85 protein-coding genes and 1 pseudogene (1 of these 86 cut by a window edge) are annotated in these 88,595 nt (G+C 35.6%); 48 read left to right on the forward strand and 38 right to left on the reverse strand.

Annotated elements, in window-relative coordinates:
• The 8 genes from ACUN8G_RS13070 to aspS form a co-directional block, all read right to left on the reverse strand.
• Positions 1-362 carry the start of a hypothetical protein gene (locus ACUN8G_RS13070; protein WP_437345383.1) on the reverse strand. 1,192 nt of this gene lie to the left of the window's left edge, so the window shows 362 of its 1,554 coding nt (coding positions 1-362); the start codon lies at positions 360-362; its stop codon lies off the left edge, out of view.
• A gap of 4 nt (positions 363-366) precedes the next feature.
• The gene (locus tag ACUN8G_RS13075; protein ID WP_437345384.1) at positions 367-1,590 is read right to left on the reverse strand and encodes a type IV pilus twitching motility protein PilT; all 1,224 of its coding nucleotides are present in this window, start codon (positions 1,588-1,590) and stop codon (positions 367-369) included.
• Between the two features lie 29 nt (positions 1,591-1,619).
• Complete coding sequence (locus ACUN8G_RS13080) at positions 1,620-3,404, reverse strand: GspE/PulE family protein (protein ID WP_437345385.1); 1,785 nt, start codon at positions 3,402-3,404, stop codon at positions 1,620-1,622.
• 29 nt (positions 3,405-3,433) lie between these two features.
• Complete coding sequence (locus ACUN8G_RS13085) at positions 3,434-4,777, reverse strand: type II secretion system F family protein (RefSeq protein ID WP_437345386.1); 1,344 nt, start codon at positions 4,775-4,777, stop codon at positions 3,434-3,436.
• Positions 4,778-4,863: 86 nt separating this feature from the next.
• Positions 4,864-5,250, reverse strand: a complete 387-nt coding sequence (locus tag ACUN8G_RS13090) for a hypothetical protein (RefSeq protein ID WP_437345387.1) — start codon at positions 5,248-5,250, stop codon at positions 4,864-4,866.
• Between the two features lie 78 nt (positions 5,251-5,328).
• Entirely contained in the window at positions 5,329-5,712 is a 384-nt protein-coding gene (locus tag ACUN8G_RS13095; RefSeq protein WP_437345388.1) for a hypothetical protein, read from the reverse strand.
• Between the two features lie 1,199 nt (positions 5,713-6,911).
• Positions 6,912-7,091, reverse strand: coding sequence for a hypothetical protein (locus tag ACUN8G_RS13100; protein ID WP_437345389.1), 180 nt, complete (start codon positions 7,089-7,091; stop codon positions 6,912-6,914).
• A gap of 372 nt (positions 7,092-7,463) precedes the next feature.
• Positions 7,464-9,233 carry an aspartate--tRNA ligase gene (gene aspS / locus ACUN8G_RS13105; protein ID WP_437345390.1) on the reverse strand — a complete coding sequence of 590 codons (1,770 nt, stop codon included), beginning with the start codon at positions 9,231-9,233 and terminating at the stop codon, positions 7,464-7,466.
• A 161-nt stretch (positions 9,234-9,394) separates the two neighbouring features.
• Between aspS and ACUN8G_RS13110 the strand changes: the two genes are divergently transcribed.
• Complete coding sequence (locus ACUN8G_RS13110; protein ID WP_437345391.1) at positions 9,395-9,901, forward strand: PaaI family thioesterase; 507 nt, start codon at positions 9,395-9,397, stop codon at positions 9,899-9,901.
• 14 nt (positions 9,902-9,915) lie between these two features.
• On the opposite strand, the gene ACUN8G_RS13115 is transcribed toward ACUN8G_RS13110, so the two are convergent.
• Positions 9,916-11,214, reverse strand: coding sequence for an MFS transporter (locus ACUN8G_RS13115; protein WP_437345392.1), 1,299 nt, complete (start codon positions 11,212-11,214; stop codon positions 9,916-9,918).
• Positions 11,215-11,758: 544 nt separating this feature from the next.
• Entirely contained in the window at positions 11,759-12,733 is a 975-nt protein-coding gene (gene hemB / locus ACUN8G_RS13120) for a porphobilinogen synthase (RefSeq protein WP_437345393.1), read from the reverse strand.
• 426 nt (positions 12,734-13,159) lie between these two features.
• Here hemB and ACUN8G_RS13125 point away from each other — a divergent pair, with 426 nt between their 5' ends.
• The 42 genes from ACUN8G_RS13125 to ACUN8G_RS13330 all read left to right on the forward strand — a co-directional run bounded on the left by ACUN8G_RS13125 (position 13,160) and on the right by ACUN8G_RS13330 (position 50,055).
• Positions 13,160-13,855 (forward strand): Crp/Fnr family transcriptional regulator, encoded by a 696-nt coding sequence (locus ACUN8G_RS13125; RefSeq protein ID WP_422881138.1) that lies wholly within the window; start codon positions 13,160-13,162, stop codon positions 13,853-13,855.
• Between the two features lie 127 nt (positions 13,856-13,982).
• Positions 13,983-14,210, forward strand: a complete 228-nt coding sequence (locus tag ACUN8G_RS13130) for a DUF2249 domain-containing protein (protein ID WP_422881136.1) — start codon at positions 13,983-13,985, stop codon at positions 14,208-14,210.
• Positions 14,164-15,054 (forward strand): DUF2249 domain-containing protein, encoded by an 891-nt coding sequence (locus ACUN8G_RS13135; RefSeq protein WP_445480950.1) that lies wholly within the window; start codon positions 14,164-14,166, stop codon positions 15,052-15,054. Before ACUN8G_RS13130 ends, ACUN8G_RS13135 begins: the two co-directional genes overlap by 47 nt.
• Before the next feature lies 1 nt (position 15,055).
• Positions 15,056-16,321 (forward strand): hypothetical protein, encoded by a 1,266-nt coding sequence (locus ACUN8G_RS13140; protein WP_422881134.1) that lies wholly within the window; start codon positions 15,056-15,058, stop codon positions 16,319-16,321.
• Positions 16,322-16,326: 5 nt separating this feature from the next.
• Positions 16,327-16,623 carry a metal-sulfur cluster assembly factor gene (locus tag ACUN8G_RS13145; RefSeq protein WP_422881133.1) on the forward strand — a complete coding sequence of 99 codons (297 nt, stop codon included), beginning with the start codon at positions 16,327-16,329 and terminating at the stop codon, positions 16,621-16,623.
• 10 nt (positions 16,624-16,633) lie between these two features.
• Positions 16,634-17,089: a cbb3-type cytochrome c oxidase subunit I gene (locus ACUN8G_RS13150; RefSeq protein ID WP_422881131.1), complete on the forward strand. Its 456-nt coding sequence runs from the start codon at positions 16,634-16,636 to the stop codon at positions 17,087-17,089.
• Entirely contained in the window at positions 17,089-17,349 is a 261-nt protein-coding gene (locus ACUN8G_RS13155; protein WP_422881129.1) for a 4Fe-4S binding protein, read from the forward strand. The genes ACUN8G_RS13150 and ACUN8G_RS13155 overlap by 1 nt, the downstream gene beginning before the upstream one ends.
• A gap of 88 nt (positions 17,350-17,437) precedes the next feature.
• On the forward strand, positions 17,438-18,781 hold the full coding sequence (locus ACUN8G_RS13160) for an NAD(P)/FAD-dependent oxidoreductase (protein ID WP_445480951.1): 1,344 nt from the start codon (positions 17,438-17,440) through the stop codon (positions 18,779-18,781).
• A 122-nt stretch (positions 18,782-18,903) separates the two neighbouring features.
• Entirely contained in the window at positions 18,904-19,350 is a 447-nt protein-coding gene (locus ACUN8G_RS13165; protein ID WP_422881127.1) for a hypothetical protein, read from the forward strand.
• Between the two features lie 22 nt (positions 19,351-19,372).
• Entirely contained in the window at positions 19,373-20,044 is a 672-nt protein-coding gene (locus tag ACUN8G_RS13170; RefSeq protein ID WP_422881126.1) for an FAD-binding oxidoreductase, read from the forward strand.
• A 238-nt stretch (positions 20,045-20,282) separates the two neighbouring features.
• Positions 20,283-20,633, forward strand: coding sequence for a DUF488 domain-containing protein (locus ACUN8G_RS13175; protein WP_422881124.1), 351 nt, complete (start codon positions 20,283-20,285; stop codon positions 20,631-20,633).
• 112 nt (positions 20,634-20,745) lie between these two features.
• Complete coding sequence (locus ACUN8G_RS13180; RefSeq protein WP_437345396.1) at positions 20,746-21,336, forward strand: TetR/AcrR family transcriptional regulator; 591 nt, start codon at positions 20,746-20,748, stop codon at positions 21,334-21,336.
• A gap of 52 nt (positions 21,337-21,388) precedes the next feature.
• Positions 21,389-22,027: a TetR/AcrR family transcriptional regulator gene (locus ACUN8G_RS13185; RefSeq protein ID WP_422881120.1), complete on the forward strand. Its 639-nt coding sequence runs from the start codon at positions 21,389-21,391 to the stop codon at positions 22,025-22,027.
• Positions 22,014-22,979, forward strand: a complete 966-nt coding sequence (locus ACUN8G_RS13190) for an HlyD family secretion protein (RefSeq protein ID WP_422881119.1) — start codon at positions 22,014-22,016, stop codon at positions 22,977-22,979. Before ACUN8G_RS13185 ends, ACUN8G_RS13190 begins: the two co-directional genes overlap by 14 nt.
• A gap of 20 nt (positions 22,980-22,999) precedes the next feature.
• Complete coding sequence (locus tag ACUN8G_RS13195) at positions 23,000-23,929, forward strand: ABC transporter ATP-binding protein (RefSeq protein ID WP_422881118.1); 930 nt, start codon at positions 23,000-23,002, stop codon at positions 23,927-23,929.
• A 29-nt stretch (positions 23,930-23,958) separates the two neighbouring features.
• The gene (locus ACUN8G_RS13200; protein ID WP_422881116.1) at positions 23,959-25,272 is read left to right on the forward strand and encodes a TolC family protein; all 1,314 of its coding nucleotides are present in this window, start codon (positions 23,959-23,961) and stop codon (positions 25,270-25,272) included.
• Positions 25,272-26,201: an ABC transporter ATP-binding protein gene (locus ACUN8G_RS13205; RefSeq protein ID WP_422881114.1), complete on the forward strand. Its 930-nt coding sequence runs from the start codon at positions 25,272-25,274 to the stop codon at positions 26,199-26,201. Before ACUN8G_RS13200 ends, ACUN8G_RS13205 begins: the two co-directional genes overlap by 1 nt.
• A gap of 1 nt (position 26,202) precedes the next feature.
• Positions 26,203-27,336, forward strand: a complete 1,134-nt coding sequence (locus ACUN8G_RS13210; protein ID WP_422881112.1) for an ABC transporter permease — start codon at positions 26,203-26,205, stop codon at positions 27,334-27,336.
• Between the two features lies 1 nt (position 27,337).
• Positions 27,338-28,468, forward strand: coding sequence for an ABC transporter permease (locus ACUN8G_RS13215; RefSeq protein WP_422881111.1), 1,131 nt, complete (start codon positions 27,338-27,340; stop codon positions 28,466-28,468).
• Positions 28,469-28,489: 21 nt separating this feature from the next.
• Positions 28,490-28,933, forward strand: coding sequence for a cupin domain-containing protein (locus ACUN8G_RS13220; protein ID WP_422881110.1), 444 nt, complete (start codon positions 28,490-28,492; stop codon positions 28,931-28,933).
• An 80-nt stretch (positions 28,934-29,013) separates the two neighbouring features.
• A complete protein-coding gene (locus tag ACUN8G_RS13225) occupies positions 29,014-29,556 on the forward strand; it encodes a hypothetical protein (RefSeq protein WP_422881109.1) in 543 nt (180 codons plus the stop codon).
• Between the two features lie 85 nt (positions 29,557-29,641).
• The gene (locus ACUN8G_RS13230) at positions 29,642-31,048 is read left to right on the forward strand and encodes a DUF3943 domain-containing protein (RefSeq protein ID WP_437345397.1); all 1,407 of its coding nucleotides are present in this window, start codon (positions 29,642-29,644) and stop codon (positions 31,046-31,048) included.
• Between the two features lie 49 nt (positions 31,049-31,097).
• A complete protein-coding gene (locus tag ACUN8G_RS13235) occupies positions 31,098-31,256 on the forward strand; it encodes a hypothetical protein (protein WP_437345398.1) in 159 nt (52 codons plus the stop codon).
• A gap of 258 nt (positions 31,257-31,514) precedes the next feature.
• The gene (locus ACUN8G_RS13240; RefSeq protein ID WP_437345399.1) at positions 31,515-31,922 is read left to right on the forward strand and encodes a hypothetical protein; all 408 of its coding nucleotides are present in this window, start codon (positions 31,515-31,517) and stop codon (positions 31,920-31,922) included.
• Between the two features lie 51 nt (positions 31,923-31,973).
• A complete protein-coding gene (locus ACUN8G_RS13245; protein WP_422881106.1) occupies positions 31,974-33,068 on the forward strand; it encodes a BamA/TamA family outer membrane protein in 1,095 nt (364 codons plus the stop codon).
• 24 nt (positions 33,069-33,092) lie between these two features.
• Positions 33,093-33,638, forward strand: coding sequence for an acyloxyacyl hydrolase (locus ACUN8G_RS13250; protein WP_422881104.1), 546 nt, complete (start codon positions 33,093-33,095; stop codon positions 33,636-33,638).
• Between the two features lie 36 nt (positions 33,639-33,674).
• On the forward strand, positions 33,675-34,394 hold the full coding sequence (locus ACUN8G_RS13255; RefSeq protein WP_422881102.1) for a sugar phosphate nucleotidyltransferase: 720 nt from the start codon (positions 33,675-33,677) through the stop codon (positions 34,392-34,394).
• A 52-nt stretch (positions 34,395-34,446) separates the two neighbouring features.
• On the forward strand, positions 34,447-35,151 hold the full coding sequence (locus ACUN8G_RS13260) for an MlaE family ABC transporter permease (protein WP_445480952.1): 705 nt from the start codon (positions 34,447-34,449) through the stop codon (positions 35,149-35,151).
• Positions 35,152-35,155: 4 nt separating this feature from the next.
• Positions 35,156-35,911, forward strand: a complete 756-nt coding sequence (locus ACUN8G_RS13265; protein ID WP_422881098.1) for an ABC transporter ATP-binding protein — start codon at positions 35,156-35,158, stop codon at positions 35,909-35,911.
• Positions 35,912-35,914: 3 nt separating this feature from the next.
• Entirely contained in the window at positions 35,915-36,874 is a 960-nt protein-coding gene (locus ACUN8G_RS13270) for an MlaD family protein (RefSeq protein ID WP_437345401.1), read from the forward strand.
• Between the two features lie 17 nt (positions 36,875-36,891).
• Positions 36,892-37,680, forward strand: a complete 789-nt coding sequence (locus ACUN8G_RS13275) for an ATP-grasp domain-containing protein (protein ID WP_437345402.1) — start codon at positions 36,892-36,894, stop codon at positions 37,678-37,680.
• Positions 37,681-37,723: 43 nt separating this feature from the next.
• A complete protein-coding gene (locus ACUN8G_RS13280; RefSeq protein WP_437345403.1) occupies positions 37,724-38,548 on the forward strand; it encodes an ATP-grasp domain-containing protein in 825 nt (274 codons plus the stop codon).
• Position 38,549: 1 nt separating this feature from the next.
• The gene (locus ACUN8G_RS13285) at positions 38,550-39,905 is read left to right on the forward strand and encodes an aspartate aminotransferase family protein (protein WP_437345404.1); all 1,356 of its coding nucleotides are present in this window, start codon (positions 38,550-38,552) and stop codon (positions 39,903-39,905) included.
• Entirely contained in the window at positions 39,880-40,806 is a 927-nt protein-coding gene (locus tag ACUN8G_RS13290) for a CDP-alcohol phosphatidyltransferase family protein (RefSeq protein ID WP_422881089.1), read from the forward strand. Before ACUN8G_RS13285 ends, ACUN8G_RS13290 begins: the two co-directional genes overlap by 26 nt.
• On the forward strand, positions 40,799-41,821 hold the full coding sequence (locus tag ACUN8G_RS13295; protein WP_437345405.1) for a Gfo/Idh/MocA family protein: 1,023 nt from the start codon (positions 40,799-40,801) through the stop codon (positions 41,819-41,821). Before ACUN8G_RS13290 ends, ACUN8G_RS13295 begins: the two co-directional genes overlap by 8 nt.
• Complete coding sequence (locus tag ACUN8G_RS13300) at positions 41,814-42,839, forward strand: lysylphosphatidylglycerol synthase transmembrane domain-containing protein (protein ID WP_422881085.1); 1,026 nt, start codon at positions 41,814-41,816, stop codon at positions 42,837-42,839. The genes ACUN8G_RS13295 and ACUN8G_RS13300 overlap by 8 nt, the downstream gene beginning before the upstream one ends.
• On the forward strand, positions 42,817-43,527 hold the full coding sequence (locus tag ACUN8G_RS13305) for an HAD family hydrolase (protein WP_422881084.1): 711 nt from the start codon (positions 42,817-42,819) through the stop codon (positions 43,525-43,527). Before ACUN8G_RS13300 ends, ACUN8G_RS13305 begins: the two co-directional genes overlap by 23 nt.
• 32 nt (positions 43,528-43,559) lie before the next feature.
• Positions 43,560-44,903 (forward strand): inositol-3-phosphate synthase, encoded by a 1,344-nt coding sequence (locus tag ACUN8G_RS13310; protein WP_422881083.1) that lies wholly within the window; start codon positions 43,560-43,562, stop codon positions 44,901-44,903.
• Between the two features lie 13 nt (positions 44,904-44,916).
• Positions 44,917-46,305, forward strand: coding sequence for a BamA/TamA family outer membrane protein (locus ACUN8G_RS13315; protein ID WP_437345406.1), 1,389 nt, complete (start codon positions 44,917-44,919; stop codon positions 46,303-46,305).
• A gap of 577 nt (positions 46,306-46,882) precedes the next feature.
• Positions 46,883-47,488, forward strand: coding sequence for a DUF6448 family protein (locus tag ACUN8G_RS13320; RefSeq protein WP_422881077.1), 606 nt, complete (start codon positions 46,883-46,885; stop codon positions 47,486-47,488).
• A 15-nt stretch (positions 47,489-47,503) separates the two neighbouring features.
• The gene (locus ACUN8G_RS13325; protein WP_422881076.1) at positions 47,504-49,720 is read left to right on the forward strand and encodes a nitric-oxide reductase large subunit; all 2,217 of its coding nucleotides are present in this window, start codon (positions 47,504-47,506) and stop codon (positions 49,718-49,720) included.
• Between the two features lie 20 nt (positions 49,721-49,740).
• Positions 49,741-50,055, forward strand: a complete 315-nt coding sequence (locus ACUN8G_RS13330) for a cupin domain-containing protein (protein WP_422881074.1) — start codon at positions 49,741-49,743, stop codon at positions 50,053-50,055.
• Between the two features lie 36 nt (positions 50,056-50,091).
• Here ACUN8G_RS13330 and hemG read toward each other — a convergent pair.
• The 9 genes and pseudogenes from hemG to ACUN8G_RS13375 all read right to left on the reverse strand — a co-directional run.
• A pseudogene (gene hemG / locus ACUN8G_RS13335) lies at positions 50,092-51,468 on the reverse strand (protoporphyrinogen oxidase); the annotation flags it as partial.
• A gap of 45 nt (positions 51,469-51,513) precedes the next feature.
• Entirely contained in the window at positions 51,514-53,601 is a 2,088-nt protein-coding gene (locus ACUN8G_RS13340) for a M3 family metallopeptidase (protein WP_437345407.1), read from the reverse strand.
• A gap of 28 nt (positions 53,602-53,629) precedes the next feature.
• Positions 53,630-54,592 carry a ferrochelatase gene (gene hemH, locus ACUN8G_RS13345; protein WP_437345408.1) on the reverse strand — a complete coding sequence of 321 codons (963 nt, stop codon included), beginning with the start codon at positions 54,590-54,592 and terminating at the stop codon, positions 53,630-53,632.
• Between the two features lie 45 nt (positions 54,593-54,637).
• Positions 54,638-56,008 (reverse strand): oxygen-independent coproporphyrinogen III oxidase, encoded by a 1,371-nt coding sequence (gene hemN / locus ACUN8G_RS13350; RefSeq protein WP_437345409.1) that lies wholly within the window; start codon positions 56,006-56,008, stop codon positions 54,638-54,640.
• An 18-nt stretch (positions 56,009-56,026) separates the two neighbouring features.
• Complete coding sequence (gene hemE, locus ACUN8G_RS13355) at positions 56,027-57,070, reverse strand: uroporphyrinogen decarboxylase (protein ID WP_437345410.1); 1,044 nt, start codon at positions 57,068-57,070, stop codon at positions 56,027-56,029.
• Positions 57,071-57,079: 9 nt separating this feature from the next.
• Entirely contained in the window at positions 57,080-57,907 is an 828-nt protein-coding gene (locus tag ACUN8G_RS13360; RefSeq protein WP_437345411.1) for a uroporphyrinogen-III synthase, read from the reverse strand.
• A complete protein-coding gene (gene hemC, locus ACUN8G_RS13365) occupies positions 57,861-58,796 on the reverse strand; it encodes a hydroxymethylbilane synthase (RefSeq protein ID WP_437345412.1) in 936 nt (311 codons plus the stop codon). Before hemC ends, ACUN8G_RS13360 begins: the two co-directional genes overlap by 47 nt.
• Positions 58,793-60,091 carry a glutamyl-tRNA reductase gene (gene hemA, locus ACUN8G_RS13370; RefSeq protein ID WP_437345413.1) on the reverse strand — a complete coding sequence of 433 codons (1,299 nt, stop codon included), beginning with the start codon at positions 60,089-60,091 and terminating at the stop codon, positions 58,793-58,795. Before hemA ends, hemC begins: the two co-directional genes overlap by 4 nt.
• 16 nt (positions 60,092-60,107) lie before the next feature.
• Entirely contained in the window at positions 60,108-60,932 is an 825-nt protein-coding gene (locus ACUN8G_RS13375; RefSeq protein ID WP_437345414.1) for a cytochrome C assembly family protein, read from the reverse strand.
• Between the two features lie 178 nt (positions 60,933-61,110).
• On the opposite strand from ACUN8G_RS13375, the gene hemL reads away from it, so the two are divergent.
• Positions 61,111-62,400: a glutamate-1-semialdehyde 2,1-aminomutase gene (gene hemL / locus ACUN8G_RS13380; protein WP_437345415.1), complete on the forward strand. Its 1,290-nt coding sequence runs from the start codon at positions 61,111-61,113 to the stop codon at positions 62,398-62,400.
• 33 nt (positions 62,401-62,433) lie between these two features.
• Here hemL and ACUN8G_RS13385 read toward each other — a convergent pair whose 3' ends face one another.
• On the reverse strand, positions 62,434-62,841 hold the full coding sequence (locus tag ACUN8G_RS13385) for a bacteriohemerythrin (protein ID WP_437345416.1): 408 nt from the start codon (positions 62,839-62,841) through the stop codon (positions 62,434-62,436).
• A gap of 51 nt (positions 62,842-62,892) precedes the next feature.
• Here ACUN8G_RS13385 and ACUN8G_RS13390 point away from each other — a divergent pair, with 51 nt between their 5' ends.
• Positions 62,893-63,879: a radical SAM protein gene (locus tag ACUN8G_RS13390; protein ID WP_437345417.1), complete on the forward strand. Its 987-nt coding sequence runs from the start codon at positions 62,893-62,895 to the stop codon at positions 63,877-63,879.
• Here the strand turns inward: ACUN8G_RS13390 and ACUN8G_RS13395 are convergent, their stop codons facing one another.
• From ACUN8G_RS13395 to ACUN8G_RS13420, 6 genes are all read right to left on the reverse strand, one after another.
• Positions 63,880-64,254, reverse strand: coding sequence for a response regulator (locus ACUN8G_RS13395; protein WP_437345418.1), 375 nt, complete (start codon positions 64,252-64,254; stop codon positions 63,880-63,882).
• A 100-nt stretch (positions 64,255-64,354) separates the two neighbouring features.
• Entirely contained in the window at positions 64,355-66,265 is a 1,911-nt protein-coding gene (locus ACUN8G_RS13400) for an AMP-dependent synthetase/ligase (RefSeq protein ID WP_437345419.1), read from the reverse strand.
• Positions 66,266-66,376: 111 nt separating this feature from the next.
• Positions 66,377-68,785, reverse strand: a complete 2,409-nt coding sequence (gene ccsA, locus ACUN8G_RS13405) for a cytochrome c biogenesis protein CcsA (protein ID WP_437345420.1) — start codon at positions 68,783-68,785, stop codon at positions 66,377-66,379.
• Positions 68,786-68,813: 28 nt separating this feature from the next.
• Positions 68,814-69,203 carry a cytochrome c maturation protein CcmE domain-containing protein gene (locus tag ACUN8G_RS13410; protein WP_437345421.1) on the reverse strand — a complete coding sequence of 130 codons (390 nt, stop codon included), beginning with the start codon at positions 69,201-69,203 and terminating at the stop codon, positions 68,814-68,816.
• Entirely contained in the window at positions 69,193-69,357 is a 165-nt protein-coding gene (locus tag ACUN8G_RS13415; protein WP_437345422.1) for a CcmD family protein, read from the reverse strand. The genes ACUN8G_RS13410 and ACUN8G_RS13415 overlap by 11 nt, the downstream gene beginning before the upstream one ends.
• 1 nt (position 69,358) lies before the next feature.
• Entirely contained in the window at positions 69,359-70,198 is an 840-nt protein-coding gene (locus ACUN8G_RS13420; RefSeq protein ID WP_437345423.1) for a cytochrome c biogenesis protein, read from the reverse strand.
• A 114-nt stretch (positions 70,199-70,312) separates the two neighbouring features.
• Here ACUN8G_RS13420 and ACUN8G_RS13425 point away from each other — a divergent pair, with 114 nt between their 5' ends.
• The gene (locus ACUN8G_RS13425) at positions 70,313-71,410 is read left to right on the forward strand and encodes a PP2C family protein-serine/threonine phosphatase (RefSeq protein ID WP_437345424.1); all 1,098 of its coding nucleotides are present in this window, start codon (positions 70,313-70,315) and stop codon (positions 71,408-71,410) included.
• Here ACUN8G_RS13425 and ACUN8G_RS13430 read toward each other — a convergent pair.
• The 10 genes from ACUN8G_RS13430 to ACUN8G_RS13475 all read right to left on the reverse strand — a co-directional run bounded on the left by ACUN8G_RS13430 (position 71,391) and on the right by ACUN8G_RS13475 (position 83,599).
• Complete coding sequence (locus ACUN8G_RS13430) at positions 71,391-72,911, reverse strand: tetratricopeptide repeat protein (RefSeq protein ID WP_437345425.1); 1,521 nt, start codon at positions 72,909-72,911, stop codon at positions 71,391-71,393. The genes ACUN8G_RS13425 and ACUN8G_RS13430 overlap by 20 nt on opposite strands.
• A gap of 3 nt (positions 72,912-72,914) precedes the next feature.
• Entirely contained in the window at positions 72,915-73,331 is a 417-nt protein-coding gene (locus tag ACUN8G_RS13435) for an ATP-binding protein (RefSeq protein ID WP_437345426.1), read from the reverse strand.
• Positions 73,332-73,989: 658 nt separating this feature from the next.
• Positions 73,990-74,196 (reverse strand): YgaP family membrane protein, encoded by a 207-nt coding sequence (locus ACUN8G_RS13440; RefSeq protein WP_437345427.1) that lies wholly within the window; start codon positions 74,194-74,196, stop codon positions 73,990-73,992.
• A 51-nt stretch (positions 74,197-74,247) separates the two neighbouring features.
• Complete coding sequence (locus tag ACUN8G_RS13445) at positions 74,248-75,540, reverse strand: T9SS type A sorting domain-containing protein (protein ID WP_437345428.1); 1,293 nt, start codon at positions 75,538-75,540, stop codon at positions 74,248-74,250.
• 91 nt (positions 75,541-75,631) lie between these two features.
• Complete coding sequence (locus ACUN8G_RS13450) at positions 75,632-76,780, reverse strand: SpoIIE family protein phosphatase (protein WP_437345429.1); 1,149 nt, start codon at positions 76,778-76,780, stop codon at positions 75,632-75,634.
• On the reverse strand, positions 76,756-78,510 hold the full coding sequence (locus tag ACUN8G_RS13455) for a [Fe-Fe] hydrogenase large subunit C-terminal domain-containing protein (RefSeq protein ID WP_437345430.1): 1,755 nt from the start codon (positions 78,508-78,510) through the stop codon (positions 76,756-76,758). Before ACUN8G_RS13455 ends, ACUN8G_RS13450 begins: the two co-directional genes overlap by 25 nt.
• A gap of 18 nt (positions 78,511-78,528) precedes the next feature.
• A complete protein-coding gene (locus ACUN8G_RS13460; protein WP_437345431.1) occupies positions 78,529-80,547 on the reverse strand; it encodes a [FeFe] hydrogenase, group A in 2,019 nt (672 codons plus the stop codon).
• Position 80,548: 1 nt separating this feature from the next.
• Positions 80,549-82,453, reverse strand: coding sequence for an NADH-ubiquinone oxidoreductase-F iron-sulfur binding region domain-containing protein (locus tag ACUN8G_RS13465; protein WP_437345432.1), 1,905 nt, complete (start codon positions 82,451-82,453; stop codon positions 80,549-80,551).
• Positions 82,434-82,946 (reverse strand): NADH-quinone oxidoreductase subunit NuoE, encoded by a 513-nt coding sequence (nuoE, locus tag ACUN8G_RS13470; protein WP_437345433.1) that lies wholly within the window; start codon positions 82,944-82,946, stop codon positions 82,434-82,436. The genes ACUN8G_RS13465 and nuoE overlap by 20 nt, the downstream gene beginning before the upstream one ends.
• 11 nt (positions 82,947-82,957) lie before the next feature.
• Positions 82,958-83,599, reverse strand: a complete 642-nt coding sequence (locus ACUN8G_RS13475) for a redox-sensing transcriptional repressor Rex (protein WP_437345434.1) — start codon at positions 83,597-83,599, stop codon at positions 82,958-82,960.
• 183 nt (positions 83,600-83,782) lie between these two features.
• On the opposite strand from ACUN8G_RS13475, the gene ACUN8G_RS13480 reads away from it, so the two are divergent.
• Together ACUN8G_RS13480 and ACUN8G_RS13485 are read left to right on the forward strand one after the other, a co-directional pair.
• The gene (locus ACUN8G_RS13480) at positions 83,783-85,051 is read left to right on the forward strand and encodes a glycoside hydrolase family 1 protein (RefSeq protein ID WP_437345435.1); all 1,269 of its coding nucleotides are present in this window, start codon (positions 83,783-83,785) and stop codon (positions 85,049-85,051) included.
• Position 85,052: 1 nt separating this feature from the next.
• The gene (locus ACUN8G_RS13485; protein ID WP_437345436.1) at positions 85,053-86,183 is read left to right on the forward strand and encodes a glycosyltransferase; all 1,131 of its coding nucleotides are present in this window, start codon (positions 85,053-85,055) and stop codon (positions 86,181-86,183) included.
• A 341-nt stretch (positions 86,184-86,524) separates the two neighbouring features.
• Here ACUN8G_RS13485 and ACUN8G_RS13490 read toward each other — a convergent pair whose 3' ends face one another.
• On the reverse strand, positions 86,525-88,114 hold the full coding sequence (locus tag ACUN8G_RS13490; RefSeq protein WP_437345437.1) for an alkaline phosphatase family protein: 1,590 nt from the start codon (positions 88,112-88,114) through the stop codon (positions 86,525-86,527).
• A 155-nt stretch (positions 88,115-88,269) separates the two neighbouring features.
• Positions 88,270-88,595: GIY-YIG nuclease family protein (locus tag ACUN8G_RS13495; protein WP_445480953.1), on the reverse strand; the 326-nt coding region annotated here is incomplete at its 5' end.

Here is an 88,595-nt window from a genome sequence, read left to right on the forward strand (position 1 = left end):
TTCTTATTAGTATCAGCGGGAAGTTCAGAGAAGTGATAATTAGCCGTCGGTTCGCTCACTACAGGCATAAACTGAACCTGTGAAAGCTTGATGCCCGAGAGTATTGAATTTAGTTGCGACATATCCGAAACGTCGCTGCCTTCGCTTTCAGAATCAGCTATGTTTGCCAATTCATCGAATGAAAGGTCCTTATCTGCAGCGGGAGTTTCCAGATCGAGCATATAATTGCCTGTGCCAGCTCTGCCCGGCGCCGATACAGAAAGAGACATTACGCGCAATACTTTGACAGATTCTTTCTCTTTTTCGAGCAATGCGACTTTTGCATTACTACTTTCCGTATAAACACTCAGTAGATATTTCATATTATCACGCTTTTAGTAACTGCATAATTCGAGTTTTATTATTAGCGTATGCAATTGCATTTTCCTTCGAAATCTTCCTTTCGGTATAAAGTCTCAACAAATCCTGTTCCAGAGTAATCATTCCCTGCTGAGTACCCTGATTAATCATCATATATATTTCGCTTGTATTATTGTTCTTTATTGCGGCTTTAACGCTGGGCGTAACAATCAGTACTTCTTTGGCAAGGACACGTTTACCATCGAGACTTGGAACAAGTTTTTGAGATACGACAGAAATCAATACATCGGCGAGACGATTTCTAACACGTTCCTGTTCAGATGGATGAACTTCGGCAATTATACGATCAATCGACTCAACCGCTGAAGATGTATGTAGAGTCGAGAAAACTTTATGGCCGGTATCGGTTACTTCGAGGGCAGCCATAATTGTTTCAGGGTCTCTCATTTCGCCAATTACAATTATATCGGGATCCTGACGCAAAGCCTGAATTACGCCATCCTTAAATGAGAGGACATCTCTTCCTACTTCGCGATGTTTTATAATAGATTTTTTTGACGTATGAACATATTCAACAGGCGATGCAATGATAACGATATGACATGGGTCGAACTGATTATGATAATCGATAATAGCGTCGAGAGTGGTAGATTTACCCGAACCAGTAATACCTGTAACGAGCGAAAGTCCGAATTTGATATAATTATGGCTCATTGCTCTAATGGCAAGAGGATGAAATTCGAGTGAATTCAGAGGTCTAACTTTAGCCTGTATTGCTCTCATATTAAGAGCAAGCGTATCGAGGTCGAAATATGCATCGGCACGAAATCGTACGTTTCCATTTTCTTTTTCATAAAAGAATGTATAACTAAAATCGAGATTACGTTCTGTAAGTAGAATCTGACGTTGATTTGGATTTAATAGCGACATAATCAGTATTCCTGCTTCGTCAGGAGTCAATTGCGGTAAATCCTGCACACGTTCTTTATTGCCATAAATTCGAAACCAGACGTATCCTTGAGTTCCAAATCCGCCAATCTCAACGTCCGATGCCTCTCGCTCCAGCATCAGCGTAAGGATATGATTGGCAAATTTTAACAGCAGGAGTTTTTGTTCATCGTTCAATTTATCGATATGCTCGGCGATAAAGCGCACTCTTTCTGGACCGAAATAAATTTCAGGTATCTTTGAAACGAATGCAGACAATAATTGTTTAGCTTGTTCTATCATAATTACACAAAATAAGTAAATAATTTATTTTAATCTTCCATTGTAGCGCCAATAACTTCCTGTATAGATGTAAGTCCCAATTTTACTTTTTCGAATCCCGACTCGCGCAAACTTTTAGTACCATCTTTCCGTGCCTGATTTCTGATGGCTTCTTCATCTACTTCGTCTCCTGAGGATACAATAATTTTTCTAATTTCTTTTGTAAAATAGAGCGCCTCGTGAATAGCAAGCCGACCTTTGTAGCCGGTATGATTGCACTTTTCGCAACCCACAGCGTCGTAGATCTCGCAATCCTTCCATTCATCTAAGTCCAGACCTAAAGATTTAATATGCTCTTCGACATTATCCACTTTCTTTTTACAGTTTTCGCACAATCTTCTAATCAATCGCTGAGCTACAATGATATTAATTGCATAAGCAATAAGAAAAGGCTCGATGCCCATCTTATAAAGACGTGCTACGGCGCTGGGAGCGTCGTTTGTATGAAGAGTTGAAAATGTAAGGTGACCGGTATTGGCAAGTTTAATTGCAGTTTCAGCCGTTTCCTTATCTCTCATTTCGCCCACAAGGACAATATCGGGATCGTGTCGCAGGATGGCTCTTATCGCCTGTTCAAAATTCATCTTGTGACCGATTTTCAATTGACGCGCTCCTTCAATTACGTATTCAACCGGATCTTCAACAGTCAGAACATTTTTTGTCGGGTCAATTACTTGATATAGTGCGGCTATTAGAGTGGTCGATTTACCACTTCCGGTCGGTCCTGTCAGAATAACCATTCCCTGCGGTTGTTTAATTGCTTTTTCGAATGCGGTGCGTGCATACCCCGTCAATCCGAGTTTGCTTAAATCGCGTATTACTTTTCGATCGTCGAGTATACGAATGACGATACTTTCGAATTTGTTTCTTAGTTCTGTGCCCACTGTTGGCAATACCGAAACACGAAAACGAATAATATGACCATCGATTTCCCTCTGAATAAAACCGTCCTGAGCTTTTTCGCGTTCGAAACGGTCGAGTCCTTTTGAACGATCTTTAACCACAGCCATAACAGCTTCGGGCATAGTATTTTCCTGTACATGCCATAGCTGCAGTTTACCGTCGATTCTGAAATGGATTTCAGTACGCGTTGCCGATCGGGGAATAATATGAATATCGCTTACTCCTTTTCGCACTCCTTCGACTAAAGCGGCTTCTACCAGATTAATCAACGCGCTTTTATTAATTTCCGCATCGAGTTCTTCTTCATCAATACTGGCTTCGTCCTGAACATGAAATTCTTCTTCGGCTTCCTGAACCATTCTCAAATATTCGTTTTCCGAAGTAATTACCAGATTAATTAGTTTATCGTAATCCTTTTTGCGGAGATAATTTATTTCATATTTCTTGGCATTGAGGGCATAAGCAATTTTTGGTAAATTTCTGTCGGTAGGGTCTACAGCAGCAAGTATCAGTTTATCTTTAATTTTATCGTCGTATTTGAAGGGAATAACTCGATGTTCAAGCAGAAGGCGTTTTAACTCGTCGCCCTGCTTGGTCATCATATTCTTAATTTCGTTAATCCGTTCTTCTGATAGTTCTTCCGGTTTTATGTTGAGTTCCTTGAAAGCGTAGAGTATTGACACTTCACGAAAGATTACGTCGTGTTCAAAACCAAACTCTTCGACCAGAATTTGTGCGAGATTTCGTTTTTTTTGTAGCTGGTCTGCTTCTTTAATTTTAAGAGCCTGCTCAAGAATATTTGCATCGATTATCCCTTTTTTAAGAAGTAGATAACCGATTTTATCAGCCATTTCGAGTTGTGAATCCAGCATAACCAAATACCTTCGTTAAAATTAATTTATCATCCCATCATAGGCGACTTAGGACTTATTGTTGCCGTTTCTGCCGAAATTAGAGTTAAAGCAATCATCACAATCATAATTATCATTGCTATTACTACCTGAATCAGTTCGATTACATTCTTAAGTCTGAACACAGTTTCGCTTTCGTAATAATTGGCAAGTTGCAGAGCAGTATTTTTAATTGTACCGGTTTCCTCGCCGGAATGGAAACGAGAAATGGCGGTGTCGGTAAAAACACCACTTGCCTGAAAGGCATCCGTAACGCCGATACCTTTTTTAATCATCAACGGAATAGCCACATTTTTAATTTGATTTTCAAAATACGAATTTCCGGTGGCTTCTGCAGCAATTCGTATCGGCTCGATGCTTTCTGCCGAGCCGCTGTAAAGAGTATAAAAGACGCGGCAAAAAACTTCAATCGATGTTTTATGTATCAAAGAACCGATCACAGGTATTTTGTACATCAATCTATCGACAATCAATTTTCCTTTTTTGCTTTTAGCAAACTGCCATAAAAAAATGGGCGGTAGAACAGACGCAAGAGTAACCCACAATACATTATCGATCAAAAATTCACTTAACTTAAGCGTTGCGGCTGTCAGTGGCGGCAAGTCAATCTTAAATTTCACAAAAAGTTTTGCCGTTTCAGGGAAGATATAACCGACATAAAACAAAACAGCCAGAAAGAGAACAAATAAAGTAACAAGAGGAGTAATGAGGGCGCTTCTTAAATTCTTTCGAAATTCTTGTTGACGTTCCAAAAACTTTGCAGTGGCTTTATAAATTTCTGCCATATTGCCACTTTTGGAAGCCAGTCCGAGCATATAAGCCGTAAATTTACCGAATATCGATTGATATCTGAGAAACGTAGTCTGGCTATCGGCACCTTTTTTCAGTTCGTTGTTAATTTGTTTTAGTGTTTCCCTGAGTGTTTTGTTTTCAATGTCGTTTATTAGCAAAGTCAGGATTTCACTGTATGGTAATTTTTGGTCCAGTAATTCTGCAGAAATTTTAACAAAGGAAACGATATCCTGCTGTGGCGGTTTGAGATTGAATTCTAATAATTTTTTGTTTACCGAAATTACTTCGTAGCCCAATTTCTGAAGAGCGTTAACCACTTCATCTTTTGAGAAGGCTCTTTGCTCACCTGTAATTGGCTTTTCGTTTCCGCGTCTTATCTTGTAGATATAAGTACTTTTTTTCTGGATGGAGCTGATTTTAAGATTGTGTTTGCCGGCTAATTTATGGATTTTCCTTTTTGCCTCGCTGTAGGAGGGTTCGTTTAGTATGCCAGAAATTGCTTGGCCATTCGGTTTAATTGCACTGAATCTTACCTCAATCATCAGAAATTTTCCACACTTATCATATTAAGAAAGCTGGTAAAACAGTAAATTGTTTTACCAGCATTTTAAAACTAAAATTATAAAAATTAGTTGTTAATAGTTGTTGATGTAATATCACTTGGACCGACAACCATAGTAACCTTAACGGGTGTAGTACCATTGTTACCGGTTTCATTGCCTGTTCCAACTAAAGTAACAGATTGTGCTGATACTGTTGCTGTATAGACGCCATTACCTGTAGTATCAAGTTGAGCGGGAACCGTCCAGCCGGTAAAAGTATTACCCCCACCTCCCAAGGCAGTGGGTTTACGATAGTATTGCTGAGCAAGCGAAGCTAGATTAGTCAAATCTGCAATAACTGCATCTCTGTTTGCCTGCGTGCTGCTTGCGGTAAATACATTAATACCTACAACTACGGCTATACCGACAATAATAACACCGAGTACAATAAGTAATAATTGTTGTTGACCCATAACTTACTCCTTTTGTTTTGTTATTGTTATGTTGAATGTTGATTAAGGATAATACTTCAGAAAAATTTATTGAACATATTAATTAATAATAATTGTTCTGAATGAAGTAGCGCCTATTGAAATTCTCACTTTTATGGAGTCATTAGCTGTAACCACCTCATTTCCCGTACCAATAATCACAACACTATCCTGTCCAACAGTTTCAATTCTGTAGTTTCCATTTGCAGTTACTCTAAGAGAAGGAGGTATCGTCCAGCCAACAAATGAACCTGCACCGCCTCCAAGTGCTCTGGGTTTAAGGTAATATTGCTGAGCCATCGATGCAAGATTTACCAGTTCATTCGTAACGTTGTTTCTTTTGGCTTCAATTGCATTAGCTCTAAAAAGATTTAGACCCATAAAAATTGCTATACCCACTATAATGATTCCAAGTACAATTAAAAGTAATTGTTGTTGTCCCACTCAACTTTCCCGATATTTTTTAGTTATTATCGGTAGCGTTTAATTATTGTTTAGCAAATACCGCACCAAAGCCAAATCGGTAATAATTTCCGATAATGCTCTATGGAATATAAGAAAGGGCGCAAATAAAGCAAAGTTTTTTTTGCGTTTGAGAAGATTTATGATTTTGTGCTGTAAAAATTACATGTAGAATTTTGTTATTTTTTAACAAGATTCAAATTGTAGTTTGAATTTAGAGTTTGATTCGCTCACTTCGTTCGCTCGCAAAGACATGTGTGAGTCATTCCAAAGACAATAATAAGCCAGTTATTAAAAGTCCAGCCGAAGGTGGGACTAAGCAATCTCTTTAGTTTTAAATAAGCCATCTATCTCACGTAGCGGTTGCTGAGTAGCAAAGCGTATCGAAGCAACCGTCAGCGCTCGTCTCGATACGAACTTCGTTCTACTCGACGAGCGATTACCTCCCGGTCGTTGAGCTTGTCGAAACGACCGCTAATGCTCGTTTCGATACACACTTTGTGCTACTTGACGAGCGATGAAATCCGCGGTCGTAATGAAATGTATCGAAATGACAGCTTTTTAGATAAAGTAAACTTTTAGGATTCTTTGGAGTTTGCTTCGCTCACTTTGTTTGCTCGCAAAGACAATTCAGTAAGTGTCATTACGAGGAATCCCCCCGTCTATGGCGTGGGGATGACAAAGTAATCTAAGAAAGCATTTGTTTGAGGCTGCTTCGTCATTTGCCTTTGGCTTATTCTTTCGCAAAGGTGTGGGACATCTGTGTAGGAAGGTTATTATGCTCGTTGTACTAAATCACGAAGACAATCCTACAACTGTCATTGCAAACCCTCACCCATCTAAGGCACGGGAGGGTGAAGCAATCTTCTGCCGGTTTTTACAAGAGTTTGCTTCGCTCGTTTCACTCGCTCGCAAAGACATGTGTGAGTCATTCCAAAGACAATAATAAGCCAGTTATTAAGAGTCCAGCCGAAGGTGGGACGAAGCAATCTCTTGTAGTTTTAAAATAAGCCATCTATTTCACGTAGCGGTTGCTGAGTAGCAAAGCGTATCGAAGCAACCGTCAGCGCTCGTCTCGATACGAACTTCGTTCTACTCGACGAGCATAGAAATCCGCGGTTGCTGAGTAGCGAAGCGTATCGAAGCAACCGCCCTAAGCTCGTCTCGATACGAACTTTGTTCTACTCGACGAGCATAGAAATCCGCGGTTGCTGAGTAGCGAAGCGTATCGAAGCAACCGTCAGCGCTCGTCTCGATACGAACTTCGTTCTACTCGACGAGCATAGAAATCCGCGGTTGCTGAGCCTGTCGAAGTAACCGCCCCAGGCTCGTTTCGATACATACTTCGTGCTACTCGACAAGCGATTACCTCCCGGTCGTTGAGCTTGTCGAAACGACCGCTAATGCTCGTCTCGGTACACACTTTGTGCTACTTGACGAGCGATGAAATCCGCAATCGTTGAGTAATGAAATGTATCGAAATGACAGCTTTTTAGATAAAGTAAATTTTTAGGATTCTTTGGAGTTTGCTTCGCTCACTTTGTTTGCTCGCAAAGACAATTCAGTAAGTGTCATTACGAGGAATCCCCCCTCCTATGGCGGGGGGATGACGAAGTAATCTAAGAAAGCATTTGTTTGAGCTTGCTTCGTCATTCGTCTTCGGCTCGTTCCTCGCAAAGATGAGTGTTATACGTTCACTCGCAGGGACAGGACTTCTTCAGTGCTTACTACGTTCACTTCCTAATACGAATATGAAGCTCGGTCAATTGAGCGTCGTCTACATAAGAAGGTGCGTCGTCCATAAGTGAAATTCCACTGGAAGTTTTGGGAAAAGCAATCACATCTCGAATAGACGATTTTCCTGCAAAGAGCATAACGAGTCGATCGAAACCGAAAGCAATACCACCATGTGGTGGCGCCCCGTATTTGAAAGCATTCATTAAAAAGCCAAATTTTTCTTTTGCTTCTTCTTCACTAATGCCGAGCACTTTGAACATCTTTGCCTGTAAATCGGAATTGTGAATACGAATACTACCACCTGCAATTTCGTTACCGTCGAGCACAAGGTCGTATGCGCGTGCTTTAACTCTGGAAGGATCGGTATCCATCAACGGTATATCTTCGATTCTTGGAGATGTAAAAGGATGATGCATAGCATAATAGCGCTTGGTTTCGTCGTCCCATTCAAATAATGGGAAATCAGTAACCCATAACAACACATGTTTATCGTTGTTTTCGAGCAGATTCATTCTTTTTGCCATTTCGAGTCGGAGAGTACCCATGATAGAAAGTGTCTTTAAGCGAGGACCGGTCAAAAGCAAAAGGAGGTCTCCCGGTCGGGCGTCCATTGTTTTTATCAAATTTAATTTTTCTTCCTCGCTTAAGAATTTAGCAATTGGAGCTTCGAGTTGATTCTCTCTAACGCGCATCCAGATTAACCCGCCGGCGCCTAATTTTTTGGCATAATCGGTCAATGTGTCGAGTTGATTTCTTGTATATTCACCGCACCCTTCGGCTTTCAATCCAGTAATAATTCCGTTTTTCTCGATCGATTCCTTGAATACTCGAAACTCGGAATTTTTGAACACTCCATTTAATGTTACCATTTCAAGTCCGAACCGCAAATCGGGCTTGTCGCTGCCGTACTTCTCCATTGCTTCGTCGAATGTCAATCTTTGAACTGGAACTTTTAATTCAATTCCCCAAATCTCTTTGAAAAATTCTTTCATCAATCCTTCGGCCATTTGGAGTACATCTTCCACGTCGACAAATGACATTTCGACGTCGATTTGTGTAAACTCATATTGTCTGTCGGCTCTCAAATCCTCATCACGGAAACATCGAACAATTTGAAAATAGCGGTCAAAACCCGCGACCATCAAAATTTGCTTATAAGTTTGGGGCGATTGCGGTAGAGCATAAAACTTCCCTTTATGGAGACGGCTGGGCACAAGAAAATCGCGCGCACCCTCGGGTGTCGATTTCATTAGAAATGGTGTTTCGATTTCAACAAAATTATTCGAATCGAAATATCTTCTGGTTATCTGATACATCTTATGACGAAGAAGGAGACTTTTTTGCATCGCTGGTCTGCGTAAGTCTAAGTATCGGTATTTCAATCTGATATCTTCGCTGACGTCAATATTGTCCTCAATCTGGAAAGGAGGAGTATCAGAAGTATTCAGAATTGTAATTTTGTCAACCATGACGTCGATCATTCCCGTTTCGAGCGCAGGATTTTCAGTTCCCTCGGGTCGTTTTCTTACCATTCCTTCGATAGAAATCACATATTCGCTTCTTAATTTTTTAGCTGTTTCATGAGCTTCGGCATTATACCCAGGTTCGAAGACCACCTGAGTTATTCCGTAGCGGTCGCGGAGTTCAATAAAAATAACGCCTCCCAAATCGCGCCGTGTTGCAACCCAGCCATTTAGTACGACTCTTTCTCCAATATTCGATTCTCTTAATTCTCCGCATGTTTTAGTACGTCTTTTAAATTCCATACCGCTATTTTGTCTCCTTAACTTCCTTAAAAATTACGGCAAAAATAACTAATTATTAATGCTATTACAAATAATTTGCACACTAATGCATAATTTTGAAGAAAATACGGTTCACAAAAATTATTATCTTTATATTTGAATTAAATCTTTTCGGTGTAAAAATGAAACATAAAATCGTAGGTAAACAGAAAAATTCAAAATTATGCTTCGTATGCGGGATGAAAAATGACCTTGGACTTAAAGCTCATTTTTATATTACAGAGAGCGGGGAATTAATTGCCTTGTTTAAGCCATGCGAAGAACACCAGAGTTATCCGGGAAGACTTCATGGCGGCGTTGCCACTGCTATTTTAGACGAGACCATTGGTAGAGCAATTTTGAATAAATACGACACCGAAGTTTGGGGCGTTACAATTGAATTGAATGTTAAATTCAAAAAACCAATTCCGCTAAATGAAGAATTAAAAGTAGTAGGTCGAATTACAAATGAGAATAACAGAATTTTTGAGGGCACCGGTGAAATTTATCTACAAAATGGAGATGTAGCTGTCACAGCTTATGGCAAATATTTCAAAGTGCCTCTCGATAGAATTGCAGATTTCGACCCCGTAGAAAACGAATGGAAAATCATCAATAAAGATGATGATCCTGACGAGATTGAAATTTGAGATTCATAAAAGAATTATTTAACACTTTTCAATCGCGGGAAACGATAAATAATTAATAAATAAATCAATAAAAGAATTATACCGTTTAATAACACCGCAGATGGTATTCCCACCAGTTCAGCTTCGCTTCCAATTAAAAGCGAACCAAGAGGAGCAAATGCAAGAAACGAAAAAGTATAAAGACTCATAATGCGTCCCCTGAACTTTTCGTCGACGAGCGTTTGAATGAGGCCATTGCACAAATTGTAAATAACAATCATAAGTCCACCTAAAAGGACAAGTAAAAGAATTGTAAGTAATAAAGACCGATTGAATGAAAACAAAATTATTACAAGAGGAACTGCCAGGATCGCATACGAAAGCAATCTTCCTCTGACAACATATTTATTAATAGTTGCAATTATAAGAGAAAAGATAACTGCTCCAACGCCACGTGCCGACTGCATAAAGCCGTTTGTAGTAGCATCTCCGTTTAGAATCTTTACTGCCCAGGCAGGGAAAATAGTTACAAGTGAAATTCCAAATAAACTTACAGCAGAAACTATTAAAACAAATGCCATAATTGTTTTCTGAGTAAACAAATATTTAAAACCCTCTTTAATATCTTTGAGTACAGAATTAGTTCTGATTGTTTTCTTAATCGACACAATATTCATTCTTAAAAGGCCAATCAGTACGGCCATAAATGATATTGTATTAATAATAAAGCATGCCGCAGGTCCAAGCAACGCATAAATAATTCCTCCCAGTGCAGGACCAATTGAAGTAGCCGTGTTAAACATAGTTGAATTCAGAGCAATTGCATTAACCATATCTTCTCGTGGTACCATATCGTTAACAAAGGCATGACGTGCAGGAGCGTCAAACGTGTTCATCATTCCCATTCCTGCAGCTATTAGTAAAATGTGCCAGCTTTCTATAATTCCAGTAATTGTCAGAAGAGAAAGGATCAACGACAAAACCATCATACCCAGTTGAGTATAAATAAGGATTTTTCTCCTATCGAACCTGTCGGCAATTACGCCGGCATAAAATGTTAAGATCCACGCAGGAATTCCTCCTGCGAAACCGACATATCCAAGAAATGCAGGCGACTTTGTCAGCTCGTAAACAAAAAATGCAAGCGCGGTAGATTGCATCCATGAACCAAACAATGAAATCATTTGCCCCCAGAACCAGATTCTATAATTCCTGTATCCAAGAGCAGCAAATGTATTTTTCAGTCGGAAATTTTTTCTAATTGCCGGCAGGATTCTTTTAGTACTTCCATCTTCCGGTGGTATGATCGGGTATTCCAATTTACTTTTCGACATTGTCAATATCTAAAAAAGAAAATGTAAAAATAGTAAATTGTAATGATTGATGGTAAGGATGAAAAATTATTGATGAGTGTCTCGGTTATATTTTTTAGTCGTGGAAACTATCGTTTCAAAGTTAGGGAGTTTTTTTGTTCAGCGTATATTGCATAAATGCTTTATTTATTAAATAACGAATTGGTTACAAAGAATGATTGATTCCCAATAATAAAACACGAAGCAAATCTCCTCGCGATGAAACTTTGTACCTTGCCTCTGCGAGCTAACTGATTGAGCAAAGCAAACTCTTGTAAAAACCGGTAGGAGATTGCTTCGCCCCGCCTTCGGCAGGGACTCGCAATGATAAATTGCGTTAGAATGTCACTACTTACAAAACAATTTCATGTCTTTGTAAACGAATGTATTACACACTTCATTGCGAGCAAACGAAGTGAGCGAAGCAAATTGACTTAAAAAACTTAAAGGTCTTTTAAGTCTGGACTCAAAGAGAAATTGCTAATTAAGTGTCAGCAACTCATAATAGTTCTAAACGGAAACAAAATCATTTTAATAGACGTGCGACGTCTTTTGCAAAATAAGTGAGTATCATATCGGCGCCTGCACGTTTTATAGCAATCAACGATTCGAGCATAACTCTTTCTTCGTCGAGCCATCCGTTTTTAGATGCTGCCTTTATCATTGAATATTCGCCGCTGACCTGGTAAGCTGCCGTAGGCATACCAAATTTTTCTTTTACACGCCAGATGATATCGAGATACGCTCCAGCAGGTTTTACCATAATAATATCGGCACCTTCTTCGATATCGGTTTCGGCTTCTCTTAAAGCTTCGAGAGCATTTGCCACATCCATTTGATGCGACCTTCTATCGCCAAAAGCTGGAGCTGATTCGGCAGCATCTCTAAAAGGCCCATAGAATCCCGAAGCATATTTTACGGCGTAACTCATTATTGGAATTTCCACGAATCCGTTATCGTCGAGTATTTTTCTAATAGCGGCCACTCTTCCATCCATCATATCCGAAGGCGCAACCATGTCGGCACCAGCTTGAACGTGAGTAAGAGCCTCTTTAGCAAGTACCTCAACAGTTTCATCATTGAGAATTTTTTCTCCGTTAAGCAATCCACAGTGGCCGTGTGAAGTATATTCACACAAACATACATCTGTAATGACAAGAAGATTTTTAACTTCTTTTTTAATTGCTCTAACTGCTCGTTGAATTATACCGTTGGGATTGTAAGCCTCCGATCCTTTTTCATCTTTGTGCTCGGGAATACCAAATAAAATTACAGCAGGCACGCCCAGTTGTTCCAGTTCTTTGCATTCTTCAACAAGTATATCGATTGACATTTGATACACACCTGGCATTGAACCAATTTCTTTTTTAACCTTTTCGCCAGGCACTACAAACAAAGGATAAATCAAATCTTCTTTACTTATTTTGGTCTCGCGTACTAAATCCCTCACAATAGGATTGTATCTTAATCGTCTTAAACGTTTGATTGGGTAGGTAGCCATAACTTCTCCTTTTTGAATACAGCGTTAAAATATTCTAATTTTTTAACATAATTTAATATATGATTATAAATTAACAAATATCTGCAAAAATTTATGTTAAAGAATATTAGACTAGCAATGAGAGCATAAAATTTGCAGTCCTAATATTACAATTAATACACAAATTTTGATTTGAGATTCTGTGCCGCACGCTTCTTCCAAGATAAACACTGGTAATTATCTGCTAGAAGATTTATTGATATTCAAAATTAATTGTGAACCATCTGGCTATGTGTCTTCTTCTATCGAGTAATTGAATATTTTTTCAAAGTATTCTGATTAGATTTGTTAAATTAAATAATGTCTTATCAGGTCGACTATTAAATTTCATTACAAATTCATAATATGATACACCCGATTATTAATATTTAGAAATCGTTATTTACAATGGAAAAGAAAGAGATCGAAAAAAAGAATACATTAAGGGGAATTCCATTATTTGCTGAATTGAGCATAGAACAGCTCAGAAATATTTCTTCCATAAGCAAATTATATAAATTTTCAAAGCACCAAATTCTTTTCAATGAAGGCGACCACTACAATGGTTTTTATATATTATTAAAAGGAGTAGTAAAAGTATTTAAAATTGCATCTGATGGCAAAGAGACAGTCATACACATAGTAAAACCCTTGAATGTATTTGCAGATATACCATTATTTGAAGGTGGTAATTATCCAGTTAGTGCCGAAGCACTTGAAGAAAGTATCGCCATTTTAATCCCCAAAGATAAATTTCTCGAAATAATCAGAAGCGAACCTCAACTGGCTTTAAAAATGCTCGCTGGTTATGCTAAAAGGTTAAAATCGTTAGTTAATCAACTCGAAGATGTAACCTTAAAAGAAGTACCTAACCGACTGGCAAAATTTTTACTAAAGGAGTTGAAAACTTCAGGTACAGAAAATTATCCAGAACCATTTGTTAAACTCTCCGTTCCTAAAACTACGATAGCTTTGTATCTTGGCACAATTACAGAAACTCTATCAAGAACCTTCCGGAAGCTCCAGGCTGAAGGAATAATAAAAGTTAAGGGTAAAATTATTATTGTTACTGACTTAAAAAGATTGAAAGAACTTGCAAGATAAATTATCCGCTAATTGCTTCTTACAAATAAGCTATCATCTAAAAAAAACTGACTTAAGTCAAACTTATCATTCATTATAATTTTTATTCTTTACTTACAAGGATTCAAAAACATTGAAGGAGTAAAAAATGAAAATAAAAGAATTAGATATTCGACCTATTCCACCGAGAGAAAAACATCCAACTATATTTGCAACTTTTGATTCACTTAAAAGTGGCGAAGGGTTTCAATTAATAAACGACCACGACCCAATTCCATTATTCTACCAGTTTAATGCTGAAAGACCAAACCAGTTTAATTGGGAACCTATTGAAAAGTATCCTACAGTTTGGCGGGTTAACATATTTAAAAAATAATTATTCTCTTATCTCAGTAATGAGTATCGACTTGATGATAACCAAAGAGATGAAAATATCGGAAATACTTTCAAAATATCCTCAAACACTTGCTGTGTTTCTGAACATGAGTCCGCATTTTAAAAAATTGGAAAATAAGTTCTTGAGAAAGGCACTTGCAAGTAGAGTTACAATTGAACAGGCGGCTAAAATCGCGAATGTTGATTTAACAACTCTTTTATTTGAGTTAAATAAATCGATCAATAAATCATTTGAACCAATTGATTTGCAAACAGAGGAACTTCAATTAAAGGAAAAACCAAATAGTCAACCCGATTTCATTAAAAAACTTGATTCAATGCATATCAAGACTCTCGATGTTCGCCCAATAATTGATTCAGGTAAAGATCCCTTTAATGATATAATGGCTAAGATTAAAGAACTCAGTGAAGGAGAAATACTTCTGCTTATAAATTCTTTTGAACCAATCCCGCTCTATTCTGTTCTGAAGAAGAAAGGTTTTAAGCACTGGACAATCAAAGAAAATGAACTATTCAAAGTATATTTTTATAAAGAAAAATTTGCGGATACTTCAAATAGTCCTCCTGAGCAAAAATTATCCTTACAAAAAATTGATTATAAAAACGTAGTTGAGATAGATGTAAGAGAACTAACACCACCCGAACCTATGATGAAAATACTCGAGACTTTGTCACAAATTGATAATGATACAGTTTTAATCGTTCATCACCATCGCGAACCTATGATGCTATATCCGAAACTTGAGGAAAGAGGATATGAAGCAATTTCAAATAAAATTGAAGAAAACTACTATAATGTAATTATAACGAAGAAAAGAAGTTAATATGAATATTACAAGCAATATGGCATCTTCATATTCTCCACCATTTAAAATAGTTGCAAAGTATTTTATTTCCGGAATAATCGCTTTTATTTTACTTAATATTTTGTTCATGTTAAATTATAAAGATATCTCTGGTTACCATTTCCAGCCCAAAATACTTTCGCTCACTCATATTGCAACGCTGGGCTGGATTACCATGATAATTTTTGGTGCAATGTTCCAGCTGGTGCCAGTAATTTTAGAAGTAAAACTATTCAGTCCAAAATTATCCGAGATACAATTCTGGATTTATCTTATCGGAATAATGGGACTGGCTTATAAATTCTGGTATTTTAATTCATTTATTAGTTTTACTGTTCCGGCTTTATTAATTAATCTCTCCATCTTTATTTTCATTTATAATTTAATCGCTACAATGAGAACCGTACAAAAATGGAATTTAACTGGCACTTATCTAACGTGGGCTCTATTTTATCTTTTTGTTACTGCAATAGCTGGATTGTTATTAGCAATTAATTTAGATCATCCTTATATAAAAATTAATCACCTTCAGTACTTAAATCTACATGCACACGTTGCTTCTATCGGTTGGGTCACTATGGTTGTCATTGGGGTTACTTTGAAATTAATACCAATGTTCACACTTTCGCATAATTATAAGTTAAAGTTAGCAAAATATGCACTTATTCTTATTAACGCAGGCTTATTAGGCATATCAACTGTCATTCATTATAGTAAAACAACAATGGTTAATTATATTTTGGTGTCATTTATTTCCCTCGGTTTATTTTTATTTCTGCTTCAGGTACAAGATATTCTAAAGAACAGAATAAGGAAGAAATTTGATATTGGAATTAAATATTCCATATTTGCATATACCATCTTAGGGCTCACAATCATATTAGGGTTTATTATGAACTTTATAAATTATGAGAGCGTTGTCAATTTTACATTAATATACGGCTATCTTATTATTTTAGGTTACATATCAATGTTAATAGTCGGTCAAATGTATAAGATAGTCCCCTTTTTAGTCTGGTATCATAAATATAGTAGCAAAGTAGGCGTTGAAAAAGTTCCACTCCTGAAAGATATGTTCAGTGAAAAATACGCATTAATACAATACTTTCTGATGATAATCAGTCTAATTTGTACAGTAGTTTCTCTTACCTTTCAACTAAATTTTCTTTTGTTGTTTTCTTTTACATTAATGTTTATAAGCTCTTTGATTTTTGCTACGAATATGATAAAAATATTCAGGAGTTAATAATAATGGAAGAAAAAGAAAAAATACTAAATTTATTAAAGCATGTAATTGATCCGGAAATTGGAATTAACATTGTAGACCTCGGCTTGATATATGATATAAATATTACTGAACATGATATTATAGTCAAAATGACACTAACAACACCAGGTTGTCCAATGCATAATAGCATGATTGACGGGGTAAAAAATATAATTTCGAATTATGCCCCTTCTAAAAAAGTTAATGTAGATCTTATTTGGGAACCTGCATGGACACCGGATAGAATGTCAAACGAAGCAAGAGAAGAACTGGATATATAAAGGAGAACTTATGTTTACAACAGTAAGGTATTTTATTAAAACAAGTATAATTTTTCTTGTCATTGGAATTATAACGGGAATTTATATCTCTTTAGTAAAGTATTTTCCTATCGCAATTTATTCTCAGGAATTAATCTCTGCTCACACTCATATTATTCTCGTTGGTTCTGTAATGATGATGATTATGGGTGTTGCTCTCTGGTTTTTCCCCCGTCCAGAAAAAAATGATAAAAAATATAATCCTACCTTGATCTGGATTACTTACTGGATGATGACATTATCAACTTTATTAAGATTTATTTTTCAAGTTGTTGGAGCTTATTATTATATACAGTGGGTTAATGTTGCAATTGTCATATTCTCGATTTTTCAGGTACTGGCGATGATTTTATTTTTCTATTCAATATGGGGAAGAATTAGAGCTGTTGGTAGTCAATACCGTGAAGCCAAAGGAGAGAAGTTTTGATGTCAATGATAATTACTGACGATTGTATAAACTGCAGCGCTTGTGCTGTCGAGTGCCCAACAGAAGCTATTTATGAACCCGGAATAAGTTATGAAGTAAAAGAAAAATTCTATAAACCAATTTCGAATGAACATTTTTTTATTGTAACAGATTTATGCAATAGATGTGAAGGCTTTGAGGAATTTAAATGCGTTCTGATTTGCCCGATGGATGCAATTAGAGCAACTCATAATTTCGATTCTGACATCTGGAAGAGTTAAAATCCTGTTTTTAGTTACCAGATTTAAATTTATAAATGTGATGGACAATAAGCTGAAAGAAAATATTGAGAAATTTTTAGATGATTTTATGTTGATTCAATACAAAGGCAATGATCATATAATTGCAAGACAGTTCTTCCGCAAAACATTCAATGAACTTATTCCTAAGTATTTTGAAACAAAAAGATCAATTGATAAAATTACCCCTGAAAGTTCTGAAGACAGTTCCTTAATAAAAAATATCGTCGTAATCGGTGCAGGTTATGGCGGAATAACTGCTGCTCTTCGTCTTGAACGGTTATTAAAAAAACATCCTTTCTTCAGTGTTCATCTTATTGACAAAAATCCATATCACACTATTAAAACTCAGTTGCACGAAGCAGCTGTTCGCAAAGCCGAAGTTTCAATTCCTCTTTATAAGATTTTGAAAAACCGCAAAATACATTTTCATTTAGGCGAAGTAAATAGTATTGATGTCGAAAATAAAATCGTTTCGATTGACAATCGCACGCTCCAATTTCATTTTTTAATTATTGCAATTGGCAGCAAAGTAAATTATTACAATATACCCGGAATGAAAGAACATTCTTTCCCGCTGCAAACTTTATATGACGCCAATAACATTTATGAGCATATTTCCAAAATGTGTGCACTATCTGCTTCTGAAAAAGATGAGAAGAAACGGAAAGAAAATCTTCGTTTCGTTATTGGAGGCGGTGGATTATCGGGTGTCGAATTGGCTGCCGAGCTGGCAGAACATACTTCGAAGTGCCTTTCAGATTTTAATATCAACAAAAAATATTTAGAGGTTATACTTATCGAAGCTGCAAATCGATTAGTGCCTTTTATGGATGAAGAATTTTCCGAAAAAATAAAAGAGAGATTAATCGAAAAAGACATAAAGATTTTACTAAATTCTAAAATAATTAAACGAACAGAAAATGAAGTGTATCTCGAAGATGGGAAAGTAATTCAAACAAATAAATTTTTCTGGACGGGCGGAATAAGAGTATCGGATTTATTAAAGCGAGGCGGTTTAAAGACCGGTCCCGCAGGTAGAGTAATTGTTAACGAATATTTACAGGCTGAAGGAAACAAATATATTTATGCCATAGGTGATAGTGCCAATGCCATAAATCCAGTAACAGGCAAACCTGTGCCGGCTGCAGCACAATTTGCTCTTCAACAGGGTAGATTGGCAGCTGAAAATGTTTATGCGGAAATATTTGGTAAACTTAAAAAATCATATTGGCCAAAGGTTTTGGGTGAAGTTGTTAGTCTCGGCAAACATCTCGCAATTGGATGGTTAGCACTTCCAATATTAAAGAAAATTACATTTGTTGGCTTCCTTGGAAGATTATTAAAAACAGCAATTAGAGAAAAACATATTATTTTATTGCGGAAAGAGAGCAGAAACTGGATTACATATTAAACCATTTATAATGAGAAAGAAACTCATAGGATAGACTAATATAAGAATTTAAAATAACTTTACTCGTCAATTAAAAATAATTGCAAGAGATATCTCGAATCAATCCGAAAGGAATTATAATTATGATTTATCGAGTAAAATATCCATATGCTTTAGCAGCCACTTTCATCTGGATTGGATTTGTAGGTGCAATAAGTTTTATGGAAGCCTGGCTAAAATTCAGAGCACATGGAATTACATTGCCATTAGGGCTTGGAATTGGAAGGCTTGTATTCAATGCATTGAATAAAGTTGAATGGGTACTGGCTTTTGTTATAATCCTTAATTTAATTTTTGCAAAATCGAATTTGTTATCGCTGAGCAACCTCGCGTATTATATCCCCTTGTTGATTCTCATCTTACAAACTTTCTGGCTTCTCCCCATTTTAGACGCAAGAGCAGAATTGTATATCACAGGGCAAAATGTACCGGAATCGAATATTCATTTTGTTTATGTAGTGCTTGAAATAATTAAAGTTGTTTGCCTGTTCATCTTTGGAATTTCAATCTATCAGAGTTCAGCAAATTGAAATAAGATTTAAAGGAGGGAAAATGAAAGAATACAAAGTCAAAATTCTTGATATAAAAAATGTTACTCACGATGTGAAAGCATTAAAAATTGAGAAACCTGCCGATTATAAATTCACACCGGGGCAAGCTACTGATGTTGCAATTAACAAACCAGGCTATGTTGATCAAAAGAGGTCGTTTACTTTTACTTCGCTGAATGAATGGGATTATTTTGAATTTATTATAAAAATATATGATGGTCATAATGGAGTAACAAAGGAAATCGGTAAACAAAATGTTGCAGATGAACTAATTATTGGTGAACCCTGGGGCACGATTAACTATAAAGGTGAAGGTGTTTTTATTGCCGGTGGTGCAGGCGTAACACCATTTATTGCAATTTTGAGAGAGCTTAATTCCAAAAATAAAATTGGAAATAATAAGCTGATATTTGCAAACAAAACAGAAGCAGACATAATTCTAAAGGATGAATTCGAAGCAATGCTTGGTAAAAACTTCATAAATATTCTATCCCATCAAGAATCCCAAAAATATTATAATGGATTTATTACAGAAGAATTCCTTAAATCTGTAGTAGAAAATTTTAATCAGTATTTTTACATATGTGGTCCCGCTCCAATGATTGAATTGGTGGAAAAAATACTCGACAAATTAAATGTTGATAAAAGTAATATAGTTAAAGAGATTTGTTAATTAAGAGAAAGTAATTCAGATGAAAAACTACAATAGAACTAACTGCCAAGATAATTAAAATTACTTCATTATTACAGGAAAAAATATCCCGAGCTATATCAATATCTCGGAGAGATACCAATAACGATTCCAAATGATCGAAATCCACATATTGATAATCAAACTTAGAATGATTACTATGGGTATATAGTAACGATGTTGAATAACTAAATTAATTCATACAAACAAGAGCCTCACAATGACAATCAAAGTAAAAAGAGTTTATGAAAAACCCGAAAAAGAAGATGGCTATAGAATTCTGGTTGATAGACTTTGGCCAAGAGGTATATCAAAGGATGAAGCTAAAATTAATATGTGGTTAAAAGAAATTGCCCCAAGCGATGAGTTGAGAAAATGGTTTTCTCACGATCCTGCAAAATGGAATTCATTCAGGGAAAAGTATAAAAGGGAACTTGAAGGGAAAAAAGAAATTATGAAACAAATTAAAGCACTGGAAAAAGAAAACGGTATTGTAACGCTTCTTTATTCAGCAAAAGATGAAAAGCACAATAATGCAATTGTTTTAAAAAATATTATCAACTCTTTGTGATTAAAAACACTACTATTAATTAAAGAAAAAATAAATAAAAATTCTCTTGACAAGAATATGAAAACTTATTATGTTTGTTAGTGTACGATAACTAATTTATGGAAGTAAAAAAATGCCGCGTTTAAGTACAGAGCAAAGACAAGAAATGATTATTGATGAAGCAATCAAAATCATTCACGCTGAAGGGTATCAATCTTTCTCAATCAGGGAACTCGCAAAGAAAGTAAAAATTAGCGAACCAGCAATTTACCGTCATTTTCTCAACAAAGAGGATATTATACTTGGCATATTAAACAGAATGCTGGATTTTGATCATTTGCTTGGAAAAGAAATATTGACAAAAAAAACTGCTCAAAATAAAATTAAGCACTTTGTTCAATTTCATTTCGATTTCCTAGAAAAAAACCGCGAAATGACATCAATTTTATTTGCTGAGGATATGTTCGATAAAAGTGAAGTACTGCGGAATCGTCTTTTATTTATTATTCAAAAAAGAAGAAATCTGTTAGCCACTATAATTGAAGAAGGTAAATCAAAAAATGAAATAGTTGATATTGATACCCAGGATTTATTGACGATAATTTTAGGGATGATAAGAATGATTGTTTTAGAATGGCGGTTGAATAATTTTGCCTCTTTTTTGTCACAAAGAGGTAAAAATGCTATTAAATCTTTAGATGAATTAATTTTTAAGAAAACATAACTTTATATTTTTTTTGATTATTATGTTAGCGTACGATAACAAACATAATTTAATGAGAAATACTAAAAATCAGCTTACCAGAAGCAAAATCGAGGAGAAGCTTATAAATCTACTTGATGAGAAGCTTAGCAGAAATGGATTTGAAAAGTTTTCTATGGATGAGCTTGCAAATGAGCTGCACATCAGCAAGAAAACTATCTATAAAAGTTTCCCTACAAAAGAAGAGTTAGTTAGAAAGTTCTACTTAGGAAAGCTCGACTATGCTTATAGTGTTATTGTGACAAATATTCAAGCGCAATCAAATATTGTAGAAAAATTTGTTGAACTATCAAAAATGATTCAAGAGCATCTTGTTTTGTTCAATAATGTATCAATGCTACAGCTGAAGCATTATCATCCAGAATTAGCAAATGAACTGATCACTTTTAGAAATGAACGGGTTATTCCACTAATAAAACTTTTACTGAGAGTTGGAAGGAAGAAAAAATTAGTTAATGATATTGGTGATGAAATCATTATAAAAGTATTTACTACATCACTTGGGGAAATTACTCGGCTGAAAAAAAATTACGAACAGATTGAATATCAAAAAATATATGAAACTGCTTTTGAAATACTATTAAATGGTATTCTAACAAAAAAAGGAAGACAATTATTAATTAATAAAAGGATAAAAAATGGAAGCAATTAAAATAACAATCATCTTTGTATCAGTATTACTTATTGCGGGTTGCAATAGTAAAAATAATGATACTTTCATCGAAGCTACAGGCACAATCGAATCAACTAACATTATCGTAAGTTCAAGAACAGCCGGTGAGGTAAAATCAATTTTATTTGATGAAGGCAGTCGGGTTAATGCTGGCGATACAGTTCTTATCATAGACAGAGAAGCACTCGATTACCAATTAGAACAAGCATTAGCTGCAGAGCAGATTGCACAGGCTCAACTCGATTTGATGCTTAAAGGTGCAAGAAGTGAAGACATTAAACAAGCAGAAGAAATGCTGAAACAAAGCGAAATCAATTTTAACACCGCCAAAGCAGATTTTGAAAGATACAAACAGCTCTGGGAAACTAAATCAATATCTAAAAAACAATTTGAAGATATGACAGCGAGATATGAAGTTGCATTAGCACAATACAATTCTGCTAAAGAAAACTATCAAAAAGTAAAAAAGATTTTCAGGCCCGAAGAAATTGAACAGGCAAAAGGTAATCTTAGAAAAGCCAAAGCTTCGGTTGACCTTCTTAAAAAGAATATACGCGATAGTTATGTAACTTCTCCATTGAGCGGTTTTATCGTAAAAAGATTTGTTGAGCCGGGAGAAACTGTTACTCCAATGTCTTCGCTTTTCAAAGTATCGAACTTGACGACCGTTGATTTAGTCATCTATGTGTCTGAAGTCGAACTGGGAAAAATAAAACTCGGAGAAAAAGCTGAAGTTACAATTGATACTTATCCGGATAGAAAATATGTAGGTAAAGTAACCTACATTTCACCGGAAGCAGAATTCACACCAAAAAATGTTCAGACGAAGGATGAAAGAACTAAGCTTGTTTTTGCTGTAAAGATTTCTGTTGATAATAAAAATTTTGACTTAAAACCTGGTATGCCAGCAGATGCTAAAGTTTATTTATAAATCAGATATGAGTTAATAAAATGGATGCTATTATAAAAATAAACGGTTTGAAAAAAAGCTACGGTTCAGTTATAGCAGTTGATGGTGTAAGCTATGAAGTTAATCGAGGCGAAATGTTTGGATTGGTCGGTCCCGATGGAGCCGGCAAAACTTCTACTATGAGAATGCTGGTTGGTTTGCTTAATCCAGATTCCGGGAATGCTGAAGTTTTAGGATATGATTTATTAACACAAAAAAATCTCATCAAAGATGAGATTGGATATTTATCGCAGAGATTTTCACTTTATGGTGATCTGTCGATTGATGAGAATATTGAATTCTTTGCTGACATACACGGTGTTAAAAATTATAAAGAAAGACGAAATGAATTACTTGAATTTACAAGATTAACTCCTTTCAGAGATCGTCTTGCCGACAAACTTTCGGGAGGAATGAAACAAAAATTAGCTCTTGCTTGCACACTTATTCATAAACCCAAGATTATTTTCCTTGATGAACCAACCACCGGCGTAGATCCGGTATCAAGAAGGGATTTCTGGAAAATTCTATCAAATCTTTTGAAAGATGGAATTACAATTTTTATGACAACGCCCTATCTCGACGAAGCTGAAAGATGTAACCGTGTTGCCTTGATGGATAAAGGAAAAATTATAAGCTGCGACACACCAAAGAATGTAAAGGATTCAATGAATATGCAAGTGATTGAAATTGTTTGCAGCCCGATTAGAGAAGCTTATAACGCTATCAAATCATCAACAGAGTTTGAAGTGCAGATGTACGGCGATAGACTAAATGTTGCTGTTCCAAATTACGACAACGATTATGCTGTAATCAAAAAATTATTCGACGAAAACAATATCACAGAAATTGATAAAAGATTAATTACGCCGTCACTGGAAAATGTGTTCATTCATTTTATGAGTAAACCGAAAGAAGTTGAAGTATCATAAAGTTTTAGAAAAATAAAAAGGAAATTGAAATGAAAAAAATATTAATCTTAATTCTCTTTGCAAGTTCATTATTTGCGCAAGAAAGAATTCTGACACTGAAAGAATGTCTGGAAATTGGATTGCAGAACAGCAAAGACTTAAAAATTTCACAATCAAGAATAAATTTTTCTGAGGCAAAACTCTCTGAAATAAATAGCCAGTTTCTGCCGCAGTTTAAGTTATTTGGTAATTATACACGCTTGAGTGATAACATTCCGGCTTTTGAGTTTTCATCTCCTCTTTTCCCGAGTACAATTAGAATATCAGAGCCGCTTTACAACAATTACACTTTTAAATTTGGTTTCACTCAACCTCTTTTCACCGGCTTTAAACTTCTATCTTCAAGAAGTGCGGCAAAGTATAATCTGCAAGCATCTGAAAGTGATTATTCAAAAGATGCGAATGAAGCTGCATTTAATATTTACAGCGCATACTGGAATTATTATAAAGCAAGTGAAATAAGAGATGTGATTGAGCATACATTAAAGCAGATTGAAAGTCACCTAAAAGATACGCGTAATTTTTATGAACAGGGATTAGTGCCTAATAATGATCTGTTGAAACTTGAAGTCAAATATTCAAACACAAAATTAATGCTTATCGAAGCGGAGAACAATTTAAAGATAGCACGAATTGCATTAAATAAAGCACTCGGAATTGAACTTGATTCACAAATAAAAGTATCGGGTGCAGAAACATCATTAGAAAATGTTAATTATGATTTATCTGAAATTTTAAATGAAGCATTAAACAACAGACAAGAATTAAAATCCTTAGCTTATCGTGTACAAAGCAGTGAGGAAGGAATTAGCGCTGCAAAGTCAAACTGGCTGCCATCAATTTATTTAAGCGGCAATTATTATTACAGTAATCCCAACCCAAGATTTCTACCGGCAAAGGATGAGTTTAATTATAACTGGGATGTTGGCGTTACACTTAGCTGGGATGTTTGGAACTGGGGTCTAACTTCATCTCAGGTTTCACAAGCTGAACAAACAAAAATTCAACTTGAAACAAATTATGATCAGCTTAAAGAAAATATTCAGATGGAAGTCCATTCAAATTATTTGAACTTATTAAAGACTGAAGAAAAAGTTAAAGTAAATAAAATTGCTTTAGAACAGGCATCAGAGAATTATCGAATAACTGCCGAAAAGTACAATCTGCAATTAGCAACAAGCACTGATTTAATTGATGCCGAGACTTTAAAACTTCAAGCAGAAACTAATTTGAAAACTGCAGAAGTTGATTATCAATTAGCAAAGGTAAGACTTGAGAAATCACTTGGGAGAAGGATTTACTGATGAAAGCCATAGAAGTAAATAATCTAACTAAAAAATTCGGCAGCTTTACTGCAGTTGATAATGTGAACTTCACAGTAAAGCAAGGAGATATTTTCGGTTTCCTTGGCGCCAACGGAGCCGGTAAATCTACAACAATAAGAATGTTGATTGGTGTATTAGAACCAACTTCCGGCGATGCTCTGGTTGGTGGTTATAGCATTATGAAGGAACCGGAATTGGTGAAAAAAAATATTGGTTATATGTCACAAAAGTTTTCACTCTATAATGATTTAACAGTTGCAGAAAACATCCGATTCTATGCAGGGGTTTATGGTCTTGATGGTAAGAAATATCAGGAAAGAAAAGAATGGGTTTTGAAAGTCGCTAATCTTGAAAATATGGAAAATGTTCTTACTGCTTCTCTACCCGGAGGAATAAAACAAAGATTGGCACTTGGCACTGCTGTAATCCACGAACCCAAAATTGTTTTTCTTGATGAACCTACAAGCGGTGTTGATCCAATATCACGAAGAAATTTTTGGGATTTAATTAATGATTTATCTGCCGCTGGTACAACCGTTTTAGTAACAACTCATTATCTGGATGAAGCTGAATTTTGTAATGATATTATTCTTATTAATGCAGGTAAAATCGTTGCTCAGGGCAACTCAAAGCAACTTAAAACAAATTATATAAAAAATCCTATTCTGGAAATTGAAACTGAACGTACAGTTGAAAGTCTGGAATTTTTAGAAAAAGAAAAATGGGTCGGCGAAACATCAATCTTTGGAAATTACATTCACGTAATCTTAAATGACAATACAATAACAGAACAAAATATTATTCACTTGCTGCAGGAACAAAATGGTATAGCTGTAAAGCGTGTTGATAGGATCGTTCCAACGCTTGAAGATGTATTTATTCATCTAATTGAAAAGGGAAACAAATAAAATGTTAAACAGAATATTTGCAATTGCTAAAAAAGAAATCAAGCAGTTAAGAAGAGATACCAGAATGTTGTTTATCATTTTTTTCTTCCCGATTGTCCTTCTGATAATTTTTGGATATGCAATCAATTTTGATGTTAAGCATATTAAGATTGCTGTTTATGATCTTGATAAATCTGATTACACAAGAGAATATGTTAATGGACTCATCAGCTCTGAATATTTTGACCTTGTAACTTATGTTCAGGATGAAAATGAAATTAAAAGATTGTTGGATGAAAAAATTGTTCAGGCAGTTGTTGTTTTTCCAAATGATTTATCTCGCAAATTATTATCAAAGCAAGATGTAAAAGTACAATATCTTATTGATGGAGTTGACGGAACAACAGCCAGTGCAATTCAAAATTATGTTAATGCAGCTACTTACAGCTACTCAATTAAGTTAACAAAAGAATATCTGGCTGTTACAGGTAAGAATTTATATGTACCAATAGATTTACAGCCGCGCTTTTGGTTTAATCCGGAACTGCAATCAACAAAATTCCTTATTCCCGGTTTAATGGGAATGATTTTGATTGTTACTGCAGTAATCTCAATTTCACTTTCAATTGTACGAGAAAAAGAAAGAGGAACAATAGAACAAATAAATGTTTCTCCACTTTCATCTTTTGAGTTTATTCTTGGTAAGACGATTCCATACATTTTTATTTCTTTAATTAATGCAGTAATAGTTCTTGTTGCAGGTTACTTCTTATTTGGAATTGTAATTAAAGGTAATTTGTTCTTGCTGCTATTCGGAACACTCACATTTTTATTTGCAGCATTAGGATTAGGAATTTTTATATCAACAGTTGCAGATTCACAGCAAGTAGCATTCCAGGCAGCAAATGTTACTTCATTGCTTCCTTCATTTATTCTTTCTGGATTTATTTTCCCTATTGAAACGATGCCTACAGCAATTCAAGTGTTAACAAATGTTACGCCGGCAAAATTTTATGTTGTGATTTTAAGAGCAATTCTTTTAAGGGGTGCAGGAATTTCAGCTTTCTGGGAGCAGCTATTCTACCTTGGAATTTTCGGAACCATCTTTATTACACTTGCAGTCATTGTTGATCAAAGATCGAAAGGAAAAGACTAATATGAAAACAATCTATCATTTTATTATCAAAGAACTATTGCAAGTAAAGAGAGATAAAAAGATGCTTGTAATAATTTTTATGGCTCCTATTCTGCAGCTAATATTTCTTGGTTATGCTGCAAATATGGATGTTGATATTGTTCACACAACCATTTATGATCTGGATAAAACCGAAACAAGTCGTAATTATATAGAAAGGCTGGTAGAGACAGGATATTTCCAGATTGATTACTATGTAAAAAGTTATGAGGAAATAACTGATTTGCTGGAGAACGGAAAAACGCTCGTCGCTATTGTGATTCCAAAAGATTTTGAGAAAAAAATAAATCGCCGCGAAACAACACCGGTTCAAACTTTATTTGAAGGGTCGGATGCAAGCAAAGCTTCAATGGCACTTGGTTACATACAAGGTGTTACAACAAAATTTTCTCAGAATCTTATAGTAGATACTAAAGACAAATTGGGAATGAAAATATCACTCAGCGGTTCTCTTACGCCAGAAGTAAGAGTGTGGTATAATCCGGAAATGAAATCAAGGATATTTATGGTTCCGGGAATCTTAGGATTAGTTTTAATGATTTCTACCATATCCTTGATGTCGATGGCAATAGTAAGAGAAAGAGAAATTGGAACTATGGAACAGTTAATTGTAACTCCGATTAAAAAATATCAACTGCTACTTGGTAAGTTAATTCCATTTACAATGATCGGATTTGTGATCCTTGTAATTGTAATGATTATAATGACTCAGTGGTTTGGAATTTCTGTTAGAGGAAATGTTCTTTATCTGCTTTTTGCGGCATTTCTTTTCATCTTATCAAATCTTGGAATCGGATTATTTATTTCAACCGTTTCCAAAACACAACAGCAAGCAATGATGGCTTCTGTTTTTGCTTTGATGATGCCGATGATTTATCTGTCTGGCTTTGCATTCCCGATAGAAAATATGCCTCAGTTTTTCCAGTACATAACTTATGCAATACCATTAAGATATTTTATTACAATAATCCGTGGAGTAGTGTTGAAAGGAATTGGCTTTTCATCGCTTTGGCTCGAGACATTAATTCTTTTTGCAATGGGAGTATCAATTTTAGTTCTGAGCGCTAACAGATTTAGTAAGAAAATAGAATAATAAATTGAGGAAAACAGTATTATGAAAAAAGTACAACAGAATCTATTAAAAACAATCTCATTCATTGTGATTAGCTTTTTCTTTGCATCAGCACTATTTCTTAATGATACAAATGCACAAACAAAAGATCATTATAAGGTGCTTGATATTAAAAATGAAATTAATTCTGGTAAAGACAAAGAAATAAAAATGTTATTTGAAGGCGAGAGAAGAAAGATTGTTCAGCTTACATTGCGCAACGGGAGAAATCTAAGGTGGCACAGCGTACCTGAACCGATAACAATTCAATGTATTGCAGGCGAAGGTGATATGTTGATAAAAACTGAAAACCAAACAGATACGATTAAACTTTTACCTGATACTTTCATAACACTTGACCCTCTGGTTGATCACGATATAATTGGGAAACCAGATGTATCAATTCTACTCATTAGGTTTTTAACTGATGAAGACAACGATGAATAAATATTCAACAATCAGACAGTTCACGACGGGGCTGTCTGAGTAATTAAATAAATATAATAAATAATCAAAGGAGTGATACAATGAAAACAAAATCATTATTATTAACAGTTGTGCTTTTACTTACAGGCACAAGTCTATTCGCTCAATCGAGCAGAGCAGGAAAATTTGGTGTTGGATTAGATAACATATCTTCATCACCAAATTTAATGTTCAAGTACTATGCTTCAGATAATTTCTCAATGGATTTTATCGTTGGAGCTGATCTTAAATTCTTAGGTGAAGATGCACCGTTAGGCGAAACAAAAGTAGATGGTTACAACTTAAGATTTGGTTTAGCTGGTTCGTATCATTTTAATGTCGATAAGGTTTCACCATATCTTGGCTTACAAGCATTATACGGTATAAACCAGGATGCTGGTTATTATGCTGTAGAACCGGATCCCAAAAACAGTGTAAAAGTTGGTTTAATATTTGGCGCGGATTATTTCTTATTCGAAAAATTCAGTGTTGGTATTAAACAAAATCTCGGTTTTGATTTTCAACTTTCCCGAGATATTCCAAAAGAAGAAACCGATGTGTTAATGAATACGAAAACGGAGTTAACAGCAAGATTCTATTTTTAATTTGCTAAAGATTCTTTTGGTAAAAGCCGGTTGCGTTGTACAGCCGGCTTTATTAAAGATAGGTAAAATAAAAAACAGGAACAGAATGAATAACAATTTATACAAAATATTTTTTACAATTATTTTTTTAAGTCAAAACTTATCTGCGCAGCTTAATGATACTAAGTTTCTTCCTTCCGGTTTATCTGATGATCAAACGAAGGTTGAAAACGATTCAACATCTACTTTAAGTTCTGATGTTAAAAAAAATTACTGGCTGCCAGCAGTTGAAGTTGTTGGATTAAATTTTGCTGTCTGGGGATATCAGAGGTATCTAAGCAGGCAGAATTGGGCAGCAATCAGTTGGGAATCGATAAAAAATAATTTCAAAAACGGATTTGTCTGGGATTATGATGGCTATTTGATAAATCAGTTTTGGCATCCATATCACGGTGCTAATTATTATAATACAGCAAGATCAAACGGACTTACATTCTGGGAGTCAGCACCTTATGCTTTTTTTGGAAGTTTGACCTGGGAATACTTTTACGAAAACGAACGGCCTTCTTATAACGATATTGTAAACACACCCGTAACAGGAATTATTCTTGGTGAGATTTCTTTTCGTGTTTCTAATTTAATTATTGATGAAAGTGCAGTCGGACTTGAAAGAGTTATTCGTGAATTCACCTCAATTTTAATTGACCCAATGCAAGGATTGAATAGAATGATTAGAGGTGACATGTGGAAAACAGGATTGCCCCGGAAAAGAGACAATTTTAGTGTGGTTGTCTCAACCGGAGTTCATAATGTTTTTTTTGGTAATAAGTTTAATGATAATAAGTCATATCTCGCACTTAGAGCAGATCTGAATTATGGAGATGAATTTTCAGTTTCACAACATCAAAAACCATTCGATTACTTTTCATTGCATATTGAAATCAATATAACACAAGACGATAATATAGTTGTAATTCTTGCCAGCGGTGTTCTGTGGGATAATAATATTAAACTCTTTAACACTTCAAAAAATATAATTGGCGTTTACAAAGAAGTAGATATTCACATCAATACTGTCTACAAACTTTCCGCTACAAGTGTCACCGGACAAATAATAAACAGAATAGAACTCAGTCCTTCAGTGGCAATGCAAAATTATCTTGGTTTATCTGCTATTCTTATGGGCGGCACAAATTCTCAATATTCAAGCGAGTATGGAAAAGATTATAACATAGGTCCTGGTGCAAGCGGTAAAATAGGGCTTGCTTTAAAAGTCAAGAATATTGGTGAAGTTTACACGAACTATAAACGATATTGGATTCACACTTTAAGTGGTGCAGAAAGTGAAGAGTTTGTCGGACTTTTTAATTTTGGTATAAGTTACAATTTATTTGCTCAGACAGCGCTTGGGTTGGATTATTTATTGTATGAACGCTATGGTGATTACAAATATTTTCCAAATACATCTGATGCAAATTCTGCACTTAGAATTTATATCAGGTATAATATTTAATTATAAGTAAATGATGTTTTTAAATTATAGTTAATCATAAAGGTAGACATTGAATAAATCAATTAGAATTATTTCAGCAATCATTGCAATCCTTTTTAGTCTTATGACAATTGTAGAAGGCTCAAAAGTATTACTTGGAATTACAATTCAGGATTATACAGTTTTTACACCAGTGTTAATCTATAATGTTATTATGGGAATTGTCTGACTCTCAGCTGGTGTCGCAATATGGTTTAATCACAAAAAAGCTTTTACTTATACAAAAATTGTGTTAATAATGCACTCGATTGTTCTTGTAACTGTAATTGCACTATACCTTTTAAGTAATGTTGTTGCAATGCATAGCGTGCAAGCAATGATTATTCGTGTAATTGTATGGATTGTAATTTTACTCTTGGTCTGGAAAAGCGAACGATCAAAAACAAATAATCAAATAATGTTAAACAAATAGATAAAGGTCATTCAGATGAGAAATAAAATAATTGCTATAATGTTTGCAATGCTAACATTTTCAAACTTCACTTTTCCGCAAAACAAAATTTCATTGCTTGATTCGGAAAAAGTAAAAGATTATTTAGAACTTAGCCAGGAACAAATTAAAGTAATCGTTCCAAAAATTGAAAGAATAAAGGCAACCATAGAAGAAGACAAAAAAATTATTGAACAAATAAAAGAACGCGTTAAAAACGATGATGAACCCGGATTCTTTGAAAAAATCAGAGTAAAGCGAGGGCACGATAAACGCGCTTCGAAGATAGAAGATTTGATAGATGAAATTAAAGATCAACTAAATGATCAGCAAAAAATTAGATTTAAAAATATCGAAAAACCGGTGTTAAAGCCCTTAGACAAAAAAGAAATTTTTGGAAAGTAATTTGACGGAAGTCTAAACGGTTAGCAAATTGAAAAAGAATTATTAAATATTATGTTAATAAAATCGTTATCAAAAATATTTGTTTTTTTCTTATTAGAAGTGGGAATAATTTATTCGCAATCGCTGGATGAGAATGTGAAAGTAAGCAGGGATGGTTTCTATCCAGTGCCTGTAATTTTTTATTTGCCAAATACCGGATATGCTTTTGGCGCAGCATTTCTATATTACAATAACCCAGACAGAGGTAATTCAAATAGATTCCCTGATATTGTCGGTGGATTTGGTACATATTCTACAAAAAAACAGGTTCAGGGTAGCATACGCGTAAACAGATATTTTGGCGATAATGATTACAGGTTCGACCTTGATATTTCTTACTTCAGGACACCGGATGAATTTTGGGGAATAGGACCCGATCCAGCAACCAAAGTTAAAGAAGATGTAACTTATAACCAGTATAGAATAAAAGTTGATTTTATTATTGCAGTAGAAAAACATTTCTTTATTGGTCCATATTTCTGGTTTGAAAAATTTTCAATCGCTGAATATGTACCAGGCGGAATTATAGAAACTGGAAACTTACTCGGGGCCTTAGGCGTAACCACATCTGGCGCCGGAGTAGGATTTGTTCTTGATTATAGAGATAGTTTGTTTTTCCCAACAAAAGGGATCTATGGAGATTGTAAGATTCTGTTCTATAGAAAATTTCTTGGTGGGGATGTTAACTTTTTTCGATTCGATTTTGATGGAAGACATTATTTGACTATTGCAAAGGGACAGGTTATTGCTTTTAATACAATATATAACGGTACTGCTGGTGATGTTCCGATTCAAATGCTGCCCAAATTAGGCAATCACCAAATGATGCGCGGCTACCCAATGGGAAAATATTTAGATAAAAATTTGTGGGCTTCTCAAGTTGAATATAGAAGACCATTATTATGGCGTATTGGAGCATCGGCATTCTTTAGTATTGGGCAGGTTTTTCCGGAAATTAAAAAATTCACATTCAATGATTTAAAGATTTCGGGAGGGCTCGGACTAAGATACTTGTTGGATAGAGACGAACATTTAAATGTTCGGTTGGATGTTGCTCAATCACGCGAAGGCACTTACGTTTATTTTACAATACAAGAAGCGTTTTAAAGTTAGAAAAACTTTAATAATGAAATGAAGATAGGTTTTTCAAATATACTTACATCAATTATGATTTTTTCACTCGGTATAACAATTATAACCGAGAGCTTTGCACAAGGTATAGAGTATGGCATAAGAACGGGGATAAATAATACGCATAAAAAAGATTTGGACTTATCAGTGTTTGAAATCTTTTTACATACTGCACCACCGGTATATTCATTGATGGATAATATTTTTGCTCCGTTAAATATTTCTTTTGAAATTGCGTTTGGAATGATAAGAGAGAAAACAAATAGTTCTTTGATGTTTTCAATGGGTCCAACATTAAATTTAATTAACTATAAGAATATTTTCTCTGTTTCAACTGGTCTCAAACCCAGCTTAACGACTAATCATATATTTAACAATTTTGATCTCGGTGGAACGCTTAATTTTAAAAGTCATATCGCAGTAAATGTTTCACCTAACAAAAAAATTATTTTAGGATATAGACTTGAACATATTTCAAATGCCGGGTTATATCAAAAGAATCCCGGATTAAATATTCACTATGTGGAAGTTATTTTTGTTTTGTAAAATGAGTAATAATATCAACATAAAGAGATAAATATTATGGATTTAGCAATTATAGCTGCTGGGGAAGGGCTTAGATTAAAAGAAGAAGGAATTACTATTCCAAAACCACTCGTGAAAATTAACGGTGTTCCTTTAATTAAGAGAATAATTGATATGACACTTATAAATGGATTCGACTCTATAGTATGTATTATTCGTGAAGAATCGAAGGAGCTGGAAAGATTCTTAAAAGAAAATTATACAAATTACCCGTTGAATTTAATAGTGAAATCAACACAAAGTTCATTCCACAGTTTATATCAATTAAGTAGATTATTATCAACGCCATTTCTACTAACTACTTCTGATTCAGTATTTCTAGAGTCAGAATTTAAATCGTTTGTGAATTATGGAATGAATTTAAAAGATGCCGATGGGGTAATTGCTGTAACAGATTTTATCGATGACGAAAAACCATTGTATGCAGACATAGACGAAAACGATAGGATAATAAACTTTAATGATTCGAATAACGGTTATGAATTTGTAACAGGCGGTTTGTATTTGTTTAAAAAAAATATTCAAAAAGAGATTGAAGAAGCTATGAACTCTGGAGTTATCAGATTAAGAAACTTTCTAAGGTTTCTAATTCAAAAAGATTTTCGATTGTATGCTCTCCCATTTTCAAAAATTGTTGATGTAGATCATGTAAGTGATATTAAAACAGCCGAGGAATTTTTATCTGATCACAATGCTAAAACTCAGGAGAAAAATTAAATTGACCCGTTTTCAAAAAATGATTATTAGTTTGCAGGAATATTCTTTTTTAGTGAAAGATATAATCGTCGGCTTTTCTAAAATTAGAGATTACTGGGGCGAAATGATTGAGGAAATGTACTTAATTGGTACGAAATCATTTTACCTAATTTTTTTAGGTGGATTGTTTACCGGTGTAATTCTTGCAATTGAAACCGGTCATCAACTTGAAACATTCGGAGCAACAAGCTGGATTGCGAAGACTGTATCTTTAGGCATGGTTCGTGAACTGGGACCTGTAATTACAGGATTATTACTTGCCGCAAGAACAGGCGCAAAAAATACATCTGAACTGGGGGCAATGCAATTAAGCGAGCAGATTGATGCGTTAAAAGCATTCGGTGTTAGTCCTGTCGAAAAACTTGTAATTCCACGTACTGCAGCTGCTCTTGCAATGTTTCTACCTCTCACATTGATAGCAGACCTTGTAGGAATTCTGGGCGGTATGCTAGTATCAAATCAAACGTTCAACAGCGACCTAAATACATTCTGGCATACAGCGGTTATATCTCTTAAAATGAAAGACCTGTTCGTTGGATTCATAAAGCCGTTCTTCTTTGGATTTTTTATAGCAACAATAAGCTGTTACTTTGGATTAACCACTAAAGGCGGTACAACTGGTCTGGGTAAAAATACAATTAATGCTGTTGTCTATTCGTCGGCAATCATATTAGTTCTTGATTTCATCTTTACTAAAGTAGTCTGGGAGTTATTATAAAATTATGGTTGAATTGAAAAATGTTTCATTAGAAATAAACAATAACAGAATATTGAGGGACGTCTCCCTTACGATTGAAAAGGGAAAAAATACAGTAATAATGGGACCAAGTGGTGCAGGCAAGAGTTCTATACTAAAAGTAATACTTGGATTATGGCTTCCCGATGAAGGAGACGTAATTTTTGAAGGTAGAAGCATCAATGAAATGAACGATAGTGAATTGTTGGAATTAAGGAAAAATATCGGAATGGTTTTTCAGGGGAATGCGCTTTTCGACGCTTTAACAGTAGCAGAAAACATCCTTTATTTTTTACCGGATAAAAGAAAATATTCCGAAAAAGAATTAAAAATTAAAATCGAAGAACTCCTTTCGTTTGTAAATCTTACAGGCACAGAAAATTTGTATCCTGAAGAATTGAGCGGTGGAATGAAAAAAAGAGTTGCCATAGCACGCGCCCTTGCTTTCAATCCTAAAATTATTCTCTTTGATGAACCAACCACGGGACTCGACCCGATTAATACCGCTTCGGTTCTTGAAATGATTGATAAATTAAAACTTAAAAACGCTACGTCTGTAATAGTTACACATATTGTTGACGATGCAATAGAAATAGGTGATAAGTTTATAATGATTAATCAAGGAGAAGTAGTTGACGAAGGAGACCTTCAAAAAATTCTGAACTCGAATAATCCTTTTGTAAATCAATTCTTTATGAAAAGAAAACAATTATTGTCCAATAGAGTTTCTCTCGGAGTTTAAAAGATGATAAGAAATGGGAAAAAAAATCAAAGCTTAAAAGTCGGTTATACTATTTTCGCCGGACTGGTAATATTTTTTGTTTTTATAATACTGGTAGGAACGGAAGGCTATTACTTCTCGAAAACATATACTCTGAATATGTACGTAAAGAATACCAACGGTTTAATCGAGGGGAGTAAAATTTATCTGGGAGGATTAAAAGTCGGAACAATTGATAAAATTGAGTTCACAACATTTGGAGATAATAATCTAGTATTGCTGCGACTCGCAGTTCTTGAGAAATACAAATCCCGGATTACTGTTAATTCTTATGCTAAAATTGAAACAAGTGGATTATTAGGTGATAAATTAATCAACATATCATTAGGAAATCAGAATGAAAGACCTCTTCAAGAAGGTGAATTTATACAAGTAAAGGAATCAGTCTCCTTCGATAATATAGCGGATAAGATTGTGCCAATTGTTAATAACATTGAAAAAATTACTGCTAATATTGCAACTGTAACAGATTCATTAAATGGTCAAAATAAACTTTCGGGGTTATTATTTGGAATCGAAACTACGAAAAATTTGAATTCAACATTAAAAGAACTAAACGCTATAACATCCAAACTCAATAACGGTAACAACACATTCAGTCGTTTTATTAATGAAGACAGCCTGTATGCAAGCCTTAAATCACTCGTTGATAATTTGCAAAATATTTCCAGTTCATTGAGTTCAGGCAGGGGTACGCTGGGGAAATTAATTAAGAATGATTCAATTTATAATAATCTTAATGATATTACGGGCAATCTTGAGAAAGTCACCTCATCTCTCAATAGCGATTCTACAATAGCAGGTGGTATTCTCAACAACCCGGAAGGTTTTGAAAAGTTAGTTAAACTGTTAGACCAGCTTGCTAATCTCGTTAAAGATATTAAAATAAACCCTGAAAAATATTTTCATATATCGGTCTTTTAATAAATAGGAAAATAGTTATGGAAAGGATTGCCGGTATTAAAAGAAGCAGAGAATTTTCCCCCAATCATATAGAGAACGACTCACTCATATTTATGAAGACTGTCGAGGAGCTTAATAAACTTGGAGTTGAAGTAAATATTTACAACGAAGAAGAGATAGAAACGGGTAAGAATTTAAAAGAAAACCTAATTTTTTCGATGGCAAGAGGCACTCAAGTATTAAAAAAATTACTTAAAGCAGAATTAGAAGGGAAAATTGTTATTAATCCATCTCTAACAGTACTTAAATGTCATAGAATTAATATGTCAAAGTTGCTTAAAGAAGCTGGTATTCCTTTTCCTTTGACGATTGCTGGCACTCTCGATTATTTAGAAAGTTACGATTTTGAAAATATTGGTACTACAAAAGTATGGATAAAAAGAGGCGATATTCATGCTATACATAAAGAAGATGTAACGGCAGTATTCAGTAACGAAGAAAAAATAAATATTTTAAAGGAATTTGGATATCGTGGAATTACTTCTGCTATTTTACAAGAACACATTGAGGGGGAAGTTCTAAAATTCTATGCTGTTAAAAACACTGATTTTTTTGAATACTATTTCTACAATAGAGATAATAAAATAAATGTAGATGAAGATAAATTGAAAGAGTATGCTGCTAGGTCAGCAGATGCACTAGGACTGGAAATATTCGGTGGCGATGCTATTGTATCCGACTCAGGGAAAATTACAATAATCGATGTAAACGATTGGCCTAGCTTTGCCCCTGTACGGAATAAAGCGGCAAAATTTATAGCGAATTAATCTATGACAAGCTAATAAATAGTGGAAATTAAGAGGCAAAAAAATGATAAAAATTGCTGGCATTAGAAGACATGTAGCTTATTCACCAAATCACATAAGTAATGATACAAAGATATTTCTGCGCACAGTTGAAAAACTAAATGATAAGGGATTTGATATTACTATTTATGAAGAGCAGGATTTGACCTATATAGATATTAAAGAATCTATTATATTTTCTATGGCGCGGGGAATGGAAAGCACTCTAAAATTAAAAGAGCTCGAAAAAGAAGGTCGGCTGATAATTAATTCACCGCAAGGTTCAATCAATAGTTACAGAGTTAATATGGTCAGAATACTTCCTGAAAACGGAATCCCTTTTCCCAAAAGCTTTGTAATTAAAGTGGAAGAAAAGGAAAAAATAAAATTTAAGGATTTTAATAGTCGTAAAATCTGGATAAAAAGAGGAGATGTTCACGCTGTGCATCGGGAAGATGTAACAATAGTTTATTCAGAAGAAGAGAAAGAAAATATTATTTCGGAATTTGCACGAAGAGGAATACAAAAAGTAGTATTACAAGAGCATCTCGATGGCGATGTAGTCAAATTTTATTCAGTGGCTAATACGAATTTTTTCCATTGGTTTTATTTAAATGGCATAAATCATAATCCTTTTGATATAAATCTGCTTAGAGAATTGGGCAATGAATCAGCCGGGGCAATCGGGTTGGATGTATATGGAGGCGACGCAATTATTTCGCGAGATGGAACTATTTCTATTATTGATATAAATGATTGGCCAAGTTTTGCGCCGGTACGCGAAGAAGCAAGTTCCTCAATAGCCGAACTAATTGTTAGAAAAATAAATAATTTTTTTGTGGAGAGATGATATGGAAGTAGAACGAAAAATCGAATATGCCTCTGTTCTTACAGAAACTCCCGGTCCGAAATCATTGGCATTGTTTAATGAAGAGCAGAACTACATTGCTCCGGGCATTCAAACCATTGCGACACGTTCAAAAATTGCTATTGAACGTGGTCAGGGATGTTTTGTCTATGATGTTGACGGTAACAGGTACATTGATTTTTTTGCAGGTGTCGGTGTCGCAAGTCTTGGGTACAATCATCCGGTTTACAACAAAATGATGAAAGAACAACTTGATAAAATTCATGTTGGCAGTTTCACTTCTGAAAATAGAGTCAAGCTTACCAAACTTCTTTCTGAAATTGCAATAGGTGATTTAAGATGGAGCCAATTTTACAGCGGCGGCGCTGAAGCTGTTGAAGCAGCTCTTAGAATGGCAAAATCATACACAAAGAAAAATGAGTTTATAGGATTCTGGAATGGATTTCACGGCAAAACTGTTGGTGTACTTGGATTACTTGGAGATAATTTTAAGTTTGAACTCGGTCCTCTACCACCAGGAATTTATACCACTCCTTATGCTGATTGCAGACATTGTGAATTTAATAAAACTTTTCCTGGTTGTAATTGGGAATGTGTTGATCACATAAGAAAAAAAATTAGATATGAAACAACAAACAATATAGCTGCAATCATTGTAGAGCCAATTCAAGGAACCGCAGGAAATGTTGTACCTGCTCCAGGATATCTAAAAGAATTAAGAAAACTTGCCGATGATATTGGAGCATTATTAATCTGTGATGAAATGATAACCGGATTTGGAAGAACAGGAAAAATGTTCGGGACTCAACACGAAAATATTATCCCTGATATCATTACAATTGGAAAAGGATTTGGCGGCGGATTTCCAATAACCGGAGTTATGTCTCGCAAAGAAATAATTTTTGCCAAACCTTTTGGTAATCCAAGTGGAAGTTCCTCCAGTTATGGCGGAAATCCATTTGCATCAACAGCGGCTTATGCTACCGTTAAAACAATTATTGAAGAAGGTTTAGTTGAAAATTCTGCAACAGTTGGTGCTTTTATGCTCGAAAAACTTAACGAGATGAAGTCAAGAATTCCGATTATTGGGGATGTGCGTGGCAAAGGTTTAATGATTGGGATTGAACTTGTCAAAGGTAAAGATTCAAAAGAAAAACTTGATAAAAAATATACCGAAATGGTTTTTCAGGAATGTCTGAAACGCGGATTGATTTTAATGGGATATAATGCAGATATAAGAGTTTATCCACCTTTAATCATCACAAAAGAAATTGCAGAAGAAGGTATGCAGATTATGGAGGAAGCATTTACTTATGTGGCTGAACAAATTAAAAATTGAATCAACATATAAATCAACTGATACTGAAGAATTTCTCGATAAAATATTTTATCGGAGAGTGGGTTATGCAATGGCTCTTGCTTCGAAGTCATTGGGACTCACACCAAATAATGTAACATTTATCAGCGTTATTTTTGGTGTGGTTGCAGGTAATCTATTTTATTATCAAGATATTACTTTAAACATAATTGGCGTCATTTTCCTTATAATAGCTGAAGCGCTGGACGGAGCGGACGGGCAGCTTGCTCGAATGACCAATACTTATTCACGTTACGGTAGAATATTTGATGGGGTAGCCGGTAATTTATGGTTTATAAGTATCTACCTTCATATGTCCGCAAGGTTTATTATAGAAGGTGGAACACCGTTTATATTACTGATTGCATTGATTTCCGGAATTAGTCACTCTTTTCAGAGTGCAATGGCAGATTACTACAGAATCTTCTATTTGTATTTCACTCAAAATAAGAATAAAGATATTGATGATCTTAGTGAGGTTAAAGAAACATATTCCAGACTATCCTGGATAAATGCACCTTTTAAGAAATTCCTGCTTAGGGTTTATATAAATTATATTCGTCAACAACATATCCTTGCAAAGAATGTTAGAAGCCTTTACAGGTATGTTGAAGATAGTTTTAATGGTATCGCCCCGCAATGGTTTAAAGAGGAATATAGAAATCTAAACAAACCAATGATTAAGTATCAGAATATTTTAACTACTAATACAAGAATGATTGTTCTGTTTATTTCAGTCTTTTGGGGCAATATCCTTTACTATTTTCTTTTTGAATTAATAGTACTCAATCTGGTGCTGATCTACTTTGTAATTAAGGAAGAAAAGATTCATAAATACTTATTTGAGTTTGTGAAAGGTAAAAAGGAATTATCAAATGCTTAAAGGAGCTATAGTTGGTTTTGGCAAAATAGCAAGAACAAATCATCTTGTAGCTTTTCGATCAGAAGAATTAAAAACAAGTATTGATATAACTTCTGCGGTTGAATCAAATGCTAACACAAGAGAAAACTGTAAGAAAGAGTATAACGAAATAAATTTTTACGAATCATTAGACAAAATGTTTGAAACCGAGAAGATTAATTTTATTGATATAACTACTCCGCCTAAATATCATAAAGAAATTATAGAGTGGGCAATTGATAAAGGCATTCATATTATTTGTGAAAAACCATTTACTACATCTTACGCCGAAGCAACAGAACTATATAAAACTCTTATCGAAAAGAATATATTGTTCGTACCTTGTCATCAATATAAATATTCTCCTCTGTGGGGCGAGTTCAAATCTTTTGTTGATGAATTAAATGATAATGAAAGAATATTTCTCCAATTCAATGTTTTCAGAACAGGTGCTGATCCGGGTTTGAGTGTTAATCTTCCGCCGTGGAGATTAAATAAGGAAATCAGCGGAGGTGGAATTTTGTCTGATACAGGCTTTCACTATCTCTACCTTTCAAACTGGTTGTTGGGCAAGCCATTAAGGGTAACTACGGTTAACCAAAATCTTGCGCACAATCAATATCAGGTTGAGGATACATCTCAAATAATTTTAGAATATCAGCAAGGAATTATACAAATTAATCTCAGCTGGGCTTATCACTCCCGCCGAAATGAAGCAAAACTGATTTCTAAGAGTGGAAGTCTTTTCTATGATGGCGATAGCTATATCATAAAAACTAAAAATGAGAAAAGTGAAAAAATATCTGTGCCCGATGCTTCTGATAAATCCCATTATACAAATCTTTATATAAAACTCTTTTCTGATTTTACAAAATCTGTTCAGAACAAGAATTTTCATAAAAAAGGATTGGAAGACGCATACAACACAATTTACTTGCTGGATAAATGTTACCAATCTGCTTGCAAAAACAAGACAATAGAATTATACAATGAGTAAAAAATCCAAAATAATATTGTTCTTAGTCGGTCTTACAATATTTACTTATCTGGTTTGGGATTTCGGATTAAATAATATTTTATCAAACCTTTATAAAACCGGCTGGTATTTTATTCCCGTTATTGGTGTATGGTGTTTCGTCTATTTTTTTAATGCACTTGCCTGGAAATTTATACTTGGAAATAATAAACATAATTTCCCATTCTATAAAATATTTTCCCTAACCATCAGCGGATTTGCAATTAATTACATTACGCCATTTGTTGGACTGGGTGGCGAACCATATCGTATTGCAGAACTAAAAGCGCAGCTGGGAACAAGTAGGGCGGTTTCTTCTACTATCCTGTATTCAATGATTCACTTTCTTTCTTCTTTTATTTTCTGGATACTAATTATTTTGCTTGCGTTCATTACACTAACCCTTACAGTAGCAACTAAGCTATCTTTGTTAATTGCACTGATAGTGTTTTTGGTAATAACATATTTTTTTATCACACGCCACAAAAAAGGGGTAGTAAAATCTTTATTTAATATCTCTTTAAAAATCCCTTTCATAAATAGAGTTTTTGTCCCCCTTTTTAATAAAAAAGAATCAATTCAAATAATCGATGAGCAGATAACAGATCTATATTTAAATCGAAAACTGAATTTTTATTTAGCACTATCAAGTGAAATTATTTCACGGATTATTGGATCACTTGAATATTTGTTTATTCTAAAGGCAATTGGAATTAATATAACTTTTATTGAGGCATTGTATATCAATGCTTTTTCCGCTTTTATGATAAATCTTTTTTTCTTTATGCCTTTAGAATTGGGTTCCCGCGAAGGTGGGCTTATACTTGTTTTAGAAACTTTAAATATAACTTCTTCGCTTGGTATTTATGTGGGATTGGTAAATAGAATACGAGAACTTTTCTGGATATTAATTGGAATTATTCTCATTGCGCTAAGCGGGAAAAAAGCAAATCCGGATTTATTAACTGAGACAGATTATGAAAAAAGCACTGTTATTTGATTTTGGCGGAACACTTGATACTGATGGAATTCACTGGAGTGAAAAATTCTTTGATCTTTATAATCATTTCCATATTCCACTTACAAAAGCAAATTTTAGGGAAGCTTTTGTTTATTCTGAACGGACTATTTCTAATATCATTAAACCAGATTTCAGCTTAAAGCAAACTCTTAAATCTCAAATAGCATATCAATTAGAATATTTTAAAAAGAATAATCTGTTAAAAGAAGATTTTTCACAAAACATTAACAAACTAACAGATTGGTGTTATAGTTCTGTAATTGAAAATGTGAAAATCACTAAAGAGATATTAAATCAGCTTTCAAATGAATATTTGCTTGCACTTATTTCTAATTATTATGGAAATATTGAGATAGTTCTAAAAGAACTTTCAATCAAAAAGTACTTCGCTTTCATTGTTGATTCTGCAGTAATCGGATTCAGAAAACCAGATCCAAAAATTTTTCAGTTCGCTTTGAATGAATTAGGCGTAAATCCCAATAATGCTGTTATGATTGGCGATTCTTACAACAATGATATTGTTCCGGCAAAGTTAATTGGTTGCAAAACAATTTGGATAAATAACAGAGGATGGAACGAACAAAACGAAAATGATAAAGCAGATTTTATTATAAAATCATTTAAGGAGTTACCTGAAATTTTAAAAACGATAAATAAAGTCATATAAATATTCATTATTCTAAAGAAGGAGAGAGAAAAATGGAATCAAAAATGATTGAAAATCCCGATGGTAAACTTGGTGTTTTAATTGTCGGGTTAAATGGTGCAATATCAACAACATTTTTAGCCGGCATCTATGCCATTAGAAAAGGATTGGCAAAGCCAATCGGCTCGCTTACACAAATGGGTACAATTAGAATCGGAAAAAGATCCGATAATAATTTCCCATTGATAAAAGATTTTGTTCCACTAGCTGCTATTGATGATCTGATTTTTGGTGGCTGGGATATAAGAGATGAAACCTGTTTTGAAGCTGCCGAATATGCAAAAGTATTAAATGAAAAAGATTTGAATAATGCTGCAGAAGAATTAAAATCTTTAAAACCAATGAAAGGTGTTTTCGACCAAAATTATGTTAAGCGATTAACAGGCACTTATGTAAAAGAAGGAAAAACAAAATACGATCTGATGATGAAAATAAGAGATGATATAAAAACTTTTAAAGAATTACATTCACTTAAACGTGTTGTTGTTATCTGGGCAGCAAGCACAGAAACTTTCATACCGGTAAGCGAGGTTCACAAAACTAAAGAAGCATTTATTGAAGGGATGAAAAATAATCATCCTGATGTTTCGCCCAGCATGCTTTATGCTTATGCGGCAATTGCGGAAGGAGCTCCATATATAAATGGTTCACCAAGCTTAAGCGTTGACGCTCCGGCAATAGTAGAATTTGCTAATGAAATGGAGGTCCCGGTTGCAGGTAAAGATTTTAAGACTGGTCAAACTTTGGTTAAGACTGTAATAGCTCCTATGCTTAAAACAAGATTGCTCGGTTTAAGTGGTTGGTTTTCAACAAATATACTTGGCAATAGAGATGGAGAAGTGTTGGATGATCCCGGTTCCTTTAAAACAAAAGAAGAAAGCAAACTATCCGTAATTGATTCAATTCTTCAACCGGATTTATATCCGGATTTATACGAAAATTATTATCACAAAGTCAGAATTAATTATTACCCGCCGCGTGGTGATAATAAGGAGGGCTGGGATAATATTGATATTTTCGGTTGGCTGGGATATCCGATGCAATTAAAAATTAATTTCTTGTGTCGTGATTCTATTTTAGCAGCTCCAATTGTACTCGATTTAATTTTATTTGCTGATCTTGCAAAAAGAAGCGGAATGAAAGGTATTCAGGAGTGGATGTCTTTATTCTTTAAGAGTCCCATGCATTCGCCAGATGTTGTACCTGAACATGACCTTTTCATTCAAATGATGAAATTAAAAAATACATTGCGAAGATTAATGAATGAATCTCCAATTACACACCTGGATACGAATGGAACAAATCATTTAATAGACGAACTAGAATATTTAGATTAAATAATTAATAAAAATGATGATAAAACAAACTGCTAATAATAGACTAAAAATAAATGCTCTCTTGCTCTTATTATTTAGTTCACTTTTTTATGCCGATGTTAAAAGTCAATCAGAGATTAGCAAATCAAATGAATTTGCTTTCCTGAATAATGACTTAATTGAAGAAGTTATAATTGATTCTCTCGTTCAAAAAAATAATGACATTACAATTTCAGCACTGCCCTTCGCACTTTACAGCGAAATATTTGGTTGGGCTGTCGGCGGGTTTGTTGGAGTTCAGGGATTATCACAAAAAAATATGTCCCTTTATATGGGTGGATTAATTAGCACTAATGGAACCAAGTATGGATTCATTCAATTCAGAGAATTTTATTTACCGTTTTATCCGCGAGTATATATTGCGCCGGATATTTTAGGCGGTTACTTTGGCGTGCTTAAGGTTTACAAAGACCCGCCCGGTTCACCTCCCCCAGCAACTTCAAAAGAACGTGCGGGAAGCAATGATTCCGATGAAAATGATTATGCGGAAGTCAGCGGTTCCGATCAATGGTACGAAATGAAAGTGAGATTTTTGCTTCCAATTGGTCACGGAAAGGATAAAGTCTATTTCGCTCCGAAATTTAAAAACGGAATATTAGTCTCGGGAGAAACGGGCGGGACTCATTGGAATCCTTTTCTAAGTGGAAGGACATTTATCGATATAAAACCTTTTTACAGAAAACGTGTGGCTTTTGCTACAAATGGAATTGAATTTGCGCTTACAAGAGAGAATACAGATTATTATGTAAATCCTACACGAGGGAGCTTCCAGAAATTTGCATTTCGAAGAGATTTTGGATGGTTTGATACTATGGCACCCTGGAGTGTTGTCGAAGCAGATCTAAGATGGTACTTACCGCTTCACGAAATTTTTTCAGATAAAAATTCTCTGCCAAAAGTATTAGCTATTGATTTCTGGACTGTTAACACACTTACTTGGAATAGTTATGATATTGTCGGAATAGATCAAAATGGAAACAATATTAAAAAATTTCATCGACCACCGCCATATACCGGAGCTTATCTCGGCGGAAGATATCATTTACGGGCATATTACGAAGGCAGATTCAACGATCGCGCTGCAATTTATTATGGTGCAGAATATAGACAAATAATTTCCTGGAATCCTTTCAACGAGTGGTGGTTAACAAGAAATCTTAATATTCATTGGCTGCAATTTGCTTTGTTTGGAGAAATCGGCAGAGTTGCCTCTGATTGGAAATTATCAACATTGCATTCCGATATGAAATGGTGTGCCGGTGCCGGTATTCGAATATTTATGAATAATTTAATATTAAGATTGGATAATTCTTTTGGCAAAGAAGGAATGTATATTCAAATGTTTGTTGACCATGCGTTTTGATATTTACTGAAAATCGGTTCCGTATCAAGCAATTTGAAAGATAAAGTAAGAATACTTAAACGATATATTTAAAATCCTTTGATATACATTTGAGAAATATCTGATAATCTTTTTAATATCCTGCAAGCCGCACATTAAATAAATGAGTCATAGGATTTATTGAGCTTAGATTTTTCCGCATTTTAAGAGTAAGTGAATTGAATACTTTATACAAACTAAACTATTCTGACCTAAGTCAATGAATTTAATTTGTAATGGAAATAGTTTAAACCTGCTATAAAAAAAGGAGAATATGATGAAGATTAATATCCCTTTATCCTTAAAATTTAAACACGCTGAGACCTACAATCACCTCGCCAATGCAAGCAAATTGGTGGCGTAGAACTAAGACTATTGTTATAGCTCTTAATAGATTGGTTGAAGTAACAAAGGGAAAAAATAAAAATGATATCGTTGATTTAGCTCAACAATTGAAACTACAAGCAAAAATAGAAGAGGAAGTTACCTATCCAACTGCACTATTGTTTGGAGAGTACTTGTAAATAAAATCAAATTATTAATTAAGGAGGATACTGCTATGATACTCAAATCAAAAATTGCAATGATATCATTTTTAGCGTTGTTTACTTTTATCCTGTCAGATTCCACTTTTGCTCATTGTGATTCGATGGAGGGTCCAGTTGTTAAAGCTGCTCAAAAAGCTCTCGAAACAGGTAATATTAATTATGTATTAATCTGGATTAAAGCTGAATATGAGTCGGAAATCCAAAATCTCTTCGATAAAGTATTGCGTGTCAGAACACTTAATAATGAAGCTCTGGAATTAGCTGATATGTATTTCTATGAAACTGTTGTCAGGCTTCATAGAATGGGTGAAGGTGTTGGTTATACCGGATTAAAACCCGCAGGTTATAGACCAGAAGAAGGAATTGAAGCTGCAGACATCGCAATTGAAAAAGGTTCAGTTGAAGAAATTCTTCAACATGCAGATAAATCCAAACATTCGGATGTAATAAAGTATTTTAATGATGTTCAACTAAAGAAAAATTATAAAGTAAATGATATAAAAGCCGGGAGAGAATTTGTTGAGGCTTATGTTCATTTTATCCATTATGTTGAAAAGCTATTTAATACAGACAAAAACGAGAATCAACATAACACGCACAATCAAAATCATTTTTAACAAAATGAGGATATTATGAAAAAATATTGGATCAGCTTTTTAAGTGTGATTATTGTATCCTTTACTGTACTTAGTATAATCGGTATAAAAATTTACCAGCAAAAACCTCCCATACCGGAAAGAATTGTAACGAAAAACGGAGAAATAGTCTTTACGAAGTCTGATATTCAGGAGGGGCAAAATGTATGGCAGGCAATGGGTGGAATGGAATCTGGTTCGGTTTGGGGACACGGAAGTTATGTTGCACCTGATTGGACTGCTGATTGGCTCCATCGTGAGTTGGTAACTGTCCTTAATATTTGGTCGGCACAAAATTATGGGACAGAATTCAGCAAGCTAACGGCAGAGCAACAATCATCTCTTAAGGCAAAATTAATAGAGATGTATAGAACAAACACGTATAATGATCAAACAGGTGAAATTCAAATAGCTAACGAAAGATATGATGCGATTAAAGAAAACATTAAGCACTTTAATAACGTCTTTACAAATGGGAATGATGATTATGCAATTCCCAAAAACACTTTAAGTGATCCTGAAAAACTAAGAAAGCTTAATGCATTCTTTTTCTGGAGCGCATGGGCTGCATCTACTAACAGACCTAATGAAAATTTTACCTACACAAATAATTGGCCTCACGAAGAATTAATTCAGAATATTCCTACTCCCGATACAATTGTTTGGACTGGAGTAAGTATCATACTGTTGTTGCTTGGCATTGGTGGAATGGCGTGGTATTACGCCGCAAACAAAGGCACGGTAGAACACAAAGATTTTCCAAAAGAAGATCCACTATTGGGAGCTACAGTAACACCTTCTCAAAAAGCTGTTATTAAATATTTCTGGATTGTTTCATTGCTTTTTCTTCTGCAAATAATTTTAGGAGTGGTTACTGCACATTATGGAGTAGAAGGCGGAGCTTTTTATGGAATACCTATAGCCGAGATTTTTCCATATGTAATTACACGAACCTGGCATATTCAGCTAGGGATTTTCTGGATTGCAACCGCCTGGCTCGCCTCTGGTCTTTACATCGCTCCTGCTGTTAGTGGTGTTGAACCCAAGGGACAAAAATTAGGCGTTAATATTCTTTTTATCGCTTTACTGGTAGTTGTTCTTGGTTCAATGGCAGGTGAATGGCTTAGTATAAAACATTTATTGCCTGAAAATTTCTGGTTTTACTTCGGACATAGTGGTTATGAATATATTGATCTTGGCAGATTTTTTCAGATTTCACTTTTAATTGGATTATTTTTGTGGTTATTCCTGATGTGGCGTGGAATCAAACCTGCTCTCAAAAAAAATAACGAACAAAAACCTATTCTTACTCTATTTTTAATTTCTACAATTGCTATTGCTTTATTTTACGGAGCTGCATTGATGTACGGAAAGCATACAAATCTCGCAATTGCCGAATATTGGCGCTGGTGGGTAGTTCATCTTTGGGTCGAAGGATTTTTTGAGGTTTTTGCTACAGTTGTAATTGCATTTTTATTTGCCAGATTAAACCTGATATCTATTAAAACTGCAGGACAGGCCACCGTACTTTCAGCAACAATTTTTCTTTCTGGCGGAATTATTGGCACACTTCATCATCTCTATTTTTCCGGAACTCCAATGATTGTGCTGGCATTAGGCTCCGTATTCAGCGCTCTTGAGGTTGTACCACTTATGTTTGTTGGTTATGAAGCGTGGGAAAATATTAAACTTTCAAGATCGACTGAATGGGTGAAAAAATATAAATGGGCAATCTACTTTTTTGTCTCGGTTGCTTTTTGGAATATGCTGGGAGCAGGACTTTTCGGGTTTATGATTAATCCCCCAATTGCCCTTTATTATATGCAAGGACTAAATACTACTCCTGTTCACGGACACGCTGCATTGTTTGGAGTTTATGGAATGCTCGGAATTGGATTAATGCTATTTTCACTACGCGGAATTAGACCGGATATCGAATGGAATGAAAAACCAATTAAATGGTCTTTCTGGCTGATAAATTTTGGATTATTTGCCATGGTTACCTTTAGTTTACTCCCTGTCGGTTTAATGCAAACCTGGGCTTCAGTTGAACACGGTTACTGGTACGCAAGGAGCGCTGAATTTTTGCAAACCAGCACAATGCAAACATTAAGATGGCTGAGAGCATTTGGCGATTCAATTTTTGCAATTGGTGCAATTATCCTCGTCTATTTTTTTTTCCAATTGTCTATTAAGTTCTTAAAAAATAAATAAAACAATTAGTGAGTAATATAATGAACGATGAAATTAATAAAGTGTCACTAGCCGATTCAATTGCTTATCAAAATGGCTCAATTGTCAGTAAACAGATTCTTAAAAAAACGAGCGGAAACATAACACTTTTTGCTTTCGATAAAGAAGAATCTTTAACAGAGCATACTTCACCTTACGAGGCTGTTGCTTACGTCGTCGAAGGCGAAATGGAAATAACAATAGGCGGAAAGGTTAATAATGTTAAAACTGGAGAACTAATTATAATGCCACCAAATATTCCACATGGATTAAAAGCGATAGACAGATCTAAACTGCTTTTGATTATGATAAAATAATTTGTTGTATATCATCGGGCGGAATTTCTTATTTATTTATAAGTCCCGGATTCTTAACTCGGAATTTTTAATACAATCTCCTACTGAGATTCCGCCCCGATAATTACCGCTCAAAACGATACCTTTATTCTTTTTTTCAAATTGTTCAATATAACTTTCATGCTCGATGTAACCGAGATTATACTGAGGAATTGCTTTTTCCCACATTATAGATTCAATAATTATCGGCTCACCTTCAATTTTCATTATCTCATGAAACTCCGAAAGCACAATTTTTATTAGCTTGGATTTTTCCATATTAAAAATCTGAGGCGAACGAGCACCACCGATAAACAACGTAAAGGCTGCTTTATCGTCGGGGCATCTATTCGGAAAGATCGACGAACTCCATATTGCGCCGAGGAAATGCTTTTTTTCTTTTGACGGTATCAGGAATCCAAAACCGTCGAGTTTCCTTTGTATATCCGATTTTTTATAACCCAGATATAGCACCATTACCGGCGGATAATAAATTGAATTTAGATGCTCAGCCAGCTTATCGTCGAGCTCACAAAAAACTTTTGAAGCAACATATGCCGGCAATGTAGAAATAATTGAATCTGCTATTAGACTCTCCTGCTTACCATCCAATTCAAATATAACCTTCCATTGATGATCGTTAGTACCCAATACATTCAATACTTGTGCATTAAAGACGATTTTATCTTTCAAATTTGCCGCAATTGAGTTGGGCAGCGATTGCATTCCTTCAATAAAAGAAAACATTTTTGCACTCTGTTTCGATTCCTCGTTTCGTTGTTTTCTTTCTTTTGCGCCTTTAATCATACCCTTGATTAATCCGCCGTAGACTTCCTCGAGTCTGTATAATTTTGGGAAAGCCGATTTAACACTCAATTTTTCGGGGTCGCCGGCAAATACTCCACTCACAAAAGGATCAATTGCATAGTCGAGAAATTCATTGCCGAGCCGTCTCCTGACAAATTGAGCAATACTCTGATAATATCCGTCGTCGGATTTTGAAATAAACGGTTCCGCCATCAATCTGAATTTTGCACCCGTAGAAAACAAATTTGTTTTAATAAACGAAAGCGGGCTCATCGGCAGTGGGATTAATTCACCGTTTTTCAAAATGTATCGTTTCGATGCCGAACTGTTAGCATAAATCATTTCATCGTTAAGTTGTACTTCATCAACCAATTTCTTAATCAATGGAGTCGTTTCCAATCCACTGTTTGGTCCATAATCAACCAGGAAGTCATCAATCCTTCTTGAAACCATCGACCCGCCAGGCTCATTTTTTTTCTCGAGGATTATTACATCAAACCCATTTTTAACAAGCCAGTAAGCAGTCGATAGTCCTGATATACCTGCTCCGAGAACAATTATTTTTTTTGACATATAAAACATCCATTTATTATTTGCACATCTAAGAAATGGGAACTATAACAAAAGAATAATTTAATTTAGACCTCTTCTTTTCAGTAGAGCATCAACTTTTGGTTCCCTGCCTCTGAATTCGATATATAGCTGCATCGGTTCTTTTGTGCCTCCTTTTGCCAATAATTTTCCGAATGCATTTGCCGTTTCTTTGTCGAACAAATCGCCTTTTTCTTTAAAAGCTTCGAACGCATCTGCATCCAAGACTGCAGACCATATATAGCTATAATAACCGGCTGAGTAACCACCTACAATATGTGCAAAATTTGTCGTTTGATAACGTGATTCGATTTCAGGAATTTTACCGAGTTTATCGAAACATTTCTTCTCAAATTCTTCCACGTCGTAGATTGCAGTATCCGTTAAAGTATGCCAGTCCATGTCGAGGAATGCTGCCGCCAGATATTCTACCGTTTCAAATCCCTGATTAAACAATTTGGAGTTTTCAATTTTAGCGATTAACTCGTCCTGCATGGGTTCGCCTGTTTTGTAGTGTTTTGCATAAAGTTTTAACACTTCCGGTTCCAATGCCCAGTTTTCCATAATCTGCGAGGGTAATTCTACAAAATCGCGCGGCACCCATTTGGTTCTGTGATAAGTTGTATTCGACAAGAGTGAATGCAATGCATGTCCCAGTTCATGGAATAAAGTGTTAACTTCGTCCACACTCATCAATGCAGGTTTATCTGCAGTTGGTTTCGAAAAATTGCCGACGTTGTAAACCAGCGGCGTCACAAAATTGCCGTCAATATTCGTCTGAACTCTAAAGCTGCTCGACCATGCACCGCTTCTTTTACCGTCGCGGGGATAATAATCGGTATAAAAGATACCGATATGTTTATCATTCTCATCAACTACTTCAAAAACTTTTACGTCAGGGTGGTATGTCTGTATATCGTTTCTTTCGATGAATTTTATTCCGTACAATTTAGAGGCGACTTCAAAAGCACCTTTAAGCACATTTTCCATCTTGAAATAAGGACGAAGCATTTCCTCATCGAGATTGTACTTTTCTCTTTTCAATTTTTCAGCGTAGTACCACCAATCCCACGCTTGCAGTTTGAAATTATTGCCTTCAGATTCTATGATCTTCTGCATTTGTTTAACTTCCGATTTTGCGCGTTTTAATGCAGGAGTCCATAATTCATGCAAGAATTTATAAACCCTGTCGGGAGTTTTTGCCATATTCACTTCGAGTACATAATCCGCATGTGTTTTATAACCCAACAAATTTGCTCTTTTGACTCTCAGAGAAACAATGCGTGCAATAATTTCTTTATTATCATATTCATTATTGTTGTTGCCTCGTTTTATATACGCTTTGAATAATTTTTCGCGCAATTCTCTTTTAGGTGAATATTGCAGGAACGGTATCCAACTTGGTTTTTGAAGAGTAAAGACCCATTTGCCTTCATATCCTTTTGCCGAAGCGTTTTCCGCAGCCAGTTGAATAACGCTTTTGGGCAATCCTACCAGGTCTTCTTTGTTATCGATTACAAGTGCGACTGCATTCGTTTCCTTTAATAAATTTTCGCTGAACTTAAGAGCAAGAGAAGATATCTCCTCGTTGATCTTCCGCAATTCTTCTTTCTTTTCCGGCGGAAGGTCGGCTCCGCTACGCACGAAGTCTTTATAATAAAATTCAAGGAGACGCATTTGTTCGGGATTAAGTCCAAGCGATTCTTTTTTTTCGTAGAGAACTTTTACACGCTTATATAACTTTTCGTTAAGATAAATATCGTCTTCATGGCGCGTAAGAATAGGAGTAATTTCACGCGCTGCCTTCTGCAATTTTTCATTTGTATTCGCCTCGTTCAAAGCATCAAATAATCTCGATACCCGATCTAACATACTTCCGCTTTTTTCCATAGCTTCGATAGTATTTTCGAACGTTGGCTCTTCACTGTTGCTGGCAATTGCTTCAATTTCTTTCTTCTGCAATTCGACTGCATATTTGATAGCCGGTAGAAAATGCTCGTCTTTAATTTCGTCAACCGGAGGAGTTCCAAAGGGGGTATTCCATTCTTTTAATAAAGGATTATCCATAATTTTCTCTTGAGGAATTATTGTTGATAAAGTTATAACAAACAAAAAAATAAAGGACTTCATAACAGCTCCGATTTATCTAATTATAATTTTATTTCGGAGGTAGATAATTAATAACAAGCTCGTATAGAGCGTCTACAAACAAAGACGAATCGTTCAGTCCGTTCATAACAAAATAATTTTCAATTCCGCAATCATCTGCCACATGCCGGTATTCGATATCGAGTTCAAATGAAGTTTCAATGTGGTCTGAAACAAAACTAATCGGAATAACAAGCAAGTGTTTATTGCCATTCGATGCAAGTTTTCTAATCATTTCATCAGTTGCAGGTTCAAGCCATTTTTGTGGACCTACTTTACTTTGGAAACAGAGGTGATAGGGATGTGAATAATTTCGAGCTTTCATTACAGCTTCCATTGTCTCTTTTATCTGGTGACTGTAAGGGTCTCCTCTTTTAAGGAGATTTACCGGAGTTCCGTGGGCACTGAAAACAAGAACTATTTTATCGCGAACATTTTCGGGAAAACGTTCTATTGTTTCATCGATCCTTTGATTTAATGCAGCAATATATTTATCGTTAGTGTGATAATGGTCGATATAAATCAGCTTGTCTTCTGGTCCGCGATATTTTCTTTTCCACTCATTAAAAGACGAACCTGTTGTGGTTATTGAATAATGAGGATATAGAGGAAGTAAAAGAATATGATCGTAATTGCCGGATTCTACTTTATGCGCAACTTCATCCGTAAAAGGTTTCCAGTATCTCATTGCCACAAAAACGTCGTACTTAGAATCCGTTTGATTCAATTTTTCTTCCAGCATACTTCTTTGTTTTTCGGTCCATTCGTTAATTGGCGATTTCCCACCAATCAATTTATATTCTTCTATAACTTTTGGAGCTCTTCTGCTGGAAATAACTTTTGCAAATAACTTTTGACCAATTGGAATTTTGAATATATCAGGGTCCTGGAATAAATTAAAAAGAAACGGCTCTACGCTTTCAAGTGAATCCGGACCTCCCAAATTAAAAAGTACAACCGCATTTTTTCCCATTTTCTCTTCTTTCTGCTATTATGAATATCTAAACACGCAAATCAATTATATGGTTCGTGAATATTTTGTATTTTCTTTTTCGAGATATCTATCGAAATTCATGGCGATATTTCTAATTAATAATCTACCCATTGGAGTAACCGTAATTTTCCGATTATCAATTACAACAAGGTTATCCTCGGCAAATTTTTTCAACCCTTCGAGAGCATTTTTAAAATAGTTTTCAAATTCAATATTGAATTTATTTTCGATTGACTCAAAATCGAGCTCGAAGTCGCACATAATCCTGGTGATGACTTCGCGCCGCAATAAATCGTCGTCGCTAAGATAATATCCTCTCTCGGTCGGGAAGGTTTCGTTGTCCAGAGCTTCGAAGTATTCTTTCTCCTTTTTGTAATTCTGAGTATAAATTCTTCCGATCTGACTTATTGAAGTAATACCCATAGCATACAGATCTGCGCCGGCGTGTGTGCTGTAGCCCTGAAAATTTCTGTAGAGTTTCTTCTCTCTCAAAGCAACAGCCAGTTCATCTTCCGGCCTGGCAAAGTGATCCATCCCGATAAAAACATATCCGGCGGATGTCAGTTTTTCGATTGTCATTTTAAGAATCTGTAATTTAACTTCCGGCTTTGGTAAATCTTCAGGATTAATAAGTCCCATATGTTTTTTTAGCCATGGAACGTGAGCATAGTTAAAAACCGCTATTCTGTCGGGCGAAATGTCAATTATTTTATCAACAGTGCTTTCAAATGTTTCGAGGGTTTGAAAAGGGAGACCGTAAATTAAGTCGAGATTAATGCTTTGAAAACCGAGTTCACGCACCCAGTTTACCACTTGCCTTGTCATATCCTCGGGTTGAATTCTGTTGACGGCTTTTTGGACCTTCTCGTTGAAATCCTGCACACCCATACTTATTCTATTGAACCCGCCGTATCGTAATGCTTCAAGATGTTCTTTAGTTAACCCGCGAGGATCAATCTCGCATCCTTTCTCTGCTTCGGGCAGCATTTCGAAATTGGAATTGATATAACCGATAAAGTCTTCAATTTCATCAGGATTTAAATGTGTAGGAGTACCTCCGCCCCAATGTAATTGGATTACCTTTCTATCGGGTTTTATATAAGTCCTTAGCAAGTCGATTTCATTTTTCACGTAATTGATATATTTTTTTATTCTGTCTCGGTTCCTAGTAACAATCATATTGCAACCGCAGAAATAACAAAGCGTATCGCAAAAAGGTATATGATAATAGAGCGAAAGATAAGGTGGATTATCCTGATTATTCGTTCTGATAACTTCGTCAATAAAATTTTCCGCTTTAAACGATTCATTAAAATGCGGCGCCGTCGGATAACTTGTATATCTTGGACCGGGTCTGTCGTATTTCTTAATCAAATCGAGATTTATGTCGAACATTTCGTACCCATTTTTTTATTAAAAATTTTTTTTGCTTTCTTCTTTAATCGTGGCGACGAGAAACTTCACATTTTCCGGATCGATATCGGGTAAAATTCCATGACCGAGATTAAATATATGTCCGGAACCTTTACCGTAAGAATTAAGAACTCTTACAGTTTCTTCAAAAATTTTATCTTTACCTGCATAAAGTACAGTTGGATCGAGATTCCCCTGTAATGCTACTTTACTACCTACTTTATTTCTGACTTCATTCAGATTCATAGTCCAATCGAGGCCGAGCACATCAGCTCCGCAGTCAGCCAATTTTTCAATCGAGTAATGAACGCCTTTTGCAAAGACAATAATTGGTTGGTCCTTGCGATTAATTTTTGAGATTACTTCTTTAATATATCTGAGAGAAAATTCCTCGAAGTCGTGAGGGGTCAGAATGCCGCCCCATGTATCAAAAATCTGAACGGCATCTACTCCGGATTCCAATTTAGCCGATAAATATTCTGCCACTGCGTCAGAAATCATTCCAAGTAAACGGTGAGCAGCTTCGGGCTGGTTATAAATAAACTTTTTGACTTCCGAAAAGTTTTTTGTTCCCCCACCTTCCACCATATAGGTCATTAAAGTCCAGGGCGAGCCGGAAAATCCAATTAAAGGTACTCGATGATTCAATTCTTTTTTTGTTAGAGATACCGCATCGAGGACATATTTCAGATCTTTAACTGGGTCAATTTTTTTGAGTTTGTAAATATCGTTTGCGTTTCTGACCGGTTCGTAAAGTTTTGGTCCTTTACTTTCTACCATTTCGAGTTTCATACCCATCGCTTCGGGAATAACGAGTATGTCGGAAAAAATGATTGCGGCATCAACACCGATTATATCAACCGGCTGAATAGTTACCTCTGCTGCAAGTTCCGGTGTTTTGCACATCGTGAGAAAATCGTATTTTTCTCTTACTTTTCTATATTCGGGCAAATACCTTCCCGCCTGTCTCATTATCCAAACCGGAGTTCTTTCGGTATTTTCTTTTTTACAAGCTTTCAGAAATAAGTCGTTTTTTAAGTTCAATTTTCCTCCTTAAGCCATATTGCCTGTAGATTTATAAAACGTTATGATGGCATCTGAAATTCCATTTAGCGAAAATTCTGCCGGGACGATATTTACATTCACACCGGATTTTCTTATCTCTTTCTCGGTAGTTGTTCCGATTGCGCAAATAAAACTATCGCCAAAATAATCGGCAGGATTGTCAATGTTCATAATGCCGATAAAATTCTTGTAGTTTGACGGACTCGTAAACACGAACAGATCGGGTTTATCTTCTTTAATCAATTCAATTTTATCGGCGAGAGTATCTGAATCGTTCTGAACCGTATCGTAAATTTTCATTACTTTAACGGTGGCACGAAGTTCTATCAGTCCTTTTTGTAATTCATCCCGTGCAATTGACGAAGAGGGTAAAAGGATTTTTTTATTTTCGACGCCGATATTTTTAAATCTTTCGAGTAATCCGGCTGCGCTGAATTGTTCCGGAATTATATGAATATAATAGCCTTTTTCTGCGCACTTATCTGCAGTAGTTTTACCTGTTACTGCAATTTTTGTTTTAGAAAGGTCCAGTCCGAAATCCTCTGCTATATCATGAAAAATCGAAACTGCATTTTGTGAAGTAAAAATCAAATAGTCATAATTTCTAATTTCGGTCGAAAGGTCGATAATTTCCTTTTCGCTAAAAGCAGGGACTATTTTAATAGCCGGGAAGAAAATCAATTCGGCTCCCTCGTCAGCAAGGGGTTGCAACGAGGAATAAATTCCTTCCTCTTTCGTTATCAATATTTTTGTGTTTTCGAGTATCAATTTATCCGTTTGATTTAATGTCGGATAAAATTTTTCGTGATCCGGCACGCAACAAATCCTTCGCCAGTTTTTTACCAAGGGCTTCCGGTTTGGCGGACGAACCTCTCATTTTCTTTCTGAAAGTAATAGTACCGTCTAAACTGGCAACAACCGCGTCGAGATACAAACCGTTCGATTCTTTTTTAGCATAAGCTCCGATGGGCACCTGACAGCCTCCTTCGAGCGATTTCAGCAATGACCTCTCGGCAGCAGTTTCAACGTAAGTTTCAAAATCGTGAATCGATTTAAGAATTTCTATAGCGTCTTTATTATCATTCTTAACTTCGATACCGAGAGCTCCCTGCCCAACAGCAGGTAATATTTCTTCAGTTGATATAAAAGAAGAAATATATTTTTTAAGATTAAGTCTTTCAACTCCTGCTCTTGCAAGAATAATTGCATCCCAATCCGACTCCAGAAATTTATTTATGCGAGTCGGTACGTTTCCTCTCAAATCGACAATTTTAATATCTGGCCGTAAATGGAGTAATTGTGCTTTCCTTCTGAGTGATCCGGTTGCAACTATAGCGCCTTCGCGCAAAGATTCGATAGTAGTTCTTTTTTTTCGAGCAATCAGAACATCTTCAACCGGGTGTCTTTTTGTTACTGCGGCAAGCATCAAACCGTCGGGTAATTCAGTTTGCAAGTCTTTCAAACTGTGAACTGCTAAGTCAATCGTGCCTTTTATTAATTCATTCTCGATTTCTTTGGTAAACAATCCTTTATCGCCAATCTTCGAAAGCGATTTGTTTAATATTTTGTCGCCTTTTGTGCGAATAATTTTAATTTCAATGTCGAGATTTTTATCGACCTTTTCGAGTTGTTTTTTAATAAAATTAGCCTGCCAGAGAGCCAGTTCGCTCCCTCGGCTGCCAATAATAAGTTTACGCTTATTCAATTTTTTTCCTCTTTATTTTCTTCCGTGCCGTTTGTTTTATTATCGAGCGAGAAAAGTTCTTTAATCAAAAACGAGTGATTTGCTATATCGTCGGGATTGATGCCCTGTTCGGCAAGTTGTCTTAATTTAATTGTAGGATTATGCAATAATCTGCCTATCATCCTGCGAGTCATATCTTCTATTTTATTAAAATCTTCCGGAGTAACTTTATGTTTAATTTTTTCGAGTTCATCTTCGCGAATTGAATCGAAGAAATTCCTGAGAGATTTAATTACCGGCACAATTTCGAGAGTATTGTACCATGCAAAGAAATTCTGCATTTCTTCCATAATAATCGATTCGATTTTAGGAATTTCATTTTTTCTTTTCTGAATATTCTGGTCGACAATAACTTTTAACGATTCCATATCGTGATAAAAAACGCTGTCAATTTCTTTTACTCTCGAGTCGACATCTCTCGGAATTGCAATGTCCATAACTACAATTGGTTGTCCTTTTCTTTTTTTAACAGCAGATGCCAAATCCTCATAATGAATAATAAGATTTTCTGCACTTGTAGCGCTTATTATAATATCATAATTATGCAAATGCTCTTTAAGGGATGGGAACGGAGTAATCCCGCCTTTAACTTTTTCTGCTAATTTTTCGGCGCGTTCAATTGTACGGTTGGAAATACTTATTTTGCCAATTCCTTTGTCTCTCAAGTGAACTGCAGCCAATTCGCCAGTCTCACCTGCCCCAATAATCAACGCTGATTTTTTATCGAGATTCGAGTAGATTTTTTCGACCACTTGGACAGCGGCATAGCTGACTGTTACAGCGCCTTCTCCAATAGCCGTCTCCTTTATAGCTCTCTTTCCTACTTTCAAAGCAGCTTCGAATACTCGCTTAATTACTGAACCGGAAAAATTAATATCCTCGGAAATTTCATAAGCTTCTTTAACCTGTCCCAATATCTGGCTATCGCCAATTACCAGCGAGTCGATTCCCGCAGCAACAGAGAAAAGATGCTTTACGGCTCCGCATGAAAAATATCTTCTGAAATACTCGTTTTTAAGATTTTCTACTTTTTTAAATTCCAGCAAACTGGCAATTATCTTATTAGAATCCAGATTGTAATTGGGAAGTAGCGAATATATTTCCGTTCGGTTGCATGTCGATAAAATCACTCCTTCTTTATAATTTTCTTTTAAGTGCGATATAAATTCAATTATTTCATCACGACTAAGGTGGAGCGATTCGAGTATTTCAATCGGCGCAGTATTATGATTTATTGTAATTCCAACAAAGTTCATTTATGCAAATCTATTTTTAATAAAATGAATGAAAAGTATTTTGCAGAGTGCTCGTCAAAATCAACGAGACCATTGTAAGGACAAATCCGGTAAGCGAAAATATTATAACTTTTCTGCCATACCATTTCCCGATTAATTTGCTTGCAATACCGAGACAATAGATAATCCACACAAAGAACGTTCCGACAAGCTTCGGGTCGCCGTAACTGAAATCGGGGAAAGCGCTCGGCAGCCATATTATTCCAATAATCATTGCTACTGTTAATAAAATAAATCCAATCAATACCGAATAAAAACTGAGCTTCTCAAGTATTTCGAGACTCGGCAGTCTGTTGAAAATCAGTCCGAATTTATTTGTCTTGAGATTTTTGTAGAGTATAAGGAACAAAATTCCGTATACTGCGGAAATTGTAAAACCGGAATATCCAAGCAGTGCGCTTATTACATGTATACCCAACATTCTGTTTCTGAGCACTTCCGGCACCTGATAGTTATGTTCTATAAAGAGGGAAGAAATAATCTGAAATATTACAGAGAAAAAGAGGATGAATGTTCCGGTTCCTCTGATATCTGTGAGGAGTTCCAGTAAAAAATAAGAAAACGCAATTGAACATGCCAATAATGAAAATATTTCGAATTTACTCGTAATCGGGGTATGATCGAATTCAACCGTTCTGAAAATGATATAGAGAATGTGGGCAATTAATGTGACAAAGAGGAATATTCTCTTTGAATGCGTGAACTTACTTTTCTCCGAGAAAAAGTCGAAAGCGTAGACCAAAAATACAATTATGTATAAGAACGGTAGCAATATATTGAAAAACGAAATAGTAGATAGCATATACTTTATTAATTTTATTTGTTAATCATAAATTAACAAATTATTAGCAAAAAAGCCGTTAATCTTTCATGTCATAGAAGACAATATTTCGCGATAAAAAAGCATTAACATTTCCTCATTGCAGCGAATTTTGATATTTTTAGATCAGTAATTGAGAATTAAACAGTAAAGGAAATTTATGAACACAGAAAAAAGTGAAAAATTGTTTGAACGAGCGCAGAAATTAATTCCGGGCGGAGTAAATTCGCCTGTCAGAGCATTTAAATCCGTCGGGGGAACGCCGCTTTTCATAACTAGAGGCAAAGGTTCCAAAATGTTCGACGTCGACGGCAATGAATTACTCGATTACATTGGTAGCTGGGGACCTCATCTATTCGGGCATAATCCTCCTTTTATAAAAGATGCACTACTAAGAGCAATTGAAGAAGGCACAAGTTTCGGAGCTCCCACAGAAATTGAATTAAAAATGGCAGAATTGATTTGCGAACTGGTCCCATCGGTCGAAATGGTACGAATGGTAAACAGTGGCACAGAAGCTACAATGAGCGCTATTAGAGTAGCCCGCGGTTTTACAGGCAAAGAAAAAATAATCAAATTCGAAGGCTGCTATCACGGACATGGCGATTTCTTTTTGATTAAGGCTGGCAGTGGTGCTCTAACTTTCGGCGTTCCAACCAGTCCAGGCGTTACAAAAGGAAACGCAGCAGATACATTACTGGCTGAATTCAATAATATCGAGTCGGTTAAAAAAATAATTTCCCAAAACAAAGGCGAAATTGCAGCCCTGATTCTCGAACCAATTGTTGGAAACATGGGAACCGTCAAAGCCGATGGCAATTTCATAAAAGAATTGCGCGATCTGTGTTCTGAAGAAAAAATTGTATTGATATTCGACGAAGTAATGACGGGATTTAGAGTGGCTGCAGGCGGCGCTCAGGAAATTCTCGGCGTTAAGCCTGATATGACAACATTCGGAAAGATTATAGGTGGCGGACTACCCGTAGGTGCATATGGAGGCAAAAAAGAAATCATGGAAATGGTTTCACCTGTTGGACCGGTCTATCAAGCAGGAACTTTAAGTGGCAACCCGCTGGCAATGAACGCCGGATTTGCAGCGCTCTCCTACATCAAAAATAATCTGAGCATCTACGACGAACTCGAAAAAAAATCCTCACTCCTGGCAGATGGGATTATTAATGCTGTCAAGTCTGCAGGTAAGAATTTTCAACTAAATCGAGTCGGCTCAATGATGACTCTCTTCTTTACAGAAGAACCTGTTTACGACTTTAAGACCGCTATTAAATCCGATACGGTGCTATTCGGCAAATTCTTCCATTCGATGTTAAAGAGAGGAATTTATCTTCCTCCGGCGCAATTCGAAGCGCTTTTCGTTTCTACAGCTCATACTGAAAATGATATTAATACAACTATTAAAGCAGCTGAAGAATCTTTGAAAGAAATATTATGATTTTCCCGGCGGATTAAGCTCTGTCGGATTTTTTTAGTATACTCCTTTCGCATTCAAATGGAGAGTGTATTTTTTATCGCTGCCCTGAATATGTCCCACAAGCCAGTCCTGGAGGAAATTCATAACATTAATACTTAATGTGGTATTCCCTTTACCGTAACTATCTATTAATTCTTTCAACTGATTAATTAAATTCTGGTGTGTCTGTCTGTGGAATGTAAGTTCGCTGTAACCATATTTTTCCATCAGTTTTTCTTCATAAGAAAAATGTGAATGAGTATACTCAAGAAGTTTGTCAAATATCTTACCCAAAGCCTGCTTACTATTGCCTACTTTCATTGCATCGTGAAGTTCATTGATTATTTCCAGTAGCTTTTTATGCTGCTCGTCAATACTTTTAATATTGACAGAGTACGAGTCGTTCCACTTTAATAAAGACATTATACCTCCAATTTTTAATATATTATCGATAGAAAAATTAAAAAGTGTAGTATGACATTCGTACCGTCTTACATTAAACTTCTCGAATCAGGTGAACTTGAAATGCGGGCTGAATTAGCTTACAAAAAAATGTACGAATGTACTGTATGTCCAAAAAATTGCCATACTGATCGGATAAATTATAAATACGGTTTTTGTATGAGCGGACCTTTACCTATTGTTTCTTCATATACTCCTCATTTTGGTGAAGAGCCTGTTCTTTCTGGTACCAAAGGAGCTGGCAATATATTTTTTGGAAATTGCAATTTGAGATGCATCTATTGCCAGAATTACCAGATTAGTCAAAATTGGGAATCTGAAAAATTCAACGAAGTTTCCCACGAACGACTGGCAGAAATAATGCTCGAATTACAGGAGATGGGCTGTCACAATATCGGACTTGTATCGCCTACTCATTTTAGCGGCACAATACTCAAATCAATTTATATTGCTGCAAAAAAGGGACTGCGTCTTCCAATAATTTACAACTCGAACGGATATGATTCGGTAGAGATGCTGAAATTGTACGACGGTGTGATTGACATATACTTGCCCGACTTCAAATACGGAGACAGCAAATATGGTAAACTTTATTCCAATGCAAAAGATTACTTTGAAGTAGCAGGAAAAGCAATTAAGGAAATGTACCGACAGGTAGACTCCAAACTGATTTTCGAAGGCAACACAGTAGTGCGAGGACTGATAATCCGTCACCTGGTTTTACCCAATGACCTTTCTGAATCAGAAAAAGTTTTCAAATTTATTGCAGAAGAACTCGATCGTGATGTTCATATCTCTTTAATGTCGCAATATTACCCAGCACACAAAGCCATTAAGGAGCCATTACTGAGCAGAACGTTACGTCCTATTGAATATTACAAAGCCATTGAACTGATGGAAAAATATGGTCTAAGAAACGGATGGATACAGGAATTGGAAAGTTATAATTACTATCGCCCCGATTTCGATTACGATCGGAAAAATCCTTTTGGGATTTAATTAAACATACAAATGTTCGTATCTATGAAATATTCGTTCAAGTCTTTCGGTCAATTGTGAAAGGATATCTGTTTTCAAAAGACAGCCTTCTATCCTGTAAGAAATTAATTTTTCGATATGTTCCCTTTCACTATTTGTCGTTAAAGCTATCACAGGCACGTTGTAAGTCTTTAATGTTTCCAGGAATCCGAGCCCGCTTTCAAAGTTCGTGTCCGTGTCGACAAATACCATTCTTGGTTTTCTTCGGTCGATTTTATCGAGTGCCTCTTTTTCAGAACTTGCTTCAACTACAGTCGTAATGAATTTCTTTTCGATAAACTTTTTCAGTAATCCCCTAAATTTGAGGTCATTATCAATAAGCAAAATATAACTCATTTTAATCCCTCTTTTATCTATCTGTATTATCGTAAAAAAAAGGGGGTAAATTTATAGCTCAATAGTAAAAATTTTTATAAAAATAGATTATATAAAAAGACTATTGAAACATCCTTTCGACAATTTTCTTGTTTTGGTGGTTATAAATATTTTTTCCATCCGCAGTAAAAAGGTAATCGATCCTTTGTTTATAGAATTCGGTTATTTTACTGCGAACCATTTTAAGTGTACTGTTGAGGAAATGATTTTGCTCTGTAAAGGCTTCGCCCAGAAGGGCAAAAGTAGCCGGTAGCCATCTTTCTGGAAATTCTCCTGCAAATTGACCTCCTTGTTTGAATTTTGATATCTCGTCGTCGATCAATTTTATGACGGTATTCTGCCCTTCATCTGTTTTATGAGATAAGTTTTTCTCTTCGAGGTATAGTCTAACCTGTTCTTTATTAGGAACAATAAGAGCTACTGTATAAGGTGATTGATTATTGTAAAGCATAATCTGATCGATGTATCTGGAATTTTCTGTAAGAGATTCTTCAATTCCTTCGGGTGAATATTTCTCTCCGTCGCTGGCAATTAAAAGCGATTTGAATCTGCCCAGTACATAGAGAAAACCATCTTCGTCGAGATACCCGAGGTCGCCGGTAAAAAGCCATCCATCTTTGACCGTTTCTGCGGTAGCTTTTTCGTTCTTCCAGTAACCGGCCATTACATTTTCTCCTTTAACCACAATTTCACCTTTTTGACCGATGGGCAATTCGTTTCCGTTTTCGTCGCATATTTTAATTTCAAGGTTATCTACAATTCTGCCCGAAGAGCCGAGTTTATGTTTAGCCGGTACATTTGCCGAAATAATTGGTGCTGCTTCGGTTAAACCGTAGCCCTGAAGCATAGGAATCCCAATTGCATAAAAAAACCGCTGTAATTCGATATCGAGCAAAGCTCCGCCACCGATAAAAAATTCAAGTTTTCCGCCGAAATTTTCGCGTATTTTCGAAAAAAGGATTTTATCATATAGTTTATAGAGTGGTTTTAAGAATTTTCTTTTTCCTCTTCCCCTGTTCCATCCCTCGGCATTGTATTTATAAGCCAATTTAAGAGCATGATTAAAAATCTTTTCAACCCGTTCTCCTTTTTCACGAATTCCTTTTTCGATATTCTTTCTGAAATTCTTTGCCAGTGCAGGTACACTCAAAAGAAAAGTCGGTTTTATTTCTTTAATATTTTTAGGGATGTTTTTCAGAGTTTCCATCGGAGTCCGGCCTAATTCAACAGCTGCCAGCGATGCTCCGTTATACATTAAAGTATAAATCCCAGCAGTATGCGCAAAAGCATGGTCCCACGGTAATATTAACAACGTTGTGTACCATTCAGGGATTGGCAAAAGGCCAGAGGCCTGTTCTACGTTTGCTGTATAATTTCTGTGAGATAAAACTATTCCTTTCGGATCGGCTGTAGTACCCGAAGTATAACAGATATTTGCATAATCGTTTTCTTTAACTGATTCCATTCTTTCATTCAAGATATGTCTGTTTGATTTTAGAAATTCCTCTCCCATTTCAAATAAATCTTCGATGTATAATTCATCATCCTGAAGATCCTCAATTTTATCGAGCACAATTGTTTTTTCGAGTTCAGGTAGATCCTTTTTAATTCCTCTTATTTTATGTAGCTGTGAGGCTGAAACAACGGCGACTCTCGCACCTGAATGGTCAAGTCGAAATTTCAAATCGTTAAGTTCATCAATTTTAACAGAAATAGGGACATTTACTGCACCGGTATATAATATCCCTAACTCACTAATAACCCAGTAATTTCTCCCTTCAGATATTAAAGCAAGACGGTCTCCTTTGTTGATACCCAACGAAATCAAACCTGCGGCAAAATTGTAGACAAGCCTTTTCACTTCAGAATATGTCAGCCCTTGATATATTCCGTTTCTCTTTTCTTTAAGAAAAACATTCGATGAATATTTCGAAACGCTTGTTTCGAACATATTGATAATGGTACGTTCCATAATTACACCTGCAGTTATAAATGATTAATGCTAAAATAAGAAGAAAAGAGAAACAGGAAAATTTAAAATAAAAAAGCCCGGACTGTGCCGGGCTCATTCTTAAAAAAATTTTCAAGCCAGCGATTCTTTAGACCGCCTTGAAGCCGATATTATAAATCCGATTACCATCACTACCACACCAAGCCATACAAGACTGATAAACGGTTTTATACTGACTTCTACTGTTAATACTTCTTTAGGAGTTTGAATGGGAATATTTTCTGAAGAAAGAGGTTGCAGTACTATTGTTATCTCACCGCCTGTTGCATTCATATTTGCAAGTGCGATTTTAAGGTCGGCTTCTTTGAGTTCTGCATTGTGAAATTCCTGTTGACCACTCGCACTTTCCATATATGGCTCCAGGTTAAAAGTTTTGCCATTGTAAGTTACTCTAAGATTTGCGCCGATTTTGAATTTTCCACCGCTCATCATAGCAGTCATATCTTCAGGCAATATGAAATTTGTGAATTCAATCTTCATCCCTCGGTAGTCGATTACATCTCCTTTCTTCATGTTAATCGTCTCTCCGCCGTCTGATGGATTTTCTTCATCATAACTTACGGGCGCCACATAAAAATCTTTAGTTAAACCCACTAAAATATCGGGTTCACGCATTAAACTATTATTGAATTCAGCAATATACATAATAGGAGCCGCAACCTTTATATCATCACCATCTTTGATTTCTACATTAAATGCATATTTCTTACCCCCTTCGATAGGTTGATAACCGGCAAAGCTCAACTGATAGTCCCATAATTCTACTTTTTCTCCTTTAACCAGGTCAACCTGTTCACTTTTAGTGTATCCTGCAGTTGCGGCTACACCTACCATAAAAATTGCTATTCCGATATGGGCAATATAAGCGCCGGCGTGATTTTTTTTGCCGCGCAGTATTTTAACTACTATCTCACCATTAATTACTATCGCAAAGATCGAAGAGAATGTAAGAATTACAAGCATAAAGTTTTCAACGCCGCTGATAAGAAAGATTGCAGCGGTGAGCAAAAATGAAATTACTAAAGGCATTCTAATACCTTTAAGCAATTCCTCTTTGCCAGTTGTCTTCCATTTCAAAATTATGCTGAGTCCATTCAAAAATCCGATAATAATAGCAATCGGGAGGTTAAGTTCATTATAGAATTTAAGTTCAACAGTTTGTCCGAAAATAGGAGCGCTTGTTCCCACCAATATGATAATTGCCGATGCAATCAAGGCAAAGGAGCCGGTAAAGAGTGCCAGTTCACGGGATAAAATATTTTCTTCGTACGAAAAATTCTCAGTCAAATATTTCCATCGATAAAATACGAGTCCGAGTCCCAGCAATCCAAAGAAGAGAAGAAAGACAAGGAGCAATAAATACACCATCATGCCAGGATCGACGAAAGAATGGACAGAAGCATCGCCGAGAATACCGCTTCGAGTTAAAAACGTGGAATAAAGAACAAGAATATATACAAAGATGCTCAAAATTAAATTGGTCTTTACAAATCTTCCTGCGTTGAGTTTATCGTTGTTAGATTTATCCTGAGTTTTTTTCTGAATAAGCATTGTATGGATTGTAGCAACGGCAATCAACCAGGGAACCAGAGATGAATTTTCTACAGGGTCCCAACCCCAGTAGCCACCCCATCCCAGAACTCCGTAGGCCCAGTAACCACCGAGCATAATTGCAAGTCCCAACACCATTGTACCGATAAGCAGCCAAGGCAAAGATTGTTTTACCCATTCATTATATTCATTTTTAATCAATGCAGCCATAGCAAATGAATAGGGAACGGCAGCCATTGAAAAACCGACAAAAAGCATCGGGGGATGAATTTGCATCCAGAAATTTTGCAAAAGCGGATTTAATCCTTTACCTTCAATTATAAATTTATCGAGAGGAACATTGTTCGCTTTTAATATTGCGAGCAAATCTGGTCCTATCTGAATAAATTGTTTTCCGGATTGAGGATCGCTAAATAAAAAATTTTGTAGTGCTGGCAAGGTCAAATAAGCGCTATTTATATGCTTCAGGTCGATGAAGTCGGGCTGACTCCAGATATAAATAAAAGGAGATTTCAGCAAAGGATTGACCATAACGAGAAGGTATATGACACAGATGCCATAGACCATCATAACTCGTTGTTCGAGGTCGCCTCTTTTTGAAGTATAGTCGAGCAATATCAAACCTACTATCGACGAAAAGAGCGTCCATAGCATAAAACTGCCTTCCTGGCCAGCATAAAATGTGGACATCAACAATCCCAGAGGCAGTCCACTGCCGCTGTAATTATAGACATATCGATATTGATATTGATGCGTTAAAATTGCCTGCAATAAAAGTGCGCTCGCTACAAGCACCATAATTGCACTTATATGAAAACTAATTCGCGCTGGCCCTAATGTGTTTTTATATCCTCGATAATTCAGAAAATACATAATTACAGAAAAGACAGCTGACAATAATGCCAACGTTAAAGCTACGTTGCCAATCATATTAATATTCCTTTAAAAATTATTTTAATTAAGCTCCGGCTTGCTGAACCGGTTGTTCCTGGTATTTGGAGGGACATTTTGTCAATATATCTGTTGCATAAAAAACTCCGTCAGAATATTTTCCCGTAACGACGACACTTGTAGACGACTCGAAGTTGTTCGGCATTGCGCCTTTATAGACTACCTTCATTACGTTTCCGTTTGTATCCTGGATATAAAAACTGAATATTTTATTTTGTTTATCTATCTGATAACCTTTTTCTTTGACCCAGCTTCCGGTGGCTTTTACCGTCTTGCCGGATTCCATAACTTTTACAAAACTACTTTCGTACTGGACATTGGTTTGAGTAAAAAGATAGATCATTAATCCGAGGAATACAACTATGATAGTTCCACCAAAAATATATTTATTGTTCATCGTTTTTCTTCTCCTTGAGTTCTTTTTCCAAAACTTTTAGCTTTTTATCCGTATTATTCAGGAACAAAAAAATGCCAAGCCACACAACAAGCACTATAAACATAACAATATAAATTGAGTTCGTTTCAAAGAAGTTTAGCAATCCGTTTTCCACATCAACCTCTCTCTAATTTATTATTTTCCGAAAGAATTAAAATTTTATAGCGTAGTTTCCACATCCAGAAATACAAGATTGTAAATGCCAACAACGACAGATAAAAAACAATTTGCATATTAGCATTCATCTTAAAATCGACAATTGGGCCAGAAGTGTCGTCGTTAGCCGAGCCTGGATGGAGTCCCACCATTATTCTAGGCATAATAAAAATGAAAAACGGCACAGTCAAAAAAGCAATAATCGAATAGACTGCCGACAGACGTGCTCTTTTTTCCTCGTTTTCGATTGCAGAACGGAGTGCCAAAAGCGAGCCATAAATTAAAAGAAGTATAAAAATACTCGTCTCACGTGGATCCCAATGCCAAAAAGCTCCCCATGTGAATTTTGCCCAGATTGAACCTGTAACGGTTGCCAGTACCGTGAACAACATCCCTAATTGAAGGGCAGCGTTTGATCTGGCATCGTCGTCCAGATTTTTGTTCTTGAGATAACGAACTCCGTATAACATCGCCATCAAAAAAGCTATGACCGACAACCACGCCGTAGGAACATGGAAAAAAATTATCTTTGCTTTCTCTTCTAATCCGGGAATATTTGGGAATTCATACCAGTGCGAGGGTTGAGCCACTATCGGAAATGTAATACCAACAATTAACACGTATGTCATCAACACAAACAATATTATTTTCCAATAAGTTTTCATAACGCGACTACTTTCAATTTTAGTACCAAAAAAATATATCTGGATATAATATAGTATTAAGCGTTTTATTTGCCTAAAATATAAAAGTACCCCCTCAATTCCAAAGAATTTTGGAAGGATAATCCAGGTGACCATTCCGATTTATAATAAATAATTTCTATTGATATATTAATTTTAAGAATCACATAAATAATTTGTTACATTTCAGAGGTGAATACGTCTAACCAGACAAAAAAGAGTGGGGATAAGTTGCCGCATCAAAATCCAATAAAACGAATTTTCGATTTGTATACGAGCGACCTCAGTTATCAAGAAATCGAAAATTTGATTAAGCGAGAGGCAAGCGAAGTATACGAATTCTTCAAAAGCGACATTCCCAAACCAGATCAATCGAAGAATAAATTAATCAGGGGTTTGATATTTATCCGTAGTCTGTTCAATGCCTTTATTATGAAACTGACACCAGCCCGGCGGATTTTCTACTTGATTTCGATTTTCTTTTTCGGAATTGGATACCTAGAATACAACACTCTTTATATCTGGAGTGGATTTATCATATTAAATTTGCTTCTCGCTTTTGAGCTTGCAGATAAACTGCTGGCAAAAAATGAGCTCGATATCGCAAAGAAAATTCAGCTTGACCTGATACCGAAGCATAAAGCAACTATTGGCGTATACGAAGTGACATCATACTATGAACCCGCAAGAGAAGTAGGCGGCGATTATTTCGATATTATCGAGGCACACGACAAAACGTATATTGTAATTGGCGACATTTCCGGAAAAGGGATGGCAGCAGCGCTTTATATGACACGAGTACAGGCAATAATCTATTTCCTGCTCGATAATTATTCCGACGTTAAAGAAATTCTTATCAAATTAAAAAAATATTTCTCTCAAAAACTTCGAAAAGAATTCTTCCTTACAATCACAATTGCATCGATAGAAAAAGATGGAACGATTAATCTTGTCAGAGCCGGTCATCCGCCCCCGATTCATTACGACTTCCTGAAGAAGGAATTCAAAGAAATAAATACATGCGGTATTGGTATTGGATTCAATGATTATGGAGTTTTCGAAAAAACTCTCGAGCTCTATACTTTCACTCCCGGCGAAGGCGATACGATTGTTTTTCATACCGACGGATTAACCGAAACGATGAATAAGTACAAAATAATGCTCGGTGAAAAGCGTATAAAAAAAGCAATTGAAAGAAATTCCGACAGAAGCGCAGAGGAGATTAAAAAATCATTAGTGAGCCTCATAAACAATCACCGCGCAGAAGCCGCTCAAAACGACGATGTGACTTTTATAGTTTTGAAGAGAATCAGTTCTCCGAGTAAATAACGAAAGTTTCGTCCGTAGGTCTTAACTCGTCATACATTCTTTTAAGAGAGTTATACGCTGTTTCATTACCACGCCGAGCTGCGATTCGATACAATTTTACAGCCGCTGCTTTCTCCTCTTTTACCGAAATCCCCTTCTCATAACAGAATGCAAGGTAAGTTTGTGCCAATACTGAACCTTCGTCGGAATATTTTTTGAGAATTTCAAGTGCATCGTTGTTGTAAGCTGTCAATGAAGAGTCAACTAAAGTCGTAAAGGCAATACGAATTTCGGCTTCGGTGCTACCCATTTTTTGTGCTTTTTCCCAATATGATATCGCTCTATTTAAATCTTTTTTTACTACAACTCCCGAACTGTACAAAAGTCCGAGTTCAATTAAAGCAGGTATATAGTTGTTCCCCGCAGCAATGTTGAGATATTCAATCGCTTCTTTAATGGAAATAATATTTGTCATTTCCAGAGCTCTAATGCCTGCCAGAAAATAATAAGCCTCGCTGTTGTCAGACTTAATTTTATTTTTTAATACCTCTATCAGATCTTTCGATTGAATCAGTCTGAAGAGACGTTCGCCCGCTTTATACGACCCTAATCTGTATGCAGTAAGATAATGAATGCCTGCTTGAATAAGGTCCTTAGTGTGCCACAGTCCCTTTTCGTAACTGGCGGCAATTAACAATAGAGCTTCCGGACTACCATTTTCTGCGGCATATTTAATTAAACCAAGTGAAGATGTGTCTTTCAAAGATTCATTTGAGACATTAATTCCCAGGTAGTCTCTTAATTCGTATTTATTCTTTTTCAATAGATTAGAAATCCGTTCTTCTTCCGTAATACTGGAATCGCTTTCCATTGATAAATAATCGATGTCCCAATCGGTATTGATAACTGGCGAAGGTTCGTTAGTTTGATTTTGTTCAACAGCAATTGAACTATCGGCTGACGGCACAAGACCCTTTTTCAAAAATTCTTCTTTCAATTCCATGGCAGGCTCATATCCAGCATTTGCCGCTTTAGTGATATAAGTAAAAGCTTTGTTGTAATCCCTCGATACTACCAGATTATCTGTATAAATAATTCCAAGAGCAAATTGAGCTTCGGGCATTCCGAGTTCGGCCGCCGATTTGAAATTATAAAACGATTCGAAGGGATTCCAAGGTACTCCAATACCATTATAAAGCAAAATACCGTAGTTATATTTTGCAGCGGCAAGATTCTGATCAGCTGCTTTTCTAATCCAATAAATTGCTTTAACTGTATCGGGTTCAAATCCTTTACCCATAAGATATCTAATTCCAAGTTCATGTTGAGCGAAAGGGTCGCCTCTGTTGGCTTCGTTTACCAGAATATATCCTGCTAAGAGTGAGTAAGAAGGATATTTTGCTTTGAAATAAGATACTTTACCTGGCTTAGAATTTCTAAATGCCTCGCTTTTCAACGTATCTTTTTGAGCGATTGAAAATACAGAAAAGAAAAGAATTAAAAGGAGAGTATGTTTTATCATGATTTAAGAGATAGATTTCTTCAAAATAAAATAGTTCTTGCCGTTAATCGAGAAATAATTGACATCGTCCATTAATTGTTTGATAATATAAAGACCCATTCCACTTTCTGGAAGATTATCGATATCCTGGGGATCGAAATCCAGGTCGGGAATTTCGAGGTTAGGACGAGCAATACCTTCGTCTATAATTTCGAGTATGAGATAATCATCTTCTTTATAGAGTTTGATTATAATATTTTTGCCTGCTTCTTCTTTATAACTGTGTTTAATTACATTATTTGCAGCCTCAGTCAAACAAATATTAAAAGCGTTTTTTATATGTTCTTCGATTTTATAATGTTCCAGCACAGCAAGTAATTTCTCGGCAGCTTCATGAACACACTCGTAGCGACTATCGATATTTAAGGAGAATTCATCCATTCCCATTTAGATTAAATCACGTTCAAATATATGAAAAGCCAGTAAAAATTGAAATGAAATAAAACGATTGCGGCAAAAAACAAATAAATCTGCTTTCAGTTGATTCCCTAATTATAAATCAATTAAAAACCTTTAATACAAAAGAAGAAACAGATGCAATAAAAATAAGATAATTATCACTATCAAAAGAGGTGACGTTTGTTTACTGACTCTTCAAAATAATAAATACGTTATAAAATTTATTATGGTCATTTATTTCTGGATACACAAATAATAAGCTTAGCTTAGTGGCATCTGAAAAATGTAAACAAAAGCAGGCATTAATTTTTGGAATTATATAATGACGAACAAAAGTCACAGATGTGTGTGAATGAAAAGGTGTAATGCTAATAAAATTTATAATGAATGTGATTTAGCAGAAAAAACTCATCCATCGCCATGAATCAAAATAGGCGAATAAAATCGCTGTTACTTTTTCTTTGCACTTCGTCGAGCGTTATTACGGTAAGCTAATTTTGCATAGTGCTCTTTTAATTGAGCACTGCAAAATCTCTCTCACGCTCAACAATCTTATACTTCCACCTCATAAAAACAGAGGATTACTAAATATTTTCAACTACAGTTTACTAACAAGATGCTTTACATCTTTTCTATAAATCTATTCCTCTTTGGCATCTGGTTCTTTGGTTTTGCATGTCGATATTCCAAAAGGCAAATACAATGGGCACCAGCCTATTAACCCTGTTCCGAGCGGGATTAAACCAATCAATCCCCACCAGCTTCCATAAATGATACCGAGAATAAGTATTACAAGACCCAGAATAATTCTAAAAGTCTTGTCGCCTCCACCTACATTCTTTTTCATACCACCTCCATTTAATTTGTACTATTTAGATGCTTTGAAAGTAAAGTCGATTCATTTGAGAATCGTACATTTAGATGCAACAAAATAATCATCCGTTGAAAGCACGATAAAATAAACGCCCGAGCTATAGTTTGAGCTATTTATATAAACTGTATGATATCCTGGATAAACATCTTTCTCGGTCAAAATTTCTACGAGTTCACCATTGAGCGAATAGATTGCAAGTTTAACAGACATAGTCCTGCTTTCATTCCCCGGCAAAAAATATTTAATACGCGCCCAGGAATTAAAAGGATTGGGATAAACTTTCAATTCGGCATAACTTTCCTGATTTAATTCCACAGGCTCGGATTCGTAAAACTTAAAAGTACCGTCGAAATCGATTTGTTTGAGGCGGTATTTAAATTTAATTCCGTTTTCTGGAATATCCTCGAAGTAATAAAATTTCGGAGAATATGAATTTCCATGTCCGTGTACAAATCCGATTTTTTGCCAGCTTTCATTTCCGCTGCAATTAAATCTTTCGACCTCGAATCCATAGTTATTCAATTCAGTCACTGTTTCCCAGCTCAAGATTATTTTGTTTTTGAGCGACCTCGCTCTGAAAAATGCCATTTCTACAGGCAGAGGCGCTTCACTCCACGAAGTCGACACTCGAATCCCGTCAATATATGCCTTGTTGGTTGTGATATCCTGTCGGAGTGCAACTACAGAAATATTGGCCGGTTCGTTACCCGCTGCTGAATCAATTCGTATATCAGGTTCTGGTTCTGTCTGAGGTATTTCATTTTCGAAGATAAACAAGCTCACCTGATCATTACCTGACCCTGAATTCAGTATGTATTTAATAACGACCAGGTAAGTTTCATTAAATAAATAGGGAGAATCAGTAAATTCAACAGTATCGGTAGTTTTACTAATTCCGAACAAAAATCTCGATGCGTCATACTTTTTTAAAAATAATTTGCCCGCCATGAATGGCGAAGTGGTGCTATTATTTGCAAAGCCAATTATATCGCTTCCCAATTGCGCAGTAGTGGCTTGTTGCACATTAATTAAGAAGGATAAATAAAAGGTACCTGTCTCATATTCCTGGCCTAAACTCCTGTAATAATCTACTCCTGACGTATCAATTTTTATAGAATTTCCTGAAATCGAAGGGTAATTTGGAAAGGTTAAGTTATAATCTTCAATCAATATTCCGCCATCACCCTGCTTATAAATAGTCCAATTATGATGCGACAATGAATCTCCAACAGGATAGTCAAAATTTTCTTCAAGGATTAGTTGGGAATAATTCAACGAAACACACACGAAAAAGAGAATGACAAAATACTTTTTCATGTCGTACCCTCTTAGTTAAAGACCCTGCTGAAAGGAGCTGAAAAAAGATAAATATTTGAATCGAAAAAGTCATCCTAAAAATGAGAAAATTTTAATATTCTTCGACGCAAACAATTTTATCCTCACTTCGGAATTTTTCGATTAACAGTGGAATTATTTTATCGCGGCCAAGAATCCCTTTTTGTTTATAAACTATATCCCCCTCTGATGGATTTTTTGCTTTTCCCCAGTATAAATTGATTTTATCTGCTATACTCAAATAGGCATACAATCTGGCAACAGGATTATTAATGTTTAGCTTATCGAGATTTTCACCCCAAATATTGTAAAGTTGATTAAGAGTAACTGCTCCTTCTGTTACCAGTCCAATACCCTCAATATAATATCCTGGCGGTGTTATATCGTTATCATTGCTATATTCAAGATAAAGTTCTTTACCGAGAATTCGAGCAATTATTTTGGCTGTTGTAGCTCCACAGACAATCTTCAGTCCAGTTTTACTCATAAATTTATTGACCACTTCTTCATCCATCGATTTATCTACAGGAGCTCCTGTTAGAAGATTTACAACTTTAGACCTACGACATTTAATCAAAGCCACCGTAGAATCGTCTTTGGGTTCGTAATTCCAGAGTCGTTTTGATTCATTCAATATAAGTCGGGGTAATTCTTCAATTTTCACACCATTGTTGAGCAATTCATTTGTATATTTAACAACTTTTTCAATTTGCCAGCCTGCCGCATTTTCAACACCGATTCCAGCTTGTGTAATACCATCACTTAAAATTAGTAAGCCCTCTTCTTTTTTTAGAGTAAAACTAATTTCATTAACAATAGTGTCGTAAAAAGAGTGGACAACGCCATTCAATAGAACCGCTTTTCTATCGGAGATTAAAATTACCGGTGGCATATCATATAAAAGAGCAACGCCGAGACCGTCATTCAAAATTCTTATAGCAGACAAAAATGCGACAGGATTCTCATTCCTCTTGGCATTTTCGATTGTATGAATTAAGCTTGCAAAGGCTTTTCGAAGAGAATACCCAGAATTTATTAGTGCAATAAATTGTGAGGAATAGAATTGAGCCGACAAATGAGCCTTAAGTCCCGAACCAAGACCATCGGCCAGTAAAAATGTAGTCCCGATACTGTTCCGTATTGTTTGTGTGACATCCCCACTTAAAACATTATTTCCCTTTGAGATCGATTCGACAACTACTTCGCAGTATAGCTCTTCCATATCCAGTCACTTGCTTCTCCCGAAATTTGCTTTTTTTCCTCGCTCGATAACTGCATTAATTTCTCAACCAGTTCCTCGCCTTTAGCAGTGCTTTCTCCCAGAAATTTTGTAAGATTTTGAGCCATCATAATCTGATGATTTAACAGTTCGCGCGCTTGATCTAAAACCTTTCGACGAATTATGTTTAATTTTTCTTCATTCAAAATCATACGTGTTATGTCGACAAAAATTCCTACATACTGATCTTCTTCTGGAAGCTTATAAATTATTTGATGACAGATCAGATTATAATTCTTATGTTTTTCAGTTACTTCGATAATTCTATTGTTTTCGTCTCGAAGGCGTATAAATGGTTCCGGATCCATCAAGCAAGATATTTTTTTTCCAAGAAGAGCATTCCCACAAACAAAAAATTTTTTAAATGCTTCATTCATGCTAAGAATATTAAGTTCTCTATCCAGTATTACAATTCCATTGGGAGACGACTCGATAATTTTATCTGTTCTCTGCTCTGCAAGTCGTCTCATATAAGGAATACACGATTCTAATTCTATTTTATTATTTAATACTGCGATTGCATTCTCGCGACAGGAATTGTAACCACAAGCACCACAATTCAATTCGTCTTTTTCGTTCATTATTCCTTTTTGATTAAGTATCTTAATAATTTCATTATCGTCTTTGTTTTCTTCCTTGCTTTTATTGATGCGCTTAAAGGCTCTGGTAATTTCAATTGGATACTTCTGAACCTCTGCGGGATTAAAAGGACGTTGTTTTTTGTTATACGAATCAATTACTTTTCTTTTTCTTTCAAGAACTGAATTTTTTCCAAAAGCACCAGGACCATTGATACATCCCATCTTGCACATTAAAGGTTCAATAAAGTTTTGTTCCTTTGAGATTTCTTTTAAAGAATCTTTAATTTCATCCCAGCCACACATATAATGAATTTCATCATTGAGATTGTCGGCATTTGTCAAAGCAGTTTTAATCATGCCTCCTGAGAGTGGATAGAGTCTTGAATAACTCACCGACTCTTCGTCGAAATTACTTTCTTCAAAATTCTTAAATTCAATTGCTTCTTCATTCATCCAATCGTATAATTCTTCAAAAGTAATTACGGCATCGACGAGATCTTTAAATTCGGGTCGCTCTGCTTCGTCTTTCTTAGCAACACATGGTCCCACAAAAACAACCTTCCAGTTATCTCCGAGTGTATATTTAATTTTGCCAGCATGAGCCATCATAGGTGATAGAAAAGGAGCTAAATAGTCTATCAGCTCCGGTCGATGCTTCTCAATATAATTTACGACAGAAGGGCAAGCCGAAGAAATCAACGATTTACCATTCTTACTGTAATAATTAAATGATTCCATAGCTACATTACTTGCAGCGACCGAAGTTTCGGCAACGTATTTAAATCCAAGTTTTCTCAAAACCGAAGGCAATCTGTTCGATTCCCATTCCTCAAAAAAAGCAGGGTACGAAGGTGCAACTGAAATTGCTGTATTAAATTCTTTTACAAGGTGCTTTACTTTTTCGATGTCGCTTCGGTATTGTTTTGCGTTTTGGGGACATTCTTTCAGACAGTTTCCACACAAAATACACAAAGTTTCGTCTACCGATGCTTGTCCATTAATAATACTGATGGCATTGACTGGACAATTTCTTAAACATCGATAGCAATCCCTGCATTTGGCTTCAATTGTATAAATAATCCTACCCGACATATTTCAATTAAATTCCATTTAATGATTTATTTCCTGATTTAGATTAAGCTTATCATTAATCAGTTTGATTATTTCAGAAGAATCGGAGATACTTTTTGACTCGCCAAAAATTTTCACATTTGGACCTTCCCCACATTTTTCCATACAGAAGGTTGCATTTAGTGTAACTGCATTCGACAGGCCCTTTTTCTCAATATAATTAAGAACTTCTGAAATAATTTTTTGAGAACCCTTTACGTAGCAGTTAGTACCTACACAAACATCTATGGTGAGTTTTTTTGAATCGTTGTCAACTATTTTTATTAAATTATCTGGGCTAATTCGCCTACGGTTATAATACTTAGTGTGTAGAATTTTGTGAGCCATCTGGCTGTTTGGTTCGCCCAATAAAGTGGCATATAGTTCAGAGACATAAGGATTATCCTGAGATTTATGCAATTGTAAAGTTTTATCGGATTCGTAGAGTGCCATGGTTCTTTTAAGTTTATTGTCAGATTCGGTTGTATATGGTTGTCCCGCACCTGCAACACAACCGCCGGGACATGCCATTACTTCCACTATATCATATTCCACTTCTTTATTCTTAATTTTCTCGATTAGATCGGCAGCATTCTTCAATCCGCTTACGATTGCCATTTTAATATTAGTTCCGTTTAATTCCAATTCAGTAGTGCGCAAGTTGTTACTGCCTCTCATTTGCTTGAATTCAAAATCAAACAATTTCTTGCCTGTTTGTTTTTCGTAGACATAACGGGCAACTGCTTCGCTTACTCCTCCGCTGTTGCCAAATATAATTCCTGCACCCGACTTAAAACCCAAAGGCATATCGAGTGGTTCAGGCGTAAGGTTTTCAAATTTGATTCCCGCTTCTTTAATCATTGCAGCCAGTTCAACGGTCGTCAATACATAATCGACTTCTTTAATACCACCGTGATTGAATTCGGGTCTTACAGCTTCGGCCTTTTTGGCAGTACAGGGCATAATTGAAACCACAACGAGATTTTCTTTCTTAACATTTAACGTTTTTGGTAAAATTTCTTTTGCAATCGATCCAAACATCTGTTGAGGCGATTTACAAGTTGACAGATTATTAATCAATTCTGGATGATAATATTCGACAAACTTCACCCAAGCGGGACAACAGGAAGTGAAGAGTGGCAATTTATAATTTTCATTTTTGCGTTGAATAAATTCATTTGCTTCTTCAATTACGGTTAAATCGGCAGCAAATGAAGTATCGAACACTTTGTCGAAACCGATCATTTTAAGTGCATTGACAATCTGACCGGTTAAAAGAGCACCCGGTTTGAAACCAAACAATTCTCCAATTGCAACTCTAACAGCAGGTGCAATTTGAGCGACTACCACCTTATCTGGGTTTTCAATTTCTGCCCAGACTTTATCGACTTCATATTTGGGAGTAATCGATGCAGTGGGGCATACGCGGGCACATTGCCCACAATCAACACAGTCGACTTTTGCAAGTTGTTTACCGAATGCCGGCATTACAGCTGCTTTTTCACCTCTCTTTACAAAATCGATAACTCCGATGCCCTGAATTTCACTGCAGGCTCTAACACAGTCTCCGCATAAAATACATTTATTCGGATCTCTAACCACAGAATTAGAAGATTTGTCGAGATCAAAACGGATCTCCTTTTCTTTAAAGCGAATTTTATCGACACCCAAATCGTTCGAAAGTTTCTGTAACTTACAAGTTTCACTTTTTACACAAGAAGTACAATTTTTATCGTGATTTGCAAGAATCAACTCCAATGCAATTTTTCTAATTTTACGGACTTCACTAGTATGAGTTTTGACTTTCATACCGGGCTGGGGCTTAGTGGTACACGAAGTAACAATTCCAAGTCCCTCGATATCAACAACACACATTCTGCAGGCACCGTAGATACTTAATTCTGAATGATAACAAAAAGTTGGTATCTCGATATTTGCTTTTCTTATAACTTCCAGCAAATTTCGTTCGTTTGTATACTCTACTTTTTCACCGTTTATATAAACAAAGTTAGTTTCCATATTAACCTCCGATTGTAACTGCATTTAAACGGCATACATCGACGCATGCCATACATTTTATGCATAATTCTTCATTAATTACATGGGGTTCTTTCTTGGAACCTGTAATTGCTCCGACTGGGCATTTTTTCATGCAGAGACCACAGCCTTTACACAATTCTGGAATAATAACCGGTTTTAATAGTGCTTTGCATTGTTTTGCGGGACATCTCTTTTGTTCTACATGAGCATAATATTCATCCCTGAAATAGCGTAAGGTCGAGAGTACCGGATTGGGTGCAGTTTTACCAAGTCCGCATAAAGAACCTTTACTTACAGCCGATGCCAGTTCTTCGAGCAAAGATATTGTTTCGTATGTAGCTCGTCCTTCGATAATGTCGTCAAGGAGAAACAGCATTTGTTTTGTACCTTCGCGGCAGAGCACGCATTTGCCGCAAGATTCATTTTGAGTAAACTGCATAAAGAAGCGAGCCATTTGAACCATGCAGGTAGATTTATTCATAACAACAAGTCCTCCCGATCCAACCATTGCTCCAACATTACGCAGAGAATCGTAATCGAGTGGTAAATCGAGATGTTCCTCTACCAAGCATCCTCCCGAAGGTCCTCCTATTTGAACAGCTTTGAAAGCATCGGGGTCAATTTCGCCTTTTTCATTTAATACCCCGCCACCGATTCCGAAAATTATTTCTCGCAGTGTGGTTCCAAACGGTACTTCGATAAGTCCCGTATTAACAACATTTCCTGTCAAAGCAAACGTTTTGGTACCTGAAGAATTGGCTGTTCCTACCGATGAAAAATATTGAGAACCGTTCAGAATTATTTTTGGTACACTACTTAAAGTCTCTACATTATTTATAAGTGTTGGTTTACCGAACAGCCCTGCCTGTGCAGGGAATGGCGGTTTTGGATTAGGCATTCCTCTATTACCCTCGATCGACGCAATTAAAGCAGTTTCTTCACCGCACACAAAAGCGCCCGCTCCTTCCATTATTTCGATATCGAAATTGAAATTACTGTTGAAAATGTTAAATCCAAGTAGTCCGAGCTCTCTTGCCTGCTGTACGGCAATACGGAGTCTTTTTACTGCAAGTGGATATTCCATTCTTACATAAATATACCCTTTTGATGCACCAATGGCTTTTGCTGCTATAATCATCCCTTCGATTACTGAATGCGGATTACCTTCCATGATACTTCTATCCATAAAGGCACCAGGATCGCCTTCATCTCCATTACAAATAACATATTTTGTATCGGCTACTGATTTAAGCGTTAGCTCCCATTTTTTTCCAGTTGGGAATCCTCCGCCACCTCTACCACGCAATCCCGATCTGGTAATTTCACGGCATATTTCAACATCGGTCATTTCAAGCAATGCTTTCCTTGCGGCTTTATAACCATCTACTGCAATATATTCATAAATATCCTCGGGATTAATTCTACCGCACTTCTCAAGAATCATTCTATTCTGGCGTTTATAAAAATTGATTTCATTCGTGCCCTTGCATTTTTTACCTGAAGTCAAATCGGTATATAGTAGTTCTTCTATAATTTCATTTCCAATCAAGGTTTTATCTATTATTTTCTTTACATCATCCTTCCTCACTTTAACATACATGATGCCATCTGGTTCAATTGTAACTAATGGTCCCATCTGACAAAAACCCTGACACCCACTATTGCTGACGAGAACGGCATCTTTTTTCTCTTCCTTTAATTCAATTTTAACAATATGTTCTATACCGCTTGTTTTCAGTAATGTAAGAAATTCGTTATAGACATCGAGTGAACCATTAGCTACACAACCGGTGCCAGCGCAAATAATTATTCTCCTTTTCATCAATTTAGTCGCACTTTTGTAGTTTAGGGCGAGTTTATCCAGGTCAGCAGGTTGCTTCAACATAGGTTTCCTCCTTCTTGATATTTTCAATCAGCATTTCGGTTTTTTCAGGAGTCATCAGCGAATGAACTTCCTCATTGACAACCACAACAGGAGCCAATCCACATGCCCCCAGACAAGAAACAGTTTCTAGTGTGAATAGCATATCATCGGTTGTTTTTTTTGAGGATGTGAGTCCGAGTTTTTTTTCTATTGCCTGAATAATTGCTTCCGACTTTTTTACGTGGCAAGCCGTCCCGTCACATACTTTAATAACATATTTTCCTTTTGGTTCAAGAGCAAAGTGAGAATAAAAAGTTGCTACTCCATATACCTTGGCGGGCGAAATTCCCAGTGAGGTTGAAATAAAATGAAGAATTTCTTCGGGCAAATATCTATATTCGTTTTGGACAGCCTGTAAAATAGGGATTAATCTTTGGGGATCATATTGATTATCTTCGAGTATTTTACAGACTTTGTTGAACTTATCAGCGTTTGTATTGGTCAATTCGCTCATGACAAACTCCCTTAAATAATAAATACTTTTGACAATTTATGCGTCAACACCGCAAGAGATTGCGACAATTGAGCATTTTCAACAATTATGTTTTCTGGTACTTTCAAGTGAACAGGCGCAAAATTCCAGATGCCAACCACTCCACCTTCAATCAACTTTTCTGCTATTTCTTGTGCTGCTTCGGCAGGTACTGTAATGATTCCCATATGAACATGCATTCTCTTTGCCATTTCTGTAAGTTTGTTCACAGGTAGAATTTTAATTCCTTTAATCGACTTTCCGATTTTTTTAGGATCGTTATCAAATGCAGCAACGATTTCAAGACCATATTCTTTAAATCCTTTGTAACCCAGAAGCGCACTACCTAAGCTTCCCGTACCCACAAGGAATGCCTCGTTTTTGTTATTCCAGTTCAACGCACTCAGCAGCGACTCCAGTAATTCCTCTACTTCAAATCCAAGTTTTGGTTTTCCAATAATTCCAGTAATACTCAAATCTTTACGCACCTGTATCGGATCAAGGTCGAGAACCGATGCAATATAGCTGCTCGACACATACTTTTCGCTTCTATTATGAAGATTCTTGAGAATATCAATATACCGCGGTAGTCTTTTGAGTGTCGGTTCTGGAATCGTAATTGGTCTTTTTTCCATTATCATAAAACACCTATCGTTATTTTTTTATCGATACAAATATATCGATAAATAAATATCGAATCAAGTCTCTTAACATTTTTTTAATCCTTTCTTAACAATGCCTTAACAACTGATTGTTAAGTTGAGTGTGGTATAAATGACTTTTGATGAAATTTTTAACTTAATTCTTGCGGTAAATAGATGTTCCTCTGGGGAAGTGCAACGTCATCATTTCAAATTGAAGGAAATATAAGTAACGACTTTACTGATTACGAAAAGCTGCTTGGTTTTCCGCCATACGAAGATGGATCGAATCATTGGGTGATGTGGAAAGAGGATATTGATTTGATTAAACAACTAAATCATAACGCATACAGATTTTCGATCGAGTGGTCACGGATTCAGCCACAAATTAACACAATATCAATTGATGCACTTAACAGGTACGACGAAATAGTCGACTGCCTGCTTGAAAAGAACATCGAACCGATGATTACTCTGCATCATTTTACACACCCGAGATGGTTCCATGGCTCATCTCCCTGGCATACAGAAGATTCGATCAAAAGATTTGTTGATTATTCTGATTTAATATTCCGCCGATTGGCTGATAGAGTAAAATACTGGATTACTTTCAACGAGCCGGTTGTCTGGGTACTGGCGGCTTATGCCGATGCAAAATTTCCGCCTGCTTACAATGACCTCAATTTAATGATGAAAGCACTTTTTAATATGATGAGAGCTCATGTGAGAGTTTATGACATTTTGAAATCTTACAAAGCCGAAAACCAGATCGGAATTGCCAAACATTTTATAATCTTCAAAGAAGCACGTGAATGGTTCTTCCCAGATAAAACCATTGCGCGGAAAATCAATTACTTTTTTAACGTAATGCTGCTCGATGCATTTTCCTCAAATCGGATGGTTGTCAATTTTGCACTGCTATTGAAGTTTGATGAGCAGATAAATCTCAACAACAAAATCGATTTCTGGGGCATTAATTATTATTACCGTCTGCATACCAAATTCAAATTGAGTCTGAATAATCCCTTTTTCCTTTACACAAAGAATCCAGCTACCGACACAGGTTGGGAAATTTACCCAAAAGGGCTAAAGAAAATTATTAAGCTGGTTTCACAATACAATAAAGAGATGATAATTACAGAAAACGGAATTGCCTCGAGTGACGACCTGCTCAGAAAAAAGTTTATTAAAAAACATGTAAAGATTATAAGAAAGCAAATTGAAAAAGGTTACAGAATTAAAGGCTATTTCTACTGGAGCCTCCTGGACAATTATGAATGGTTACACGGCAAATCCAAAAGATTCGGGTTAGTCGAAGTAGATTACGAAAACCAATTTAAACGGACTATCAGACCCAGCGCGTTTTATTACACCAAATTAATTGAAAAATTTCTCACTTCTCTTCATCACAAAACATTCAAAGAAGAAAAATCGACTGGAACTTGAAATGGAAACAATCATATATATGCTAATTTTACTTCCTGGCTTACTTTATGGATTCCTCTCACTTTATTTCATAAGTAAAGCAAAAAAGCAAATCCCGATCTCACTCCCCATCAATAACCACCAACCTCCCATATCAATATTGAAACCGATAAAAGGAATTGACGATAATCTTGAAGATAACTTATGCTCATTTTTCGAACTGAACTACCCCGACTACGAAATAATTTTCGGAGTAGATTCCGAAGACGATCCGGCAGTTACTATTATTGAAAGGGTGATTAATAAGTACCATCACCAAAATGCACGACTAGTTATTGACAGTCGCAGACATGGCTTAAATCCAAAAGTCAATAATTTGATCAATATGTATTCTTATGCAAAAGGTCAATTAATTCTTATTAGCGATAGCAACACAAAATGCAATAAAGATTTTCTTATTAATTTAACCGCACATTTTAACGACGACGAACTTGGTATGTTAACGGCAACAATTCGTGGGCATGGTGAAAAAAATATTGTTTCGGCAATGGAGAATATCCATCTGAACACTTTCGTTGCTCCTAGTATTTTTGCTGCATCATCCCTCGCAGATATTCAAATAACAATAGGGAAAGCAATTCTAATTCGCAGAGAAGCACTCGATGCCATTGGTGGCTTTTATAGTTTTACTAATTACCTCGCTGAAGATTTCATGATGGGCAAAAAGGTCAAAGAAGTAGGCTACAAAGTTATGACATCACCAATTCTAATTGACAATATCAACGAAAAGATTCCGTTAAAAAAATTTATCAATCGTCACAGTCGCTGGTCAAAAATGAGATTCAGGATCGATCCATTTCATTATCTGCTGGAACCCCTGACAAATCCAGTTGCACTCGGTTTATTGTTGCTCCCTTTTTTTAAAGGGATATTAATTTATTTCTTATCGTCGACATTAATTAAAATAATACTCGACTACTTTATAAGTCGCCATCTCGTTGCCAAGCATAAACCTTACACATATTTTTTTATTCCTCTAAAAGATCTTCTAATATTTGCAATCTGGTTGATTCCCTTTTTCAACTCTAGAGTAAAATGGCGCAACAACGTTATGTTAATCAGAGAAGAATCGCTCCTCATGCCCGTATCTTAATTAAATTTTCCATTCTCGTAAGACTTAAAATACTTTGCGGATTCACGATTGTGAAGCATCCACTTAGGATGTCATATTACTATGATGAAAATAATCGGAATAGATTTTTGGGGGACACTCATTTACCGAAGAAAGCAAGCATGTTTACGTTTATGCAACAACAAATACTGTAGAAATATTTTTAAATAAGCCAATATACTTTTACCACAGTATGACCCAGGCATATTATAGAAAGAGAAAGGATTTAACAATATTCCACTTTTCTAAGTTGGATTATAGCAACTCTCAAAGAAGATATTTTATATGTTGTCAATGGAAAAAAGAGTTACTACGACACACAATTATTTCCCAAATATTGGTAATACTTTTCCTGTAGCAGTCGCTGGCACTTTAATTCCGAGATAATGTGAGACAGTAACAGCAATGTCTTCGATATAAGCCTCCTGGCTACTATTTTTACCCTTATCAATTCGAGGCCCGCAAAAAAGTAACGGTATCATTAAATCGTAATTCCACGGTGTGCCATGTTCAGAACGGTTATAAATTTTATGACTATCTGGCAATGAGGGCTCAAAAATAATGTAAAGATTACCCGATCTTTTATGAAAATACGAATTGATTACTTTTATATTTAGTGCGGTTGGCGACAAATTATTCTTTTCAATTTCTGTGGAAGTAAAAACATCGTATATATTATTCATATTTCTAAGGTAATCTTTTAAAAGAAATTCAACCACACTAATTTCAAGGCCATTATTAATAATCGCTTCTTCATTTAAATAAATATTTGGTAAAATAATTTCTTCAATCACATCGAAGTTAACATTTAACTTTTCTTTAATATATTCATTGCACAATCTACGAAGACCATCAACTTCCAGTTTTTGTAGATTGCTGTTCTTATTACCATTTGTCGGAGTAAATGAGTCTTTAGCCCCGTGATCTGATGTAAGAATGATCAAAGTATTATTCATCCCAATTTGACTGTTGATAAAATCAACCAGCTCCGCGATCAATTTATCCAGCCTGTAGAGTTGATCTTCAAATTCGATTGAAGAGTTGCCAAAGTAATGTCCTATTTTATCTGTAGATGAAAATGAGATAGAGAGATAGTCGATATATTCATCTTTGCCAAGTTCATTCTGGTAAATAATATGTTTTGCAAATTGTAAAGTCAAAAAATCTCCAAGAGGCGAAGTAATAATCGACGATACCTCAGACGGCTTATTAAATCTTTTTAAGCCGAAGTTATCTAACTGTTCTTGCCCAAAATAATTGATATATTTTTCAGGTTCATATAATGGTTCCCACTTAAAATCAATAAGATACTCTTCATTTATTTTTTTATTAAAGTTCTCTAAAAACTCAGGTTCTTTTTCATAATAATAACTGCTTGTAGTAAACTGTATTGAGTCATCTGACAACCAGAAAGCTTTACCGTAATGGCCTGCAAGAAAGATAGCACCTCTATCTTTTGAAGAGATTCCAAAGATTTTCGACTTTCCACCACTCGACAGATAAATTTCATCGGATAAAGTAGACCCAATTAAATTAAGAGGTGATTTCACTCCATTGTACTCTGCACAATACACCTTTTGTTTTAGTTTACGATTATACCAATCATTACTTATGATTCCGTGGTAAGCTGGTAGAGACCCTGTCGCAATAGACGCATGTCCCGGACCTGTTGCACTCAGAGTATACGATAATTTTGCGTTACTAAAATTTACCCCTTCTTTTATTAAATAATTAAACCCACTTTTTGAAAAATTAGATGAATATTTATTTAAGTAGTCAGCCCGTAGCTGGTCAACTACAATTTGCAAAACCAGTTTAACTTCAGCCTTACTTTCAAAGTCATTTGCTTCAATTACATTGTTTGAAATATTGAATAGCAATAATAAAATTGCCAAAAAAATATTGCCGAGCATCATATCTCCAATAATGTTTATATAAAATATAATACGTCTATATTAAGATAACATTAATTAGACATGAATAATTCTTAAATTCATTAACAGTCTTTTTAATTGAAGAGTTGTTTATTACCCAAGAGAGTTAGTAATAGATTGGCAAGTGTTTACTATTACGAATTGATCGAACCTGCAACCCTGCGCTTTATATAATCCCATGTAAACTCCCGCCCCTTTTGGCTTTTTAACTGCTTTTCCCTCTTCAAAGCTTCACCTCGTGTTGGATATTCTTCTGTATAAACTACTTCCCACGGCTTATATCTTTTTGTATACGATGATAACAGCCCATTATTATGTTCATTAATCCGCCTCTGCAAATCTTCGGTCTGTCCAATATAAATTTTATTGTGATGGCGAGAATATAAAACATATACTGTGTACATAAATAAAAAGCCCCTTAATCTTACTGGGGCTCTATTTGTTTTTGCTCCGCGTGCAG

Source organism: Melioribacter sulfuriphilus (genome assembly GCF_052656625.1).

Excerpts from the sequence above, each read along its gene's own strand:
- ACUN8G_RS13145 (WP_422881133.1), top strand. The coding sequence starts at position 16,327 with ATGGAAGAAAAAGAAAAAATACTAAATTTATTAAAGCATGTAATTGAT.
- ACUN8G_RS13110 (WP_437345391.1), top strand. The coding sequence starts at position 9,395 with ATGAAACATAAAATCGTAGGTAAACAGAAAAATTCAAAATTATGCTTC.
- ACUN8G_RS13490 (WP_437345437.1), bottom strand. The coding sequence starts at position 88,114 with ATGCTCGGCAATATTTTTTTGGCAATTTTATTATTGCTATTCAATATT.
- ACUN8G_RS13245 (WP_422881106.1), top strand. The coding sequence starts at position 31,974 with ATGTTAATAAAATCGTTATCAAAAATATTTGTTTTTTTCTTATTAGAA.
- ACUN8G_RS13295 (WP_437345405.1), top strand. The coding sequence starts at position 40,799 with ATGCTTAAAGGAGCTATAGTTGGTTTTGGCAAAATAGCAAGAACAAAT.
- ACUN8G_RS13420 (WP_437345423.1), bottom strand. The coding sequence starts at position 70,198 with ATGGTCACCTGGATTATCCTTCCAAAATTCTTTGGAATTGAGGGGGTA.
- ACUN8G_RS13305 (WP_422881084.1), top strand. The coding sequence starts at position 42,817 with ATGAAAAAAGCACTGTTATTTGATTTTGGCGGAACACTTGATACTGAT.
- ACUN8G_RS13130 (WP_422881136.1), top strand. The coding sequence starts at position 13,983 with ATGAAAATAAAAGAATTAGATATTCGACCTATTCCACCGAGAGAAAAA.
- ACUN8G_RS13200 (WP_422881116.1), top strand. The coding sequence starts at position 23,959 with ATGAAAAAAATATTAATCTTAATTCTCTTTGCAAGTTCATTATTTGCG.
- ACUN8G_RS13485 (WP_437345436.1), top strand. The coding sequence starts at position 85,053 with ATGGAAACAATCATATATATGCTAATTTTACTTCCTGGCTTACTTTAT.
- ACUN8G_RS13430 (WP_437345425.1), bottom strand. The coding sequence starts at position 72,911 with ATGATAAAACATACTCTCCTTTTAATTCTTTTCTTTTCTGTATTTTCA.
- ACUN8G_RS13395 (WP_437345418.1), bottom strand. The coding sequence starts at position 64,254 with ATGAGTTATATTTTGCTTATTGATAATGACCTCAAATTTAGGGGATTA.
- ACUN8G_RS13155 (WP_422881129.1), top strand. The coding sequence starts at position 17,089 with ATGTCAATGATAATTACTGACGATTGTATAAACTGCAGCGCTTGTGCT.
- hemH (WP_437345408.1), bottom strand. The coding sequence starts at position 54,592 with ATGGGAAAAAATGCGGTTGTACTTTTTAATTTGGGAGGTCCGGATTCA.
- ACUN8G_RS13340 (WP_437345407.1), bottom strand. The coding sequence starts at position 53,601 with ATGAAGTCCTTTATTTTTTTGTTTGTTATAACTTTATCAACAATAATT.
- ACUN8G_RS13330 (WP_422881074.1), top strand. The coding sequence starts at position 49,741 with ATGAACGATGAAATTAATAAAGTGTCACTAGCCGATTCAATTGCTTAT.
- ACUN8G_RS13275 (WP_437345402.1), top strand. The coding sequence starts at position 36,892 with ATGGAAAGGATTGCCGGTATTAAAAGAAGCAGAGAATTTTCCCCCAAT.
- ACUN8G_RS13140 (WP_422881134.1), top strand. The coding sequence starts at position 15,056 with ATGAATATTACAAGCAATATGGCATCTTCATATTCTCCACCATTTAAA.
- ACUN8G_RS13285 (WP_437345404.1), top strand. The coding sequence starts at position 38,550 with ATGGAAGTAGAACGAAAAATCGAATATGCCTCTGTTCTTACAGAAACT.
- nuoE (WP_437345433.1), bottom strand. The coding sequence starts at position 82,946 with ATGAGCGAATTGACCAATACAAACGCTGATAAGTTCAACAAAGTCTGT.
- ACUN8G_RS13215 (WP_422881111.1), top strand. The coding sequence starts at position 27,338 with ATGAAAACAATCTATCATTTTATTATCAAAGAACTATTGCAAGTAAAG.
- ACUN8G_RS13240 (WP_437345399.1), top strand. The coding sequence starts at position 31,515 with ATGAGAAATAAAATAATTGCTATAATGTTTGCAATGCTAACATTTTCA.
- ACUN8G_RS13255 (WP_422881102.1), top strand. The coding sequence starts at position 33,675 with ATGGATTTAGCAATTATAGCTGCTGGGGAAGGGCTTAGATTAAAAGAA.
- ACUN8G_RS13175 (WP_422881124.1), top strand. The coding sequence starts at position 20,283 with ATGACAATCAAAGTAAAAAGAGTTTATGAAAAACCCGAAAAAGAAGAT.
- ACUN8G_RS13320 (WP_422881077.1), top strand. The coding sequence starts at position 46,883 with ATGATACTCAAATCAAAAATTGCAATGATATCATTTTTAGCGTTGTTT.
- hemB (WP_437345393.1), bottom strand. The coding sequence starts at position 12,733 with ATGGCTACCTACCCAATCAAACGTTTAAGACGATTAAGATACAATCCT.
- ACUN8G_RS13450 (WP_437345429.1), bottom strand. The coding sequence starts at position 76,780 with ATGGAAGAGCTATACTGCGAAGTAGTTGTCGAATCGATCTCAAAGGGA.
- ACUN8G_RS13480 (WP_437345435.1), top strand. The coding sequence starts at position 83,783 with ATGTTCCTCTGGGGAAGTGCAACGTCATCATTTCAAATTGAAGGAAAT.
- ACUN8G_RS13075 (WP_437345384.1), bottom strand. The coding sequence starts at position 1,590 with ATGATAGAACAAGCTAAACAATTATTGTCTGCATTCGTTTCAAAGATA.
- ACUN8G_RS13280 (WP_437345403.1), top strand. The coding sequence starts at position 37,724 with ATGATAAAAATTGCTGGCATTAGAAGACATGTAGCTTATTCACCAAAT.
- ACUN8G_RS13445 (WP_437345428.1), bottom strand. The coding sequence starts at position 75,540 with ATGAAAAAGTATTTTGTCATTCTCTTTTTCGTGTGTGTTTCGTTGAAT.
- ACUN8G_RS13205 (WP_422881114.1), top strand. The coding sequence starts at position 25,272 with ATGAAAGCCATAGAAGTAAATAATCTAACTAAAAAATTCGGCAGCTTT.
- ACUN8G_RS13090 (WP_437345387.1), bottom strand. The coding sequence starts at position 5,250 with ATGGGTCAACAACAATTATTACTTATTGTACTCGGTGTTATTATTGTC.
- ACUN8G_RS13375 (WP_437345414.1), bottom strand. The coding sequence starts at position 60,932 with ATGCTATCTACTATTTCGTTTTTCAATATATTGCTACCGTTCTTATAC.
- ACUN8G_RS13290 (WP_422881089.1), top strand. The coding sequence starts at position 39,880 with ATGTGGCTGAACAAATTAAAAATTGAATCAACATATAAATCAACTGAT.
- ACUN8G_RS13180 (WP_437345396.1), top strand. The coding sequence starts at position 20,746 with ATGCCGCGTTTAAGTACAGAGCAAAGACAAGAAATGATTATTGATGAA.
- ACUN8G_RS13410 (WP_437345421.1), bottom strand. The coding sequence starts at position 69,203 with ATGAACAATAAATATATTTTTGGTGGAACTATCATAGTTGTATTCCTC.
- ACUN8G_RS13210 (WP_422881112.1), top strand. The coding sequence starts at position 26,203 with ATGTTAAACAGAATATTTGCAATTGCTAAAAAAGAAATCAAGCAGTTA.
- ACUN8G_RS13440 (WP_437345427.1), bottom strand. The coding sequence starts at position 74,196 with ATGAAAAAGAATGTAGGTGGAGGCGACAAGACTTTTAGAATTATTCTG.
- ACUN8G_RS13185 (WP_422881120.1), top strand. The coding sequence starts at position 21,389 with ATGAGAAATACTAAAAATCAGCTTACCAGAAGCAAAATCGAGGAGAAG.
- ACUN8G_RS13190 (WP_422881119.1), top strand. The coding sequence starts at position 22,014 with ATGGAAGCAATTAAAATAACAATCATCTTTGTATCAGTATTACTTATT.
- ACUN8G_RS13150 (WP_422881131.1), top strand. The coding sequence starts at position 16,634 with ATGTTTACAACAGTAAGGTATTTTATTAAAACAAGTATAATTTTTCTT.
- ACUN8G_RS13460 (WP_437345431.1), bottom strand. The coding sequence starts at position 80,547 with ATGGAAACTAACTTTGTTTATATAAACGGTGAAAAAGTAGAGTATACA.
- hemA (WP_437345413.1), bottom strand. The coding sequence starts at position 60,091 with ATGAACTTTGTTGGAATTACAATAAATCATAATACTGCGCCGATTGAA.
- ACUN8G_RS13310 (WP_422881083.1), top strand. The coding sequence starts at position 43,560 with ATGGAATCAAAAATGATTGAAAATCCCGATGGTAAACTTGGTGTTTTA.
- ACUN8G_RS13080 (WP_437345385.1), bottom strand. The coding sequence starts at position 3,404 with ATGCTGGATTCACAACTCGAAATGGCTGATAAAATCGGTTATCTACTT.
- ACUN8G_RS13170 (WP_422881126.1), top strand. The coding sequence starts at position 19,373 with ATGAAAGAATACAAAGTCAAAATTCTTGATATAAAAAATGTTACTCAC.
- ACUN8G_RS13085 (WP_437345386.1), bottom strand. The coding sequence starts at position 4,777 with ATGATTGAGGTAAGATTCAGTGCAATTAAACCGAATGGCCAAGCAATT.
- ACUN8G_RS13265 (WP_422881098.1), top strand. The coding sequence starts at position 35,156 with ATGGTTGAATTGAAAAATGTTTCATTAGAAATAAACAATAACAGAATA.
- ACUN8G_RS13435 (WP_437345426.1), bottom strand. The coding sequence starts at position 73,331 with ATGGATGAATTCTCCTTAAATATCGATAGTCGCTACGAGTGTGTTCAT.
- ACUN8G_RS13225 (WP_422881109.1), top strand. The coding sequence starts at position 29,014 with ATGAAAACAAAATCATTATTATTAACAGTTGTGCTTTTACTTACAGGC.
- ACUN8G_RS13220 (WP_422881110.1), top strand. The coding sequence starts at position 28,490 with ATGAAAAAAGTACAACAGAATCTATTAAAAACAATCTCATTCATTGTG.
- ACUN8G_RS13230 (WP_437345397.1), top strand. The coding sequence starts at position 29,642 with ATGAATAACAATTTATACAAAATATTTTTTACAATTATTTTTTTAAGT.
- ACUN8G_RS13160 (WP_445480951.1), top strand. The coding sequence starts at position 17,438 with ATGTTGATTCAATACAAAGGCAATGATCATATAATTGCAAGACAGTTC.
- aspS (WP_437345390.1), bottom strand. The coding sequence starts at position 9,233 with ATGGAATTTAAAAGACGTACTAAAACATGCGGAGAATTAAGAGAATCG.
- ACUN8G_RS13250 (WP_422881104.1), top strand. The coding sequence starts at position 33,093 with ATGAAGATAGGTTTTTCAAATATACTTACATCAATTATGATTTTTTCA.
- ACUN8G_RS13165 (WP_422881127.1), top strand. The coding sequence starts at position 18,904 with ATGATTTATCGAGTAAAATATCCATATGCTTTAGCAGCCACTTTCATC.
- ACUN8G_RS13475 (WP_437345434.1), bottom strand. The coding sequence starts at position 83,599 with ATGGAAAAAAGACCAATTACGATTCCAGAACCGACACTCAAAAGACTA.
- hemL (WP_437345415.1), top strand. The coding sequence starts at position 61,111 with ATGAACACAGAAAAAAGTGAAAAATTGTTTGAACGAGCGCAGAAATTA.
- ACUN8G_RS13300 (WP_422881085.1), top strand. The coding sequence starts at position 41,814 with ATGAGTAAAAAATCCAAAATAATATTGTTCTTAGTCGGTCTTACAATA.
- ACUN8G_RS13390 (WP_437345417.1), top strand. The coding sequence starts at position 62,893 with ATGACATTCGTACCGTCTTACATTAAACTTCTCGAATCAGGTGAACTT.
- ACUN8G_RS13455 (WP_437345430.1), bottom strand. The coding sequence starts at position 78,510 with ATGTCGGGTAGGATTATTTATACAATTGAAGCCAAATGCAGGGATTGC.
- ACUN8G_RS13385 (WP_437345416.1), bottom strand. The coding sequence starts at position 62,841 with ATGTCTTTATTAAAGTGGAACGACTCGTACTCTGTCAATATTAAAAGT.
- ACUN8G_RS13325 (WP_422881076.1), top strand. The coding sequence starts at position 47,504 with ATGAAAAAATATTGGATCAGCTTTTTAAGTGTGATTATTGTATCCTTT.
- ccsA (WP_437345420.1), bottom strand. The coding sequence starts at position 68,785 with ATGATTGGCAACGTAGCTTTAACGTTGGCATTATTGTCAGCTGTCTTT.
- ACUN8G_RS13115 (WP_437345392.1), bottom strand. The coding sequence starts at position 11,214 with ATGTCGAAAAGTAAATTGGAATACCCGATCATACCACCGGAAGATGGA.
- ACUN8G_RS13125 (WP_422881138.1), top strand. The coding sequence starts at position 13,160 with ATGGAAAAGAAAGAGATCGAAAAAAAGAATACATTAAGGGGAATTCCA.
- ACUN8G_RS13315 (WP_437345406.1), top strand. The coding sequence starts at position 44,917 with ATGATGATAAAACAAACTGCTAATAATAGACTAAAAATAAATGCTCTC.
- ACUN8G_RS13195 (WP_422881118.1), top strand. The coding sequence starts at position 23,000 with ATGGATGCTATTATAAAAATAAACGGTTTGAAAAAAAGCTACGGTTCA.
- hemN (WP_437345409.1), bottom strand. The coding sequence starts at position 56,008 with ATGTTCGACATAAATCTCGATTTGATTAAGAAATACGACAGACCCGGT.
- ACUN8G_RS13465 (WP_437345432.1), bottom strand. The coding sequence starts at position 82,453 with ATGTTGAAGCAACCTGCTGACCTGGATAAACTCGCCCTAAACTACAAA.
- ACUN8G_RS13400 (WP_437345419.1), bottom strand. The coding sequence starts at position 66,265 with ATGGAACGTACCATTATCAATATGTTCGAAACAAGCGTTTCGAAATAT.
- ACUN8G_RS13270 (WP_437345401.1), top strand. The coding sequence starts at position 35,915 with ATGATAAGAAATGGGAAAAAAAATCAAAGCTTAAAAGTCGGTTATACT.